A 112,131-nucleotide genomic window follows, 5' to 3' on the forward strand; every position below is an offset into this window, starting at 1 on the left:
GCCCCATGTCAGAAGCCAGTTTCAATGAAGAGTGGCAAAAGCGCATCAAACTTATCGGCGATGAGTTGAAAAGCGAATCAGATCGGACAGCAGCTCCACCGGCACGAAGGCCGCTGGCGTCGCGACGACTTGAGGGACGCGGCATGAGCCCGTCCTGTTACGTCGTCAGCGCCGCTGAGTGGAACGCGGCCGGTGAGGTCCTCGGCCAACTCGTGCTGCTCCTGCTCGTGGCTGTGTGGGCCGCTGGGATCGATTGGTGGCGCGTTGGTGACCTGTTGCGCTGCCACCGCCGCCGCCTGCGCCTCCGCGCGATCCGGCAGGCGAGGGCGGCTGCATGAGCGCCCGGCCGCTCGTCGCTTTCGCCGTGGCTGGACTCCCCACTACTAACAGGGGAGTCAGTCTTTCAGGTAGCGCCCAACTCCAACCCCTGACGACGGTCGTCGTTGACTGGATGGCTGGCTCGGTCGATCTGGCCGAAGTGCTGGCCCATCAAGGCCACCTCAAGACGTGGGAGATTTTCAATGACCTCAACGGCTACGGCTTCCAAACGCAGCAAGTCGCCGCGTGCGTCTTCTCGTCCATCTTCGCCGGCACCGACTTGCACCTCTGCAAAGAGCAGCGCAAAGGCACGTTCTACAAATGGCGTCATCACCTCATCAGCGCCAGCGGCGAAAAGGTCGGCCAGATCGAATTCGGCGGACCGCACACAATGCGCCAGGACGGAACCCCTACAGCTAGAGTTGAACTTACCGGTAAGGGCTGCCGCCTCTTTGAAGGCGCAGCGGAAAGCGACCATGCGGAGCGGTGGTCGAGTTTGCGAGCAAAGCTCGCAAGCGTAGCCGGCCGTCTCTCCCGCGTGGATATCGCGTTCGATGATTTCGCCGGGACGTACAACCTCGCCCATGCGGTGAAGCTGTGGCAGTCGGGCAAGTTCGATGCGCGCGGACAGACCCCGGACCTCGAAAGCGTGAACCACGCGAAGGGCCTCAAGGGCGACACCATCTACATCGGCTCGCGCGCTTCGGAGAAGTTTCTCCGTGTGTACGAGAAGGGAAAAGAGCAGGGCGACGAATCCTCCGTGTGGGTCCGATGGGAAGCGCAATTCAAGGCTTCTTCCCGTCGCGAGCTTGACCTAGACATGCTCACCGCACCCGCCGAATTCATGCGCGGTGCCTATAGGGCTCTGTCGTTCATCAGTGAAACGTTGCGCCGCCTTGACCTCACGAAAGAGCAGGCCGCCGCGAACATTCATGGCGCGCTTAAGCATCTGCGTCGCCAGTACGGCAAGACGCTCAACTTCCTCAAGCAAACCTTCCCCGATGACGAAGCGCTAGGCAGCTTCCTCATCAACGTGACCCGGCCCGGCCTGCCGGATTGGTCATGGCAATACCTAGGCCAAGACGGTTACCTGTCAGTGCTGGATGCAATGCGCGTCGAGCGTCAGCAGGTAGCCAAACCCCTCAATGACGGAGAACTGTGTCATGCGCGTTGAAATCAAGAGCAACAAGTCCACGAACCATCGTGCCGGCAACAACGGCAAGACCTACGGCGAGCAGCAAGCCGCGTTGCATACCGGTGGCGATTTCCCGCTGCCGTTCAAGGTGAACGTCGAGGTCGGCCACGAGAAACCCGCCGGCTGGTATCGCCTGTCGCCGTCGAGCTTCGGTACTGACAAGTTCGGCAACCTCGTTCTGGGCCGCCTGTCGCTGGAACAGGAACCGGCCACCGCTGCTAAGGCCGCCTAATCGTGGCCGCCGAATACGTCCAGGTCTGCAACGCCGCCGATTTCGACACGGTAACGCGGACGTGTTCGGCCCCTCATTACGAACTCGCACAGACAGGCTTGCCGCCGCTGTCTACGGCCGAGGCTCAAGCCATTGGAGGAAAGATGGCCTTGGTTCTCGTGCTGGCGTGGTGTTTCCGGCGGCTCCGCAAGGTCGCGGTTTAGACCATCCCTCAATCTGAAAAGGAAAACGCAATGAACGCACGCAAGAACGCTCTGGCCGTCGCTGTCGCTTCGGCCTTCTCGCTGGTCGCCATGAACGCCAGCGCCGCCGTCGATGTGACGGAAGCCGTGACCGAGCTGGAAGGCATGCTCGTGCCGATCGGTCTGCTGGGCGGTGCGGCTCTGCTGGTCGCCATCACCATCAAGATCTGGAAGCGCATCCGCGGCGCGGCCTAATCAAGCCGGTGGTAAAGCCGGGGGCCGGTGCTTAGGTGCCTGCCCCCTTTTTCTAACGGAGGTGGCGTCGTGGAAGGTTGGCTCTGGTTGATTACGTGGCTGCTCGCGCTCGCCATCCTGTTTGGGGGTGAGGACTAATGCGCGCCTGGACAACTCTGTGTCTGTTCGTTGCGCTGTCGTGGTTCGGCATTGGGCGCGCGGACGCATATCCAGCCGTCCCGGGGTGTGTTCCCACAAGTGCAAACACGTTTGTTTGTCAAACCCCGGCCCATGGCGTCGCGCAGCTTGCGGTGGGAAACCCTACGGGTGACACCGGCTCGTCTTGCGCGGGCCCGTTGAAATACATCCGAGGCGATATCTTCGGCGCAGATGGTAAGAACGGCGCACGCGTTTTGCAGTGCGGCAGCGCGCCTACGTGGCCCAGCGGCTACATGATTCACGAACTCAGCTATACGACGAATGCGGGCTGTCCGAACGGTTGGGATTCGACGCTGAATCAGTGCAAGCCGTCAGACGATGATTGTCTAGCTCGAAACAATGATCCCGGGTTCAGCAAGGCTGGCCCCATCTCGCGCGCGTTTACGTCGCGCTGCATTTCCGGCTGCAAGTTCGAACTGAAAGGCAACGGCCCAACCGTCTGCACGGATGGCATCTGCACGGGCAACTACGCGTGGACCGGCGTCTGCCCGGCTACCAGTCCGCCGCCGCCTGCGCCGCCGACTGAGGTCACGAAAAACGACCCGCAGGAATGCGTGAGCTACGGCAGCGGCCAGAAGTTCTGCCAGAAAACCAACGGCGAGCAGTGCTACACGTCGAGCAACGGCAAACAGACCTGTTGGACGGCGGGCGAAACCGGCGAAAAGAATTCCGACAACGTGAAGCAGAAGCGCGACCCCGGCCCGACCGAGATTCCGCCGAATCTCACGCTTCCGAACGGCGACACCCTGACCAAAAACGGTGATTCGAAAACTCAGACGACGACGATCACTAACCCGGGCAGCACGCCGCGAACGGTCACGACGACCACGACGAACTACGTCACCACGAACGGTACGAATTCAGGTCCGACGAATGACGGCGAGAAAGACGACGGCTCGGAGAGTGGCGACGACGACAAAGAGCAACCCGGCAAAGTCACCGGGGGCGGGAACTGCGAGGAAGCAAACAAACCCATGGTGGAGGGCGATCCGCTGCTGGCTAACATCGTGCTGCAGACGTGGGCGACACGCTGCGCCGTCGAGTCCGGCAATGCGGTTACGTCTACCGGCAACATCGAAAGTTGCGCGTCCGACTTCACCGTCACCGGGCCGCCGAAAAGCCCGGAAGTGCTGAAGCTCAAAGCGCTGCGTGCGCAGATTTGTCCCGGTGAGGGCGATGGCCCGATTCAAGACAGCGATTTCCTCGGCGATGGTTCCGGCGAAGCTCCGGCGTCGTCGGTCATCCATGAATTCGATGCAGGCGGCGGGTCCGGCTGGGATATGACCGGCTTCGGGTTCGGGCGTAGCTGTCCGGCGCTGCCGGTGGTCACGGTCTACGGTCGCACGTATGACCTAGGCGGCGACGGTCGCAACGCGGCGGCCTGTGGCATTGCAAACATTCTCGGGTGGTTCGTGCTGCTCGGTGCGGGCCTGTGGTGCCTGCGCACTGTGACGGAGGCTTAAACATGCCATTACCAATTATCGCGGGTGGTGCGCTGGTAGCTCTGTTGGTGAACGTCATGCGCATCATGCTCATGGCGAAGATTGGCGCTTTCATCGTCAAGGCGCTGGCGTTCTTCGGGTTCACGTGGGCGACCAATAAATTCGCGGTCGCTCCGGCGATGGATTTCATTCGAGACCACATGGCAACGCTCAACGGCATTGGCGGCGAATACGGCACGCTCATGGTTCAGTGGCTCGGCGTGCTGCGTTTCGATCAAGCTGTTTCGATGATGCTGTCCGCCTATGCCGCCGCCTGGACAATTAAGGGCGCCAAAGTCTTCCTCGCAAAGCAACCGGCCTAATCCCATGCCTATCGAAGTGCGCACCGGCAAGCCCGGCAACGGAAAGACCGCGTTCCTCATGGTCGATCTCATGGCGGACGTGCAAAAGGCCGAGCGGCCGATTGTTGCCAGCGGTATCGACGGCCTTCAGCCGGGGCTTGCCACCGTGCTGGACGATCCCACCACGTGGAACGATATCGACCCGGCCGGCCCGCCTGAGTGCAATTGCGACAAGCACCCGGAGCCCCATGCGCACGTGCTGCGCAACGGCGCGAAGTGGTACGTCGACGAAGCGTGGAAGTGGTTTGGCCATTTGCAGAACGCGGCGCGCCAGCAAAATCCGGCACACGTTTTGGCACTCGCCGAGCATCGTCACCGTGGCATTGATATGGTCTGGACCACGCAAGGGCCCAGCCAATTGTTCCCGTTCGCGCGTCCGCTGATCGCGGAACATCGGCACTACGTGCGCCGCTACAACACATCTTTTGTCGATGTGTTCAAGTGGGAAGAACTGCAAGACGAAGTGAAGAACCCAGCCCGTCGTGAGGCCGGCATGCGTTCGACCGTGTCCCTGCCTAAGCAGGTGTTCGGCACGTACAAGTCGGCCAGCGAACACACGATGAAAGCGAAGATCCCGCTTCAGGTGTACGCGGTCCCGGTGATGATCCTCGCTGTAATCGCGATGGGGTGGGGCGTGTTCTCGTGGCTCAAACCGGATGCCGACGCCCAGGACAACACCGGCGCAGGCGCCGCGATGGAATCGGCGGCAGCCGATCCATCGCAAGCTGTACCGGGTGACCGTGCATCGGCCCCGAAATATGCCACCGTTGACGACTACATCACCGCGCACAAGCCGAGGATTTCAACGGCACCGTGGACAGCGCCGGTATTCGATGACCGTAGCGCCACCAGTGACCCGCAACTGATCTGCATGCAGGCGGGCGCAGGCGAGGACGTGAGCGGCGCGCATCGCGAGGAAAGCTGTTCGTGCAGGACGGAGCAGGGCACGCCTTACAAGGTCACCGACGCCGAGTGCCGCATGATCGCGCGGCAGGGTGCGCCGTATAACCCGTATCGCGAGCGTGGCTCGCAATCCACGATGGGGCCTGCTGCGGGTGTAGGGGGCGCGCCCCCTACGGCTATGGCCGCGCCTGCGGCCGCTGTGTCACCCGGTAGCGTCATCGCAGGCGGACAGGTGAGCGGTTACGGTGCGATCGGGTACGGGGGCGGCGAATCCGCCCCTCGGTAACTGCTGTTTATGAAAACTGTTTGATACGCTGCTCGCAGTCCAACCAAAGGCGCGCCCCATGTCAGAAGCCAGTTTCAATGAAGAGTGGCAAAAGCGCATCAAACTTATCGGCGATGAGTTGAAAAGCGAATCAGATCGGACAGCAGCTATCGTTGGCGCTGCATGGGTTGAAGACGAGATCACGCAATCACTAAAGTCATACTTTGACGCGAGCGACGAAACGTGGAACCAGCTCTTTAGCTCTAGTCAGGGAGGGGCTCTTTCTTCATTCGGAGCCAAGATCAAACTAGTGCACCTACTAAAAATGGTTGACAATCAGGCGAAGAAAGATCTTGTGGAAATCAGCAGGATTCGCAACGAATTTGCTCACCATATATCGGATCGCAACTCCCGCACAGAGAAGCTGACGTTCTCGTCAGATGTCGTTAGAAAAATGTGTGACAAGTTGACGTGCAACGTTCCCGCTGGACCGATGCCCCCCCGAACTGCGTTTACTGTCGCGTGTGCCAAGCTAGGCGCTGATTTCCACATGCTGCGGGTCGTCGGCGTCAAAGTCGCGGATGCGGGAACAGTTCGCGCCGACACACGCCCGCAGCATCCGGCGACACAGCCCGCCAGTTCTTCTGGTTGACCGCTTTAGCACGGGCCGTTGTTACGCCATTCGCCTTCGACGAGAAGCAGAAGCTCACCGCCGATGCACCGGCTGGTCTTTGGTCGCTTCTGCATGATGATGTGGTTGTCCGCCATGACCTGGGCGCGGAATGCGTTAGCTGCGACATTGCCGGACCCCATGGGGACCGGCATCGCCTCGGGGGTGATCTGCGGTTCGACGTTCTGCATCCGTCGGATTTCGGCGTTTGCGACGGCAAGGGACTGTTTGCTGTGCCACGCTGCAGCTGCGCAGAGCGCGGCAAGCGCCACGGAGAGAAAGGTTGCTACTTGCCAGCCGGTCTTTCCCATGTCGCCCCCTATGTCCTGTGCGAAGCGTATTGCTTCTCGCCAGATAGGGTAAAGAGCCGGCCGTGCTGATACATCCAGCGATCCAGTACGTGCGGCGCGATCCAGTCGCGGTGAGGCGAAATGAGACGTGCACCGGCAAGCCGCCAGCCCGTCCATGGGCCGTTGAGCGTCACGTGGTTGTAGACGGTTTGCTGGTGGAGCCTTGCGGCGCAAGCGTTCGGACAGGGCTGGCCCTCAGGCCAGCACGGGGGACGGTCCATGGCATCGATCCTTGATGAAGGACACGAACCGTTGCAGGGCGCGTGCCAACCGGACGCGTCGTTTCATTTCGCATAATGCATAGCGGCGGTCCTCGTTGGGCGAGGGTAGTGCAGCCAATTCGCCTCATCCCTCTGGATCCGGTTATACGTCGGCTTGTTAGCCGGACCCAGCTTCCCTAAGCTCAAGCAGAATCAGGGGGTTGCAGCCCATTCGGTGGGGTGTGGCGCTGGAGGTAAAACCGGACCCACGGGTCCGTCTATTAGGTAGTTAGGACCACATGGAGACACGCAGGATGCTGATGCGCATAACTTCTTTCTTTCTACTAGCTGCATTCTTGTCTGGTTGCGCCAACAAGATTCTTTACACACAAGGCGCCGCAGACCTTCCTCGTGAGGAAGCAGCCGTTCTACTTTCAGATGACGAACAAGTTGGTATCAGCCACATTGATGGCAAGCATCGTGCGCTAGGCTGGGTAAGCGAGTACCGGCTAACGCCGGGCCTTCACTCCATTACATTTTTCAAGTCGATGTACTTGGTCAATGCTGCCCCTATAACAGTTCCGTACAATTTCGAAAAAGGTCACACATACAAGCCACAGTCAAAAGTGGACTTTGATAGGGGGGCTTGGGAGGTCCGCATTGATGATGTATCGGCGACAGTACCAACTAACTGACGAATGCGGTCCTAACAATTCATTCAAGCCGAAGCCGCTTCGCGGCTCGGCTTAATTCAGGCGTTAGGCCTCATGACAAAATTTCTCGCCATTTGTGTGTTTGTTGTCTCGCTAGCCGTTTGCGCGTGTAGCTCGGCACCAGCCCAGAGCATCGCACCAGTCATTCCTGTCGAGCTCATTCCGCTTGAGCAAGCCAAGACCTTGATTACCTCGGGCCAGGTCAAAGAAATATTCCAGCCGCACTATGGTTGTGTGGTGCTCACGCTTCGCAATGGCGAGTACTTGTCCTTCGAGCAGCCGCATCTGGATTGGGTACTAACGTTCGTGGAGGAGGCTGGGCTTGAGAAACAAATACCCATCTCCGTCGAGTAGGCTGAGGCCTAACATTCAAGCCGAAGCCGCTTCGCGGCTCGGCTTAATTCAGGCGTTAGGCCGCTAATCGGCGTTCAAGCAGTTGGATTGAGGCTTCCCCATGCTCAGGCTTATCAGACCCCTCGCGATATTCACTCTGTTGTACGTCGCATCTGGTGCAGCCCTTTCATCCGGGCTTCCTCGGCTTATGACGTGGCACTTCGCTCATTGCGCAAGTAGCCCTTCACCAGCCTGCTCCGCCTCGTCCGTATTACTGTCCTACTGGTGGCTCGCGTTGCTGCCCGCATTAGGTGTCGTTACGCTTATCGTCAATCGGGTCCTTGCCAGGCGGCACGCGGCCTAACAATTCATTCAAGCCGAAGCCGCTTCGCGGCTCGGCTTAGTTCAGGCGTTAGGCCTCATGGAAAAGGTCGTAGCTCTGATTGTGAGCCTCCTGCTCGCTGGCGCCGCACAGGCCTGCGAGTGCGCCTTTTCGGGCCTCGATACAGCGCAAGCGCGTACCGCTCGCAATGTCTTTGTCTTTCGACTTACTGATGCGCGCGCAGGGAAGGACACTCAGGTAATTGGAACCATCAAGGTCCTGGCCGATGTCCGTGGCAAGACCACAGCTCAAGAGGTCCGCTACTCCACCTTCTACTGTTGCGGGTCACGCCTTGAGGTCGGGAAGTACTATGTCGGCTTTCTTCCGGCCAATTCGGCACGTTTCAATGGCAACGCGGGCAATATCCTGCCTCTCTGGGGCGAGTTCGACCGTGAGACTGCCGATAACCTAGAGGCCGTGCTCCGCGGCAAGCTGCAGCTAGAGGACGCGTTCTCCTATGGGCTAGAAGAGATCAATCAGATCAGGCCTCCACCGGCACCATGTCCAAAGCATTCCAGGACCGGTCGGTAGCGGCCTAACAATTCACTCAAGCCGAAGCCGCTTCGCGGCTCGGCTTAGTTCAGGCGTTCATCGCTCGAATATCCGACCGTGCCGCCACAGCCAGCGGTCCAGCTGATGGGGCGCGATCCAGTCGCCATTCGGTGATACGAGCCGTTGGCCAGCCATGCGCCAGCCGCTCCACGGTCCATGGAGCGGCGTTTCGTTGTAGACGTTGCGGCGGTATTCCTGTGCAGCGCAGTCGTTCGGGCAACGCTGGCCCTCAGACCAGCAGGGCGGACGGTTCATCGGACCGTTCCGTGAGGCAGGACAGGAGCTGACGCAGGGCGCGTGCCACCCATCCCACCACTTCGCATAATGCATATTATGTAAATTACATTGCCGGTCCCGTAGCGCCGGAATCTACACTCTCGGAATGCTCCCCCTGCGTTGACACCTTGAACGAGAACCCGATGGACATCCCCACCGTCCGCGCCTTTAGCGGCTCCGCGCCCTTCTCCGTTGCCCTGGTCGATGAACGAGGCCATCGCTGGTCCGGCGACGAACCTGCCGAATTGGGTGGCGGCGATACCGGGCCGACGCCGTCGCAATTGCTGCTGTCGAGTCTGGGCGCATGCACCGTGATAACGCTGCAGATGTACGCGGCACGCAAGCAGTGGCCGCTGTCGGGCGTCGAGGTCGAACTTCAGTACAACCCCGATGGAGTGCCCGCCGCGGGTACCGAAATCACCCGCCGGATCTCGTTGCGGGGCGAACTCGACGAAACTCAGCGCCAGCGCCTGCTTCAGATCGCCAATGCCTGTCCGATGCACAAGGCGCTGACCGGCGAGATCCGGATCGCCTCTGAACTGGCTGGATGAACCGTGCCGCGGGCCACGTCTCGCATGGCCCAACAGCCGCGCGGTAAAGTAGGCGCACGATGTCCCTGCCCGCCTTCCTGCTTCGCCTGCTGCTTTGCGTGACCCTGGTCCTCAATGGATCGGGCTATGCGGTCGCGGCCACGCAGATGCAGCTGAAGCACATCGCGACTGCTGAACAGGTACATCGACTGGCCGCCGAGGTTGTGCATGACGCCCCGGCGCCTTGCCATTCGCAGGTGGCTGTTGGGAAGGAAGCTGCACCGGCGATGTCGCACGAGACCGTCCAGTCCGGCTCGGCCGCATCGCAGAACGGGTCGCCAGACGATTGCCAGACGGTGTGTTCCTGCGACTGCCTCCAGCACGCTTCGTTGGCGATGCTGGACCTGATGCCGCCGATCCCGGAACGGCTGAATGCTCCGAGCACGCGACGCATCCCTGCCGGGCACGCGGCGCCGGCCTTGGCGAACCTGATCAGACCTCCGATCGGCTGATCGTCGCGTCGCGACGCGTCATCCGTCGGAGCTTCGGCCGCGCAAGGCGCCGCCGCTCTCCGTGCCCCACCGCGCAATCCATCCGCGCACCATGGAGTCATGCATGTCTTCCGATTTTTTCCGGCGAGCAGATGGTTTCGAACCGTCGCGCCGCCGCTTCGTCACCGGCCTTGCCGTCGGCGGTGTCGCCGCAGGCGCCGGTCTTTGGCGAGTGCCCGCCTTCGCCAGCAACGGTTTGGCCACTTCGCCGCAGACGCTGACCGGAACCCAGTTCGACCTGTCCATCGGTACCTCGCCGGTCAATTTCACCGGTCATACGCGGCCGGCCGTGACCGTCAACGGCTCGTTGCCCGCGCCGGTGCTGCGCTGGCGCGAAGGCGACACAGTCACGCTGCGTGTCGCCAACCGTCTCGGCGTGCCGAGCTCGGTGCATTGGCACGGCATCGTGTTGCCGGCCAACATGGACGGTGTGCCGGGCCTGAGTTTCGACGGCATCCATCCCGGTGAAACCTTCACCTATCGCTTCGACATCCGGCAATCCGGCACGTACTGGTACCACAGCCATTCGCTGTTCCAGGAACAGGCCGGACTGTACGGTGCAATCGTGATCGATCCGCGCGAGCCTGCGCCCTATCGTTATGACCGCGAGCACGTGGTGTTGCTGTCGGATTGGACCGATATGGATCCGGCCGCGTTGTTCCGTCGCATGAAGAAGATGTCGGAGCACGACAACACCTACAAGCGCACCGTCGGCGACTTCGTCCACGACGCGCAACGCGACGGCCTGTCGGCAACCTTGCAGGACCGTGGCATGTGGGGCCGGATGCGGATGACGCCCACCGACCTCTCCGACATCAACGCGCACACCTACACCTACCTGATGAACGGCACGGCGCCGGCCGGCAACTGGACCGGCCTGTTCCGCAGCGGCGAGAAGGTGTTGCTGCGCTTCATCAACGGCTCGGCGATGACGTACTTCGACGTGCGCATTCCGGGCTTGAAGATGACCGTGGTGGCCGCCGACGGCCAGTACATCCATCCGGTGACGGTGGACGAGTTCCGTATCGCGGTGGCGGAGACCTTCGACGTGATCGTCGAACCTTCCGGGCAGGACGCCTACACCATCTTCGCGCAGGACATGGGCCGCACCGGCCATGCGCGCGGGACGCTGGCGGTACGCCAGGGCCTCGAAGCGCCCCTGCCCGCGGCCGACCCGCGGCCGATCCTCACCATGGACGACATGGGCCATGGCGGAATGGGCCACGGTGGCCACGACATGTCCGCAATGAAGGGGATGGAAGGCGGGTGTGGCGCCAGCATGGGCATGAAAGGCATGGAGGGCGGTTGTGGCGCGAACATGGCCGGCATGGACCATGGCAGTGGCGCACAGGGCCATCCCGCGAGCGAAACGAATAATCCGCTCGTCGACATGCAGGCCAGTTCCGTCAGTCCCAAGCTGGACGATCCGGGTATCGGCCTGCGCGGCAACGGCCGTACCGTGCTCACGTATGGCGCGATGAAGAGCCTGTTCGAGGATCCCGACGGCCGCGAGCCCAGCCGCGAAATCGAGTTGCACCTGACCGGCCACATGGAGAAGTTCGCCTGGTCGTTCAACGGGCAGAAATTCATGGACGCCGAACCGCTACGCCTCAATTACGGCGAACGCATGCGCATCGTGCTGGTCAACGACACGATGATGACCCATCCGATCCACCTGCATGGTATGTGGAGCGACGTCGAGGACGATCACGGCCAGTTCCATCTGCGCAAACACACCGTCGACATGCCGCCCGGAACAAAGCGCAGCTACCGTGTCCGCGCCGATGCGCTGGGCCGATGGGCGTTCCACTGCCACCTGCTCTACCACATGGAAGCCGGCATGATGCGGGAAGTGAGGGTCGAGGAATGAGCACGCTCCTTCGATCGATTCCGCTCGGCGGGCTGGCACTGGCTGTCGGCCTGGCGATGCACGGCAACGTCCTTGCACAGGACCACTCCCAGCACGGTGCGCCCGCACCGGTTTCCGGGCAGCAGGACCATTCAACGCACACCCAACACACACCGCCGCCAGAGAAGACCGGCGACGAGCATTCGGGGCACGAGGGGCACGAAACCGCGACCGACAAGGACGATAGCGGCGAAGCGCAGGACCATGGATCGATGGACCACGGTTCGATGGACCATGGCTCCATGGATCACGGCTCGATGGACCATTCCGCCATGGGCCATCAGATGCTGCCCTCCACGCAACCAAAAACACCGATTCCGCCCGTCACGGACGCCGATCGCCAGGCCGCATTTCCGCCGCTGCAGCACCACATGCAGCATGCGAAGGAACTCAACACGTATCTCGCCTTCAATCGACTCGAAGGGTGGGATGCCGATCATGGCAGCGGCCAGGCTTGGGAAGCACAGGGCTGGGTCGGCTCGGACCTCAATCGCCTGTGGCTTCGCTCCGAGGGGGAGCGCGTCGACAGCCACACCGAGTCGGCCGATCTCGAAGCGCTGTACGGGCGCAGCGTGTCGCCCTGGTGGGATGTGGTCGCAGGCATCAAGCACGACTTCAAGCCCGGCGACTCCCAGACCTGGGCCGCGTTCGGCGTGCAGGGACTGGCGCCATACAAGTTCGAGGTGCAGGCCACGGCGTACGTGGGCGAATCCGGGCGCACCGCGTTGAACCTGGAAGCCGAGTACGAACTGCTGCTCACCAACCGGCTGATCCTGCAGCCGCTGGTCGAGGTCGATGTGTACGGCAAGGATGATCCGCAGCGAGGGATCGGCTCGGGCCTGAGCACGGTCGAGGCGGGCCTGCGGCTTCGCTACGAGTTCACCCGCCGCTTCGCGCCATACATCGGCGTGGTCCATGAACGCAGCTTCGGCGACACCGCCGATTTCAGGACCGACGAAGGCGAAGACACCCGCGACACGCGTTGGGTGGCCGGTGTGCGCGTCTGGTTCTGAACGGCCCCGGTGAGCCATGGATGGCTCGCAAGGCTTGACTCTGGACCATGGTCCAAGGCGCAGACTGCCTTCATCTCCCCGGGATCGAACGCAATGCAGATCGGTCAAATCGCAAAACGCGCCGGTGTCGCCATCGACACCGTTCGCTACTACGAGCGCCATGGCCTGCTGCGCAGCCCGGCGCGGCAGCCGTCGGGTTACCGGCTCTACGAGGAGCAGGACGTCGAACGTCTGCGCTTCATCCGGCGCGCCAAGTCGCTGGGCTTTACCCTCAACGAAATCCAGGAACTGCTGGCGCTGTCCGGACGTCGTGAGCAGGACATGGCTGGTCTCAAGGCCGCTGCAGCTGAGAAGCTGGCCGACGTCGAGCACCGCCTGGGCGAACTCACCCGCATCCGCGACGGGCTGCAGACACTGGTGGCGTCGTGCCCGGGGCACGGCCAACTGGATCGCTGCCCTATCCTCGCCGCACTGGCGAACGAGGAGGAGGCATGAAGCCGCACGATCACGCGCCTACCGGACATGTGCAGCCCAATAAACCGCACGGCTCCGCAGCATGCTGCGCCGGCAAGACGGCAACGATGCACACAGCCACCGTCATCGATCCGGTGTGCGGGATGGAGGTCGATCCGGCGACGTCCGCGCATCGTGCCGACCACGAGGGCACCACCTACTACTTCTGCTCCGCGCGTTGTCGCGAGCGGTTCATCGCTGATCCTGCCAAATACCTGTCGCCGCGCAGCGAGCCCGAGCCCGCTGCCGCAGGCACCTTCTACACCTGCCCGATGCACCCGGAGATCCGCCAGGATCACCCGGGCACCTGTCCGATCTGCGGCATGGCATTGGAACCGGAAATGCCGAGCCTGGAGGACGAGGACAATCCCGAGCTGCGCGACTTCGGCCGGCGCTTCTGGTGGACGTTGCCACTGAGCGTGGCGGTCATGGCACTGGCGATGATGGGCCACCGCGTTCCAGGGCTGACGGCATCGACCAGGACCTGGGTCGAATTCGCGTTGGCGACCCCGGTCGTCGTGTGGGCCGGCGCGCCGTTCTTCGAGCGCTGCCTGCAATCGATCCACAACCGCAGCCCCAACATGTGGACGCTGATCGGCATCGGCGTGGCGGCGGCGTTCGGCTATAGCGTTGTGGCGACCGTCGCGCCCGGACTGTTCCCGGATTCGTTCCGCGAACACGGCCGCGTCGGCGTCTACTTCGAGGCCGCCGCGGTGATCGTCTCGCTCACGTTGCTGGGGCAGTTGCTGGAACTGCGCGCCCGCTCAAAGACCTCGGCCGCGATCAAGGCGCTGCTGGGCCTGGCACCGAAGACCGCGCGCCGCCTGCGCGACGACGGCACCGAGGAGGACATCGCGCTGGATCATGTGCATGTCGGCGACCGCCTGCGCGTGCGGCCGGGCGAGAAGGTTCCCGTCGATGGCGAAGTTATCGATGGCCATTCCAGCATCGACGAATCGATGCTGACCGGCGAAGCGATGCCGGTCGGCAAGACCGTGGGCGCGAAGGTGTTCGGCGCCACGCTCAACGGCACCGGCAGCCTGGTGATGCGCGCCGAGAAAGTAGGCTACGCGACCGTGCTTGCGCAGATCGTCCAGCTGGTCGCGCAGGCGCAACGCTCGCGCGCGCCGATGCAGCGCATGGCCGACAAGGTCGCGTTCTGGTTCGTGCTGGCGGTGCTGGCCGTGGCGGCGACGACGTTCGTCGTCTGGGGCCTGTTCGGTCCGGACCCGTCCTGGACCTATGCCGTGCTCAACGCCGTATCGGTGTTGATCATCGCCTGCCCGTGCGCACTGGGACTGGCCACGCCGATGTCGGTGATGGTCGCGACCGGTCGCGCCGCGCAGGCCGGCGTGCTGTTCCGCGATGCCGGGGCGATCGAGAATTTCAGGCGCATCGACACGTTGATCGTCGACAAGACCGGCACATTGACCGAAGGACGTCCTGCATTCCGCACGCTGGTTCCGGTCGCCGGCTTCAGCGCCGAGGAAGTGCTGCAACTGGCCGCCAGTCTCGAACGGGGAAGCGAGCACCCGCTGGCTGATGCCATCGTTGGCGAAGCACGCCGCCGCAACCTGCCCTTGCAGGCGGCCGAGAGCTTCGAATCCGCGACCGGCATCGGCATCCGTGGGCGAGTGTTCCGGCGCAGCATCGCCATCGGCAACGCGGAGTTGATGCAGGAAACCGGCATCGACCCGACGCCCGTCGCCGCGGAAGCCGAACGCCTCAGGCAGGACGGCGCCAGCGTGGTGCTGGTCGCGATCGATGGCAGGCTGGCCGGATTGATCGCGGTGGCCGATCCCATCAAGCCCACCACCTTCGATGCGATTCGCGCCCTGCACCAGGCCGGCCTGAGGATCGTCATGGCCACCGGCGACGGCACCGCCACGGCACATTCCGTGGCACGCCAGCTGGGCATCGATGAGGTGCACGGCGAGGTGCGTCCCAGGGACAAGGTAGAGCTGGTGCAACGCCTGCGCTCGCAAGGCCATCGGGTGGCGATGGCCGGCGACGGCATCAACGACGCCCCTGCCCTCGCCGGCGCGGACATCGGAATCGCCATGGGCACCGGCACCGACGTGGCGATGTCCAGCGCGCAGGTCACGCTGGTCAAGGGCGATCTGCGCGGCATTGTGCGCGCCCGCGCCGTCTCCACCGCGACCGTCTCCAACATGAAGCAGAACCTGGCGTTCGCCTTCCTGTACAACGCGCTGGGCGTGCCGATCGCCGCGGGCGTGCTGTATCCGCTGACGGGTCTGCTGCTCAGCCCGATGATCGCCGCACTGGCCATGAGCCTGAGCTCGGTCTCGGTCGTGGCCAACGCATTGCGCCTGGGCAAGGTGCGGCTGGGCTGATTCGCGCATCCGCCGCGGCACGCCGGGGCGGATGCGTTGTGAACATCGGCGGATACGTTGACGCTACTCCGCCGGTGTCCCGAAGCGTTCCTGGTAAACGCCGGCGATCCAGTCGATGAAGACCCGCACGCGTGGCGACAACTGGCGATGCTGCGGATACATCGCCGACACCGGCATGCCGGTGCCGGGCCAGTCCGCCAGGACCTCGACCAGGCGACCATCGCGCAGCTCATCTTCAACGTGGAAGCGCGGCAACTGGATCAGGCCGCAACCACGCAGCGCGCAGGTCACGTAGCTTTCGGCGTCGTTGACGCTGATCCAGCCACCGGGTGCGAACTCGCGCACCTGGCCATCGACGACCAGCTCGAACGGATAACTGCGGTCGTGACTGCTGGAGAAAAACCCCACTGCCTGGTGCGCCGGTAGTGCGTCGGGATGCTGCGGCATGCCGAATCGCTGCAGGTATTGCGGACTGGCGCAGATCACCTCCGGCATCACCGCCAGTCGTCGCGCCATCAGTGACGAATCCTTGGGCGTGCCCGCACGCACGACGCAATCGATGCCCTCGCGCACGAGATCGACCAGCCGGTCGCCGCTGCTGATCACCAGGTCGATCTGCGGATAGCGGCCGCGGAATTCGTCGATGCGCGGCAGCACGATCCGCGTCGCGTGGGTGCCGTGCAGGTCCAGTCGCAACGTTCCGCGCGGATTGGTGGCGACATTGCGCAGCGAGGACTCGGCGTCGTCGAGATCGGCGAGCAGGTGCACGCAGCGTTCGTAGAAGGCCTGGCCGTCGAGCGTGGGGTGCACCTGGCGGGTGGTCCGTTCGAGCAGGCGTGTCCCCAGGCGCGCCTCCAGCTCCTTTACCGCGTGGGTGGCGGTGGCACGCGGGATGCCCAAGGCGCCAGCGGCTCGCGTGAAGCTGCCCAGCTCGACGATGCGGGTGAACAGCTGCAGGGACTCGAAACGATCCACCTTTCTATTGTTGACCATTTTTGAATTCAGTTGCCAGTTTTAGCAGCTTTATCCGAACAGTCACAACACCAAGAATGCTCCCGAACCCGGCGCATCCCCTCCCCCGACGCCACCACAGGAGCCTCTCCATGAACACCACAGCCCAGTCCGACACGACCTCCAAGGTCGCCATCGTCACCGGTGCCTCGCGCGGCATCGGCCAGGCCATCGCCAACCGCCTCGCCGCCGATGGCTTCGCCGTCGTCGTCAACTACGCCGGCAACGCCGCGCAGGCGCAGACCACGGTCGACGGGATCGTGGCCGCCGGCGGCACGGCCGTAGCCATCCAGGGCGACGTCAGCCAGCCCGAGGACGTCTCACGCCTGTTCTCCAGCGCTCGTGACACCTATGGCCGCATCGACGTGGTGGTCAACAGTGCAGGCGTCATGCCGACGACGCCGATCGCCGAGGCCAGCCTCGACGAGTTCGACCGCGTCATCGCCACCAACCTGCGCGGCACGTTCCTCGTCCTGGCGCAGGCGGCGAAGCACTTGGGTGAAGGCGGCCGGATCATCGCCCTGTCGACCAGCGTGATCGCCAAGTCGTTCCCGGGCTATGGCCCCTACATCGCCTCCAAGGCCGGCGTCGAAGGCCTGGTGCACGTGCTGGCCAACGAACTGCGCGGACGCGGCATCACCGTCAACGCGATCGCTCCGGGCCCGGTGGCGACCGAGCTGTTCCTCAACGGCAAGACCCAGCAGCAGATCGAGCAGATCGCCGCACAGGCACCGTTGCAACGCGTCGGCCGGCCGTCGGAGATCGCTGCGGCAGCGTCCTTCCTCGCCGGCCCGGACGGCGCCTGGGTCAACTCGCAGGTGCTGCGCGTCAACGGCGGTTTCGCCTGATTCCCTCTCCCGCGTGCCCCATCCTCGCGACACAGGAGCATTCCCATGAAATCCGATCACACCAAGTCCCGCCAGGTAATTCTCGTCACCGGCGCATCCAGCGGCTTCGGCGCGCTGGCTGCGCGTGCGCTCGCCCGCGCCGGCCACACCGTGTACGCCAGCATGCGCGACACCGGCGGACGCAACGCGCCGCAGGTCGAAGCCGCGCACGACTACGCCACGCAGCATGGCGTGGACCTGCGCACGGTCGAACTGGACGTGCAGTCGCAGCCGTCGGCCGACGCCGCCGTGGCGCAAATCCTGGCTGCTCACGGCCACATCGATGTGCTGGTGCACAACGCCGGACACATGGTCTTCGGTCCGGCGGAAGCCTTCACGCCAGAACAGTACGCGCAGCTGTACGACGTCAACGTACTCGGCACGCAGCGCGTCAACCGCGCCGCACTGCCGCAGTTGCGCAAGCAGGGACGCGGACTGGTGCTATGGGTAGGCAGCAGCAGCCACCGTGGCGGCACGCCGCCGTACCTCGCACCGTATTTCGCGGCCAAGGCCGCCATGGATGCGCTGGCGGTCAGCTATGCCGGCGAACTGGCGCGCTGGGGCATCGAGACCTCGATCGTCGTGCCGGGTGCCTTCACCAAGGGCACCAACCATTTCGCGCACTCCGGGACGCCAGTGGACGTTGCGCGTGCCGCCGAGTACGAGGCGGGCCCGACGACGAGTTTCGCGCAGGAGATCCTCGACGGCCTGGCCTCGTGCGAACCGCCGGATGCGGACGTCGCCACCGTCGCGCAGGCGATGGTGGATGTGGTCGATGCACCGTTCGGTCACCGCCCGTTCCGCGTGCACATCGATCCGTCGGACGACGGATGCGAAGTCGTCAATGTGGTCGCAGACCGCATCCGTGCCGAGTTTCTGCGCCGGATCGGCCTCGGCGACCTGCTGATGCCCCGGGACAATGCGGCCACCATCGGGAGGGCACTTGAGCCGTGACACTGCGGCGTCCTGCCTGGAGGTTCACATGGCGGGAGCACAGGCGGCCGGAAAATGCGCTATATAACGCGCTATATACCGCCGCCCCCATACGAACCAGCCGTCATGCGCGCCCTCTTTCGTCTGGCTTTGCTCACGCTATTCGCGCTGTCGAGCCCCGCGTTGGCCGAAGCGCCGGTTCGCGTGTTTGCGGCAGCCAGCCTGACCAACGCCCTCAATGACATTGCCAGGGAATGGGAGAAGGCCGGGCATCCCAAGCCGAGCCTCGCCTACGCCGCTTCGTCAGCCTTGGCCAAGCAGATAGAAGCCGGTGCACCCGCCGATGTGTTCGCTTCCGCCGATCGGACATGGATGGATTACCTCGACGATCGCGGCAGGATCATGAAGGACACACGGGTCGATCTGCTCGGCAATGAACTGGTGTTGATCGCGCCGAAGGGCAAGCGAATTCCGATCCGGATGGAGCGCAGCTTCGACATCGCCGGCGCGTTCAGCGGCAAGCTGTGCACCGGCGAACCCGGCGTGGTGCCGGTGGGCATCTACGCCAAACAGAGCCTGGAAGCCATGGGCTGGTGGGCGTCACTCAAGGGTCGGATCGTAGGCACGGACGATGTGCGCACGGCGCTGGCCTTTGTGGAACGGGGCGAATGTCCGCTCGGCATCGTTTATTCCACCGACGCGAAGATCAGCAGCAAGGTCGAGATCCTGCAACGCTTCCCGCAAAACACCCACAAGCCTATCGTCTATCCCTTTGCGGCGGTCAAAGATGCGCGCCCGGAAACCCAGGCATTCCTGCGCTTTGTCGAGACTTCGCCGGCCGCGGCCGCCATCTTCGACCGCTACGGATTCACGCGGTTGAAGCGTTGACCATGGCCTGGCTGTCTCCGGAAGAGTGGGACGCGCTTTCGCTGTCGGCGAAGGTCGCACTGTGTTCGACCGCGGTGTGCCTGCCGTTTGGCGTGGCATTGAGCTGGCTGCTGGAGCGCCGCAACTTTGCCGGCAAGGTGTGGATCGACACACTGGTGCAGTTGCCCATGGTGCTTCCCCCCGTGGTGCCGGGTTATCTGCTGTTGTTGTTGTTCGGCACGCAAGGCCCACTGGGCGGCTGGTTGCAGGACACCTTCGGCATCGTCGTGGCGTTCACGTGGAAAGGCGCCGTGCTCGCGTCGGCGGTCATGGCGTTTCCGTTGATGGTCCAGTCGATACGCCTGGCCTTCCGCCTGATCGATCCGAGGCTGGAGAAAGCGGCGATGACACTGGGCGCGCGGCCCTGGAGCGTCTTCTTCAGCGTGACGCTGCCGCTGGCGGTGCCAGGCCTGATTGCAGGATGCGTGCTGTGCTTCTCGCGCAGCCTGGGCGAGTTCGGCGCGACCATGGCCTTCGTCGGCAACATTCCCGGCGAAACCCGCACGTTGCCGCTGGCGATATACAGCCTGACGCACGTGCCCGACGGCGATGCAGCTGCGATGAGGCTGTCGCTGCTTTCGATTGCGCTGGCGGTCGCCGCCCTCCTGCTGAGTCGTTGGATCAGCCTGCGGGCGGAACGCAAGCTGGGCTATCTGGATCACAGGAGCCAGCATGCTGAACTTTGACCTGGGCTATGCACGCGGCGACTTCCGGCTATCGGCAAACGCAACGATTGGCAGCGGCGTCACTGGCATCTGCGGTCCGTCAGGATCGGGCAAGAGCACGCTGCTGCTGTTGATTGCCGGCCTGCTGTCGCCCAGCAGCGGAACGATCAAGGCCGGCGACGAAGTCCTGGTCGACATGGAGCAACGCAAAATCGTTCCGGCCTGGGAGCGGCACTTCGGCCTGGTGTTCCAGGATGGCCAGTTGTTCCCGCACCTGACGGTACGTAGCAACCTGCTGTATGGATTCGAGCGGATTGCATCGCACATGCGGCGACTGGACCTGCAGGCAGTCGCGGAACTGCTGGAGATCACGCACCTGCTGGACCGTCGTCCTGCCCTGTTGTCGGGCGGCGAACGGCAGCGCGTGGCGCTCGGCCGCGCCCTGCTCTACTCGCCGCGCCTGCTTCTGCTGGACGAGCCGCTGTCGTCGCTGGACGAGCGCCTGAAGCAGCAGATCCTGCCCTTCCTCAAGCGCATCAAGGAAGAAACGCACGTCCCCATGCTCTACGTCACGCATGCCCGCGCCGAAGTCGAATACCTCGCCGACCAAGTGATGACCATGGACCGCGGAAACCTGCAGCCGGCACCTTAGGCGCCAACCCCCAGGATCACGCTCGATGCCTTGAAGATCGCCGTCACGGCCATGCCTTCGGCGAGCTTCATTTCGCTGGCGGACGTGTTGGTGATGATGGCCGCGACCGAGTTGCCGCCGGACAGCGCGATGACGACCTCGGCATTCACCGCGCCGGGCTCGACGCGAGTGATCGTTCCTTTTAGCTGGTTGCGCGCCGACAACTTCATCGATGTGCCGTCGTCGCCGGCGACAATGACACTCGACGCCTTGATCAGTGCGATCGCGCTGTCGCCAAGCTTCAGGTTCATGTGCTCCAGGCTTTCGTGCGTGATGATGGCCACGACCCGATCGCCGCCCGAAAGCTCGAGCTCCACCTCGTCGTTCACCGCGCCGGTCGCGATGTGCACGACTTTCCCGGCGAGGTGGTTTCGTGCACTGGTCAGCATGGTCAGCCTCCCGATGAGTTTCAGTTCCGATTCCGCGCCCGCGATGCGTGCGTTCAACCGTTCCAGGAATCGTGTGTTCTCCGACTCCACCTCGCGGTAAATCGCCACCAGTCGCTCGCCATTCGCGGTCAGGCGCGTGCCACCGCCCCCTTTCCCTCCCACAGCCCGCTCCACCAATGCGCGGTCGGCGAGATTGTTCATGGCCTCTACGGCATCCCACGCGGCCTTGTAGCTCATCCCAACGCTCTTCGCCGCCGCAGTGATCGACCGCTCGCTTCCAATCGCCGCCAACAGCTCCATCCAGCGCTTGCCGACAGCCGCGCCATGCCGACTTTCGACGGTGATCGCGCTATTGATGCGAAATGCAGAACGGGACATGGCGCCAGTTCGATGGTCCGATGCGCCAGTGTACGAGCTGCGTGTGTCTGGCTGCTGCGGCTGGGCGCGGATCGACGGGCGCTGGAGGAGAGTTCATGTCGCTTGCGCCAGCGATTGCCAAAAACACTTAGGGCCGCCTCTCGGCAGCCCTAAGTGCTTGATCTAATTGGCGTCCCCACGGGGATTCGAACCCCGGTCGCTACCGTGAAAGGGTAATGTCCTAGGCCTCTAGACGATGGGGACAAAACTGGTTTTTCAGCAAGATGGTGGAGCCAGGCGGGATCGAACCGCCGACCTCCTGCATGCCATGCAGGCGCTCTCCCAGCTGAGCTATGGCCCCACATGCTGGAAAGACGAAAATTCTAGCGGGCGTTCAGCGATGTCGTCAAGCGTTCGCTGCCAGATTTTTTTCGTCGCGGTCGCCGGCGGAGTGGCTGGCGACAACGAAGTGCAATGTTGCCACACCATGTCCCCGTTCCGCTAGATACTCGAGCCACTTTCCGAGGAAGGTATTCATGCGCATGCGGTGGCCGATGACCTCCGCCGGCGGTGGATACATGCCAATCACGTCCTGCCAGCGCCTGCCGACGTAGCAATGCGTGGCCTCCAACTGGCGCGCGTCGTGATACAGCCGCAGGTACGCAGACGGATCGGGCTCGCCGGTGAGCGGATCGCGCAGTACGTAGGTGAGCCGCAACTCGGTGGTGTAGCGGTGCTGCTCGATCACGTCGAGCTGCAGGTCCAGGCCGTCGCCGATGCAGGAACGGTAACAACCGGGGGCCAGCTCCGCCGGTTCGAACAGGCGGGTCAGGCGCGCGTGATTCTCCGCGTACAAGCCCATCAGCCAGCCGAAACGGCTCAGCTTCGGGATGCGCGCGGCGTAGGCGGCAAGGGACGTCATGGACCCGATCCTACACGCCCGCCTGCCCTTGCGGCAGCGTTGACGCGCAGGCCCAGCAAGCCTACGGTAAGCGTTCCCCGCGACCGGGGCCGCAACGGCCCTTCAGAACATCTCGCGGTGGATCCCCAGCGTGGTCAGCACCTTGCTCGCGATTTCCTCGATCGAGGTATTCGTCGTGCTGAGCACGGGAACGCGCTCGGCACGGAGCATCATTTCCGCGGCCGCCACTTCGCGCTTGCAGGTATCCAGTTGCGCGTAGCGTGAATTCGGTCGCCGCTCCTGGCGGATCTGCTGCAGCCGCACCGGATCGATGGTGAGCCCGAACAGCTTGTTGCGGTAGGGCCGCAGGCGCGGCGGCAGGCGATCGTGCTCCAGGTCTTCCTCGGTCAACGGGTAGTTGGCCGCACGGATGCCGTAATGCAGCGCCATGTATACGCAGGTCGGCGTCTTGCCGGCGCGCGACACGGCGACCAAGACCAGATCGGCATCGTCGTAATTCACGGCCTGGCCGTCGTCGTGGGTCAACGCGAAGTTCATCGCGTTGATGCGGCGGTGATACGTCTCGAAGTCGACCAGCCCATGCGCCTGGCCGATCCGGCGCTGGCGGGATTCGCCGAGTTCGCGCTCCAGCGGCTCGATGAATGGCGCAAAAACGTCCAGCATCAGCGCGCCGCTGTCGGCCAGGGCGGCGCCGACGTCGCCATCCATGCAGGAATTGATCACCACCGGCCGCACGCCGTGGATTTCAGCGGCGGCGCGGATCTTCGCCGCCACTTCCTGGGCCCGCTCGACGCTGTCGACGAAGGGGATCCGGTCGGTAAGAAAGCGGGTCTCGGTGAACTGGGTCAGCAGGCTGTGACCGATGGTTTCGGCGGTGATACCGGTACCGTCGGAGACGTAGAACACCGGGCGTACTTCAGCCATGGCCCAAAACTCCTTGAAAATCGCTGGTCAATACGAAAAACCCCGTCGAATCAAGCTTGTATGCATCCGACGCAGCGGCGATCATATCCGGATCACAGCGCCCGCAGGCGCCCGCCCCCTTGGAGATCGCCCGCTTGAACGAGAACATCCTCTGGTTGCACGCGCTTCGTCTGACCGACCTGGCCCGTGTCGGCGGCAAGAATTCCTCTCTTGGCGAGATGATCGGCAACCTGGCGGGCCTCGGTGTATCGGTGCCCGGCGGCTACGCCACGACCGCGGAAGCCTTCAAGGATTTCATCGCCCACAACAACCTGCACCAGCGCATCTACGACAAGCTGGCGACGCTCGATGTCGAAGACGTGCCGGCGCTTACGGCCGCGGGCGCAGAGATCCGCAGCTGGGTGATCGATGCGCCGCTGCAGCCCCAACTGGACGCCGACATCCGCACTGCCTACAAGCAGTTGTGCGATGAGAACGGTGGCGGCGATGTGGCCGTAGCGGTGCGTTCCTCGGCCACCGCCGAGGACCTGCCCGATGCGTCCTTCGCCGGCCAACAGGAAACCTTCCTCAACGTGACCGGTGCCGACGACGTCGTGCACAAGGTCAAGGAAGTGTTCGCCAGCCTCTACAACGACCGCGCCATCGCCTACCGCGTGCACCACGGCTTCAAGCACGAGGACGTGTTCCTTTCGGCCGGCGTGCAGTTGATGGTGCGTTCCAACGTCGGCTCGTCCGGCGTGCTGTTCACGCTCGACACCGAGTCGGGTTTCCGCGAGGTGGTGTTCATCACTTCCAGCTATGGGCTGGGCGAGATGGTCGTGCAGGGCGCGGTCAACCCGGACGAGTTCTACGTCTACAAGCCGACCTTGCAGCAGGACAAGCCGGCCATCCTGCGCCGCGGCATCGGTGCCAAACAGCAGCGCATGGTGTATTCGGACAAGCCCGGTGAGCGCGTGCGCATCGAGGAGACCCCGGCCGATCTGCGCAACCAGTTCTCGATCAGCGACGACGATGTGCACGAGCTGGCCCGGCAGTCGCTGGTCATCGAGAAGCACTACGGCCGCCCGATGGACATCGAGTGGGCGAAGGACGGCGTCAGCGGCAAGCTGTTCATCGTGCAGGCCCGCCCGGAGACGGTGAAGTCGCGCGCCCATGCCACCCAGATCGAGCGCTACCAGCTCACCCGCCGCGGCGAGGTCATCTGCGAAGGCCGCGCGATCGGCCAGAAGATCGGCAGCGGCGTCGCCCGCGTGGTGCGCTCGCTCGCCGACATGAGCCGGGTGCAGCCCGGCGACGTGCTCGTCGCCGACATGACCGATCCCGACTGGGAGCCGGTGATGAAGCGCTCCGCCGCGATCGTCACCAATCGCGGTGGCCGCACCTGCCACGCCGCGATCATCGCCCGCGAGCTGGGCGTGCCCGCCGTGGTCGGCACTGGCAATGCGCTGGACACGATCCAGGACGGCCAGGAAGTGACCATCAGCTGCGCCGAAGGCGACACCGGCTTCATCTACGCCGGCACCCTGCCCTTCGAGCGCAACGTGGCCGACCTGGACAAGATGCCGGAAGCGCCGCTCAAGGTGATGATGAACGTTGCCAACCCGGAGCGCGCGTTCGACTTCGCCATGCTGCCCAACGCCGGCGTCGGCCTGGCGCGCCTGGAGATGATCATCGCCAGCCACATCGGCGTGCACCCCAAGGCACTGCTCGAATACTCGCAGCAGGACGCCGAGACGAAGAAGAAGATCGACGCGAAGATCGCCGGCTACGGCAATCCAGTCGATTTCTACGTCGACCGCCTGGCCGAGGGCATCGCCACGATCACCGCCTCGTTCGCGCCACACCCGGTCATCGTGCGCCTGTCGGACTTCAAGTCCAACGAATACGCCAACCTGATCGGCGGCAGCCGCTACGAGCCGCATGAAGAGAACCCGATGATCGGCTTCCGCGGCGCCAGCCGTTACGTCGATCCGAGTTTCGCCGACGCCTTCGCACTGGAGTGCCGCGCGGTGCTGAAGGTGCGCGAGCAGATGGGCCTGACCAACTGCTGGGTGATGATCCCGTTCGTGCGCACGCTCGAGGAAGGCCGCAAGGTGGTCGAAGTCCTCCGCAGCAACGGCCTGGAACAGGGCAAGGACGGCCTGAAGATCATCATGATGTGCGAGGTGCCGTCCAACGCGCTGCTCGCCGACGAGTTCCTGGAGATCTTCGACGGCTTCTCGATCGGCTCCAACGACCTGACCCAGCTGACGCTGGGCCTGGATCGCGACTCCGGCATCGTCGCGCACCTGTTCGACGAGCGCGATCCGGCGGTCAAGAAGCTGCTGTCGATGGCGATTTCGGCGGCACGCGCCAAGGGCAAGTACGTCGGCATCTGCGGTCAGGGCCCGAGCGACCACCCGGACCTGGCGGTGTGGCTGATGGAGCAAGGCATCGAGTCGGTGTCTCTCAATCCCGACACCGTCGTCGACACCTGGCTGCGCCTGGCCAAGGCCAAGGCAAAGGCCCAGGCGGCCTGATGACGAGCCGGTAACGCCGGTGCGGCCAGGCTTGCGGTGAACCTGACGCCCCGCTGATGCGGGGCGTCGCATTTTGCAGGAGGTGCCATCTTGACTCCCGAACAGATCATCAATGAGTTCCAGCGCAGCGACGGCTGGACCGATGTCGCCATCGAATGGGGACTTCGCCTTGGCGGCGCGCTGCTGGCGCTCTACGTCGGCATCCAGGTCGCCAAGTGGCTCACACGCGGCGTATCGCGGGCGCTGACGCGCGCCCACGTCGAGCCCACGGCGATGCAGTTCCTGGGTCGGCTGACGTACGTCCTGATCCTGATGGTGTTCGTGCTGGCGATCCTGCAGATATTCCTGAAGGTATCGCCTGCGTCGCTGTTTGCCGTGCTTGGCGCAGCCGGACTGGCGATCGGCCTGGCAATGAAGGACTCGCTATCCAACGTCGCTTCCGGCGTGATGCTGGTGACGCTCAAGCCGTTCCGCGTCGGCGACATCGTCCAGATCGGCGGCAGCAGCGGCAAGGTCGAAGCGGTCAGCATCTTCCAGACCCGGCTGCGCGGCGCCGACAACCAGACGATCGTCCTGCCCAACAACCTCATCACGACCGCGCCGATCATCAACCTGACGCCGGACACGATGCGTCGCATCGAACTGATCATCGGCATCGGCTACACCGACGATATCGATACGGCGCGCGAGGCGATCATGCGCATCATGCGCGGCGACCAGCGAATCCTGGCCGAACCCGCGCCCGACGTGGTGGTCTACGAACTGGCCGACACGGCGGTCCGCCTGGGCGTGCGCTGCCATGTCGGAAATGCCGACCATTTCGCGACCAAGTGCGATCTCAACGAGCGCATCAAGCGCGTTTTCGACGAGGCGGGAATCAGCATCCAGGGCGCGCAGCGCGACGTCCGCGCCGTGCGCACCATCACCCAGGACGGCGCCACGGGCATCACGCTCACCGTCGACCGCCCGCCGGGCTGAGCTCAGGCAAAGCCTGCCGGGGCGGTCAGCCTTCGAGGCCGCCCAGCTTGCCCATCGACAACCGGTAGTGGCGCAGTTCGGCGATCGAATCGCGCACGTCGCTCAACGCGGTATGCCGAGCTTCCTTGCGCACGCCCGCGTAGACCTCCGGTGCCCAGCGCCTGGCCAGCTCCTTGATCGTGCTGACGTCGAGGTTGCGGTAGTGGAAGTGCTTCTCCAGGCGCGGCATCTGCCGGTGCAGGAAGCGGCGGTCCTGGCAGATCGAATTGCCGCACATCGGCGACTTGCCCGCAGGCACCCAGTGCGAGAGGAACTCGACGGTCTGCGCCTCGGCTTGCGCCATCGTCACCTTGCTGTCGAGCACGCGGTGCCACAGCCCAGACTTGCCGTGCTGGGTGCGGTTCCACTCGTCCATCGCTTCCAGCCGTGCCAGGGGATGGGCAATGGCGAGCTCGGGACCTTCGGCCAGGATGTTGAGCTGCTTGTCGGTCACCACCGTGGCGATCTCGAGGATGGAATCGCCGATCGTATCCAAACCGGTCATTTCCAGGTCGATCCAGATCAGGTGCTCGTCGTTCGTCGTTATGGCAGCCATGCGCTCGCACTGGTGGAATGTCGGTAGCATCATACAGACGGCCTGCGGATGCAGGCCGCGCCCCGTCAGGAACCCCTGCATGCCCTCGCCCGTCGCGATCGACCCTTCGCACTACGCCGTCGTCTCGGCCATGATCACGCCCGCGTTCTTCCTGACCGCGGCCAGTTCGCTGCTGATCTCGTCGAACAACCGGCTGGCGCGTGTGGTCGATCGGATGCGGAGCGAGATCGAGGTGCTCAGTGGCACACCACAGGGCCCCTCGCGGACAGCGCTGGAAGCGCGCATCGCGATCCATCGCCGCCGCTCGTACCTGGTGCTCGCATCGGTGCGCATGCTCTACGCCGCGATCAGCGCCTTCGTCGGCACCAGCATGGGGATCGCGGTAGACGCATTCCTCGGCTATCGGCTGGACCTGTTGCCGACGGCCCTGGCCGTGATCGGCGTGCTGCTGATGTTCGCCGCGTCGATATGCCTGGGGCACGAAGCGAAGCTGGGCCTGCGCATGCTCGACAAGGAGCTAGACGAGCAGCTCGCCAAGGACCGGATGTACCTTCGTAACGACTAGGGCGCTCGGCGCCTCAGACGGCCTTGCCGCGCTTGCGACGGAAGTACGCGGTAAGGCGGCTTCCCGCTTCTTCTCCCAGTACCCCGCCCTGCACCTGCACGCGGTGGTTGTGACGCGGATCGGCCAGCAGGTCGAAGACGCTGCCGGCGGCGCCGGTCTTGGGATCGGTGGCGCCGTACACCACCCGTGCTATGCGCGCGTGCACCATCGCCATCGCGCACATCGCGCACGGCTCCAGCGTGATGTACAGCGTGGTGCCCAGGAGGCGGTGGTTACCGAGCCGGAGCCCGGCCTGGCGCATGGCCACGATCTCGGCGTGCGCAGTGGGATCGCGATCGGTGATGTTGCGGTTCCAGCCCTCGCCGAGGACTTCGCCCTCGGCCGAGACCAGCACGGCACCTACCGGGATCTCATCGTCTTCGCGCTCGGCGCGTTCGGCCAGCGCGAGCGCGTGCCGCATCCAGTGCTCGTCTGCGGCACGGACAGGATCGAGTTCCTCAGGCGGCAAGGCCTTCGACATCATTCCCACTCGATGGTCGCGGGAGGCTTGCCGCTGATGTCATAAACAACGCGAGAAACACCGCGCAACTCATTGATAATACGGTTTGAAACACGCCCCAAGAAGTCATAGGGCAAGTGCGCCCAATGCGCCGTCATGAAGTCGATGGTCTCGACCGCGCGAAGCGCGATCACCCACTCGTAGGCGCGCGCATCACCCACCACGCCGACCGACTTGACCGGCAGGAACACGGCGAAGGCCTGGCTCACGCGGTCGTACAGATCGGCCTTGCGCAGCTCATCGATGAAAATGTGGTCGGCCTTGGCCAGCAGTTCCGCATGCTCGCGCTTGACCTCGCCCAGGATGCGCACGCCCAGGCCCGGGCCCGGGAACGGGTGGCGATAGACCATCGCACGCGGCAGCCCGAGCTCGACGCCCAGGCGCCGCACCTCGTCCTTGAACAGCTCGCGCAACGGCTCGACCAGGCCGAGTTTCATGTCCTCGGGCAGGCCGCCGACGTTGTGGTGGCTCTTGATGACGTGGGCCTTGCCGGTCTTGCTGCCGGCCGATTCGATCACGTCGGGATAGATCGTGCCCTGTGCCAGCCACTTGGCATTGGCGAGCCTGGACGACTCCTCGTCGAAGATCTCGACGAACAGGTTGCCGATGATCTTGCGCTTGGCTTCCGGGTCGTCGACGCCGGCCAGTGCATTGAAGTAGCGGTCGGCGGCGTTGACGCGGATCACCTTGACGCCCATGTGCTCGGCGAACATCGCCATCACCTGGTCGCCCTCGTTCCAGCGCAGCAGGCCGGTGTCGACGAACACGCAGGTCAACTGCTCGCCAATCGCGCGATGCAGCAGCGCGGCAACGACGGACGAATCCACGCCGCCGGACAGCCCAAGGATGACCTCGTCGGAACCGACCTGGGCGCGCACGCGCGCGATCTGGTCTTCGATGATATTGGCCGCGGTCCACAGCGTCTTGCAGCCGCAGATCTCGCTGACGAAGCGGCGCAGCAGCGTCAGGCCCTGCTTGGTGTGGGTGACTTCGGGATGGAACTGCACGCCGTACCAGCGCTTTTCTTCCAGTGCCATCGCGGCCACGGGAATGCGGTCGGTAACGGCGGTGACGGTCCAGCCCGGCGGCGCCTTGGCGACGTGGTCGCCGTGGCTCATCCATACGTCGATCCGCGACTCGCCGTCGTGGTCGCTCAGGCCGCCGAGCAGCGCGTCCTTCGCGACCAGCTCGACTTCGGCATGGCCGAACTCGCGCGCGTCTGCGGCCTCGGTGGCGCCGCCCAGCTGCGCGGCCAGCGTCTGCATGCCGTAGCAGATGCCCAGGATTGGCAGACCCGAATCGAAGACTTCCTGCGGTGCCTTCGGAGCGCCTTCCAGCGTGGTCGACTCCGGGCCGCCCGACAGGATGATGCCCTTGGCGCCGTACTTCGCAATCTCGGCAGGATCGTGGTCCCAGGCCCAGATCTCGCAGTACACGCCGATTTCGCGGATACGGCGGGCGATCAGCTGCGTGTACTGCGCGCCGAAATCGAGGATCAGGATCTTGTCGCTATGGATGTCGGTCATGGGGGCCGTGCAATGCTGGAATTCGAAGGCTCAAAACGAAGAAGGGAAACCTGCGTCTCCCTTCCTCGGTCATATCAACCCGCGCGGTAGTTCGGCGGTTCCTTGGTGATCTGCACGTCGTGCACGTGGCTCTCGCGCGCGCCGGCGTTGGTGATGCGCACGAAGCTGGGCTTCTTGCGCATCTCCTCGATTGTCGCGCAGCCGACATAACCCATCGTCGCGCGCAGGCCGCCGGCCAACTGGTGCACCACGCCGCGCAGCGGGCCGCGATACGGAACGCGACCCTCGATGCCTTCCGGCACGAGCTTGTCGGCGTCGCTGGCGTCCTGGAAGTAGCGGTCCTTGGAGCCCTGCTCCATCGCGCCCAGGCTGCCCATGCCGCGGTAGCTCTTGTAGCTGCGGCCCTGGAACAGTTCGACTTCGCCCGGGGCTTCCTCGGTGCCGGCGAACAGGCCGCCGATCATCACCGTGGAAGCGCCGGCCACGATGGCCTTGCCGATGTCGCCGGAGTAGCGGATACCGCCGTCGGCGATCAGCGGGATGCGATCCTGCAGCGCCTCGGCCACCATCGCCACCGCGGTGACCTGCGGCACGCCGACACCGGCCACGACGCGGGTCGTGCAGATCGAGCCCGGACCGACGCCGACCTTCACCGCATCGGCGCCGTGGTCCATCAGCGCCAGCGCGGCATCGCCGGTGACGATGTTGCCGCCGATGACCTGCAACTGCGGGAAGCTCTTCTTGACCCACTTCACGCGGTCGAGCACGCCTTGCGAATGGCCGTGCGCGGTATCGACCACGACCACGTCGACGCCCGCCGCGGCCAACGCCTCGATGCGCGCCTCGGTGTCGCCGCCGACGCCGACCGCGGCGCCGACCAGAAGGCGCTCGCTGCTGTCATAGGCGGCGTTGGGGTTGTCGGACTTCTTCTGGATGTCCTTGACGGTGATCAGGCCGCGCAGCTCGAAGCCGTCGTTGACCACCAGCACCTTCTCGATGCGGTGCTTGTGCAGCAGGCCCAGCACTTCCTCGTCGGTGGCGCCTTCGCGCACGGTCACGAGGCGATCCTTCTTGGTCATGATGTGGCGGACCGGATCGTCCAGCTTCTTCTCGAAGCGCATGTCGCGGCTGGTGACGATGCCGAGCAGTTGTCCGCCCTCCACCACCGGCACGCCGGAGATGTTGCGGGCACGCGTGAGCTTGAGCACCTCGGCGATCGTGGTCTCGGGGCCGACAGTGAACGGCTCCTTGATCACGCCGGCCTCGAACTTCTTGACCGAGGCGATCTGCGCGGCCTGGGCCTGCACGCTCATGTTCTTGTGGATGATGCTGATGCCACCCAGCTGCGCCATGGCGATGGCCAGGCGCGCTTCGCTGACGGTGTCCATCGCCGCCGACAGGATCGGCAGGCGAATGGTCAGCTCGCGGGTGAGGCGGGTCGAGAGCGAGACGTCCTTGGGCAGGACGACCGAATGGGCCGGGACGAGCGAAACGTCGTCGAAAGTCAGTGCTTCAGCCTGGATACGCAGCATGGGCGGGGGCCGGGAGGATGAAGCGCGCCATTGTAACCCGTTCCGGTCCCGGCTTGCTCGCCTGGTCCGTGGGAAGCCGCGTTCCAGCGTTGGAGTCTCAGGCCGGACCCTTCAGGCTGGCACCGCGATTACGCTACCGGCGACCAGCCGCGACCCGAATCAGCCGCCTCGGCGGCCTCCAGCGTGTTCTGCATCAGCGTGGCCACGGTCATCGGGCCGACGCCACCCGGCACCGGCGTGATCCAACTGGCGCGTTCAGCGGCTGCTTCGAAGCCGACGTCGCCGACCAGGCGCCCGTCGTCGAGACGGTTGATGCCGACATCGATCACCACCGCGCCGGGCTTCACCCATTCCCCGGGAATCAGGCCCGGGCGACCGACCGCCACCACCAGGATGTCGGCATTGCGCACCGAGGCCTCCAGCACGGCGGCCGGGGTGAACTTGTGGCAGCTGGTCACTGTGCAGCCCGCGATTAGCAACTCCAGCGCCATCGGCCGGCCAACGTGGTTGGAGACGCCCACGATCGTCGCGCTCTGGCCCCGCACCGGTCGGTCGGTGTAGGCCAGCAGCGTGGTGATGCCGCGCGGCGTGCACGGACGCAGGCCGAATTGGCGCAGGGCGAGATGGCCGACGTTCTCGGGATGGAAGCCGTCGACGTCCTTGCGCGGATCGATGCGGTGAATCAGCCCGGTGGCGTCGCGGCGGTCCGGTAGCGGCAACTGCACCAGGATGCCGTGGACGTCGGGGTCGGCGTTGAGGCGGTCGATCAGGGCCAGCAGGTCCTGATTGCTGGTGTCGGCCGGCAGGTCGTAGTCGATCGCGCGGATGCCCACTTTTTGCGCGGCACGACGTTTGTTCCTGACATAGACACTGGAGGCAGGATCGTTGCCCACCAGGACCACCGCCAGCCCGGGACGCGACTTGCCCGATGCCACGCGCGCGTCGACCCGCGCCTTGAGGTTGTCGAGCAGGTCCTCGGAGATGCGCTTGCCGTCGAGGATGCGGGCGGCAGAAGCGGTAGGCGTTGATGCGGTGGGCGTTGAAGCTGTCATCGCAGAGGCTGGGTTACAGTCGAAGGTGCGCATTATCGCTGCATTATCGCCCGGGGAGCCCACGAACTTGTCCGCAGGCCACGAAAACCGACACCAAGCCCCGCCTCGACGGGGGCCGCCATGACCGAATCCGATTTCGAAACCGTCCAGATCGAAGCCGCCGTCTTTCGGCGCCTGCTCCAGCACCTGCTGCACGAACGCGCGGACGTGCAGAACATCGACCTGATGATCCACGCCGGCTTCTGTCGCAACTGCTTGTCCGACTGGTACCGCGAGGCCGCCGAGCAGCGCGGCATCACGATGACCAAGGACGAGGCGCGCGAGATGGTTTACGGCATGCCGTTCGCGCAATGGAAGGCGCAGCACCAGAAGGACGCCACACCGGAACAGCTGGCCGCGTTCGAAGCGGCACAAAAACAACATGGAGGGTGAGTCATGCGTAGCAAGCCACTGCTGGGTCTGGCCGCATTGCCCCTGCTGGGCTATGCCGCGATGTGCGCCTGGCTGTACGCCAGGCAGCGCAACATCATCTACGTGCCCTCGGCCACGCGCATCCACGCTGGCCTGACCGATTTCACCCTCGAGCGCGACGGCGTAACGCTGCGCGGCTGGGTGGTCAAAGCCGGCCTTCCCAACCCGGTGATCTACTTCGGCGGCAACTCCGAACGCATCGAGAACCGTCGGGACCAACTCGCGCGGCTGCTGCCCGGACGCAGCATCTTCCTGCTCGCCTATCGAGGCTTCGGCGCCAGCGGCGGCGAGCCGACCGAATCGGCGTTACTGGGCGACGCCCTGGCCTTGTTTGACCATGTCCGCGAGCAGCATCCAGGGCAGCCGATCAGCGTGATCGGCACGAGCCTGGGCACCGGCGTGGCCAGTTACGTGGCGTCCAAGCGTTCCGTGGAGCGGCTGGTGCTGGTGGCCCCGTTCGACTGCCTGGTGAACGTCGCGCAGAGCCACTATCCGTTGCTGCCGATGGGATGGATCGTCAGGGACCGTTTCGATTCGGCCACCCACCTGCGCGGTTACACAGGCCCGGTGATGGTGCTGCGGGCCGGACAGGACGACGTGATTCCGGCGGCGCATACCAACCGCCTGATTTCCGTGCTGGGACGCCCGCCGCACGTGGTCGACCTGCCCTTCGCCGACCATTCCACGCTCGGCAGCGACCCGGCACTGGAGGGGGCGCTGGCCGGGTTCCTGCAGGCGGACCTCGTACGGACGACCGAGCCCAGCGTCGTGACCGGCGGCGCCTGATACTGATCAGGGCGAGTGGGCGCCGCAGAACTGCACGTAATCGATGTACCCGGGGAAATCCTGATCCGCCGCGCACACCGGACAATGCGGGTCCGCGCGCAGACGCGTCTCGCGGAAACGCATGCCCAGCGCATCGAAATGCAGCAGGCGGCCGGTCAACGGATCGCCCTGGCCCAGGATCAGCTTGATGGCCTCGGTAGCCTGCAACAGCCCGATCACGCCGGGCAGCACGCCCAGTACGCCGGCCTCGGCGCAGTTGGGCGCGGCCTCCGGCGGCGGCGGCTCCGGAAACAGACAGCGGTAGCACGGTGCGTCGCCGCGCTTGCGGCCTGCATCGAACACGCTGACCTGCCCTTCGAAGCGATGGACCGCGCCATAGACCAGCGGCTTGCGCAATTTCACGCAGGCGTCATTGAGCAGGTAACGGACCGGGAAGTTGTCGGCGCCGTCGATCACGACATCGGCGTCGGCGATCAACCGCTCCACATTGGCCGCGGTGATGCGCTCGGGGAAGGTTTCGATGTTCACCTGCGGATTCAGCGCCGACAGCGCGATGCGCGCCGACTCGACCTTGGGCGTGCCGATGCGCGCATCGGTATGCAGGATCTGCCGTTGCAGGTTGCTGCGGTCGACCACGTCGTCATCGGCCAGCACCAGCGTGCCGACACCGGCCGCGGCCAGATAAAAGCCCGCCGGCGAACCCAGGCCACCGGCACCCACCATCGCGATACGCGCCGCCTGTAGCTTGCGCTGCCCGGCCTCGCCCACTTCCGGCAGGCGCAGATGGCGCGAGTAGCGGTCGTAGAAATCGACATCGCCTTCGGGAAGCGTCAACGGCAGGCCTTCGGCGATCCAGCGGGTCGTGCCGCCTTCCACGGACGCCACGTGGCGATAGCCCGCCTCCACGAGCGCCTCCGCCGCCTTCAGCGAGCGACCGCCGCCCTGGCAGATCAGCAGCACCTGCGCGTCGCGGTCGGGCAGCGCCGACTGCGGATCGGCTTCAAGTTCGGCGCGGGCGATGCCCCGAGCGCCCTGTGCGAAGCCGGTCGCGCGTTCGTGCGACTCGCGCACGTCGACCAGCACGGCGCCTTCACGCAGGCGGCCCAGGGCTTCAGCGGGAGTGATGCGTTCGATGTTCATGCGGCCATTATCGCGCCAACCGCGCGACGGATCAGGCGTAGCGCAGGACTTCGACCACCTCGCCCGCCGCCAGCCGCTGCGGACCGTCGGGCACGACGATCAGCGCGTTGGAATCGGCCACGGCGCGAAGCCGGTGCGAGCCGACGGCCGGATTCGGATCGGCGCGCAGCACGCCGTGGTCGTCGCAGAACACCTGCGCCCGCATGAACTCGCGCCGCGGGTGGGCCTTGTCGATGGGCGCGACCAGTTGGGCACGTTCGACCGCTCGCGGCTCGCTACGTCCCTGCAGGCCATCGACCAGTGCGCGGCCGAGGCTGAGGTAGGTGGCGAACACCGACACCGGATTGCCAGGCAATCCGAGTACGCGTGCCTGATCCATGCTGCCGAACAGCAGCGGCATGCCCGGCTTCATGCGCACCTTCCAGAAATGAATCTGTCCAAACTGCTCCAGCACGGCAGGAATGTGGTCCTTCTCGCCTGCCGACACCGCGCCACACGTGATGACAAGATCGAAGGCGCAGGCGGCATCGCGCAAGGCGATCTCGACCGCACGCGGATCGTCGGGCAGGCGCGGCCACGCGGTCGGCTCCAGCCCGTCGGCGCGCAACAGGCCCATCAGCAGTTCGCGGTTGCTGTCGTAGATCTCGCCGGGCGCCAGGGACAGGCCCGGTTCGACCAACTCGTCGCCACTGGTGAAAACAGCCACCGTCGGCTTGCGTGCCACGGCCAGCGAAGGCACGCCGAGCGATGCCGCCAACGATACGCGCGGCGGCGTCAACATCTGCCCTGCATGCAGCACCAGATCACCGACGGCGACGTCCTCACCGGCCTTGCGCACATTTGCGCCAAACGAGGTTTCGCCCGGGACGACGATCCGATCCCCTTCGCTCTGTGCGTTCTCCTTGATGACAACCGTGTCCGCACCTGCCGGCATCGGCGCGCCGGTGGTGATGCGTACACACTCGCCCTCGCCCACCTGGATGCCGAACGCGCGTCCCGCGTATTGCTCGCCGGCCAGATGCAGCGAAACCTGCGCATCGCGCAGATCGGCGTGACGCACGGCAAAGCCGTCCATCGCGCTGTTGTCGAACGGCGGCAACGCCAGGGGTGCGCGCAGTTCGGCCGCAAGCACGCGACCATGCGTGCGCGACAACGCGAGCGTTTCGTTTTCGAGGCGATGCTGTGCGGCGACCTCGCGCACGATGGCAAGCGCGTCGTCGAACAGCAGTCCAGTGGGGAATCCGGTCATGGGGGAGCAGGCGTGATCGAAGCAGGCGTGAACCCGGCCGCGGCCAGGTCATCGGGTGTATTGAGGTTGCCGAAGCGTACGCCGTCGAAGCGTACGGCCGCCATGCCCAACTCTGCCTGCAGCGCATGCACGGCAACCTCGCCCGTCGCGGCCGCCGCCGCGGTGGCATCCTGCAACGCCCTCACCCGCCACAACGCGACCAACGGCTGCGGGCCGTCATCGTCGACGGCGAAGGCGCCGTTGGCGCTCGCCAGTGCCACCAGCGTGGGCAACAGGCACTCGTTGACGCCGACCAGATCGACCGGAAGCGTCAGCAGCCAGGGAGTGGCGCATGCTTCGGCCAAGGCGTCCAGCCCGGCCAGTGGCCCCAGATCGATAGCCGTGCGATCGGAGACCGTGGTCAGCCCGGTCACCGCATAGTGTTCGAGGTTGCGATTGGCGCTGACCAGCACGGTGCCGGTTTCCTGCGCAAAGCGCCGCTGCCAGCGCACGACTTGCGGCACACCGTCGCGTTCCAGCCAGGCCTTGTCGATGCCTCCCAGTCGGGTCGCACGCCCGCCGGCGAGGATGCCGAGAGTGATGTCGGAGGCGGCGGGGCTTGGGATCACGGTGCCATTGTCGTGCAAATGACCGTGACGGCGCGCCGGCACAGCGCGGATTCATCGGGGTCAAGGCGCTGGATCCCCGCCTTCGCGGGGATGACGGCCTGGCAGCGGGGATGACGTCGCGGCAAAGCCCGCAATGGCGCGGGCCCGGACATCACTTGCGGCGTTTGACGTGGCGGATCAACCGCTTCTTCTTCGCAACCTGGCGCTCGCTCAGCACGTTCTTTTTGCCTTCATACGGATTCGTGCCTTCCTTGAAGGCGAAGCGGACCGGCGTGCCGACCAGCTTGAACCGCTTGCGGAAGAAGTTCTCGAGGTAGCGCCTGTAGGTATCGCTGAGCGTTTTCAAGCGCGTGCCGTGCACGACGAACGTCGGCGGATTGCTCGCCGCGGGGTGGGCATAGCGCAGCTTGGCAACGTGTCCGCGGACGGTCGGTGGCGGGTTGGTCTCGTAGGCGACTTCCAGCGCCTTGTTGACCTCGCTGGTGCTGAACTCCCGCGTTGCCGACGCGTGCGCGCGATGGACCGCCTTGAACAGTTCGCGCAAGCCCGAGCCATGCTTGGCGCTGATGCGTACCGCCTCGGCCCAGTCGACGAATCCGAGCTTGCGCGCCAACAGCGACTCGGCCTGCTGTCGCTGGTAATCGGTGAGACCATCCCACTTGTTGATCGCGACCACCAGTGCGCGGCCAGCGTCGAGCGCGTACCCCAGCACGCTGGCGTCCTGGTCGGTCACGCCTTCGCCGGCGTCGAGCATGATCACGGCGACCTGGCATTCCTCGATGGCGCGCAGCGTCTTGACGATGGAGAACTTCTCCACCACCTCTTCCACCTTCGACTTGCGGCGCAGGCCGGCGGTGTCGATCAGCCGATACAGGCGACCATCGCGTTCCATGTCGATCGCCACGGCGTCACGGGTGGTGCCCGGCACGTCGGAGGCGATCATGCGTTCCTCGCCCAGCAAGCGGTTGACCAGCGTCGACTTGCCGACGTTGGGACGGCCGATGAAGGCCACGCGGACGCGCGAGGGATCGGCATCGAGTTCGGTGGTGGCGCCTTCTTCCGGCAACCTGGCCAGCGAGTGGTCGATCAGATCGTCGATGCCCTGGCGATGCGCCGACGACACCGCGACCACGTCGCTGAAGCCGTAGCGGGCGAAATCGTTCATCGCCGCCTGCGCGTCGAGGCCGTCGGTCTTGTTGACCACCAGCACCGTCGGACGTGCCGTCTTGCGCAGCCACTTCAGGATGTCGTCGTCGAGCGACGAAGCTCCCTCGCGCCCGTCCACGACGAACAACACCAGGTCCGCCTCTTCCGCCGCGGCGCGGGCCTGCCTGGCAGTGGCGCCGGCCAGGCCTTCATCCTCACCGGCGATGCCGCCGGTATCGACGACCGCGAATGCGGGCTTGCCTTCAGGACGGCATACGCCGTAGTTGCGGTCGCGCGTGACGCCGGGCTGGTCGTGGACCAGGGCGTCGCGACTGCGCGTAAGCGCGTTGAACAGCGTGGATTTTCCGACGTTGGGACGGCCAACGAGGGCAACTAACGGAAGCATGGGAAACCTACCCGATCAAAATGGAACGCCCCGGCCAAGGCCGGGGCGGGGCCGGGTCGCTTCCCGGCAGATTATTGCGCGATGGAGAACGCGGTCAGTTCACCGTCGACGTTCTGCACCAGCACGATGCCGTCGGCCACGACTGGCGCGGCGCGCAGCGCCTTGCCACCGACGCGGCTACGAGCGGCGAACTCGCCATTATCCAGCTTCAGCCAGTGCACGTAGCCATCGTAATCGCCGACCACGGCGTATTCGCCCTGGACCGCGGCGCCGGTGAGGCTGCGACGCGCGAGCCCCGGTTGCTGCCAGAGCGCGCTGCCGCCGGTCTTGTCCAGGCCAAACACGATACCGGTGGGGTCGGTGATGACCAGGCGGTCACTGCCGACACCAATGCGACCGGCGCCGCCGTGATCGCTGGCCCACATCGGGCGACCGCTGGGCGCGTCGATGGCCATCGTCTGGTTCTTGAAGCTGGTCGCGTACAGCGTGGTGCCTTCCAGCACCGGCGCACCGTCGACGTCCGACATGCGGTCCAGCTCGGTACGGCCTTCGGACTGTCCGATGGCCTGGTCCCAGACCGTGCGGCCGTCGCTGGCGGACAGCGCGCTGACCGTGCCGTCGTCGTTGCCGACGAACACATAGCCCGGACCCAGCACCGGCGAATCGTTGCCACGCACCGTCAATGCCGGCACGTCGTGCACCCAGAACCAGCGACGCTCGCCACTGGCGGCATCGAGCGCGGTCACACGACCGTCGTTGCTGCGCACGAACACGGTACCCATGCCGATCGTCGGCGCGGCGATGACCTCGTTGGTCACCTGCGCCTTCCACTTCTCGGTGCCGGAGGCGGCATCGAGCGCGATCACGTGGCCATCCAGGTCACCGATCACGACCAGTCCGTCGCCCACACCGGGACCACCGGAGAGACGCAGGCCGGACTTCTTCTCGGGCTTGTATTCCCAAATCTCCTTGCCGGTCTGCAGATCGAACGCGCGCACGCCACCTTCGATCGCTGCGGCATAGACGCGACCGTCCGCGACGATCGGCCCCTGGTGAACGCCCAGGCGTCCTTCGCCCTTGCCGGCATTGGCCGACCACAGCTTGGCCACCTTCAGGGTCGGCGTGATTTTGGTGAGTTCAACCGGCTCGTTCGGCTTGCCGTCGTCCTTCTTGCCTCCGAACCAACCCTTGACCGTCGTGCAACCGCCGAGCGCGAACGCGCACAGCAGCACCAGGGAGGAACGGAACAGCGTCGAGCTGGGCTTCATCAGGACTTGGCCTCTGGCTTGGCGGGCGTACCGCCGGCTTCGGTGAGCTTGAGTTCGAGCAGGCGGCGTTGCGGCGAGGCGACGTCGAGCTTGGTCATCGCCTGCGCGTAGGCCTGGCGGGCCTGTTCGTGCTGGCCCAGTGCGAGCTGTGCGTCGCCACGGACTTCGATCGCCGCAGGGCTGCTCGCATTGGCAACCAGCTTGAGCGCGGCATCGGCCTGCTTGGCATCGATCAGCAGGCGCGCCAGGCGCAGGTTCACGACTTCGGCGATGGCCGGGTCTTTGCTGCGGATCGCCTTCAACGTGGCAATGGCGGCATCGCGCTGGTTGGCCTCGACCTGCGTCTTGGCCAGTTCCAGCGAAGCCAGCGTGTGGTACACGCCTTCTCCGAGCGCCTTGACCTTGTTGCCGGCCTGGGCGTCCTTGGCCTGGATGGCATCCATCGCGGCCTGGTACTGCGTGGCGGTTTCAAGCTGCTTGTGCTCGCCGCGCTGCTCCCACCATTTCCATCCGCCGATGGCCGCAAGCCCCAGCAGGATGCCGCCGATCAGGCCTGCGCCGTTATTGCGCAACCACTGGAGGACGCGTTCGCTTTGTTCGTGTTCGTCGAGGAGTTCGTCGATCGCCATGCTGCCTCGCCCCGCCTTGCGGCAGGGCCCGTAGTAATGCACGGGCCTGGGCTACAGGCCGTGGGATGGAATGACCCGCGACGCGGGTCAGTCGACGACCGGCGCGAGGGAACCGTCAGAGGATAGCGTAAAGCGCGCCACATTCGCTCGGCTGAACGGTGTCAGATCGACCGGCTTGCCGGCCTGCTGCGCCTGCACGGCGTTGGAATTGCCGAGAATGATCTTGCCAACCTCGCCCGGGGCGTAGCTGCGCTGCTGGCCGGAAGCCAGCGTTCCCATCTCGATCGTGCGGCCGTCTGGCGCAATGACCTGGAACCAGCTTTCGCCGGTGAAGTTCAGGGAAAGCGCAGACTGCGCGGCCTGCGTCGGCATCGGCGTCATCGACGCGACCATCGGGGTGCGCTGCTGCGCCTGCACAGCCGGCGCGGGGCCAGCGGCCGGCGCCGGGGCGTTTGGCACTTCCAGCGACTGCACAGCGACGTTGTTGCTCAGATGAGGGCGGGTCGCCAGCCAGACCGGCACCGCAATCGCGGCCGTCATGACGATGTAGATGGCCCGGCGCGTGACGTGCTCGAAGACACGCTTGAAGCGCGGCGTGTGGCTGTGGCTGACCAGCACCGAAGGCGCGACCTCGGGGGCCGTCTGTTCGAGCCAGGCATCGACGTCGACATTCAGCAGGCGCGCGTAGCTGCGAACCTGGCCGCGAACGAACACAGGCGCGCCGAGCGAAGTCCAGTCGTCCGACTCCAGCGTCTGGACAACACGGCCCGGCATCTTGAGACGCGCGGAAACCTCTTCCACCGACAGACCGGCAGCCTCACGCGCGTGCTTGAGACGTGCGCCGCAGCTGACGCCACCCAAAGGCGCGACTTCGATCGACGACATCATTGCTTACCCTCATCCCCTGTTTCGGAGGCCCGGGTATCCGGGAACTCCGCCCTTAGTCGCTGAACGTACTTCGCTGCGGCAGTCCTGTCGCCGAGTTTTTCTTCGATCTGTGACGCAAGCTGCAACGAGCGCGCGTCGGCGGGCGCCGCGGCCAGGCGGCGCTCCGAGAAGGCCCTGGCCTCGAATGCGTTGCCGGCGTGAAGCTCCCGCTCGGCCATTGCCGACAGGGCAACGGCGTTGTTCGGGTCGAGCTGGATGGCACGGCGCAGGTCGCGATCGGCACGCGCGTCCTGTCCGGCCTGATCGGCGCAGGAACCGGCATTGGCCAGTGCCGCCGATGGAGTCGCGTAGGACGGATCGGCCAGCGCCCTATCGAACCAGGCCAGGGATTCGGCTGGCTGGCCGCTGGCGCACAGCCAGGTGCCGTAGTTGTTGAGCGGTCCGCCACGACTCGGCGCGAGATCGACGGCACGCTGGTAGTAGGTGCCGGCCCCCTTCATGTCGCCGCTGCGCTCCTTCGCAACCGCGATCAGGGTATTGGCGTCGACCGAGGTCGGATCGAGCTTCAACGCCTGGCGTGCTTCGCTCTGCGCACTGGGATAGTCACCGTGGAGCAATCGCACCTTCGACAGTTGCAGGTGCGCCTGCGCGGCTTCGACGTCGCGCGAGCGCTGGGTGGCGCCGACGCTCACTTCCGGGGCGGTCCGCTCGAAGCCTTTGCGAGCGGTGTCCGGCTTGACGAACGTGAGCCGGTTGCACGAGGTGGCGAGCAGTACGAGCGCCAATGCCATGACCACGGAGCGGACGGCAGGGATTGCGGCGCGGTGCGACGCCGTAGTCGGGAGCCGGAAGATGCGGGCCTCAGGCCGCGGCATCGTCGACTCCCTGTGCGGCAAGTCGTTTACGAAACTCTGCCTGGCGACGCGTGCGGTCCATCACCTGTCCCTTGAGCTGCCCACAGGCGGCATCGATATCGTCGCCGCGGGTGCGGCGCACCGGTGCGATCAACCCGGCCTCGTTCAACAGTTTCTGGAACGAGCGGATCGCGGCGTCGTCCGGGCGCTCAAAACGCGTGCCCGGGAATGGGTTGAACGGAATCAGGTTGACCTTGGCGGCGTCCTTCATCTGCACGGCGTTGTCGAACTGCCGCAGCAGGCGAACCAGCTGCCGCGCGTGCTGCGGCTGGTCGTTGACGCCCTTCATCAGGGTGTATTCGAACGTCACCGAGGTGCCGCGCTTGCGCAGCGCATAGCGCACGCAGGCATCCATCAGCTGTTCGATCGGATATTTCTTGTTGAGCGGCACCAGTTCGCTGCGCAGCTCATCGTTGGGCGCGTGCAGGGAGACGGCTAGCGAGACGTCGCTCTCCTCGCCCAGGCGGTCGATCATCGGCACCATGCCGGCGGTCGACAGCGTGACGCGCTTGTTGGCCAGGCCGTAGCCCAGGTCGTCGCGCATGATGCTCATTGCGCGCACGACGTTGTCGAAATTGGCCAGCGGCTCGCCCATGCCCATCATCACCACGTTGGTGAGCTTGCGCTGCTGGTGCGGGACGTTGCCCAGGTGGCGTGCCGCGACCCAGACCTGGCCGATGATCTCGGCGGTCGACAGGTTGCGGTTGAAGCCCTGGGTGGCGGTCGAGCAGAACTGACAGTTCAGCGCGCAACCGACCTGCGAGGACACGCATAGCGTGCCGCGCCCCTTGTCTGGGATGAATACCGCCTCGATGGCGTTCTTCGGGTCCATGCCCAGCAGCCACTTGTGGGTGCCGTCGGTGGACGCCTTGTCGAAGATCACCTGCGGAACGCGCACTTCCGCGTGCTGCTCGAGCTTGGCGCGCAGCGCCTTGCCCAGGTCGGTCATCTCGCTGAAGTCGGTGACGTAGCGGTGATGGATCCACTTCATCACCTGGTGCGCACGGAATTTCTTCTCGCCGAGCGTTTCCTCGAAGAAACGCTCGAGCGATGCGCGGTCGAGATCGAAGAGGTTCATCTTCTCCGACCCCGCCGCACTCTTGCCGGCCACGGCCGACGCGACGCGCGCCGCCGACTCCGTCGCCGCGGCGTTGCCCGCTTCGGCGAGGGTGAGGTCGATGCTGTCGCGTTGCGTGGTCATGGCCTTGCTTCAATCAACGGGCGAAAACGTCGGTCGCCGGGAAGAAGTACGCGACTTCGATCGCGGCGTTCTCCAGGCTGTCCGAGCCGTGCACGGCGTTGGCGTCGATGCTGTCGGCGAAGTCGGCGCGGATCGTGCCCGGCGCGGCGTCCTTCGGGTTGGTGGCGCCCATCAGGTCGCGGTTCTTCAGGACCGCGCCCTCGCCTTCGAGCACCTGGATCATCACCGGGCCGGAGATCATGAACTCGACCAGCGCGCTGAAGAACGGGCGCTCGCGGTGAACGGCGTAGAAGCCTTCGGCTTCCTGCTTGGAAAGCTGCTTCATCTTCGAGGCGGCGACCTTGAGGCCGGCCTTCTCGAAGCGGGTGTAGATCTCACCGATGACGTTCTTGGCGACGGCGTCGGGCTTGATGATGGACAGGGTGCGCTCCAGCGCCATGGATTCTCTCCGGATAGGCGGGCGGGCGAACCGAGAGTTCGCGCCCGAGGATAACAGAAAAACCCGCGTCAGGACGCGGGTTTAGCCCACAAGGCTCCGGTAATTCTAGCGGATTGGGCGGGCGATTTGCAGGGTCTGGCGAAAGTTTCCGTTGACGGTTCAGGCGCGGCGGGACTAGCATCAAACAAGCGTTTGATTCAGTCGCCCCGGACAACCTAAATGGCCACCACCGCCCACTTCTCCACCAAAGACCGCATTCTCGGCGCCGCCGAGGAACTGTTCGCCCAGTTTGGCTTCACCGGCACGTCGCTGCGCCAGGTCACCAGCCGCGCCGACGTGAACATCGCCGCGGTCAACTACCACTTCGGCAGCAAGGAGAACCTGGTCAACGAGGTCTTCCGCCGACGCATGGACGACATGAGCGTCCAGCGCCTGGCCGCACTGAAGGTCGCCCTCGAACAGCAGCCTGGCGAGCTGGAGCCGATCCTGGCCGCATTCGTCCAGCCTGCCCTGGCCATAGCGCAGGATCGCCACGGGGGCGGCGCGTTCGTCCGCGTGGTGGCCCGCGCCTATGCCGAGAAGAACGATCGCCTGCGCAAGTTCCTGTCCGATCACTACGGCCACGTCCTGCGCGAATTCGCCAAGGCCATCGCCGGCTGCGTACCCGATCTGACCAAGGAAGAGCTGTATTTGCGGCTGGACTTCCTGTCGGGTGCCCTCACCTATGCCATGGCCGATTTCGGCCTGATCAAGCGCCCGGTCGGCGTCAGCGAACCGGCGCACCGCGAGCGCGCGGCGCGCGAACTGATCCGCTTCGCCGCTGCCGGCTTCAAGAGCTAATAAGAATTTATTTTTGTTTTTATAACAAGGACTTGAAACACATGTCTAAGAAACTGCTTGTACGCCGCGCCGCTGTCCTCGGCGCAGGCGTGATGGGCGCGCAGATTGCCGCCCACCTGACCAATGCCGGAGTCGACACCGTCCTGTTCGACCTGCCCGCGAAGGAAGGCGATCCCAACGGCGTCGTCGGCAAGGCCATCGCCAATCTCGGCAAGCTCAGCCCGGCTCCGCTCGCAAGCAAGCCGCTGGCCGAGCGCATCACCGCCGCCAACTACGAGACCGGCCTTGAACACCTGCGCGGTTGCGACCTCATCATCGAGGCCATCGCCGAACGGATGGACTGGAAGCAGGATCTTTACAAGAAGATCGCGCCGTTCGTCGCCGACCACGCAGTGCTGGCCAGCAATACCTCGGGCCTGGGCATCAACAAGCTCGCCGAAGTGCTTCCCGAACAACTGCGTCATCGCTTCTGCGGCGTGCACTTCTTCAATCCGCCCCGCTACATGCACCTGGCAGAGCTGATCCCGGCGCGCACCACCGACGCCGCCGTGCTGGAAAGCCTGGAGACCTTCCTGACCACGACGCTCGGCAAGGGCGTGGTGATCGCCAAGGACACGCCCAACTTCATCGGCAACCGCATCGGCGTGTTCTCGATGCTGGCCGGCATGCACCACACCGAACAATTCGGCCTGGGCTTCGATACCGTCGACGCGCTGACCGGCCCGGCCATCGGCCGTCCCAAGTCGGCGACATTCCGCACCGCCGACGTGGTTGGACTGGACACCATGGCCCACGTCATCAAGACGATGGCCGACACGCTCCCGGAAGACCCGTGGCATTCGTACTTCCAGGCCCCGAAGTGGCTGTCGGCCTTGATCGAAAAGGGAGCCCTGGGCCAGAAGACCGGCGCCGGCGTCTACACCAAACGCGGCAAGGACATCCTCGTGCTGGATTTGCAGGCGCAGGATTACCGCGTCTCGGCAGGCGAGCTGGATGCCGACGTCGCCACAATGCTCAAAGAAAAGGATCCGTCCAGAAAATTCGCCGCCCTGCGCGGCAGTGAGCACCCTCAGGCGCAGTTCCTGTGGGCGATCTTCCGCGACACCTTCCACTACAGCGCCTACCACCTGGAATCGATCGCCGACACCGCACGTGAGGTCGATTTCGCCATGCGCTGGGGCTACGGCTGGTCGCTGGGTCCGTTCGAGACCTGGCAGGCCGCTGGCTGGAAGCAAATCGCCGACTGGATCGCCGAGGACATTGTCGCCGGCAAGGCGATGAGCAACGCTCCGCTGCCGAACTGGGTCTTCGACGGCCGCGACGGCGTGCATGGCAATGCCGGCAGTTACAGCCCGGCCCGCAACAGCTACGTGCCCCGCTCGTCCAATCCCGTGTACGCCCGCCAGCGCTTCCCGGATCCGCTGCTCGGCGAGAAGTTCTCGCAAGGCCGCACCGTCTACGAGAACGACGGCGTGCGGATGTGGGTCGACGAAGGCGATGACATCGCCGTGGTCAGCTTCAAAACCAAAATGCACACGGTCAACGACCAGGTGCTCAACGGACTGCAGGAAGCGATCGCGGTCGCCGAACGCGACTTCGCCGGCCTGGTGATCTGGCAGCCGAAGGAGCCGTTCTCGGCCGGCGCCGACCTCGCCGGCGCGCTGGGCCTGCTGCAGGCGGGCGACGTCAAGGGCTTCGAGGCGATGGTCGCCAACTTCCAGGCCACCAGCCAGCGCATCAAGTACGCGCTGGTGCCGGTGGTCGCGGCGGTGCGCGGCCTGGCGCTGGGTGGCGGTTGCGAGTTCCAGATGCATGCCGCCAGCAGCGTGTTCGGGCTGGAGAGCTATGTCGGCCTGGTCGAGGCCGGTGTCGGCTTGCTGCCGGCCGGCGGCGGCCTGAAGGAGTTCGCCGTGCGCGCCTCCGATGCCGCTGGCCCAGGTGGCGACGTATTCGCGCAGCTCAAGACCGCGTTCGAAAGCGTGGCGATGGGCAAGGTGTCCGCTTCGGCCATGGAAGCCCGCGAGCTCAAGCTCGCACGCGATAACGACACCGTCGTCTTCAACGCCTTCGAACTGCTGCACGTGGCCAAGGCGCAGGCACGCGCGCTTGCCGAGAACGGCTACCGCCCGCCTCTGCCCGCCCGCCGCGTCCAGGTCGCCGGCGACGTCGGCATCGCCACCTTCAAGATGATGCTGGTCAACATGCTCGAAGGCCGCTTCATCTCCCCGCACGACTACGAGATCGCCTCGCGCATCGCCACCGTGATCTGCGGCGGCGAAGTCGATCGCGGCGCGCTGGTCGACGAGGAATGGCTGCTCAAGCTCGAACGCGAACACTTCGTCGCCCTGGCGCAGATGCCCAAGACGCAGGAACGCATCGCGCACATGCTCAAGACCGGCAAGCCGCTGCGCAACTAAGCGACGACGACACAGGACACGAAAATGACCAAGCAAGTTCAAGACGCCTACATCGTCGCCGCCACCCGCACCCCCGTCGGCAAGGCGCCGCGTGGCGTATTCCGCAACACCCGTCCCGACGAAATGCTGGCCCACGTGCTCAAGGCCGTGGTCGCCCAGGCGCCGGGCATCGATGTCAACCGCATCGACGACGCGATCATCGGCTGCGCCATGCCCGAAGGCGAGCAAGGCATGAACGTGGCGCGCATCGGCGCGCTGCTGGCCGGCCTGCCCAACACGATCGCCGCGCAGACCATCAATCGTTTCTGCTCGTCGGGACTGCAGGCCGTGGCGCTCGCCGCCGACCAGATCCGCCTGGGCAATGCCGACCTGATGCTGGCCGGCGGTACCGAATCGATGTCGATGGTGCCGATGATGGGCAACAAGATCGCCCTGAGCCCGCAGGTGTTCGCCAGGGACGAGAACGTCGCCATCGCCTACGGCATGGGCATCACCGCCGAGAAGGTCGCCGAGGAATGGAAGGTCTCGCGTGAGGACCAGGACGCTTTCGCGCTGGCTTCGCACCAAAAGGCCATCGCCGCGATCCAGGCCGGTGAGTTCAAGTCCGAGATCTCGCCGTACGAGGTGATCTCGCGCATTCCGGACCTGGCAGGCAATGCCGTCCGAGTGAAGAAGTCGCTGGTCGATATTGATGAGGGCCCGCGCCCGGACTCTTCGATCGAAGGCCTGGCCAAGCTCAGGCCGGTGTTCCGCAACGGCCAGTTCGGCGGCTCGGTCACCGCCGGCAACAGCTCGCAGATGAGCGACGGCGCGGGCGCGGTGCTGCTGGCGTCTGCGCAGGCGATCAAGGACTACGGACTGACCCCGCTGGCACGGTTCGTCAGCTTCTCCGTCGCCGGCGTGCGTCCAGAAGTGATGGGCATCGGCCCGATCGCGGCGATTCCCAAGGCGCTCAAGCAGGCGGGGCTGACCAAGGACCAGCTCGACTGGATCGAACTCAACGAGGCCTTCGCAGCCCAGGCGCTGGCCGTCATCCGCGACTCGGGGCTCGATCCCAGCAAGGTCAATCCGCTCGGCGGCGCCATCGCGCTCGGCCATCCGCTCGGCGCCACCGGTGCGGTCCGCACTGCGACCATCGTGCATGGCTTGCGCCGCCGCCAGCAGAAGTACGGCATGGTGACCATGTGCATCGGCACCGGCATGGGTGCTGCGGGCATTTTCGAAGCGCTCTGATTGCTTTCTGCAACCGTGTAGCGAAACGGGCGGCCACAGGCCGCCCGTTATTTTTTGTGCTCCGCGTAAGGCCCCGTTCGTGCGAAGCGTGTTCGGCACGTTACGAGCTGGCGTTGGGCGCCTGCATGAAATCCCATCGGCCGTCACATTCGCCGCTTTTCGAAAGACAGCCGCTCAGTCTGGCTGACGGACGGGCTGGACACGCCTTCCTGTTACGGGTTTGATGGCGCGGTTACGGGGAGACGACCATGGAAATCCATCGCGCCGACAGGGCTTATCGCAATCGCACGCTGTGGCTGCTCGCGCTCATCATGCTGCTGTGCGCGGTAATGCTGTGGCAGCTGAACCTGTGGCTGCGCGGCGTCACCGAGCATCTGGGCGGCGGTGACCCCGAGACTGTCCGCCGCTGGCTTCGCCAGATGCTGGTCGGCCTAGGCCTGGCCTTGGCGGTGCCAGCGATCGGGCTCGGATTGAACCTGCGACGACTGGGTTACGCCGCCCGCCTCCAGGGGCGTTTCCCGCCCCAGGAATGGAAAACCCTGCGTGACGTGCGCGTGCTGCGCGATCGCACCGCCCTCGACTGGGCACGTCGTGTCGAGTTGCTTGGTCTCAGCGCGCTGGGCTTGGCCGGCGGTCTGGCCGGCTGGGCGTTGTGGGCATGGTGGCGCTACGGCGGATAGGCCAGCAGGACCGACGCTTAGCCCAGGTCCTCGACGCCCAGTTCGCCGAGCGCGTTCTGCATCAACTGGCGCGCCAGGTCGCTGAGCTTTTCATGATCCAGCGCATAGCGGATCGTCGCCTCGATCAGACCGATGTGCGTACCGCAATCGAATCGCGTGCCCTTGAACCGGTAGGCGTTGACCGGCGATTCGCCAAGCAATGACGCGATGGCATCGGTGAGCTGGATCTCCCCGCCCGCGCCGGGCGTCGTGCGCTCGAGCAGGTCGAAGATCCTCGGGCTGAGAATGTAACGACCGACCACGGCCAGCGTGCTCGGCGCGGCTTCAGGTGTCGGCTTTTCGACCATGGCACTGATCCGCCCCTGGCGCCCGCTGAATGCCTCGGTCGCGACGATACCGTAGCTGCCGGTCTGTTCGCGGGGCACGTCCTGCACAGCGATAACGCTGGCGCCCGACACTTCAGCGGCATCGGCCATCTGCTTGAGGGCACCGACACCGCCACGATTCCAGATCAGGTCGTCGGGCAGCAACACGGCAAATGGCTCATCGCCGACGATCGGTTTGGCGCAGAGCACCGCGTGCCCCAGTCCCAACGCCTCGGCCTGGGTAACGAACACAGCCCGGACGCCCTTGGGCAGGACGTTGCGGATCAATTCCAGTTGTTCCTGTTTGCCCGAGCGTTCCAGTTTCTGCTCGAGTTCGTAGGCCTTGTCGAAATAGTCGGCCACCGCATGCTTGTAGCGGTTGGTGACGAAGATCAACGTGTCGCAACCTGCTTCCACCGCTTCGTCGACGGCGTACTGGATCAGCGGCCGATCCACGATCGGCAGCATTTCCTTGGGAACGGTCTTTGTGGCCGGAAGAAACCGAGTGCCCAAGCCGGCAACCGGGAAAACGGCCTTGCGAACACGTACTGACATCAAATCTTCCTGGCGTTACGGGCGGGGAATGCCACCACGGTGGCAGTGCCGGCATAGGGCGATACGTGGGGACCGACCGGACGGAACTCGGGCACGGCGGCATGCAGCCACTCGGCGAGCGCCTCGCGGTCATAACGGACGCTTGCCGCCCGCAGTTCGGTCATCGCGCCATGCACCGCGGCTTCGGAGACCTCGCGCGGCTCAGCCAGAAGGATCTTCGGGTGGAACGTCGGGCGGTAACGCTCGTCCGCGTGAAACAGCGTCTCGTGCAGCTTTTCGCCAGGGCGCAGGCCGGTGTAGATGATGGCAATGTCGCGCCCCGGCTGTTTGCCCGCAAGCCGAATCATCTGCTCGGCCAGCAACCGGATCGGTACTGGCTCGCCCATGTCGAGCGTATAGATGGCTTCATGGGTACCGATGGCCGAGGCCTGCAGGATGAGCTGGCAGGCTTCAGGAATCGTCATGAAAAATCGCGTGACTTCGGGATCGGTGACCGTCACCGGACCACCGTTGCGGATCTGCTCGCGGAACAGCGGAACGACACTGCCCGCCGAATCGAGCACGTTGCCGAAGCGCACCGTGACGAAACGCGTGGAATGCTGGGACGCCAGCGACTGGCAAAGCATCTCGGCCAGTCGTTTGGTCGCGCCCAGCACATTGGCCGGATCGACCGCCTTGTCGGTGGAGATCAGCACGAACGTGCCCACGCCCGAAGCGCAGCACGCCCTCGCCACTGTTTCGGTGGCCAGCACGTTGTTGCGCACGGCCTCGCGCAGTTGGGCTTCCAGCACCGGCACCTGCTTGTAGGCTGCGGCGTGGAACACCGCCTCCGGCTCAGCCAGGGATAATGCATGGGCGATTACGGCCGGGTCGCCACAGTCGCCCAGGATCGAAATCAGTTCGACATCCGGGAAATCCCGACGCAGCGAGGTCTCGATCGTCATCAGGGACAGCTCGTCGATCTCGAGCAGGCCGATGCGACGCGCACCGTGACGTGCGCATTGGCGGCAGAGCTCGGAGCCGATCGACCCGCCCGCGCCGGTGACCAGGACCGAACGCCCACCGAGCCATCCGCGGATGGCCTTCCAGTCCGGCAGCACGGGCTTGCGGCCCAGCAGGTCCTCGATCGCGACCTCCTTGAGTTCGCCCGGCAACGAACGCCCTTCCAGCACGTCCTGCAGGCGCGGCACCATGCGGAACGGCAATCCGGTCCGCTCGCACGCCATCACCACGCGCTGCAGCGCACTGGCATCGACGGACGGCATGGCGATCACCAGCAGCTTGGCGGCGGTCTCGCGCGCGATTTCCGCCACGTCCTGCACACGCCCCAACACCGGCACGCCCTGCACCTTGCTGCCGCGAAGCCGAATCGCATCGTCGATGAAACCCACGGGCTGGTAGGTACCGAAGCGCCGCAGGTCACGCACCAGTGCCTCGCCGGCGTGTCCTGCGCCCAGGATCAGTATGCGGACGGAATTGAGCGCGGAATGCTCGCTCTGGGCATCCTTCCATGCCCGGTAAAACAATCGCGGCGCACCCAACAGGCCCATCAGCACCAGCGGATAAAGCACGAGCACGGTACGCGGAACGAAATCGAGACGGTTATAGAGGAACAGCCCCAAAACGATCGCGAACAGGCCCAGTACGCAGGCCTTGAAGATGTTCCACAGGTCCGGAACGCTGGCAAAGCGCCACAGCCCCCGGTAGAGGCCAACCTGCCAGAAGACCAACGCCTGCGCGGCAAGGACCAGGAGTATTTCGGTCGACCACAGCGGGATCGCAGGCGGATGAGCGAGCACGCCCAGACGCAGCCAATGCAATCCCAGCCACGCCAGCCAGACCATGGTCAGATCGTGGGCCACTACCGCGATCCGCGGTGCAGCGCCTCTCCACTTGTCACGCAAAGATGCCATTCCTTGAACCAGTCCTTCAGTTTCCGCGCAATCCGCGCTGCGCCGCCGCACGACGCAGCAGCCACCAAATAAAAGCGCCCGACGTATACCACGCCATCACGCCACACAGCATGAAAAGCGGTGAGGCCGCTCGCAAACCGAGCATTAATGCCACCGAAAGCAATGTCCACGCCATGTAGGCGAATGTCACCCTTGTGTGCGTAGCCCCGCCTCGCACCCAGACCTGATAGGAATGCTGGACGTGCGCGGTCCACCAGCGTTCGCCGCGATGCATGCGCATCAGCAGGGTCAGTCCCGCATCGATCAGGAACGCCGACAACGGCAGCAGCAGCAAGGGCCACGCTATCGACTGGGTGGCAGTGGCCATGATGGTGATCGCCGCCAGGGCAAACCCCAGGGACCCGCTTCCAACATCTCCCAGAAAGATGACCGCCTTCGGGAAATTGAAGGGAAGAAAGCCCAGGCAGGCGGCCGCCAAAGCCAGGGCCACTCCCGCCCAGGTTCCACTCATCACCGCCGCCAACGCCAGGGACACCAACGCCGCCTGGGTCGCTGCCAGGCCATTGATCCCATCCATGAAGTTCCAGACGTTGACCAGCCCGATGGCCAGCACGAATGCGGCACCCGCCAGCCAGGGGTCGGCGTAGGCGTACTGGACCGCCGCCGCGAACACGGCGGCCGCCAACGCGTGAACGCCCAGGCGAACCCAGGGCGAAGTCGGACGGTGATCGTCCAGCCATCCCGCCCCCGCCACCAACACCAGCCCCACTGCAAAGGCCACCAGCATCCAGGCCTGATCCGGCAGCCGGATCGCAAGGGCGGCACAAGCCACGAGCAACGCCACGACAATCGCGATGCCTCCGCCCCGGGGCGTGCTGACGGCATGGCTGCGACGCTCGCCCGGCTGGTCCATCAGATCGCGGTTGAGCGCATAGCGCCGGGCCAGCCACGTACCGGCCGCACCCAGGGCGAAATGGATGAGCATCCATGCCAACATCGGATCAGACCACGGCGTAGTTGAGCAGCGGCTTGATGGTGCCCCACTCCTTGCAACTCGGGCACTGCCAGTGGTGGCTGCGCGCACCGAAGCCGCACCGGTTGCAGCGGTAGCTGGGATTGCGCACCAACAACTGGTCGGTGATGTGCTTGAGGTCATGCAGCGTGGCCAACGGGTCCGCGCCTTCGGCCAGCGTCAGGTTGATCAGCGCGGCCTCGCCACGCACCGAGGGCCGATCCTTGAGCTGTTGCGCAAGATAGGCCCGCGCCGCCGCAACGCCGTCGGATTCCTCGACCATTTGCGTCAGCGCCAGCACCGGGGAGATGCCACGGTAGTGCTCGCACATTTCCGCGAGGAAGGCTCGCGCTCCAGGCGCATCGCCGACGCGTTCGTAACAGGCGAGCAGCGGCGGAAGGATTTCAGGCAGGTAATCGGGGTCCACGCGTGCGACCCGCTCGAAGGCGCGTATCGCCGCGGCATCCTGGCCGGCATCGACCTCGATGCGGCCTTCGAGCATGCCGGCGCGCACTGAATTGGCATCGGCCTCGTAAGCGCGCTTGACGGCCTCACGCGCCTGATCGATATCACCGGCCGAGCGGTGGCGTTCGGCCAGCTCGCACTCGAACTGCGCGATCAGCTTGCCCATCGGTTCTCCGGTCGCTTCCTCGAAGCGACGGGCATTCTCGATGGCTTTGTCCCAATCGCGCTCGGCCTGGTAGATGCCGATCAGATGCCGCAACGCCAGCGGCGCGCGCATGTCGAGCGCCACCAGATCGCTGAACACCGTTTCGGCGCGGTCGAGCAGGCCCGAACGCATGTAGTCCTCGCCAAGCGCCAGCAATGCCTGCACGCGCTGCTGGTCGCTCAGCCCGGGACGCTGCACCAGCGCCTGATGCAGGCGGATCGCGCGATCGACCTCGCCACGACGGCGGAACAAGTGCCCCAACGCCACCTGAGTCTCGAACGTGTCCTTGTCGAGCTCGGCGATGTGCAGGAACAGCTCGATCGCCTTGTCCGGCTGCTCGTTCAACAGATAGTTCAGGCCACGGAAGTACGTGGTCGACAGGCGGCTGACCTGCGTATCGCTATGGCGCTCGCCGCCGCGCCGACCCACGATCCAGCCGCTGACGGCCGCGATGGGGAGCAACAGGAAGAACCAGAACCACTCGCTGATGAACTCCATCGATCAGGCTCCGGGCGTGCCTTGGCGTTCCGCGCGCGCCAGGCGGCGACGCAGCGGCAACACGAGGCTGGCGCTGATGGCCAGTCCGCCGATCAGCACGCCGATCAGCAAGGCCACGATCAGGGCCACGCCCAGGTTGGTGGTGATGGTGGTAAAGCCCAGGTCGATGTTGATCAGGCCGCGATTGAGCGCACCCACCACCGCACCGAGCGCGAGGCACGCAAACGCCACCAGGAATCGGATCAAACGCATGACGAGGGCCTCCGGCCAACTTCCACGACTAGCTTAGCGGACCGTCCGGACAGGTCCAGCGGGAAACTGTGTAGGGTGTCGAAACTCAGTCGATTTCGTCGACCGGCGCAACGCTGCTGACGCGCTCGCGCAATTCCTTGCCAGGTTTGAAATGCGGCACGTGCTTGCCGCGCAGCGCCACCGACTCGCCGGTCTTGGGGTTGCGCCCCAGGCGCGGTGGACGATAGTGCAGTGAAAAACTGCCGAAGCCGCGGATTTCGATCCGCTCTCCGGTCGAGAGCGCGCCGCCCATCATCTCGAGCAGGGCCTTGACCGCCAGATCCACGTCTTCGCCCTTCAGGTGGGCCTGACGCTGGGAAAGGATCTCGATCAGTTCGGACTTGGTCATGGGCGAAACGCGGGCGCTCTTCCGAATCGAGTGATGGCCAACGAGGGCCAGATGGAAGACGACCCGGCCGAAGCCGGGCCGTCCCCGTGTACATCTGAAGCAACAGCAACAGCCTTGTTACGGGACTGCTTACTCGGACTTGTTGCCCAGCTGCTCACGCAGCAGCGCGCCAAGCTTGGTCGTACCGCTGGAGGCGTCCGACGTCTGACGGTTGTAGTCCGCCAGCGCTTCCTGCTGCTCGGCTTCGTCCTTGGCCTTGATCGACAGCTGCATGCTGCGGCCCTTGCGGTCGTTGCCGATGATCTTGGCTTCGACTTCCTGGCCGACCTTCAGGTAATGCGAGGCATCCTCGACGCGCTCCTTGGCGATATCGCGGGCTGCGATGTAGCCCTCGATACCGTCGGCGAGTTCGATCGTGGCGCCCTTGGCGTCGACTTCCTTCACGACGCCCTTGACGATCGAGCCCTTGGCGTTGGAAGCGACGTATTGACCCATCGGGTCCTGCTCAAGCTGCTTGACGCCCAGGCTGATGCGCTCGCGCTCCGGATCGACGGCCAGCACCACGGCTTCCAGCGTGTCGCCCTTCTTGTAGTTGCGGACCACGTCTTCGCCGGTGGTGGCCCAGCTGATGTCCGACAGGTGCACCAGGCCGTCGATACCGCCGTCCAGGCCGATGAAGATGCCGAAGTCAGTGATCGACTTGATCTGGCCCGACACCTTGTCGCCCTTCTTGTGGATCGCAGCGAAGGTTTCCCACGGATTGCTGGTGACCTGCTTCATGCCCAGCGAGATGCGGCGACGCTCCTCGTCGACGTCCAGAACCATGACCTGAACCTCGTCGCCGACCTGCACGATCTTCGACGGGTTGACGTTCTTGTTGGTCCAGTCCATCTCGGACACGTGCACGAGGCCTTCGACGCCCGGCTCGATCTCGACGAACGCACCGTAATCGGTGACGTTGGAGACCTTACCGAACACGCGGGTCTGCGCCGGGTAGCGGCGCGCGATGTTGTCCCACGGATCCTCGCCCAGCTGCTTGAGGCCCAGCGAAACACGGTTGCGCTCGCGGTCGTACTTGAGCACGCGGACGTCGAGCTCGGCGCCGACTTCCACGACTTCGGACGGATGGCGCACGCGCTTCCACGCCATGTCGGTGATATGCAGCAGGCCATCGATGCCGCCGAGGTCGACGAACGCACCGTAATCGGTGAGGTTCTTGACGACGCCCTTGAGGATTGCGCCTTCCTGCAGCTTCTCCATCAACTGCTCGCGCTCGACGCTGTACTCGCTCTCGACCACCGCACGGCGGGAGACGACGATGTTGTTGCGCTTGCGGTCCAGCTTGATGAGCTTGAACTCGAGTTCCTTGCCCTCGAGGTAAGCGGAGTCACGCACCGGACGGACGTCGACCAGCGAGCCCGGCAGGAAGCCGCGCACGTCCTTGATGTCGACGGTGAAACCGCCCTTGACCTTGCCGCTGATGCGACCGGTGATGGTCTCGTTCTTCTCGAGCGCCTGCTCGAGTTCGTCCCACACCATGGCGCGCTTGGCCTTCTCGCGCGACAGCACGGTTTCGCCAAAGCCATTCTCGATGGAGTCGAGCGCGACCTTGACTTCGTCGCCCTCGGCGACGTCGATTTCGCCGGCGTCGTTACGGAACTGTTCGATCGGCACGATGCCTTCGGACTTCAGGCCTGCGTTGATCACCACCACGTCGCTACGCACTTCGACGACGATACCGGTGACGATGGCGCCCGGCTTCAGCTTGGCCAGATTGGTCTGGCTTTGTTCGAACAGCTCGGCAAATGATTCGGTCATTGGAAATTACTCGGTTGAACACACGGGCCGCACCGGCTGTCAGGGTCGTCCGCCATGGACGACTTCAAGCAGCACGTGGTCGACCCACCCGTTGTGTGGCGCGATGCAACTGCGCCATGTGTCGATGGTTGATAACCGTCGCATCCTTGTAACGTTGCGACGGGACTGTTCTGCCGCGGTGGAAACGCGCTCAGTGCGCCGGCATCAATGCCAGCACACGTTCGACGACCTCGGTGATGCTCAGGCCGGTGGTGTCGATGCGGACGGCGTCTTCAGCCGGTCGCAATGGCGCCACCACACGCTGCGCGTCGCGGGCGTCGCGGGCGAGGATCTCCCGCAGCAGACCATGTAAAGTAACGGAAACCCCCTTGTCTTTCAACTGCTTATAGCGCCTTTCCGCTCTTTCTTCGGCGCTCGCGGTCAAAAACACCTTGTGAGCGGCGTCCGGGAAGATCACCGTGCCCATGTCGCGGCCGTCGGCCACCAGGCCCGGGGCACGGCGGAAAGCCCGCTGGCGGTCCTTGAGGGCGGCACGGACTTCAGGGATGGCGGCAATGGCCGAGGCTGCCGCGCCGGAGGTTTCGGTGCGCAATTCGTCGGTGGCATCCAGGCCATTGACGATGATCCGCAGCTCGCGCGACTCATCGTCCTCGATAAAGTCGATTTTGGTATCGAACGTGCAGCGAACCAGCGCTGCCGGATCGGCCAAGTCAATGTCACCCCAGCCTGCCGCTACGCCGACGGCGCGGTAGATCGCCCCTGAATCCAGGTAGTGCCAGCCCAGCCGCTGGGCGACCAGGCGACTGATGGTGCCTTTGCCGGAGCCCGAAGGGCCATCGATGGTGAGGACAGGAACGTGTTCGGGGGAGTCGGTGCTATTCATCGTCACATTATGGGGCCGAGCTCCACTTTTACGGTCCAATCGCCCCGGCCACTGGAAAATATTTGCCCAACCACTTGATCGACCGGGGAAATGCCCGTTAGAATCGCCGGCTTCGTTCTATTCACCTGTTGCCGAGGTCTGTCATGAAGGTCCTGTCCTCCCTGAAGTCGGCGAAGGCCCGTCACCGCGACTGCAAGGTCGTTCGCCGCCGTGGCAAGGTCTTCGTGATCTGCAAGTCGAACCCGCGTTTCAAGGCTCGTCAGCGCTGATCAGCATCTCCGCGTCACAGCGGAGTGCCCTGCGATACCAAAGGCCGCCGAAAGGCGGCCTTTCGCGTTTCTAGCCCATCCGCATGCCCCATCGCGTCTGCGGCATGCGAAACCGTGACGGCGTCTTGCTGCCGCCCAGTGCACGCTTGTGCGTACAATCGCCCGTCCACTGGGGAGTGCACGCCATGAATGCCATGAAAGCCCGAACTGTCGCCATCCCGCTGCTTGCCCTGCTCGCGTTTTCCGGCGCCGTCTCGGCCGACACCCTGCTGATCGAGCGCGTGCAGGAAGAAACCCAAGCCGAAACGCCGGCCCGCGGCCAGACCATGGCCCAGGTCGAAGCCAAGTACGGCGCACCCGCCGAAAAACTCGATCCTCAAGGCGGCCAGAAGCGCCAATGGCCGACGATCAACCGCTGGGTCTACCCGACGTTCACCGTCTACTTCGAGAAGAGCCGCGTGGTCGACGTTGTGGCCAACAAAGCCAGCGCCGAGGAAATCGGCCCGAAGCCACCGATCAAGTAATGCGGCGCATGCCGTAGTGCGGACGCGGATGCTTTAAAATCCGCGTCCGCCAGATCGTGCGTCTGACCTGGGAGCCCAAGGCCGCAGGCGACACGCAGCGATTCCTCCCCCGCGGGCCGTCAGGCCCGCTTTGCGTTTGCAGGTTGTGCCATGCCGAATGTCGCGCGCTTCCCCGCGGAGTGGGAACCCCAGTCCGCGGTCCTGATCGCCTGGCCGAACGCCGATACCGACTGGGCCGATCGCCTGGGCGAGGTCGAAGAGACCTACATCGCCCTCGTCGCGGCGATCACCCGTTTCCAGCCCGCCGTCATCATCGTCGCCGATGAAGACGTCGAAGCCTACGCGCGTGCCCGGTTGTCGTCCGCGCGGATCGACATGGACGGCGTGCGTTTTGTCGAAGCGCCCTACGACGACACGTGGCTGCGCGACTCCGGCCCGATCTCGCTGCGGGAAGGCCCCGGTTTCCGCCTGCTGGATTTCCGATTCACCGGCTGGGGCGGCAAGTTCGACGCGAGCCAGGATGACCTGCTGGTCGAACGCCTGCACGAGGCTGGAACTTTTCTCAACAGTGCTCGCCAAAGCATTGATTTTGCACTGGAAGGCGGCGCCATCGAAACGGACGGCGCAGGCACGTTGCTGAGCACCTGGCAGTGCCTGCACGAACGTCACCCGGAGGTCAGTCGCGAAGAGCTCACGGCCAAACTGGCCGGCTGGCTGCAGCAGGACCGCGTGCTGTGGCTCGATCACGGCTATCTGGAAGGCGACGACACCGACGCCCACATTGATACCCTCGCCCGCTTCGCCGGTTCCGACGCGATCGTGTTCCAAGGTTGCGACGACCCGACCGACTCGCATTACGCCGAGCTGCAGGCAATGGCGAACGAACTGGCCGCGCTGACCACGCGCGATGGCCTGCCTTATCGCCTGTTTCCGCTGCCGTGGCCCCAGCCTGTCATCGACGAGGGCCGGCGCCTGGCAGCGAGCTATGCGAACTTCCTGATCGTCAATGGCGCGGTGCTGATGCCCGCTTACGGCGATCCCGCCGACGCCAGCGCGCAGGCCGTGCTGGCCGAAGCCTTCCCCGATCGGCAGATCGTGCCCGTACCGTGCCGCCCGCTGATCTGGCAGAACGGCAGCCTGCACTGCATCACCATGCAGCTTCCGAAAGGGCTGGTTGCCTGATCCGGCTGCCTTGATTCGGACAGGCCCGCCGGGCCGCACGTCACGAAGCCACCGATGGCGGGCCCGGGCCCGCCCTACAATGTCCGCGGCCCCGCGCCTGGAGCACGCCCCACGATGAAGAAGACCACCCTCCCCGTTGCCCTGATCCAGGATCGCGACCACGGCAGCCGCGAAGCCAATCTCGCCAACATCGAAGCCCGCGTGGGCGAGGCGGCGAAGAACGGCGCGCGCCTGGTGCTGCTGCAGGAGCTGCACAACGGACCGTATTTCTGCCAGCACGAATCGGTGCACGAGTTCGATCTGGCCGAGACCATTCCCGGCCCGAGCACCGAGCGCCTGGGGCAACTGGCGAAGCAGCACAAGGTCGTGCTGGTCAGCTCCTTGTTCGAGAAGCGCGCGACCGGGCTGTATCACAACACCGCGGTGGTGTTCGACGCCGACGGCTCGACCGCCGGCAAGTACCGCAAGATGCACATCCCGGACGACCCGGGTTTCTACGAGAAGTTCTACTTCACGCCGGGCGACATCGGCTTCGAACCAATCGACACTTCGGTCGGCCGTCTCGGAGTGATGGTGTGCTGGGACCAGTGGTATCCGGAAGGCGCGCGCATGATGGCGCTGGCCGGCGCCGAACTGCTGCTGTATCCCACCGCCATCGGCTGGGATCCGGATGACGAACAGGCCGAAAAAGATCGCCAGCGCAATGCCTGGATCCTCAGCCACCGCGGTCACGCAGTCGCCAACGGCCTGCCGGTGCTGAGCTGCAATCGCATCGGCCATGAGCCTTCTCCGCTGGGCACCTCCGGCATCCGCTTTTGGGGTTCCAGCCACGTGCTGGGACCGCAGGGCGAGTTCATTGCCGAGGCCAACCAGGAAAATGCGGAGATCCTGATGGCCGAAGTGGATCTGGAGCGCAGCGAGCACGTGCGTCGCATCTGGCCGTTCCTGCGCGATCGCCGCATCGACGCCTACGGCGACCTGCTCAAGCGCTACCGCGACTGACCCCCTTGGCTACGGGCCTCCTGATCCGCCCCGCCGTCGCCGACGACCTGACGGCGATCACCGCGTTGTACTCGCGCGAAGTCGACGAACGCGTCGCAACGTATGAGTACCTCGCGCCCGTCGAAACCGAGATGATTCGCCGCTGGAGAGGCATCGTCGACCAGGGCTTTCCCTACCTCATTGCCGAACTGGACGGACGCTTCGCCGGCTATGCCTATGCCAGCAGTTACCGGACCCGCGAGGGCTATCGCTGGACCGTCGAGGACACGGTCTATATCGAGCCCTGGGCGCAGGGCCAGGGAATCGGGCGCGGCTTGTTGCAACGGCTGATCGACGAGTGCCAGGCACTGGGGTTCCGGCAGATGGTCGCGGTCATCGGCGACGTCTCCAACTCGGCTTCGATCGTATTGCACGAGCGTCTTGGCTTCCGGACCGTCGGGGTGTTTGCAGGATTGGGGCGTAAGCACGGTCGCTGGCTGGACACCGTGCAGATGCAGCGGGCTTTGGGCCCCGGCGCAGAATCCGAGCCTGAATAGGGGATTCGTCCCGCCGACGAGTGGTCAACAATAAAACGAACGGACGTGCTATTTTAAATTCCATGTCCGTCATGACTGCTACCACCAAAGGCGCTGCCACCCGAGAGGCGATCATCGATCGTGCCTACGGGATCGCCTGCTCGGCCGGGCTGGAAGGCCTGTCGATCGGCCCGCTGGCGCAGGCGGTCGGCATGTCCAAGAGCGGCGTCTTCGCCCACTTCGGTTCGCGCGAAGACCTGCAACTCGCCGTGCTGGACGCCGCCGGGCAAAGGTTTGTCTCCACGGTGCTCTACCCCGCGCTCAAGGCTCCCCGTGGAATTCCCCGGTTGCGCGCCATCGCGGAGGGCTGGTTCGAATGGGCACGCCAGTCCGAGGGCGGGTGCATCTTGCTCAGCGCGGCCAGCGAGTTTGACGATCGTCCCGGTCCGCTGCGCGATCGCATCGTCAAGAACGAATTGCTGTGGCGTGAACAGATCTGCCGCGCGGTGCAGATCGGCGTCGATGTCGGCGATCTGGCTGCGGACACCGAGCCCGAGCAGATGGCGTTCGAACTCTACAGCCTGGCCCTGACCGTGCATCACGATGCCGGACTGTTCGGTTTCGAAGTGGCCGTTGGCCGCGGCCGCCGTGCTTTGGAGCGATTGTTCCGCTCCTACGCGCCTCAATCCGGCGCCCCTCAATTCTGACCCCCACCCGCTGACTCGCGGAGTATGCCGTGTATCCGATCATCGCCAAAATTAGCACGATCGTTCGTAACTTAATCAAGCTGTACGGGCTCCGCCTGAGCTTCTTCCTTGGCAGCCGGATCGCTCCGGACACGACACTGCAGCGTGCCGCCCGACTCTTCAGCACGCCCTTGCCGTCGTCGCGCGCGCGCGCGTTGGCCACGTCCACCTACGGTGCGCGAGAAACGCAGATCCAGGTCGACGACCATGCCATCGCGACCTACGTCTGGGGCGATCCGCAATCGCAGCCCTACGTGCTGTTCGCGCACGGATGGTCCAGCCATGGCACGCGCATTGCGGCATGGCTACCCCGGTTGCTGGCAGATGGCTATGCGGTCGTCGCATTCGACCAACCCGCCCACGGCCGCAGCCCCGGCCGCCAGGCCACGCTGCCGGACTTCACCCGCCATCTGCTGGCGGTAGGCCAGCACTACGGCCCCGCCGCTGCAGTGATCGGCCACTCATTGGGCGGAGCGGCCACCATGCTGGCGATGGCGAAGGGACTTCAGGCGGGCCGTGCGGTGCTGATCGCCCCAGCCGCCGACCCGATCGCCGCCGCCGAACGCTTCGCCGACATGATGTGGATCGGCGCCAACCTGTGCGCGCCGATGTTCGCCTACTTCGAGCGCCGCGTCGGCATCACCTTCGAAGAACTGCAGGCCCATCTCAATGCTCCCGCCATCGGCCGACCGGCGCTGATCGTCCACGACCTGGAGGATCGCGACGTCCCCTGGTCGGAAGGCGAGCGCTACGCGCGCTATTGGCCGGACTCGCGCCTGCTGACTACGCGTGGCCTGGGGCATCGCCGTGTGCTGGATGACAACGTAGTCATTGCCGCAGGCGTTCGCTTCCTGCGTGGGGAAAACGTCGGTGAACATCTGGTGTCGTCCCCCAACCTGCCCTTCGGCGTGGCCTGAACGGTCGGTTCGTTGCCGGGGTGGTCGGCAGGCTCTAAGCTCTGCTATTGCCCTCAAAGCATCAGCACAACGGCGCCCGATTCGGCGCCGTTGTGCTGATGGGACCACCACAGGCCACCGCATGCATGCAGTCTTCTCCATCGACGTCCAAGCAACCCGGGCAACAACCCGTGACTGACGCGACGCTCCTCCAGTCCGTGCTGGACACCCAGCCGCACGCCATCGTCGAGCGCGACGGCGTTCGCTACACCCTGCTCGGCACGGCGCACGTGTCGCAGGCCAGTGTCGATGCGGTGCGCGATGCGATCGGCAGCGGCACCTTCGACGCGGTGGCGGTCGAACTGGACGCCCCGCGCCTGCAGGCGCTGACCGATCCGGACGCGCTGGCCCGTCTCGACCTGATCGAGGTCATCCGCACCGGCAAGACCGCGCTGTTCGCCGCCAATCTTGCGCTGGCCGCCTACCAGCGTCGCCTCGCCGAGCAGTTGGGCATCGAACCAGGCGCGGAACTCAAGCGCGCCGTGATGGAAGCACGACAGCGCGAGTTGCCCGTGCACCTGATCGACCGCGACGTCGGCCTCACCTTCAAGCGCGCTTCCCATCGTCTGGGCTGGTGGTCGCGCGCCAAGCTCGGCGGTGGCCTGCTGACGGCGCTTTTCGTCGACGAGGAAGTCGGGCACGACGAGATCGAAAAGCTCAAGCAGGGCGACATGCTCGAGTCCAGTTTCGGTGAATTCGCCAGCGACAGCCCCGAGCTGTACGACACAGTGATCGCCGAGCGCGACCGCTACATGGCCGCGCGCCTGCGCGAGAGTCATGGCCCGGCGCGCGAAGTCCTTGCCGTGGTCGGTGCCGGCCATCTGCAGGGCATGGCGCGCCACCTGCGCGAGGAAGTCCGCCCCGCGGAAGCGATCCGCGAAGAACTGGAGGCGCTGCCGAAAAAGAGCGACATCCCGTGGTTCACGATCGTCTTGTCGGTGTTCGTGCTGGGCGGCTTCGCCTGGGGCTTCTGGCGCGGCGGCCTGGATGTCGGCTCCGACCTGCTGCTGCAGTGGGTGCTGGCGACCGGCGTGCTCGGCGCGATCGGCTGCGCCATCGCCGGCGGCCACCCGCTCAGCATCCTGGTGGCGTTCATCGCCTCGCCGATCACGCCGCTGCATCCGGCCCTGGCCTCGGGCACGCTCAGTGCGCTCACCGAAGCCTGGATACGCAAGCCCACCTACGCCGACTTCATGGCGCTGCGCGACGACGTGCAACACTGGCGCGGCTGGTGGCGCAACCGTGTGGCGCGCGTACTGCTGAACTTCTTCCTGACCAGCCTGGGTACCGCGATCGGCGTGTGGACTGGCGGGTTGCGGATGCTGGGCAAGCTGGTCGGCTGATTCACGGCCACATCGCCGGGACAAAAAAAACGGGAAGGCATCGCCTTCCCGTTTTCACTTCGTGGGCCGCGGTTACTCCGCCTTCAACGCCGCCACTGCTGCCGCCGGTACCGCGCTTTCCTTGCCGCGGGCACGGCGCACCAGGCGCGACGTGCCGTGGCGTAGGTCGTCGAGGATGGCGTAGATAGTCGGCAGGAACAGCAGGCTGACGATCGTCGAGAAGGCAAGGCCGCCGGCGATCGCGCGCGCCATCGGGTAGTACGGCGGACCGTCGCCGCCGATCTGCGTGTTGGTCATCGCGATCGGGACCATCGCCAGGATCGCCGTGCCCATCGTCATCAGGATCGGGCGCAGGCGCTCGCGACTGCCCTCCACCAGCGCCTCGGTACGGGACAGTCCGCGTCGGCGCAGGTTGTTGATGTGCTCGATCATCACGATGCCGTTGTTCACCACCACGCCCATCAGCACCAGGATGCCGATGAAGGCCATGATGTTGAACTCGGTGCCGGTGAGCCAGAACAGCCAGAACACGCCGAACACCGAAAACAGCACGCCACTCATGATCGCCGACGGGAACAGCAGCGACTCGAACACCGCTGCCATCACCACGTAGATCATCACCAGCGCGATCAGCAGGTTGAACATCATCTGCTTGTTGGCCTCGGCCTCGTCCTCGAAAGCGCCGCCTTCGAACGTATAGCTGTACCCGGCCGGGAACTTGATCGCCTTGAGCGTGTCTTCCATCGCCTTGCGTGCCTCGGGCACGGTCACCTTGTCGGCCAGGTTGGCCTGGATGGTGACCGTCGTCTGGCGGTTGGAGCGCTGGATCTGTGTCGCCGAAGGACGCACGGCCACGTTCACCATCGCCAGCAAGGGCACAGTGCGGCCATCGGGTGCGCGCACGGTGAACGACGACAGGTCCTCCGTGCCGTACTTCTCGGCGCCAGCGAAGCGGACCCACACCGGCACTTCCGTGTCGCCGCGGCGGAACTCGCGCAAGGGCGCACCACGCAGCGCGAGGCCGACGAAGCTGGCCACCTCCTGCGCGCTGAAGCCGAACGCCGCCGCGCGATCGCGGTCCACGTGCACCGACAGCTCGCTGTTCTGGTCGCCGACATCCACGCGCACGTCACGCAACTCCTTGCGGCGGGACAGGATCGGCACGATGTCGTTGCCCAGCGCAGCCAGCGTCTCGGTCGAATCGCCGACCAGCTGCACCTGCACGTTCTGGCCCGGCTGTCCGCCACCGCCCTGCCCACCCTGGTCGCCGATGCCAACATTGGCGCGCGCCGACTTGGGCAGATCCTTGCGGATCGACTCGATGATCTTCTTGCTCTCGCTTACATGGTCGGTATCCAAGGTCAGGATGGTGCCGCCCCAACCCTGCTCGCTGTAGAACGAGTAGATCTGCTTGAGGTGGTATTCCTTGCGGCGCGCGTCCATGAACTGTTCGACCTTGAGGATCTCGGCCGACATCTGCTCCTTGGTGTAGGCACCCTTCCACTGGTAGAACAACTGGATCTTGTCGCCCTCGTCGCCGCCGAACATGTTCTTCTTGGTCAGCACCATCGGGACGCAGCTGATGGCGACGATCAGGAGGATGCCCAGCACGCTCCAGCCGCGATGCTCGAGCGTCCAGCGCAGCAGGGCCGCATAGCGGTTCTGCATGCGCGGGATGAGGCCACCCTCGGAACGCACCGCCGGCGGCGTCTTCAGGCGCGCCGAGAGCATCGGGATCAGGCTCACCGCCACAAGCCACGACGCCAGCAACGACACCGAAATCGTGATCGCGATCTGCGACAGGTAGATGCTGAGGAAGTTGCGCGGCCCGAACAGGTTGGGCAGGAATACGATGCAGTGGCAGAGCGTGCCCGCCGAGAGCGCAATGGCGACGTGCTTGGTGCCCATGATCGATGCCAGCCGCGGCTGGTTGGGCATGCGCTCGCGTTCCTGGTAGATGCTTTCCACGACCACCACGGCGTTGTCAACCAGCATGCCGACCGCCAGCAGCAGGCCCATCATCGACAGGATGTTGAGCGTCACGCCGGCGAAGTACATGAAACCCAGCGTCATCACGAAGCAGATCGGGATGGCGAGGGTCACCATGGCCGTGGACGGCCAATGGCGCAGGAAGAAGAACAGCACCGCGATCGACAGCAGCAGGCCGATGCCGCCGGCCTCGGCCAGCTCCACAAGCGACTTGGTGACGTTCTCGCCCTGGTTCTCGATGATGATGACCTGCAGGTCACTCAGTTCGGGCTGCTTGCGGATCTCCTCGACTTCCTTCAGCGCCGCGCTGGAAACCTGCACCAGGTTGGCGTTGCGCTCCTTGAAGATGTCCAGGCCGACAGCCACGCGGCCGTCGAGGCGGCGACCGTAGTCCAGCCGCGCCGGCTTCAGGTGCACTTCGGCGACGTCGCCCAGGCGCACGCCCTTGGTGTCGATCACCAGGTCGCGCAACTGCTGCAGGTCGGTGATCTCGCCTACCGGCTGCACGCGAAGGCGCTGGCCGTTATCGTCGATCTCGCCGGCGGACACCGAGAAGTTGACATTCTTCAGGCGTGTCGAGAGGTCGTTGATGCTCAGGTTGTGCGCGACCAGTCGATCCGGGCTGATCGCGATCTCGACCTCGTTCGGTGCCGCACCGGTCACGTCCACGCGCGCCACGCCGGGGATGCGTTCGATCCGGCGCTTGAACTCGCGCTCGATCATGTCGTACGCGCCGGTCAGGTCGCCCTTCGCGGCCAGGCGCACCTTCAGCACCGGCTGATCGGTGGTGGAGAACTTGAGCACGTTGTAGCGCTGCAGGTCATCGGGCAGGTCGTCGCGAATGGCATCGATGCGCTCACGCGCCTCCGAGGCCGCGATTGCCACGTCGCGGTTCCAGTCGGAGAACTGCATGAAGATCTGCGCGCCGTCCGAGCGCGCATTGGAATCGATGCGCTTGATGCCCGTCATCGTCGACAGCGCTTCCTCCACCGGGCGTAGCACCGTCCGCTCCACCTCTTCCGGCGTCGATCCGGTGTAGGGCATCTGCACGAAGATGAAGGGCGGGGAGACTTCCGGGAAGGCTTCCAGCGGCAACCGGATCGCGGCGATCAACCCGATCACGAACAGCGACACGAACAGCATGATGCACGTGACGGGTCGCTTGATGCTGAGTTCGGCGATGGTCATGGCGCGCGCCTCAAGCCTGGCCAGGTTCGGTGGTGCCGGGCTGTCCCGGATCCACGAGCGGCGCTGCCTCGTCGTCGATCAGGGCGACGACTGCGTCGTGCTCGCGGCGAGCACGCCGACCGCGTTCGCGGTAGTACTCGTCGCCGCGACGATCCAGCAGGTCGTACACGACCGGGATCACCACCAGGGTCAGCATGGTCGAGACCAGCAGGCCACCGATCACGGTGATCGCCATGGGCGAGCGCACTTCCGCGCCCTCGCCGAACGCCAGCGCCAGCGGCAGGAAGCCGAACAGCGTGCAGGCGGTGGTCATGACGATCGGTCGCAGGCGCGAACGCGCGCCTTCGATCAGGGCTTCGTGCTTGGGTGTGCCGTGCTCGCGCAACTGGTTGACCTTGTCGATCAGGATGATGGCGTTCTTCACCACCAGGCCGACCAGCAGGATCAAGCCGATGAAGACCACCACCGACACCGGCGAATTGGTCAGCAGCAGCGCCAGCACCGCGCCGACCAGGGCCAGCGGGATGGTGAACAGGATGACGAACGGGTGCAGCAGCGATTCGAACTGCGACGCCATCACCAGGTAGACCAGGAACACGGCCAGGCCGAAGGCGAACACCAGCGACTTCACCGATTCGGCCAGTTCCTCGCCCTGTCCGCCGATGTGCATGCGCACATCCGCACCCAGCGGCTCCTTGTCCACCATTTTCTGCACTTCCTCGACAGCGTTGCCAAGGTCGATGTCGCGCAGGTTGGCCGAGACGATCGCCACGCGCACCTGGTCGGCGCGATGGATTTCACTCGGACCGGTCGTGGCGATCACGTCGGCGACCGAATCCAGCGTCACCGGACGCGTGCTGCCAGGATTGACGATCAGGCGGCGGATGCTTTCCACCGACGCGCGATCGTTTTCCTGCACACGCACCAGCACGTCGATCTTGCGATCCCGGAAGCTGTAACGGGTGGCGACGTCGCCGCGCACCTTCTTCACCACGACGTCGGCGATCTGGCGCGTGGTCAGCCCCAATGCACCCGCGCGATCCTGGTCAAAGCGGACCTGGATTTCCGGGAAGCCCTGCTCCACCGTCGACTTCACGTCGGCGTAGTGCGGGTTCTTGCGGAGCATCGCCGCCATCTGCTGGCCGGCGCGCTGGATGGTCTCCAGGTCCTGTCCGCGCAGTTCGATTTCGAGCGGCGTGGAGAAGCTGAAGAGCTCCGGCCGTGCGAAGTCGACCTGGGCGGCCGGGTATGCCCTCATGGTTTCGCGCAGGCGTTCGGTCTCGGCGGCCTCGACCTCCTTGCTGCCGCCGCCGGCCATCGTCACCGTCAGCTTGCCGATGTTCTCGCCGCTCTCGGTGGGGCTTGCGTCCAGGCGGGTACCGCTACCGCTCACGCCGTACAGCGTCTCGATGCCCGAATCCTTGTCGTGCTTGGCCTGCAACGAGCGTACGAGGGCGTCGGTGTCGCGCAGCGGTGTGCCCGGCGGGAGCTTCACCGTCATCTCGAAGCGGTCCTGGGCCAACTGCGGGATCAGGTCCGCGCCGAGGAACGGCACCAGCAGCAGCGTGCCCACGAATGCCGCCATGGCGACGCCAAGCACCTTCCACGGATGAGCCATCGCCGCCGGCAGCACCTTCAGGTAATGCCTCTCGGCACGGCCATAGGGCGCCATCGCGAGGTCGCTGGCCTTGCGCATGACCGGTCCGACAACCGCCACCACGCCGCGCCATGCGCGCACGATCAGCCAGACGATGCCGAAGCTCGCGCCGCGCGCACCCACGCCCACGCCGTGGCCGGTGGCGGCCAGCGGCTTCTGCCATTTGGCCCCGGGCTTCCAGCGCGGATGCGCGGGCTCTTCCGGGAACGCCATCGGCGGCTTGGCCTTGAGCGCGCTGAGCATCGGGATCAGCGTCATCGCCACGAGCAGCGAGATGGCGATGGCCAGTGCCACCGTCAACGCTTGATCGCGGAACAGCTGACCGGCGATGCCTTCGACGAACACCAGCGGCAGGAACACGGCAACCGTGGTCAGCGTGGATGCGACCACCGCCATGCTCACTTCGCGCGTGCCGGCGATGGCGGCCTCTAGTACGCCGAGTCCGCGTTCGCGCGCCTTGGCAATGCTTTCCAACACCACGATCGAGTCGTCCACCACCAGGCCGGTGGCCAGCGCCAGGCCGCCGAGCGACATGACGTTGAGGCTCAGGCCGAACTGGTCCATGAAGAAGAACGTGGTGATGATCGACACCGGCAACGACAGCCCGATCACGAACGTGCTCCAGCCGTCGCGCAGGAACAGGAAGATGATCAGCACCGCGAGCGCGCCGCCGATCACCGCATCCATCTTCACGTCGGCGATGGCGTGGCGGATGAACTGCGACTGGTCGTCGATGACGGTCAGCTTGACGTCGTCGGGAATCTGCTCCTTGATCTCCTTGAGCTTCTTCTGCACTGCGTCGGCCGTGGACACGGTGTTGGCGTCGCCTTCCTTGTAGATCGCCAGTTCGACGGCTTCCTTGCCGCCCAGGCGGATGATCGCCTCGCGCTCCTTGAAACCCTGGCGAACGTCGGCGACGTCCTTCAGGCGCACGGGCATGCCACCCGCGACGGAGGCGCTGGAAGAGGAGTTGGCGCTCTGCACCGATGCGGCCGCGGCCATCGCCGCCGCGTTGCCGGTGGACGCGGCGATCGCCGCCATCTGCGCCGCCGCGCTGGCCTGCGCGGCGTTGCCGGCGGCCTGCGTGGTCACCAGCATCTCGCGGATTTCGCTGACGGTGGCGAACTGGTTGACGGTTCGCACCAGGTAACGTTGCGAACCCTCCTCCAGGCGACCACCGGAGATGTTGATGTTCTCCTGCTGCAGGCGCTGGATGACCGTGTCGATCGGCAGGTTGAGCTGCGCCAGCTTCTGCTGGTCGATGTCGACCTGGATCTCGTCCTCGAGGCCGCCGCCGACCTTGACCGCGGCAACGCCGTCGACCGGTTCGAGCTTCTTCTTGAGGTCGTCGTCGGCGTAGCGGCGCAGCATGGTCAGCTGGCGCACGTCATCGCCCTCGCCCTTCGCCGACAGCGCCAGGCGCAGGATCGGCTCGGTCGACGGATTGAAGCGCAGCAGCACCGGCGCCTTGGCCTCAAGCGGCAGCTGCAGCACTTCCAGCTTGTCGCGGACTTCCAGGCTGGCCTGGTCCATGTCGGTGCCCCAGGCGAACTCGAGCACGACGTCACTCTGGCCGGTACGCGATACCGACTTGAGCTTGCGCAGGCCCTTCACCACGCCCACGGCTTCTTCCACCGGCTCGGAGATCAGCGTCTCCATCTCGGTCGGCGCGGCACCGGTGTACTCGGTGCGCACCGTCAGCGTGGGGTAGCTCAGGTCGGGCAGCAGGTTGACCTTGAGGTTGAACAGCGAGATCACCCCGAACAGCACGAAGGTGATCATGAACATGAAGATCGTCACCCGGCGGCGGGTGGAGAACTCGACGAGGTTGAACGAGCCCTCGTGGTGGGAGGGCTTCGGTGCGTTCACGGGTTCGGACACGGGGGGCTCTCCGAGTTACTGCTTCTTGCCGTCGGACTTCTTTTCGTTCGCGGCCACTTCGCGGTCCTTGCCGGGCGCGCCGATGACCTGCACCACGGTGCCGTCTCGCAGCGCGGTCTTGCCGGCGGTCACGACCTGGTCGCCCTCCTTCACGCCCTGGCGGATCTCCGCCCAGGCGCCGTCGACATAACCCAGCTTCACCGATGCACGCTTGGTCTTGTTGCCGTTGATCACGAACACGGCCGGATCGCCTTCGTCCTCGAGCAGCGCCACGCGGGGCACCACCAGGGCATCGGCGCGCTGGTCGTAGTCGATCTTGATGCGACCGAACATGCCCGGCTGCAGGATGCTGTCGCCGGCGAAGGAGCAGATGACACGGAAGGTGCCGCTGCCGGAATCGACCACCGGGGATACGCGATCGACCATGCCCTTGAACGTCTTGCCCGGCAGCGCATCGACCTGCAGCAGCACCGGCAGGCCGGCCTTCAGCGTCGCCAGTTCGCGCTCGGGTACGTTGAGCGTGGCTTCCAGGCGCGAGGTGTCGACGATGCGGAAGATCGGCGTGTTGATCTGCACGAAGTTGCCGGTCTTGATCGAACGCGATGCGATCACGCCGGAGATCGGCGCTTCGACGTTGGCGTACGACAGCTCCAGGTTGGCCATGTGGTTGGCCGCGCGCGCTTCTTCCAGGTCGTAACGGAGCTGGTCGTTGTCGTTGGCACTGAGCAGCTTCTGCTCAGCCATCTGCTTGGCGCGGGCGTAGTTGGCCTCCAGCTTGCGCATCTGCGCGGCGGTCTGGGCTGCCTGCAGCTGCGAACGCGCGGAGTCCAGGCGGACCAGGGTCTGGCCGGCCCTGATGTGCTGGCCTTCCTCGACCATGACCGCGAGCGCCACGCCGGAGGTCTTGGCGACGACCTGCGACTCGGCCACAGGCTCCAGCGGAGCGGTGCCGGTATAGCTGGCGGCGACGGGACGACGCGAGGCCTTGGCGACTTCGACCGGAACCGCTTCGGGTCCCTTGTCCTTGCCTTCCTTGGCCTGCGCTTCCCCGGCTCCACCCTCGCCCTTGCAGGCGGCCAGCATAAGCAGGCAGGGCAGCAGGACGGCAGCGGCACGCGCGCTGCGATTTCGGGTGAGATGACGCATTTGAATGGACCCCAATGGCTGAATTCCGGGCTTTGTGCCGGTGTTGTATGAAGGTATATCACCACCCTCGGGGCACACATCCGCCGAAGGTCATGGTGACTGGAGCCATGCACTCGCGGGACCGGCTTCCGGGAGCGAGGCATGGCTCACTCCAACATTGATGCGCGATGGGACGACTTCGTTGCATCGGCATCGCACGTTATACTCCACCGCTTAATGCGCGGCCTTAACCGCGCTGCCCGCTACAACACCCTTCGCTAGCCATTTCGAGATTGCGGACTACGACATGATGCGACCGCTGATGATCGCCGCCTGCTTCGCCCTGACCACCGTTGCGTCCGTCGCATCGGCCCAGGAAGCGGCCCAGGCCACCCCGGCTCCTGCCGCCACGGCCGCTACTGCCATCAAGGGCAACGCCGACAACGGCCGCCAGCTCACCTACACCTGCCAGGGCTGCCACGGCGTCACCGGCTACAAGAACGCCTATCCCAACTACCACGTGCCGAAGATCGGCGGCCAGTCGGCCGAGTACCTGACCAGCGCGCTGACCGAGTACAAGAAGGGCGCCCGCAAGCATCCGACGATGCAGGCCCAGTCCCAGAGTTTCTCGGACCAGGACATCGCCGACATCGCCGCGTTCCTTTCGACCCTGAAGTGAGTGAGCAGAAGTCCATGACGATCAAGAACCTCGCCATTGCCCCTGCTCTGCTGGTGCTGGCCGTCGCCCTGACGGCGTGCTCCGGCGGCGACACGCCGGCCGAGCATTCCGCGGCCGACCGCGCCGAAGGCCACAGTTCCTCTTCCGCCGGCCTGCCTGCCGGGCACATCGCCGCCGGCGAAAAGCTCGCCAGCACCAAGGGCGCAACCGGCCAGTCATGCGTCGACTGCCACGGCGCCGAAGGCAACGCGCCGATCGCAGAGACCTATCCCAAGCTTGCCGGCCAGTACTACGACTACATCGCGCACGCCTTGCAGGCCTATCGCTCCGGCGACCGCGAGCATGCACTGATGTCCGGCCAGGCCAAGGAATTGTCCGACCAGCAGATCGCCGACCTGGCGGCCTATTTCGGTTCGCGCAACAGCAATCTGCGCGATCTGAAGGGCGCGCACTGATACACGCGCCGCTCCAGTTCGACAAGAAAGGCCCGCATCGCGGGCCTTTTTCTTTGCTGAAGCCTGCCCTTCTTTGACTCCGCGCGGCGGAACCGGCAACGCCGTTACGGCTTCACGCTGCCGTTGTCCTCCTGCAACGCGGGCTTGAACGGGATATCCGGCGGCGGCCTGGCACCGGCCGGCTGGTCGTTGAGGTTGGGATCGACGATGCCGCAACCGCCCCCGAACGCAAGCAGCGTCACATCGCACACGATGCGTTTGCTGCTGCCGGGGATCGGAATCAATACGCGCCGGATGCTCTTGCGCACCCACTCCTGCAGCAGCGTCTCGCTGGGCCGCCAGTATTTGTCGAATGCGGTCGGCTCGTAGTCGGTGGGCTTGCGCTTGAGCCAGGTGCCGGCGCGGTCCAGGTCCTTGATCTCCTCGGTCACGGTGCCCGGCGGTTCCCCGGGGGCGGCCGATCCGGGCGTTTCGGCCATGCGTACGCTGCCGTCCGGGTTGTACAGGCCGGGTTGCTGCCCGCTCGGACCTCCGGGGCGGTCGCGGGTACTGTCACCCCAATCATCGCCACGGGTGGGACTTGGCCACCCACCCGGCGTCGCCACCGGTTTGGGGCCAGTGCCGGCGGTCGTGGCCGGACGCGCGGGCGCGGTTTGCGCAGGGGCTTGCTGCGCGCTGGCGGCACCGGGAGCGGTCGAAGCCGGCGCAATGGGGGCCGTGGGCGTTGCTGCCGCGGCGGGTGTTCCTGTCGTGGTCGAAGGCGGCGCCGCCGCGACGGGGGCCGGCGTTTGAGGAGTCGGGATTTCGGCGGTACGTACGCTCGGGATGGTCGCGCGCAACTCCGGAGCGGCCGTGGGCGGCGGCGTCACTTCGGGCAGCGACGGACGCGGCAATGGCGCCGGGATTTCGCGCGCGGCGACTTCGGGCACGCGGGTTGAAATCGCGGGAGCCTCGATCGCTCGCTGTGGGATTTCCCGCGTCCGGGCCTGCACTGGCTCGGGGACTTCGACGGCCTGGACCTGACGCGGCTCGACGCTCAGATCCGGCGAAGCGACGGCCGGCTCCTCGACGCGGCGCCGCGTCGGTGGCAGCACGAACACGGTGGGTGCGCTGGGAACGGGTTCGCTGACCGTCACGGGTTGTTCGGCCGTGGGTGCCGGTTCGGGCACATTGCGCTGAACCACCTCGGGGGGCGGCATGTCCAGGCTGGGAACCATGTCGGGCTCCGCCACGTTCGTTTGCGGCGCGGCGGCAACTGCAGGTGCCTGGCCAGGCGTGGCGGGTTTTGGAGCGGGCTGCCGTTGCACCGGGGCCGCAGGCGCGGCGGGCTGCACCGGCCCTCCAGCCTCCCGGGGCGTGCCTTGGCCGATGTACTCGACCTGCACGACGTTGTCGCCCTGGGCCGGCGTCCCCAGCGCCATGAAACGCAGATACATCAGCCAGATCAGCAGCGCACCAAAGAACAAGTGCCACAGCGCCGACACGATGCCGGCCACCCAGCGGACCTTGCGCTCCTCGGGTTCGGGCGGATGCCACTGCTGGCGCCACAGCGTAGCGAAGGCCTGCCATCGCGTCAGTTCGTCGGCGCGACGCGGCGGGACGGTCAATGGACGCTGCAGGAACTCCGCGACGATCGCTTCGCTGGTGGCGCCGGTGATGGCCCCCACCCGCTCGCGCATCTGCTCGAACCAGCTCTGCCAGCCTGGCGGGAATTCACCGGCCGGACGCCGCCGCTGCGGCGAGCGCAGCAGCATGCGTCGCTGCAGGGCTAGGATCAGATCGGCGGCGGAGAACATCTACGTCGCCGGGCCCGTGTCAGGCCGCGTTGTCGCGGCGGATGTAAGGGGCCTCGCCCGTATCGTGGTCCGTGGCGTCACGCACCGCGGTCACACCGGGTACCTTGCTCAGCAGGGTCTTCTCGATGCCTTGTTTCAGGGTTACATCGGCCATGCCACAACCGTGGCAGCCACCACCGAAGCGCAGCACGACCACGCCGTCGGCGGTCACTTCCTGCACCGCGACATGGCCGCGATGCGAGGCAAGCTGGGGATTGATTTCCTGCTCGACGATCCAGTGCACGCGCTCGACCAGCGAGGCCGATTCGACAGGCGCCTCACCCTTGATCTTGGGCGCACGGATCTGCAGCTGGCCGCCGGTGGCCTGGGTCTCGTAGTCGATCTCCGCACCATCGAGATACTTCACGCTGGGCGCATCGAGCCACAGGGTGAACCCGTCGCAGTCGATCGCCCATTCGTCGCCCTGCAGGTCACCTGGCTCGGCGAACTCCAGGCGGACATCGGCCTTGGGCGTCCCCGCATGGACCGCTGACAGGCGGACGCCCAGGCCCGGCAGGGCCTCGCGCTCGATCAGCTTGCGGAAATGGGTCTGGGCGGATTCGGAAATGTTGATCATGGCGCTATTCTACCGAGGTCCGCGCGACCGTATGGCGCGCCTGCATCCCACGACCACGACGGATGTGTTCCATTCAGTCGGTGTGTCCGCCGCCAGGAAACCAGCATGAACGATCTCGTCCCCCTCGCCCAGGCCCACTGTACCGCCCGCCGCGGCAGCGAGCACCGGCTCAGCGAGGCGCGCGTGCGCGAGCTCATGCCGGAGATTCCCGGCTGGGAGGTGGTCGAGGACGGCCATGCGCTCTCCAAGACCTTCCAGTTCAAGAACTACTACGAAACGATGGCCTTCGTGAATGCCCTGGCGTACATGGCCCATCGCGAAGACCACCACCCCGATCTCGGGGTGCACTACAACCGTTGCGTCGTGCGCTATTCGACCCACGACGTCGGCGGCCTCAGCGAGAACGACTTCATCTGCGCGGCCAAGGCCGAGGAGTTGTCGTCATGAAAGCCCCCGCTCTCCCCGATCGCCGGGGTTCCCGCGGCACCACCCTTGCCCTGATCGCATCCGCCCTGTTGCTGGGCGGATGCCAGAAGGCCGCACCGCCCCCGCCCGTGACGACCACCCGCCCGATGGCGATCGACACGCCGCCGCCGGTCTATCCGGCCGAGCTGGCGTGCGAAGGCACGGGCGGCCAGGTACTGCTGATGCTGACCATCGGCGTGGAAGGCAAGCCGACCGAAGCGCGGATGCTGCGCAGCAGCGGCGTTGCCGCACTGGACGCTGCAGCACAGGACGCCATACGCAACTGGCGCTTTGAGCCCGCCAAGGTCAACGACCGCCCGCAGCCGGCGAAGATCAATGTGCCTATCACGTTCACCCCGCCGGCAATCCGCCCAGCGGAGTGCTTCGTGCTCGACGAGAAGCGCAAGGACAAGCTCTGAAGCCGCTCGCCCGGCCGGATCTCACGCGGTTTGATCAGCCTGATCAGGCCAGGCGGTCCAGCACGTCGATCAGTTCGGGCGCCAGCGGGGCGATGAGCAGGTAAGGCTCGCGTCCGCCATCGAGCGCGAACTCCAGCGTCGAGGCATGCAGGAACATGCGTTTCAGCCCGACCTGTTCGCGCAGGCGCTTGTTGACCGCGGGATCGCCGTACTTGTCGTCGCCGGCAATTGGGTGACCGATGTGCTGGGAGTGCACGCGGATCTGGTGGGTGCGGCCGGTTTCGATGCGCACCTCGCAGTAGGACTGGCCACCGCGACGCTCGAGCACTCTGAAGTGGCTCAAGGAAGCCTTGCCCGCGGCATTGACCTGCACGTGCCGCTCGCCGCCCTGACGCAGGCCTACGTGCAGGGGTGCATCCACCGTCATCACGCCATCTGGCATGCGCCCGGTCAGCAGGGCGAGATAGCGCTTGGCTATACCGCCCTCCTCGCGCATCAGCGCCTGCAGCTCAGTCAGGGCCGAGCGTTTCTTGGCCACGACCAGCAGGCCAGAGGTATCGCGGTCGAGGCGGTGCACCAGTTCCAGAGTCTGGCCAGGACGCAGGGCGCGCAGGGTCTCGATGGCACCGAAGCTGATGCCGCTGCCGCCGTGGCTGGCGACGCCGGCGGGCTTGTTCAGGGCCAGCAGGCGGGCATCCTCGAAGACGATGGCCGCGTCCAGGGCGTCCATGAATCCTTTCGGCGGGGCCGCTTTCTCGCCCGCCTCGGCCAGCCGCACCGGCGGAATCCGCACCTCGTCGCCCGCGGCCAGCTTGCGCTCGGCCTTGGCGCGGCCGCCGTTCACGCGAACCTGGCCAGACCGCACCAGCTTGTAGACCAGTGATCGCGGCGCGCCTTTGAGCTGGCCGAGCAGGAAATTGTCGAGGCGCTGCCCGTCGCGATCTTCCGGGACGCGCACGGTACGCGCCCCGGAGGCCGCTGTTGAGGAAACTGAATGGGTCATCCGGGAGGGGTTATCTGTTACACTCGCGACGCGAGATAAGGTTTTGATTTCGCAGGAAGTTGTCACCTGATAGGCCGAAAGCCCTTTCCTGCGATTCTGGTCCGCGTCTAACCACTGCCCACGGGGCAGCCATGTTAGCAAGCGCAGCCCGGCGGAACCGACCCTCGCGCGGCGGGTCCAACCCACCGTGATGAACATCGCCCCGTGCGGCGCCCGCGCCGCCGGCCTGTAGTACGAACACAATTTAGAGAGAAGCGCTCCCGCGGCGTGCCGTGGTGTCGTAGCGCTGGAAAACTTGAAGCCCCGCCGCGCAGGCCCCCCCGCGCAGGCTGGCTTGCGGTATCCAGAGGCGAAACGCCCACGGCGTTCCGCGGCCGCAGAACGCGCAAGCGTTCTGCGCCGACCACGCGCAGGAGCGCGCGAGGAACGCAAAATGAAGCGAATGCTGATCAACGCGACGCAGGCAGAAGAACTGCGCGTTGCCATCGTAGACGGCCAGACCCTGTACGACATCGACATCGAACAGCCGGCCAAGGAACAGAAGAAGTCCAACATCTACAAGGGCCGCATCACCCGGCTCGAACCCTCCCTCGAAGCCGCCTTCGTCGAATACGGCGGCGAGCGACACGGCTTCCTGCCGCTGAAGGAAATCTCCCGCGACTACTTCGCAGCGGGCGTCGACCACAACAAGGCCGGGCTGCGTGAACTGTTGCGCGAAGGCCAGGAAGTGGTTGTCCAGGTCGATAAGGAAGAGCGTGGCAACAAGGGCGCCGCCCTGACCACGTTCATCTCGCTGGCCGGCCGCTACATGGTGCTGATGCCCAACTCGCCCACCGCCGGCGGCGTCTCGCGCCGCATCGAGGGCGACGACCGCGCAGCACTGAAGCAGGCCATGGACAGCCTGAACATCCCCGACGACATGGGCGTGATCATCCGCACCGCCGGCGTTGGCCGCGATGCCGAAGAGCTGCAATGGGACCTGGACTACCTGCTGCAGGTCTGGAAGGCGATCGCCGAGGCTGCGCTGACCAAGCCGGCACCGTTCCTGATCTACCAGGAAAGCCGCCTGATCATCCGCGCCCTGCGCGACTACATGCGCCCGGACATCGGCGAGATCCTGGTCGATACCGACGAGATGTACGCCGAGGCGCGCGACTTCGTCGAACAGGTGATGCCGCACAACCTGCGCAAGCTGAAGAAGTACGGCGACGACACGCCGCTGTTCAACCGCTTCCAGATCGAATCCCAGATCGAGAACGCCTACGAGCGTGAAGTGCGCCTGCCGTCCGGTGGCGCGCTGGTGATCGACCAGACCGAGGCGCTGACCGCCATCGACGTCAACTCGGCGCGCGCCACCAAGGGCGGCGACATCGAGGAGACAGCGTTCAACACCAACGTGGAAGCGGCTGAGGAAGTCGCCCGCCAGATGCGCCTGCGCGACCTCGGCGGCCTGGTGGTGATCGACTTCATCGACATGGCCTCGAACAAGCACCAGCGCGACGTCGAGAACCGCCTGCAGCACGCCCTCAAGCAGGATCGCGCGCGAGTCCAGATCGGCCGCATCTCCCGCTTCGGCTTGCTTGAGTTGAGCCGCCAGCGCCTGCGTCCGTCGCTGGGTGAGTCCAGCCAGATCGTCTGCCCGCGTTGCGAAGGCCACGGCCGCATGCGCAGCGTCGAGTCGTTGTCGCTGTCGATCCTGCGACTGGCCGAAGAGCATGCGATGAAGGAAAACACCGGCCAGGTGCTGGTGCAGGCGCCGACCGAGATCGCCAACTACCTGCTCAACGAGAAGCGCCGTGCGCTCAGCGAAATCGAGCGTCGCCACGATTCGCCGATCGTCATCGTGTCCGACGAGCAACTGCAGACGCCGCACTACGAAGTCACGCGCATTCGCGAGAACGAGCTGGGCGAGGAGTCGAGCAAGCCGAGCTACCTGCGCAGCACGCCTCGCAAGCTGCCGACCTATGCCCTGACCAAGGCGCATCTGAACATCCCGGCCGCACCGGTGGTGACCAACGTCAAACCGGCCCAGCCGGCACCACTGCGCGAACCGCGCGAGACGCCCGTTGCCGCCGCCCCCGCTCCGGCTCCCGCGCCGGTCGCAGCGCCGACGCATTCGATCGGCATGGTGGAACGCATCCTGCGCTTCTTCCGTGGCGCGCAGCCCGTAGCCGCCGAACCGGCACCGGCCGCACGCACGCAGGACACCCGTGGCCGTAACGAACGTGGCGATCGCAATCAGCGCCGCGACCGCAACGATCGACAAGGTCGCCGCGAGGAGCGCCGCGAAGAGCAACGCCGCGACAAGCCGCAACAGCAGGCGGGACAGCAGAAGCAGCCGCCGCAGCAGCAGCCGCAGCAGCCGAAGCAGCAATCGCAAAAGCAGCAGGGCCAGCAGCAGAAGCAGCAGCAATCGCAGCAGCCCAAGCCTCAACAGCAGGCTGCGGCCACCGCACAAGCTGACGACCGCGCCCAGCAGAGCGCGCCGCGCCCGCCGCGCAACGAGCCCAAGCCTGCCCCGGCAGCAAAGACCGAACCGGTTGCCGCCGCCAAGGTCGATGCCCCCGTCGTCGCTCCGGTCGCTGCCCCCGTCGACACCACCACGCCTGCGGTCGCCAAGGCGGCCGTCGAAAGCGTGGAGGCCGTGAAGATCGAAGCCGCCGCCGTCACCGCGCACGAAGCAACCGCTGCTGTTGCCGGTGCCGATGCTGCCGGCGAAGGCGGTAGCCGCCGCCGTCGCGGTCGTCGCGGTGGCCGTCGTCGTCGTCGCGGCGGTGGTGCGGGTGAAGCCGCCGCCGGCGAGGCGCAACTGCATGACGATTCGGCATTCCTCGACGACGAGGAAGACGAAGCAATGGAAACGTCGGAGATGTCCGAGGCGTCCGAGGCACCGCGCGCACCGGTCGCGCAGCGCTCGCAGCCGGAGTTCGACTTCGACGACGTGCCTGCACCGCGTGCCGCCGCTCCTGCCGCACCGACGCCGGCCCCGAGCAGTCCTGCTCCTGCCGCGTCGATGCCGAGCAGCCCTGCTCCCTCGACGCCGGTGACCGCCGTCGCCGCTCCCGCCGCGATGGCCGCCGCCATCACCGAAGCGGTGCGCCAGACCGCGCCCGCTTCGCCGGCGCCGACCGTCGAGAGCGAGCCTGCCGCTGCCCAGCCGCAGGCGCCTGCGGCACCGACGGCTCCGTCGGAGGAAACTATCGAGGTCGAACCGACCGAAGTAACGCCGGAGGTGGTGCCACCGCCGACGGTGGTCGAAGAAACGGTCGTGGAGCCGGTGACCGTCCCGGCACCGGTCGAAGCCGATCCTACCCGTACAGCGGAAGATGCCGAGCCAACGCGCAGTGAAGACGCTGCCGACGAACCGGCACCGGACGACGCTGCCGCCATCGTCGAGCCTGCGTCGGCCCCGTCGGTGCGGCCGATCCCGCAGACCGGCGGCCTGTTCGATCCGCCGTCGGCACCCGCCGACGCGGCCGTGTCGGGTGCGGAACAGACACATCCGCAGGGTTCCGACGACGACGACGGGAAAGCCGAGCGTCACGGCTGAGTTCTCCGATACGCAGCAAAAAAAACAGGTCGCATCAGCGGCCTGTTTTTTTTTGGGGCGTCGGGGACGCTTAGATAGCCTGCGCGGGATCCGTCAGCCCGTACTGGCCGACCATTCGCGCCAACGCGATGTTGTCGTGGATGCCCAGCTTCTCGAACAAGCGGGTCTTGTGCGTGTTGATGGTCTTGGCGCTCAGGCACAGGCGCTTGGCGATGTCTTCCTGGCGCAATCCCTGCACGAGCAGCAATGCCACCTCGAGCTCGCGCGGCGACAGCTCATCGAATGGCGATCCGCCGCCATTGATGCCGGCCAGTGCGAGGTTCTGCGCGACGCTGCTGGCCAGGTAGCGCTTGCCGCGCGAGACATCGCGCACCGCGCGCACCAACTCGCCCGCATCGCCGCCCTTGCCCACGTAGCCCGATGCGCCAGCTTCCAGCAGGCGCTTGGGCATCGGTCCGTCTTCCAGCACAGATACGATGATCACGCGCGGCCCCTGATCCATCTTCACCACGCGTTCGGTGACCTCGAGCCCGCTGACGCCCGGTAGGTGCAGGTCGCATAGCACCACGTTGGGCTTGAGCTTGCGTATCAACGGCAGCGCCTGCTCGCCGGTGTCGACGTCGCCCACTACTTCGATGTCGGTTTCCGCGGAAAGGATCATGCGCATGCCGGTCCGCACCAGCGCATGGTCGTCGACGATGAATACTCGAATGGTCATCCGATGGCTCCCTGCTCCCTGGGTGCGACCGAGGCTACTGGCCAGCGGCAAGGCACGCAACCAATGGCACATTCGATGTCTGTGACTCTATGCACACTGGCGTTTCTGTCTGGGAAGGAGCCTGTCATGCCTTGTCGTCCCCCGTTCCATGGTTTTGTCCTTGCCGCCACGCTGGCACTCACCGCGTGCGCCCATGCGCCCTCGACCTCCGCTGCACATAACGCGGACGCAGCCTCGCCCGTCGCTGGCGGGAATGCCTCTGCGACGTCGTGGCTGTCGGACGTACAGTCGATGGCCAACGCAACCGACAACGCCGGGCGACGGCAGGCGATCGAGCAACGTCTGGATGCGTTGGGATTGCCCTGGCACCGCCGCACGTTCAAGTCGGGCGAACACCAGGGACAGAACCTGTTCGCCGAAGTGGGAGACGCGGCGGATTCGCCGTTGCTGCTGATCGGTGCTCACTCCGATCGCGTCGCCGTCGGCAAGGGGGCCACCGACAATGCATCCGGCAGCGCGACCGTGCTGGCGTTGGCCGAACGTTTCAAGCGCGAGCCGCTGCGGCATCACCGCGTCGTGGTCGCGTTCTGGGATCTGGAGGAGGTCGGCCTGCTCGGCGCCAAGGCCTATGTCGCCGATGGACACGAGAAGCCGGTGCTGTACGTCAACTTCGATGTGTTCGGCTGGGGCGACACCCTGTGGATGATGGCACCGGATTCCGACGGAGCGCTGGTCGCCGATACCGCGGCCGCCGCTGCAGGCAACGGTTTGAAGCTTTCGGCCGGGCAGCAGTACCCGCCTACCGATCACCTGCCCTTCCTCAAGGCCGGCTGGCCGGCGGTGTCCTATTCGCTGATCGGCGGTGACGAGATCGCGCCCATCCTGGCGGCCTATGCCGGCGAGAAGCCGAAGGCTCCGGCCAAGGTCATGCGAGTGATCCACAGCGATGCCGATGTCATGGTCGAGATCGACGCGCAGCAGGCGATTCGCGGGGTCGATGCGGTCGAGGATGCGCTGCGTCGGTGGGACGCAGCCGACCCCGGCGCACGCCAGGCGAAATGAGGATCGATGTCCGGAAACGGCGAGCGACCGTTTGGCCAGCCGGTGAACATGGACGGCGTTGCCCTACTCGCTCTGGAGACCACACATGACCATTACTTCGGCGTTTGAAACCTTCCGCCGATTGCACGGCAACGGCGTGCTGCTGCTCGCCAATGCCTGGGATGCCGGCACGGCGCGCCTGATCGAAAGCCTGGGCGCCCAAGCCATCGCCACCACCAGTGCCGGCGTGGCCTGGTCGCATGGCTATGCCGACGGCGACCACCTGCCGGTATCGCGACTGGTGGCGACGGTGACCGACATCCTGCGCGTGGTGCGGGTGCCATTGAGCGTGGACATCGAAGGCGGTTACTCGGACGATCCGGCCACCGTGGCCGGGACTGTCGCGCGCCTGGCCGATATCGGCGTCGCCGGCATCAATCTGGAAGACGCAAACGCATCGCCCGACCTGCTCTGCGCCAAGATCGAACACATCAAGCGCGCGTGCGCGCGGGCTGGCACAAACGTCTTCGTCAATGCGCGTACTGACGTCTACCTGCGCGGACTCGCGCCCGCCGGCGAACGCGTGGAACCGACGCTGGCCCGGGCGACGCGCTATCGCGAAGCCGGCGCCGACGGCCTGTTCGTGCCGGGCGTGGCCGATCGCGGCGAGATCGGGGCGATCGCCGCGGGTGCTGGCCTGCCGTTGAACGTGCTGCTGCGCCCCCAACTGCCCGACCTCGACGATCTGGCGTCTCTGGGCGTTCGACGCCTGAGTGCGGGCTCGGACCTGGCCGAATTCGCCCACGGCGTGACCCGACAGCTCGCCGAGGGCTTCCTGCGAAGCGGGCGGTTGGCTCGCGTCACGGCCGAAGCGATGGGTTACGGCGATCTCAACGCGCTGTTTGCCGATCGCTGATCGCGTCCGGCGCACGCTTCACAATCGGGAGCCCGTGGCAAGGCTTTCAGGCAAGCCTTGAACCCCAACCGGTGCTGCATGAATGGGCCTGCCTACGAACAACCTCGAAATCCAGCTGCCGTCGATCCGGCCGGCATGGCGTCCCCTGGCCGATTGGTGTCGCCACTCAACGAAGCGCTGCGGCACCATCAAATTCGGCACATCCAAAGGCCACAAGTCGACAGGATGTGCAGCAGCAATCACCTTGCGGCGAGCTGGTAGATCAAGCCCGCCGCGCGCATGAACCCCATCCGAATCCACCTCGCTATTCATGGAACTGTCCGGCGGAGACCCCGTCGACCTGTCATGAAATGACAAGTTGATGTCGTCGATTGGCAAGAATTGCGCCAACGCCCTCCCTATAGTCCAAGGCAATCGCCCCCTACGAGGGGCTCCCATCCGGGATTTCGCGGCGCTTTAAACGCCGGTGATCTGGAGGGGATTTGGACCACAACAAGGGGGAAGGGGTGGAAGTGAAGTCAGTTAACGCAAAGAAGACGTCGTCGAAGATGTCAAAGCGCATGCTCAGCAGCATGATCGTGGCCGTGCTCGCGGCCTCGGGCAGCGCCGGGGCCGTTGAATTCAATACCGGGAACCCGGATCTGGTCCTGCGCTGGGACAATACGATCCGCGTCAACTTGGCCAACCGTGTCGAGGGCCAGGATCGCGAGATCATCAACAGCCCGAACTTCGACGATGGCGACCGCAATTTCGATCGCGGCATGGTGTCCGAGCGCCTCGACCTGCTGAGCGAGTTCGACCTTGTCTGGCAGGACCGCTTCGGCTTCCGCGTCAGCGCCGCCGGCTGGTATGACGCGGCCTACGAGGATCTGGACAACGATCACCTGGTCTCGTCCAACCACCTGGTCAACGGGCGGGCGGCCTTCGGCCTGAGCGACGAGACCGACCGCTACTTCCACGGCCCGTCGGGCGAGATCCTCGACGCCTTCGTGTTCGGCAAGTTCGATATCGGCCAGGTGCCGGTCAACGTCAAGCTCGGCCGCCACACCGTGTTCTGGGGCGAGGCCATGCTCAATCCGGTGCACAGCCTGAGCTACGGCCAGTCGGCGCTGGACCTGGGCAAGCTGTTCTCGGTGCCGGGCACCGAAGCCAAGGAACTGTTCCTGCCGCGCGAAGCCGTCTCGTTCCAGGTCCAGGCCACGCCCGAACTCTCCTTCGCCGGTCAGTATTTCTTCGACTGGGAGCAGGCGCGCATCCCCGAATCCGGCTCGTTCCTCGGCTTCAACGATCATCTGCTGCGCGGCGGCGAGTCCTTCATCTTCGGCCCAGCGGCAGTGACCGCGGCCAACCCGCTGGGCGTCAACCGCCTGGTGCGCGGCGAAGACAGCGATCCGGACAAGCACGGCGACTGGGGCATCTCCTCGCGCTGGAGCCCGCAGTGGCTCGATGGCACGCTCGGCGCCTACTACCGCGAGACCGCCGACATCCTGCCGCAGGGCAACGCCACGCCGGCGGTACGACCCGCCACGCCTCCGGGCCTGTGCCGCGCACTGGGCGCTTCGCCGCTGGGCCCGCCCACCTCGACCACGTGCTACATCAACCCGTCCGCAGCGACCGTACCGGAAGTCCTGGGCGGCACCATCGGTCGTTATGCCGCCGCTTACGCCGACGACATCAAGATCTACGGCCTGAGCCTGTCCAAGAACCTGTGGGGCGTCAGCTTCGGTGCGGACCTGAACTACCGCGAGAACATGCCGCTGCTCAGCGATACCGTCAGCGTGCTGCCGGCATCGTTCGCTCCGTTCGCGGCGGTCCTGCCGGCGGGCAGCCTGTTCGCCCCGCCTGCGGAAGGCGAAAGCGGCGGCGCGCGCGGCAACACCTGGCACGGCGTGCTCAACGGCTTCGCGACGTTCGCCGAGTCGCCGGTGTGGGATTCGGCCAACCTGATCGTGGAACTGGTCTGGAACCACTGGAGCGACGTCACGCAAAACGCCGCCGTCTTCAAGGGTCGCAGCAACTACACGGTCATCGGACCCGCCGGCACGCCGGTGACTCCGGCCGACAAGGTGACCAAGGACTTCTACGGCCTGGCCGTCAACTTCAATCCGACCAAGTACCAGGTCTTCCCGGGCGCCGACCTGTCGCTGCCGATCAGCTACTCGCAGGGCGTGAGCGGCAACTCCGCCGTGCTGCTGGGCGGTAACGAGGATGCCGGCAGCTATTCCTTGGGCGTGGCCATCGACCTGCGTTCCAAGTACCGCTTCGATCTGAAGTACGTGGACTTCATCGGCGAAACCACCGCCAACCCGGCTGCCCAGATCACTTCCAGCGGCGGCGCCAATTCGCTGCTCACGGACCGCGGTTTCGTGGTCTTCACCTTCAAGACCACGCTGTGACGGTCCTTCAGACATTGCAGAGGAACACACCATGAAATTCACCAAAACCCTGCTGGCCGGCGCGCTGCTGGCCGTACTCGGCACCGCCCAGGCAGTGAGCCCGGAAGAGGCCAAGAAGCTCGGCACCGACCTGACCCGCGTCGGCGCCGAAAAAGCCGGCAACGCCGACGGCACCATACCCGCCTATACCGGCGGCCTGACCACGCCGCCGGCCAGCTTCAAGGCCGGCAGCGCGGTCCGCACCGACCCGTTCGAGAGCGAAAAGCCGCGTCTGACGATCACCGCGGCGAACATGGCCAAGTACCAGGGCCAGTTGACCGTCGGCACGCAGGCGCTGCTGAAGAAGTATCCGAAGTACCGCCTCGACGTGTATCCGACCCACCGCACCGTGGCGCTGCCTGATCGCGTGCTGGACAACACGCTCGCCAACGCGACCCGCGCCAGCACCAAGGACGGCGGACTGGGCATCTCCGGTGCCATCGGCGGCTATCCGTTCCCGATCCCGAAGAGCGGCTACGAGGCGATGTGGAACCACCTGCTGCGCTACGTCGGCGTGGCCAGCAACTTCAAGTACGACAACTGGAACGTGGACTCCTCCGGCACGCCGGCGCTGGCCACCAGCGGCAAGCTGTTCGTCGAGTACCCGTACTACGACCCGAAGAACACCAAGCCGGCCGAAGAAACCGATGTCTACTTCGAGACCAAGATCTTCTACAACGCCCCGGCACGCCGCGCCGGCGAAGCGCTGATGGCGGTGGACGTGGTCAACCCGCTCAAGCGTCCGCGCCGCGCGTGGCTGTACCTGCCGGGCCAGCGCCGCGTGAAGCTCGCACCCGACATCTCCTACGACACGCCCAACCCGGGCACAGCCGGCTCGGCGACCTACGATGATTCGTGGATCTTCAACGGCGCCATGGACCGCTTCGATTTCAAGCTGGTCGGCAAGAAGGAGATGCTGGTTCCGTACAACACCTACCGGCTGACGTATCACAAGAAGGCCGCCGAGGTGACTACGCCGCAGTTCATCAATCCGGATCTGGTGCGCTGGGAACTGCACCGCGTCTGGGTCGTGGAAGCCACGCTCAAGCCGGGCAAGCGACACATCTACCACAAGCGCACGTTCTACCTCGACGAGGACAGCTGGACCGCCCTCGCCGCTGACCAGTACGACGCCAACGGCAAGCTGTACCGCGCCTCCTTCGCGCACATGTCGCCCAGCTACGACGCCAAGACTCCCAATGCCGAGACCCAGACGTTCTACGACCTGACGTCGGGTGTCTACAACATCAGCTTCCTGATGGGTCCGCATGGCGGCATTCAGTACACCAATCCGCTCCCGGTCAACCAATGGTCGCCTGATGCGCTGGCCGGCGCCGGCATCCGCTGAACCCTGAAGCACACGGCCTCCGGCGGCGGCTTGCCAGCCGCCGGAGCCTGCTCTTCCAGGCTGTCCTGTCTCAGAACGAAATCATTCTTATGAAGCACCCTGCCCTAAGGCTGGCCGCTGTGGCCGGACTGGCGACGTTGCTCGTCGCAACGGCGGCTCCCGGCCGCCGCTTCACCGATGTGCTCGATCAACCCGCCACCATCAGTCCGTTGGCCGCGCAGCGAGTGCTGCAGGCCAGCGCCATCGCCGGTCAGCGCATGGTCGCCGCCGGCGCGCGCGGCCACATCGTGTATTCCGACGATCAGGGCACGTCCTGGCACCAGGCGAAGGTGCCCGTCAGCGCCGACCTGACCGCGTTGCATTTCGTCGATGCGCGCCAAGGCTGGGCCGTGGGCCACGAAGGCGTGGTGTTGCACACCCGCGACGGCGGCGCGTCCTGGCAACTTCAACTCGATGGACGTCGCGCCAATGCGCTCGTGCTCGAGCACGTGCGCAACCTGCCCGCCGACACCGATCCCGCCGTGCTCGAATCGTTGAAGGCCGAGGCCGAGCGCGCAGCGGCGGAAGGCCCGAGCCGGCCGTTCCTCGATGTCTGGTTCGCCAACGACCGCGAAGGCTACGTCGTCGGCGCCTACAACCTGATCTTCCACACCGCCGACGGCGGCAAGACCTGGGAGCCCTGGATCGATCGCACGCAGAACGAACGCTTCTACCACCTGTACGGCATCCGCGGCAGCAGCGACGGCGTGTACATGGTCGGCGAACTGGGACTGGCGCTGCGCCTGGATCCCGCCTCCGGCCGCTTCACCGCGCTGCAGACCCCGTACGAAGGCAGCTACTTCGGCCTGCTGACCAAACCCGGACTCGTGCTCGCCTACGGCCTGCGCGGTACCGCTTACCGCTCGCTAGACGGCGGCAAGAACTGGGAATTGGTGAACACCGGCATCACCACTTCGATCACCGCCAGCAGCGTCACGCCTGACGGCCGCCTGCTGCTGTGTTCCATGGCGGGCGACGTACTGGTGAGCGACGACGACGGTGCGCATTTCCGCCGTCTTCCCTTGAAGGCGGCCATGCCCTGCACCGGCCTGGCCGTGTCCGGCGATGCGCTGGTCCTGAGCGGCCTGCGCGGCGTACGTGTCGTACGCCCCGAACTGTAATTGTTGAGGATTTAACGTTGGATATGTCACCCCCCTCCCTCGACGGGATGCCGGTCGTTCGCACGATCGAGGATTTCGACCACCGTTCGGGTCATGTTTTCGAGCGAGCGATCTTCAACAACCGTCTCCTGATCGTCGTCGCGTGCGCACTGCTGACCGTGCTGCTCGGCTTCCAGGCCACGAAGCTGGCGATCAACGCCGGTTTCGAGAAGATGATTCCGCACGGTCACGCGTACGTAAAAAATTACCTGGAAAGTCGCGGCAGTCTGCGCGGCCTGGGCAATTCGGTGCGCGTCGTGGTCGAGAACACCGACGGCGACATCTTCGATCCTACGTACCTTGAGGTCCTCAAGCAGGTCAACGACGAGTTGTTCCTGAATTCGGACGTCGACCGTGCGTGGATGAAGTCGATCTGGACCCCGGCCGTGCGCTGGAGCGAGGTCAACGAGGAAGGTTTTGTCGGCGGGCCGGTGATGCCCGACAACTACGACGGCACGCCCGCCTCGGTCGATGCGCTCAAACTCAACATCCGCCGCGCCAACATCGTCGGCAACCTGGTGGCCAACGACTTCCGTTCGAGCATGGTGTTCGTGCCCCTGCTCGAGCGCAACGCGGACACGGGTGAACGGCTGGACTACCACGCGTTCTCGCAGAAGCTGGAGCAAAGCGTCCGCACCAAGTACGAAGTCGCCGGGAAGGGCAAGGTGAAGATCCACGTCATCGGCTTTGCCAAGCTGGCCGGCGACCTCATCGAGGGCCTGGTCAAGGTCGCAAGCTTCTTCCTGGTGGCGGCATTGATCGCCGCGCTGATCATCTTCCTGTACACCCGCTGCCTGCGCAGCACGGTGCTGGTGGTCGCCTGCTCGGTCGTCGCCGTGGTCTGGCAGCTGGGCCTGGTGCGCCTGTTCGGCTTCGAACTGGACCCGTTCTCCGTGCTCGTGCCGTTCCTGATCTTCGCCATCGGCGTCAGCCATGGCGCACAGAAGATGAACGGCATCATGCAGGACGTGGGTCGCGGCACCCATCGCCTGGTCGCCGCGCGCTACACCTTCCGTCGCCTTTTCCTCGCCGGCCTGACCGCGCTGCTGGCCGACGTGGTCGGTTTCGCGGTGCTGATGACAATCGACATTCCGGTGATCAAGGAGCTGGCACTGACCGCCAGCATCGGCGTCGGCGTGCTGGTGTTCACCAACCTGATCCTGCTGCCGGTGCTGCTGTCCTACGTCGGCGTCAGCCCGGCCGCCGCCAAGCGCAGCCTGCGCGAGGAAGACGAAGAGGCGCACGGTCGCGGTTTCGGCGCGTTCTGGAACTTCCTCGATAAATTCACCGAACGGCGCTGGGCGATTGGCGCGATCACGGTCGCGGTGGTGCTCGCCGCAGGCGGCCTGTGGATCAGCCGCGGGCTGCAAATCGGCGATCTGGATCCGGGCGCGCCGGAACTGCGCAAGGATTCGCGCTACAACCAGGACAACGCCTACATCACCAAGAACTACGCGCTGTCCAGCGACCTGTTCGCGGTGATCGTCAAGACCAGGAAGGACGCCTGCCTCAACTACAAGACGCTGGTGCAGGCTGATCGCCTGGGCTGGGCGCTGCAGCAGGATCCCTCGGTGCAGACGACCGTGTCGCTTGCCGACGCGGTGCGCAACATCACCGCCGGTTCGTTCGAAGGCAACCCGAAGTGGCTGACCCTCAACCGCAACCAGGACGTGATCAATTACTCGGGCCAGCAGGCCACGGTGTTGAATCCGGACCTGTTCAATACCGAGTGCTCGGTGCTGCCGGTGATCGCCTTCCTCGCCGACCACAAGGCCGACTCGCTCAAACGCGTGGCCGCGATCGCCGAGGACTTCGCCGCGCGCAACAACGATCCGGACGTGACGTTCAAGCTGGCCGCAGGTTCCGCCGGCATCGAGGCGGCCACCAACGAAGTGGTTAGCCGCGCCAGCCGTTCAATGCTTTTGTACGTGTACGGCGCGGTGGCGCTGCTGTGCTTCGTCGCGTTCCGCAGCTGGCGCGCGGTGATCGTCGCGGTGCTGCCGCTGATCCTGACCTCGATCCTGTGCGAGGCGCTGATGGTGCAGCTCGGCATCGGCGTCAAGGTCGCGACCCTGCCGGTCATCGCGCTGGGCGCCGGCATCGGCGTCGACTACGCGCTGTATCTGCTCAGCGTGCAGCTGGCGCAGCAGCGCGCCGGCCTGCCACTCGCCGCCGCCTACCGGCGCGCGGTGATGTTCACCGGCAAGGTCGTCGCTCTGGTCGGCATCACGCTGGCCGCCGGCGTCATTACCTGGGCGTTCTCGCCCATCAAGTTCCAGGCCGACATGGGCATCCTGCTCACCTTCATGTTCGTGTGGAACATGATCGGCGCCCTGGTGCTCATCCCCGCGCTCTCGCATTTCCTGCTGCGCAAGGTGGAGGCATGACATGCTCGGTTTGATGCAGGATCACAAGCTGCTGGTCTCGTCGCTGATCGAACATGCGGCGTGCTGCCACCCCGACGCCGAGATCGTCTCGCGCACGGTCGAAGGGCCGATCCATCGCTGCACCTACGGCGATATCCATCGGCGCTCGAAACAGGTCGCCAATGCGCTGGGCGCCCTGGGCGTGCAGCACGGCGACCGCGTCGCCACGCTCGCGTGGAACGGGTACCGGCACATGGAGTTGTACTTCGGCGTGTCTGGCTCGGGTGCCGTGCTGCACACGGTCAACCCGCGCCTGTTCCCCGAGCAGCTCGAATACATCATCAACCACGCCGAAGACACGGTCCTGTTCTTCGACCTGAGCTTCGTGGCACTGGTGGAAAAACTGCTGCCGCGGCTGAACACCGTGCGCACCTTCGTGGTGATGACCGACCGGGCGCACATGCCCGAGTGCGCCATCCCCGGCCTGCTGTGCTACGAGGACCTGCTGGCGGCCCAATCCGATAGTTACGTCTGGCCCGATCTCGACGAAAACACCGCCACCTCGCTGTGCTACACCTCCGGCACCACCGGCATGCCCAAGGGCGTGCTGTATTCGCACCGCTCGACCGTCCTGCACGCGTTCGGCACCTGCACCGTGGACAGCTTCGCCATGTCGCGGAACGAAACCGCGTTGCTGGTCGTGCCGATGTTCCACGTCAACGCCTGGAGCATGCCCTACGCCGGCGCCATGAGCGGCGCCAAGCTGGTCATGCCCGGCCCTGCCCTCGACGGCGCCAGCGTCTACCAGTTATTGCGCGACGAGCAGGTCACGCTCGCACTGGGCGTGCCCACGGTCTGGATGATGCTGTTGCAGCACGCCTCGACCGCGGGACTGAAGCCGATCGACGAGTTGGCGCTGCGTCGCGTCGTGATCGGTGGCGCCGCCGTGCCGCGGGCGATGATCGAGGCGTTCGAGCGCAACTTCGGTGCCTCCGTCGTGCATGCCTGGGGCATGACCGAGACCTCGCCGGTGGGCACGCTCTGCAACCTGCTCCCCAAGGACCGTGCGCTGCCGCTGGAACAACGCCTGAACGTGCAGGCCAAACAGGGCCGCGCCGTATTCGGCGTCAGCCTCAAGCTGACCGGCGAAACCGGCCAACGCCTTCCGCATGACGGTCAGGCAGCGGGGCATCTGAAGATCCGCGGACCGTGGATCGCCAAGGCTTATTACCGCGATGAAGGCGGTCCGATTCTCGATGACGAGGGCTACTTCGATACCGGCGATGTCGCGACGATCGATCCGGATGGCTACATGCAGATCACCGATCGCTCCAAGGACGTGATCAAGTCCGGCGGCGAATGGATCTCCTCCATCGCCCTGGAGAACGCCGCCATGGGTCACCTGATGATCGCCGAGGCCGCCGTCATCGGCATCGCGCACCCGAAATGGCAGGAGCGGCCGCTGATGCTGGTCGTCGTCAAGCCCGGCCAACAGCTGGAGCGCGAGTCCGTGCTGCATTACCTCGAGGGACGCGTCGCCAAATGGTGGCTCCCCGACGACGTGGTGTTCGTAAAGGACCTGCCCCACACCGCCACGGGCAAATTGCACAAGGCCGTGTTGCGCGAGCAGTTCCGCGACTACCGTTTCCAAGACGCTTGATAAACATCAGGTCGGGGCACCGCGAGGCGCCAATGGAAGCTTTATGGACGACCGCGTAAGAAAGCTTAAGACCCCAGCAGAGTGCGAGAGCTTTGCAAAGAACGCCAAAGGGCAAGGTCGCGACGATCTTGCCCTGCAGGCCAAGCAGCGCGCTGTCGAGCTGCGGGCAGTCGCATACGGCGCCACATCAGACGCAGAGCGCGCATGTCTGGAAGCGGTCTTTGCCTATGAGGAGATTCTTTCAGCCAGGAATGGCAAGCGCACACGCGCATCAAGAACTTGGCAAATGATCAAGCGGCATGGAATCATCGCTGCAACGGAACGCGCAGTCGATCGGCCCGATGAGACTGCTGGGTTTGCTGCGCTCGAAGAAGCCGGCCTAGGCCAATACGCGTTTGAGGCGGTGATCTTGCGCCACCCTGACCTGTTCTCGGAGAGCGCACTGGTTCGTTCTCGTGAGCGTATGTCCGGGTTTGGTGCCTGACATTCAAGCCGAAGCCGCTTCGCGGCTCGGCCTGGTTTCAGGCGCCCCGCTCACCGCCCGCACTGCTCAGCGATCGAGCCTTCCGATCAGCTCCAGCGCCTGCGGCCACTCGCCGAAGCCTGCGGCCGGATTGAGATGGCCGACCGGGCCGAGATCCTCAAGCTCGCTTCCCCACTCCTGCGCCAGCGCCTGCGCGCGCTCGAACGCGCACAGCGGATCGTTGCGGCTTGCCACGACCAGACTCGGGAACGGAAGCGGACGGCGCGGAATCGGTAGCCAACCGTGATCGCGCAACGTGTCCGTGGTCGGATAGCCCTCCGGGAACGGATTTTCCACGTCCGCCGGCGTGGCCAGCAGCGCACCTTTGATCGAGTGCGGCTGAGCCGTCTGTGCCCAGTGCGCCACCATCATCACGCCCGCGCTGTGGGCGACCAGGATCACCGGGCCATCGATGGCACGCAGCGCCCGATCCAGGGCCTCGACGCGCGCGATGCAACTGAGCTTGTCCTGCTCCAGCGGCGGCACGGTATGCACCTTGGGCAACTTGGCCGCCAGCAGGGTCTGCCAGTGCTCAGGCACGTGCTCGCGCAGCCCTGGGACGATGAGGACAGTGGAATCAGTAGTCATGGATTTCCTCACGCAGTAGATTGCCGGTGTCGGTCCGGCCTCGAAAACTCGGGTGTGTAGCCGCAGGAAACACGGTCCCGCCGCCGACCAGCCGCACGGTTACCGGTTTATGCGCAGGCACAGTCGGCCGCGATCGATTCCTGCACGCCATGGCTCATGGCGTCGAACAGGATGGCGGCGTCATGCGCACCGGACAGCGACAGGCGCCCGTTGAACACGAAATGCGGCACGCCCGGGACGGCGGACTCGGCCGGAGCGTTGCATGCGTAGTCCAGCTTCACGTCGCCGAGCTGATCCGAAGCTACCCCGACCTCTTCGGCCAAACTCCGCAATGTCGCAGCGTCGCCGATGTCCTCGCCGCGCTGGAAGTACGCGACAAACAGACGTTCGAGCAGCGCCTCGTACAGCGCCGGCTGGCCTAGCGTCGCGACTCGACGCAGCAGATCGATCGCCCGCGCCGTGTTCGGCATGCGCTGGATCGCGGCCATATCGAGTTCCAGACCGGCCTTGCGCGCCGCCATTTCGATCTGCTGCCGACGTTGCCGAACTGCTTGCGGTGATCCCAGGCGCCGTTCGTAGAACTGCGCGAACGGCAGCCCCTGTTCCGGCACCTCGGGCAACAACTGCACTGGTTGCCAGACCGATTCCACGACGACTGCGGGGTACTTCTGCACCAACCGAGCCCGCGCGGCCTCGAAGTGGCGCTTGCCGATGAAGCACCAGGGGCAGATCAGGTCGAAATGGATGCCGATCGTGACTTTGCTCTTGTCGCTCTCGGCGCTCACGTCGGCGCCTCGGCGCCGCCGCAGGTGTGCACATGCCGTCCTACCTGCTGGACGTCGGCCAGGTAATGCCGCTTGGCGAAGTAGAACACCGCGGCCGCGGCCACGCTGATCAGCGGCACCAGTTGGAATGCCTTCGCCAGACCCATCTGGTCGGCGAGCATGCCGGTGACCAGCGGCCCGGCGGCGAGCCCGAGCAGGTTGTTGACCAGCGTCAGCATCGCGAACGCAGTGCCGTGGATCGGCAGCGGCGTGAGATTGGCGACCATGGCCCCGGCGGGGCCACTGGTGCCGGCTGCCACGAACATGCCCAACGCGATCATCACCAGTTGCGGCGTGCCGTGCGGCAGCGCGAACGCCAGCGACAGAAGCACGCAACTGGACAGGGCGTAGGCGATCGCCAGGCTGAACTTGTGTTCCGGCCCGCTCCGGCACAGGCGGTCGCTGAGCATGCCGCAGGCGATCATGCCCAAGCCTGCGACCAACACGATCAAGGCCGCCACGCCGCCGGCGGCATCGGTCGCCATCGCGTAGTAGCGGTTGAGGTAGCTTGGAATCCACACGATGACGGTGCCACCGACGAACAATTGCAGGCCGCTGCCGATGTAGGCGCCGACCACCGAACGGCTGTTGACCAGGCTGCGCAGCGGCACCTTCGCGGCTGGCAGCTCACTGGAGCGCGACTCATCGGTTCGCGACGGCGGCGCAATGCGTTTTTCGCGGACGATGATCGGGTACAGCAACGCCAGTACCAGACCGAACAAGGCCATCGCGGCGAATGCCCAGCGCCAGCCCAGGTGCGCGGCCACGGCCCCGCCCAGCGCCATGCCCAGCACCGAACCGAACATGCCACCGGCCATGAACGCGCCTGTCAGCGTGGCCCGCATGTGCTTGGGGAACACCGATAGCACCACCGCGATGCCGACGCTGCCATAAGCCGCCTCGCCGACACCGACCAGGAAACGCGCCACCAGCATCTGCGGGTACTGCTGCGCCAGGCCGCAGGCAAGTGTCGCCAGGCTCCACACGGTCGCCATCACCGCCAGGCTCTTGACGCGCCCGAACCGGTCGGCAAGCAGCGACAGCGGAAACGTCAGCAGTCCCACCATCAGCGCCACGATGCCGCTGAGCAGACCCAGTTGCGCATCGGACAGCACCCACTCCTGCTTGAGCAGCGGAAACACTGCGTTGAGCACCTGCCGGGACATGTAGTCCGACAGCAGCAGGCCGAAGCTCAGCGCGAACACGACCCAGGCATAACGCCGCGGGATGCGCGCGCCGGGATCGTCGTCGCCGTGACTGGGAAGGGAGTGGTAAGCCATGTGGTGCAACCTGTGCTTCGGTAAGCGGGATTTCTAAGCGTGTTTCATGCGGGCTGCGGCACGCCCTTCCAGACCGGCCAGCGGTTCGGTGCGAAGCCGTTCGCTGCCAGCGTCTCGTCGGCATCCTTGTAGAACGTGCCGATCTTGTAGATCGCGCGCGCCTCGGCTGCCGTGGCGATGTCGCGGCCGAATTCGCGCGAGATCCGCACCAGTTGCTCGATCTGCGCGACGCTGCTCATCTTGCCATCGCGGCGCTGGGTCCAGATGTTGTCTTCGTTGCCGCAACGCACGTGCAGGCCCATGGCGATCGCCATCATGTTCAGCGGCAGCACGTTGAGCATCGACGACTCCAGCGTCAGCACCGCATCGTCCGGGCAGGCGCGTACGAAACTGGCCAGGTTGTAGAGGTTCGGCGCATCGAAACCGCCGCCGATCGCCACCCAGGTCAGGATCAACGGCACGTTGCAGGTGCCTCTGCGCATCATGCGCTCGACCGTCTCGATCTGGGTGGTGTTGGCGAGCTGGAAGTGGGTCTGGATGCCGTTGGCCGACAGCCGGCGGATGTGTTCCTCGACCCACTCCGGACCGGCCGGAATGGTCATCTCGCGATAGGCGCGGAAGCCCTCCGGCGTGCCCAGAGAGGTGCCGGCGAGGTCGGCCTCGCACATCTGCTCGACCACGTTCATCTGGTTCGTGTTGATGGCGAGGGTCACCTGGTCCGGTGCCGGCGTCAGTTCCGCCAGCATGTGCCGGGTGTCGTCGGACAACCACTTGGCCACGTTGCCATCGCCTTCCGGCGCGAACGAGATCGAACCGCCGACCTGCAGGATCATGTCGGGCACGCGGGCACGGATGCCGGCCAGCAGCTCGTTGAACATGGACAGACGCTTGGAGCCCTTGCCGTCGAGTTCGCGCACGTGCACGTGCAGCACGGTGGCGCCGGCGTTGTAGCAATCGACCGCCTTCTGGATGTGCTCCTCCATCGTCACCGGGATGTCCTCCGGGAAGTCGGACGGCATCCACTCCGGGCCATAGGGCGCGGCGGTGATCACCAGCTTGGGCTGGTTCTCGGGGAACAACGATCCATCGAGGAATTTCATGGTTTTCTCCGTCTGCTCAGTCTTGCTTAGTCGTGCTTCGGTCGTAATTCGGTGGCGCTTAGGCCGTGCGGATCAGTAAGGCACGTCGCCGATGATTCCGGCCCGTTCCATCTTTCGATGGCACGGCGGGTAATCCATCACTGCGTAGTGCTGGGTGCTGCGGTTGTCCCAGATCGCGATGCTGTTGGGCTTCCAGCGCCAGCGCACCTGGTACTCGGGGATCTGGGCCTGGCTGATCAGGTACTGCAGCAAATGCTGCGCTCCCGGTGCGTAGTCCTGGCCGTAACGCACGTTGTCGGGCGAGTGGAAGTTGGTGAAATGCGTGGTGAAGGCGTTGACGAACAAGACCTTCTCGCCGGTATCCGGATGGGTTCGCACCACCGGGTGCTCGGCATCGGGAAACTGCGCTTTCAGTGCGAGGCGCTTCTCGACCGGCATGGCGGCGCCGAACGTGGCCTCGATGCTGTGGCGGGCACGCAGGCCGGCGATCTGCTGCTTGATGTGCTCCGGCAGCTTCTCGTACGCGAGCGCCATGTTCGCCCAGATCGTGTCGCCGCCCGCCGGGGGGCATTCCACGCAGCGCAGCACGCAGCCGAACGGCGGCGCCGCGCGCCAGGTGGCATCGGTGTGCCACGCGTTCTCGTAACGGTCGTTGGGCTGGTCCGGCGACTTGTAGATGCGCACCAGTCCCGGATGATCCGGGTCGCTGCCGGCCACCGGATGATCCTCCAGCTCGCCGAAGCGGCGGGCGAAGGCCACGTGCTCGGCGCGGCTGATGTCCTGGTCGCGCAGGAACAGCACCCGGTGCTGGATCAGCAACTGGCGCAACTCCTGGAACAAGGCGTCGTCGTGGATGGCATCGGCCAGGCGGACGTCGGACAGTTCGGCGCCGATGGCACAGGTCAGTGGTTCGATGCGCATGTCAGCCTCACTCAGATGACGAAGATCGACGACCCGGTGGTCTTGCGCGACTCCAGGTCGCGGTGCGCCTGCACCGCGTCCTGCAGCGCGTAACGCTGGTTGATCTCGATGCGGATGCGGCCGGCGCCGACGTGGTCGAACAGTTCGGCGGCCAGCTCGGCCTTCTCGGCCGGGTCGGCGATGTAGTCGGCCAGCGCCGGACGGGTCAGGTACAGCGAGCCCTTCATCGCCAGCAGCTGCGGATTGAACGGCGGGATCGGACCCGATGCGGTACCCACGCAAACCATCAGGCCGCGGCGCTTGAGCGAATCGAGCGAGGCCTCGAACGTGGTCTTGCCGACGCTGTCGAACACCACCGACACGCCCACGCCACCGGTCAGCTCACGTACGCGCTTGGCGACGTCCTCGTGGCTGTAGTTGATGACGTGGTCGCAGCCGTGCGCGCGCGCAATTTCAGCCTTGGCCTCGGTAGAAACCGTGCCGATCACGGTCAGCCCGAGCAGCCGCGCCCACTGCGCGACGATCAGGCCGACGCCGCCGGCCGCTGCGTGCAACAGGATCGAGTCGCCGGCGCGGAACGGATAGATGCGGCGCATCAGGTAGGCCGCGGTCAGGCCACGCATGGTCATCGCCGCGGCGGTTTCGTAGCCGATGGTCTCGGGCAACTTGATCAACGGTGCGGCCGGCACCAGGCGCTCGGTGCTGTAGGCGCCCAGGGTGTTGACGAAGCCGGTGTAGGTCACCCGATCGCCGACGCTGACGTGGTCGACGCCCGGGCCCAGCGCCTGTACGACGCCCGCCGCCTCGACACCGATGCCCGCGGGCAGCGGAATCGGATAGGTGCCGTTGCGAAAATAGGTGTCGGCGTAGTTCAGGCCGACCGCGACGTGACGCAGCCGCACCTGACCCGGGCCTGGCTCGCCGACCTCGACCGGCTCGTAGCGCAGAACCTCGGGGCCGCCGGCCTCATGAAATCGAACCGCGTGGGCCATGGCAGTCTTGCAACCTCTCTGGAAACCGGGAGCCCCTGATAGGGCGAACGCTTCCGACTATAGGCAACGGGGGTGCGCAACTCTTGCCAAACGGCGACAATGACTTGTCATTTCATGACATCCACCCGAGCCGCCGACCGCCCATATGAGCACCCTGATCCGTGCCGCCACCATGAAGAACTACTTCGAGGTGGCGCAGCAGCTCGGCCTCAATCCGCAGCCGTTGCTGAATGCGGCCGGCCTGAGCCGGACCATGCTGGCCGACCCCGAGCGGCGCATTCCGGCCGCCGCCGCCGTCAGGCTGCTGGAGGAATCCGCGCGCCAGAGTGGCTGCGACACGTTCGGCCTGCGCATGGCCGAGTCGCGGCAGTTGTCGGACTTCGGCGTGGCCAGTCTGTTGCTGATCCACCAGCCGACGCTGCGCGATGCGCTGGTGGCCACCATGCAATACCGCCACCTGCTCAACGAGTTGTTGGCGATCCATGTGGAGGAACGGGGCCGGACCGTGGTCATCCGCGAGGAGTTCGTGTCCGACGTGGGCACGACCTCGCGCCAGGCCATCGAACTCGCGCTGGGCGCCCTGTACCGCCTGTGCGGCTTCCTGCTGGGGCCGCACTGGAAGCCGCACAGCGTGAACTTCGCCCATGCAGCGCCGGAGAACCTGCTGGTCCATCGCCGCCTGTTCCGCTGCGCCACGGAGTTCGACCGGGAGTTCAACGGCATCGTCTGCGATGCCGCCGATTTGAACTTTCCCAATCCCTCCGCCGATCCGGCCATGGCCAGCTACGTCAAGCGCATGGTGGAGTCGCTGCCGGGCCCGGCCCAGAACTCCATCGCCACCGATGTGCGCAAGGACCTCTACATCCTGATGCCGATGGGACAGGCGACCATCGAGCAGGTGGCGCGCGGCCGGGGCATGAACGTGCGCACGCTGCAACGTCGGCTCGAAGAAGCCAACGAGATCTTCTCCCATATCCTCAACTCGGTCCGGGCAGAACTGGCGCTGCGCTACATGGAAAACCGGCAGTACTCGCTGCAGGTGGTCGGCCGTCTGCTGGGCTTTTCCTCTCCCAGTTCTTTCACGCGCTGGTTCAGCGCCGAATTCGGCATGGCGCCACGCGAATGGCGCAAGGCTGCCGGAAACACCAATGATGCTGGGTGAAGACGCGGCGAAACCCGGGCATTTCGTCCAGGGACTTCTACAAGTCGAAGCACCGGCGTCGCGGCAAGGCGCGTAGAGATACCCTACCTGTTTTGCTCCTCGCTGATCTCGATCACTTTGCTATTGGCTACGACGACCGCGATGGTTTTCCCTTCGCGAAAGTACTCCCACCGCTCGGCCACAACCGCGCCGAACTCGTTCTCTATTTCGACGATACGGTCGGGCTTGCCGAGGACTTCGACCACGATACCCACCGGATCATCTTCGGTGATGACACGGTTGCCTACTCTGACGGAATCGGCCATGGCCGATGTGGACAGGCCAACGGCAAGAAGCAGGGCAAGCACTGCGCGCATGGATGACCCTCGGGCGTCCTTGGGTGAGTTCTGCGTCAAGCTTACGCCTCCGCCGGACGATGGAATCCCTCCGATCGCAGCAGCACCCGCCCCGGCCTGCATCGCTTCAGACGGATAGGAAGCGCCCGGCTTGCTTGATCTGGCGTTGTGCCGGCGCCAGTGCGGCGAGTTGCTACCAGCGGGGCCGTTGCAGCCCCAGGTCGTTTTGAATTGGCGGAGAGAGTGGGATTCGAACCCACGGAAGGTTTGACCCTTCGGCGGTTTTCAAGACCGCTGCCTTAAACCACTCGGCCATCTCTCCGATTCGGTCGCCTCGCCGGCGGCGCGCATTCTCTCACGCCTGTGAGGGAATGCGTGGCTCCGGTATCGAGGCAGCGGTCGCGGCCTTGATGGACTCCGGGCATGGCTGGCCACCCTTGATGTCGCTGCACTGCAGTCGCGCGGATTCGACCAGGCCGGGCGCCTTCTCGGCGACGTAATCGATGAAGACGCGCACGGCCGGCAGCAGGCCCCGGCGTGATGCGAACACGGCGTGGAAAATGCCCTGCGGCAGGCGCCAGTACGGCAACACCACTTCGAGCTCGCCGCGGCGAACGGCCTCGGCGCAGACCGTCTCCGGCAACAGCGTGATACCCACGCCCTGCTGGGCCAGCGCCATCAGCATCGGGAAATCGAAACCCATCACGCGCGGCTTGAGTTCGACGCGGCTGACGTCGCCCTCCGGGCCGTGCAGTTCCCATCGCTGGCGGGCGTCGTCCTCGCTCATGCTGAGGGTGACATGGCTGGAGAGTTCGTCGGGGTGCTTCGGTCGGCCCATTCGGCGCAGGTAATCGGGGCTGGCGACCAGCAGTTCCTGGATCTGGCCGAAGCTGCGCATCACCAGGCTCCCATCGTCGTCGAGCTTGGTACGCACGCGCAGGGCGACGTCGATGCCCTCGTTGATGATGTCCACGCGCCGGTTGCTGACCAGCAATTGCACCCGCACCTGCGGATACCGCGCCAGGAACTCGGGCAACAGCCTGGGCATGTGCTGCTGCGCCATGCTGACGGGCACGCTGACGCGGATCACGCCGCGCGGCTCGGCGCTGAGCCGGTCGACGACTTCGTGCGCGGCCTGGGCTTCGGCCAGCATCGACTGGGCGTGGCGGTAGACGCTGTTGCCTACGTCGGTCACGGCGAAGCGGCGGGTGGAGCGCTGCAACAGGCGCACGCCCAGGTCGGTTTCGAGCTGGCTGATTCGACGGCTCAGTCGCGATTTCGGAATGCCCAACGAGCGCTCGGCCGCGGCGAACCCGCCGTGGTCGACCACCATCGCGAAGTAATAGAGGTCGTTGAGGTCGTGCATGGCATAATTCCAAAATCGGAACGGTTAGTGACATTTGACCAGCTTTATCCCACCAAGGCAACAACCTAGATTGGCCTCCAACGCGGCGCCCCTGCCGCGGCTCCCACCCAAATGAGGCCTCCCATGAAGCTCCTGCACCTCGATTCCAGCGCCCTCGGCGCCAATTCGGTGACCCGCGAACTGAGCGCCGCCGTCGTCGGCCGCTGGCAGGACGCCCACGCCGGCCTGACGGTCGAATACCGCGACCTGGACAGCAACCCGATCCCGCACCTGACCGGCCGATCGCTGGCCCAGGCCGATGCCGCCGAGGCGGCGGACGCCGCTGCCGTCATGCAGCAGTTCCTCGATGCGGATGTAGTGGTGATCGGCACGCCGTTTTACAACTTCGGCATTCCGTCGACCCTGAAGGCCTGGATCGACCGCATCGCGGTGGCCGGCAAGACCTTCAAGTACGACGAGAACGGCCCGCACGGCCTGGCCGGCGGCAAGCGCCTGATCATCGTCAGTGGCCGCGGCGGCATCTATGGCGATGCCAGCCCCGCTGATTTCCAGGAGACCTACCTGCGCCACGTGTTCGGGTTCCTGGGCATCACCGATATCGAGATCGTCCGTGCCGAGGGCGTCGCCTACTCGGAGCAGCACCGCACCGACGCGCTCGCCGCGGCGCGTGCATCGATCCCCCAGCCGCTTCGCGAGGCGGCCTGAGACCGCGGGCCGGCATCCCCTCCCCTCCGACGCCGGTCGCGCAACGGGCCCGCAATGCGGGCCCGTTTTTTGTTCACGAGTCTGTTCGGCGGCTCAGCCAATGCGTTCGAGCCCGCCCATATAGGGGCGCAAGGCCTCCGGCACCATGATCGAGCCGTCCGCGTTCTGGTAGTTCTCCATCACGGCTATCAGGGCGCGACCCACCGCGACGCCCGATCCGTTGAGCGTGTGCGCGAGTTCCGGCTTGCCGGTCGCGGGGTTGCGCCAGCGTGCCTGCATGCGACGCGCCTGGAAGGCTTCGCAGTTGGAGCAGGACGAAATCTCGCGATAGGTGTCCTGGCTCGGTAGCCACACTTCCAGGTCGTAGGTCTTGGTCGCGGCGAAGCCCATGTCGCCGGTGCACAGCAGCATGCGGCGATACGGCAGGCCCAGCTTCTCCAGCACCACCTCGGCGCAGCGCGTCATGCGCTCGTGTTCGGCATAGCTGTCTTCCGGCGCCGTGATGGAAACCAGTTCGACCTTCTCGAACTGGTGCTGGCGGATCATGCCGCGCGTGTCGCGGCCGTGGCTGCCTGCTTCGGCGCGGAAGCACATCGAATGAGCGGTCATGCGCAGCGGCAGCGCGTCGGCCTCGACGATTTCGTCGCGGACGATGTTGGTCAGCGGCACTTCCGAGGTCGGGATCAGGTAACGTCGATGCGAGGCCTCGCCATCGCCGACCGCGGTGGCGAACAGGTCCTCCTCGAACTTCGGCAACTGGCCGGTGCCGCGCATGCTGTCGGCGTTGACCAGCAGCGGGACGTTGGTCTCCTGGTAACCATGCTCACCGACATGCAGGTCGAGCATGAACTGCGCCAGCGCACGATGCAGGCGCGCGATCGGGCCGCGCAGTACGGTGAAGCGCGAACCGCTGAGCTTGGCCGCGGTATCGCCATCGAGCCAGCCGTTACGTGCGCCAAGCTCGACGTGGTCCTTGACCGGGAAATCGAAGGTGCGCGGCGTACCCCAACGGTGTTGTTCGGCGTTGTGGGCCTCGTCGTCTCCCAGCGGCACCGACTCGTGCGGCACATTGGGCATGGTGAGCGCGATCGCCTCGATCTCGGCGCGGATGGTTTCCAGGCGTGTCTCGCTGGTCTTGAGCTCGTCGCCGAACCCGGCCACTTCCGCCATCAGCGCGCTGACGTCCTCGCCCTTCGCCTTGGCCTGGCCGATCGCCTTGGAGCGCGTGTTGCGCAGGTTCTGCAGTTCCTGCGTGCGGATCTGGATTTGCTTGCGCTCGGCTTCCAGCGACTCCAGCGCACTCGCGTCCATTTCGTAACCACGGGTCTGGCGCAGGCGCGCGGCGAGTTCGGCGGGGTTATGACGCAGCAGGTTCGGATCGAGCATGGCGGAGGAAGACGAAGGGGTGATCGAGTTCGCGATTATCGCGTGTAAACGCGCTCACGGGCGACCAATTGCCTAACCGTTAACGCGGATCCACGCAGAATCCGGAGGATCCCGTCCCCGGAGCCCGCATGTCGGTCCCTACTCCCGCCCCTACGCGCCGCTCTTTCCACCTCGCCGATTGGCGCCCGTCCAAGCGATCACTGCTGTGGGTGCTGCTTGCTTTCGTGGCGGGGCTGGTGCTGTTCGCGCTGGCCACGTCCGGCGGGCGCAAGGACGAGTTCTATCGGGCGGATATCACCCCTCCCACGGCTACGGGCCCGGGTTATGCGCCGTTGCCGACTCCCCTGCCGGCTGCGCGGGACACCGCCAGCGGGTTGGGCAAGGCGCCCCCTGCAGAGAAACCTTCCGCCGAGAGGCCGCGCCTCGTCGAAACGGCGCCGCCGCCGATCCCGCCCCAAGTCGCGACGGCACCCACCCCGGTGCCCGCATCCACGCCGAGCAGCGACCCCAAGCCGATCCCGGGAAAATCGCCTGCCCCTCGTTATCCCTCGCAGGCTTTGCGTCGCGGCGAAGGCGGCACCGTCACGGTGCGCGCCGAAATCGGCGCCGACGGCGTGCCGAACGAGGTCGGTGTCGCCAACAGCAGCGGCTCGCGCCAACTCGACCGCGCCGCCATGGACGCCGTGCGCCGCTGGCACTTCACCCCGGCAACGCGTCAGGGCGAAGCCGTGGCCGGCACCGTCGTTGTGCCGATCACGTTCGATGCCCGTCGTTGATGCGCCGTTACTGCGCGACTGAATTACGGCGACGGATCAGCCCGTAGGCGATGCAGCAACCGAACAGGATCTCCAGCGGGGCCCGCGAGTACTCGAAGCGCCAAAGCAGCGAGTCGAAGGCATTGGCCACCAGCACAATGCCGAAGCAGCCAGCGAACACACAAAGCGTGGCCGTGGTGATGACGCTACTGCGCCACGCCAAAACCAGCTCGCGCATCAGCAGTACGAACACCAGGCCGAGCAGGCCGGCGCCTACCAGGCCGATGCCGACGAAGGCGTCGAGGTAGGCATTGTGAAGGTGGACATGGCGCACGCCGCCCGTATCGAGGTTGGCCTGCCCGATCAGCGCATGGGTACTTCTCATGCCCCAGCCGAACCACGGGCGTTCGCGCCATTTCTCGACACCCAGCTCGTAAAGCTGAAATCGGATGTTCACCGCTTTGATGGTGACGTCGGCATCCCCTTGTGCCGAAGACGCGGGAGCAGGCGCGGGCGTCCACGGGGCGGAAGACTCCGCCAATCGGGCGACAGACACGGGAGCGTCGGGCGCGACCGATGCCGCAGAAGCAACGGGGGCGGAAGGCGGCGGCGCGGACGCAACCGGTTCAGCCAGCGCCGATCTTGGCGGGAGAACCGGAGTGACCGTTGCCGGCCCGGTAGCCGTCATGGACGACACGGCCGTGCGTGCAGCCGCAGGCGCGGGAATGGGGGCAGCGGAAGCAGCTGGAGGCGAGGCCTGCGGCTGGGATAGAGGCGTGGGCGCGGGACCATCGCGCACGACGACCGTCTCATCAGCCGTTTCGCGCTTGAGCAGCTTCTCCGCGCTGGACAGCCTTCTCGATACGATATCGCGCGTCGCCAGCAGCACGATTCCCGACAGAAGCACCACGACGATTGCTGGCCAGACCCTTGTCATCCGGCCATTCCCCCTGCGCATCCACCACAGGCCAGCCATCACGGCCGGCAGCGTCACTGCAAACGCGAGCCAGGCGCCGCGCGACTGCGAAAACAGCAGCGCAAAGAAACAACCGGCGTAAGCCACGAGACAGATCACGGCGAACGTTGCCTGATGTTTCTTGCTCCCGCTACGGCGCCATATTGCGACCATGAGGCAGACCGCAAGCCAGCCGGCGACGGCGGCCAGCTGCCCCGCCAGGTTTTCAGGAATGCCAAAACGCGGCCTGAGCTCCCCATCAAGTACAGCCGACAGCTCCGACCAGGGCATGAAGATCAGCACACCCGAAAGCAGACCCAGCACCATCAACGCAAAGAGATAAGGAATGGCACGTGGCACCAGCGAAAGCCACCAGCCGATGAAACAACTGAAAACGCCGAGGCGCACCAGCTTGCTCGCCGTAGTGAGCTGCCCCGAGAACTCCATCGGTGGCGCAACGGGAGACAGCCATGTCACGTAGGCTGCCTGGAACACCAGGAACCCGGTAAGCAACAGCACCGCACGCGACACCGGTTGCATTGCCAGTTCACGCCAAGGCTGACCTCCCACCAGCAACAGGGCGATCAAGAGGACGAAGGAACCGTACTCCGAGCGGAACTGCCAGCCAAAATGCGTCATGGCGAAGAAGGCCTGGAATGCCATCGCCGCGATGGCCAGGCGCAGGACCCCGTTCGGAACGGCAGCTGCAACCTCGGGATCAACCCAGCGGGGCAGTCCCAGGCGCTCTCTTGTCCGCTCCGACGGCGGAAAACCTGTCACGTAGTCGTTCACGCCAATGTTCAACGATGCCGGGACATCACCGCCGGCCATCGCACCCTTCCTGTTGGTCATTGCAGAGTTGATTTCCTATCACATTAATCCTGTACGGCCGCGTGCCGGCGATCCGAGCTCCCAAGCGCGGCATTGGCGCCGGCCGAGGTGCGACACTCTACTCTAACGTTCGTTTCAGGACCGAGAACTGGCGGCGATCTCGTTTCCGGTATCGACCTGCATCCCGACACGGCGCGCCAATGCTTCGAACCCGGGGAAGGAGGTGGCGACATTGGCGATGTCGCCGATCCGGACGTCGCCGTCCGCGCGCTGCGCCGCAACGGCAAAGCTCATCGCGATGCGGTGGTCGCCACGGCTGTCGATGGTGCCGCCGGACATCCTGCCAGGCACGATGGTGGCTCCATCCGGATGCTCCTCTACTTCCAGGCCCAGCACGCGCAGGCCACCGGCCATGGCCGCAATCCGATCGGACTCCTTTACCCGCAATTCGGACGCATCTCGAATCACCGTCACGCCCTGCGCACAGGCTGCCGCCACGAACAGCACCGGGAACTCGTCGATCATGTCCGGAACCAGTTCGCCTTCGATCTCGATGCCATGCAGCGGCGCATGCCGGACCACCAGGTCGGCCACGGGCTCGCCGCCCTGCTCCGCCGCATTTTCCTCACGGATGTCCGCGCCCATCCGGCGCAACGCGGTCAACAGCCCGGTGCGGCGTGGGTTCATGCCGACCGCCTCCAGCCGCAATTCCGAGCCCGGCACGATGCTGGCCGCGACCAGGAAGAACGCCGCCGATGAGAAGTCGGCTGGCACGGCAACATCACGACCGTGCAAGCGATGCCCACCGCTCAGGCGGGCGAACCCCGGCGAGAACTCGATCGGCCAGCCGAACGCCGCGAGCATCCGCTCGCTGTAGTCGCGGGTCGGGTGCGGTTCGCGCACCACGGTTTCGCCATCGGCGTACAGGCCCGCCAGCAACAGCGCCGACTTCACCTGGGCGCTGGCGACCGGCAAGGTGTAGTCGAGGCCACGCAGTCGGCATCCACCCTGGATGCGAAGCGGCGGCACGCCTCCCGCTTCGGAGCCGATGACCGCGCCCATGCGTTCCAGCGGCTCGATCACGCGACGCATCGGCCGCTTCGACAGCGACGCGTCACCCACCAGCACGCTGTCGAACGATTGCCCCGCCAGCACGCCCGCCAGCAGTCGCATGCCGGTGCCCGCATTGCCGCAGTCCAGCGGCGCGTTACTGCCCTTCAGGCCGCCAAGGCCTACGCCGTGGACGATGCGTTCGTTGGCACTCGGCGTTTCGATGCGCACGCCCAGTTGCCGGAACACCTGCGCCGTCGCCCGGGTGTCTTCGCCTTCCAGAAAACCGCTGATGCGGGTGATGCCTTCGGCCAGAGCGCCGAGCATGATCGCCCGGTGCGAAACCGACTTGTCTCCCGGCACGCGCAGGCTGCCGCGCAGCGGACGACCAGGGCGCGCCACCCAGTCCAGGCGTATTGGATTCATTCCAGCACCGCGTCGATGGCCGCAAGCAGGCGACGATTCTCGTCGGTATCGCCGACCGTGATGCGCAGGCAATCGGGAAGCCCGTACCCGCCCATCGGTCGCAATACCACGCCGCGCGCCACGAGGTCGGCCTCGGCCTGCGCGGTGCGGGAGCCGAACTCGACCAGCACGAAATTGGTCTGCGACGGGTAAACGCGCAGGCCGCGCTTCGCCAGGGCGTCGCTCAACGCGGAGCGCTGCTCGGCGTTGCGCGCGCAGGCACATTGCAGGTGGGCTTCGTCGCCAAGTGCGGCTTCGCAGGCGGCCAACGCCGGGCCATTGACGTTGAAGCTTTCGCGCAGCCGCTCCATCACCGCCACCAGTCCGGGGGCGCCGAGGAGATACCCCACGCGCAACCCGGCGAGGCCGTAGGCCTTGCTGAAGGTGCGGGTCAGCAACAGATTGGGATAAGAGGCCAGCCACGGCAGCGCGCTCGCCGCATCGGCATCGGCATCGGCCATCTCGGCGTAGGCCTCGTCCATCACGACGATCACTTCGCCAGGCACGCGAGCCATGAATGCCGCGAACGCCTCGCGGCCGAACCAGGTTCCGGTCGGGTTGTTCGGATTGGCCAGGTACACCAGCTTGGTGCGATCGGTGATGGACGCGGTGATGGCATCCAGGTCATGGCCCAGCGGCATCCTTGGATGCTCGCGCGGCAAGGCTTCCACCACGCGCATCGTGGCGCCGGCGGCTTGCGTCGCCAGCGCGAACACGGCAAAGCCATAGCGCGAGAACACGACGTCCTCGCCAGGGCCGGCGAACACCTGTCCCAACATCATCAGCAGCTCGTGTGATCCGTTGCCGAGCAGGATCTGCGATGGATGTACGCCGTGCCTGGCCGCCAGTGCGCGCTTGAGGTCGGCACCCAATGGATCGGGATAGCGATGCAGCGCGTGCAGCTGATCGACGATCGCCTGGCGCGCGGCCGGGGACGGACCGTAGGGATTCTCGTTGGACCCGAGTTCGACCAGTTGCGATTCGCGGAAGCGCCGGCGCAACGCCACCAGGTCGTGCCCAGGATCGTACGCGCGCAGTCGTTGCACGCCTGGCTGCGCACGCGCCGCGAACCACGCTTCGTCATACGCGATCATCGTATCGTCGCCTGGATTCGCTGCCGCGCTCATGCGATCGCGACCGGGTACGAGCCCAACACCTTCACTTCCTGCGCGTACTCGTCCAGTTCCTCGACGGCGCGGCGCATCGCATCCTCGTGGACGTGGCCGCCGATGTCGATGAAGAAGGCGTACTGCCACAGGCCGGTGTGGCCCGGCCGGGACTCGATGCGGTTCATGCTCAGGCCGTGTTTCGCGAACGGCGCCAGCACGTGGTACAGCGCGCCGGGCTGATCCTTGATGAAGACCAGCAGCGAGGTCCGGTCGTTGCCGGACGGCGGGAACAGCTCGCGCCCGATCACCAGGAATCGCGTCGTGTTGTCAGGCCGATCCTCGATTGGCCCCGCCAGCGACTTGAGGCCATAGACATTGGCCGCGCTGATGCCGGCGATGGCGGCGGCATCGTCGGAACTGCGCGCGCGCCGTGCGGCTTCGGCGTTGCTGGAGACCGGGATCTTCTCCGCCTTCGGCAGGTACTGGCGCAGCCAGGCCTTGCACTGCGCGAAAGACTGCGGATGCGAATAGACCCGCTCGATGTCCTCGATGCTGCCGCTGCGCGAGAGCAGGTGCTGGTGCACGCGCAACTCGACCTCGCCACAGATCTTGAGCCTGGAGGTCAGGAACATGTCCAGCGTCGACTGGATCGTGCCCTGCGTGGAGTTCTCCACCGGCACGACACCGAAATCGGCGTGGCCGGCCTCGACCTCCTGGAACACCTCTTCGATGCTCGACAGCGGCAGACCGTGGATCGAGTGGCCGAAGTGCTTGTAGACCGCCTGTTGCGAGTGCGTGCCTTCCGGTCCGAGGAAACCGATCTTCAGCGGCTCCTGCTGGGCCAGGCAGGCCGACATGATCTCGCGGAACAACCGCACCAGCACTTCGTCGTTGAGCGGCCCATCGTTGCGATCGACGACCCGGCGCAGCACCTGCGCCTCGCGCTCCGGACGGTAGTAGTCCACCGCCGCCGCCAGCTTGCCCTTGGCCTTGCCGACCTGGTTGGCGAACTGCGCGCGTTCGGCGATCAATTGCTGGATATGGCGATCGATGCCGTCGATGCGCTCGCGCAGTATCGCCAGATCGGGCTTGGCCACGGTCTCCGCTGGCGCTTTCCTGGCCGGCGCCTGCTTCGGCGCCGGCGGCTTTTTGCTCTTGCTCATTTCAACCGTGCCATGTCAGCCGTTTCGTTGCTGGAAGTCGCGCATGAAGGAAGCCAGCGCCTGCACGCCCGCCTCCGGCATCGCGTTGTAGATCGACGCGCGCATGCCGCCAAGGGCGCGATGGCCCTTGAGGGAGATCAGGCCCGCGGCTTCGGCCTCCTTCAGGAACGGCTTGTCGAGCGCGTCGTCGCGCAGGAAGAACGGCACGTTCATGCGCGAGCGCGCGGTCGTCGCCACTTCGTTGCGATAGAAGCCGCCCGAACCGTCGATCACGTCGTAAAGCAAGGCCGCCTTGCGCGCGTTGCGCCTGGCGAACTCGGCGACGCCGCCTTCCCGGATCATCCACTTGAACACCAGGCCGGCCAGATACCAGTTCCAGGTCGGCGGCGTGTTGAGCATCGATTCGCCCTTGACGTGGGCGCGATAGTCGAGGATCTCGGCGCGCGGCTGGCCGGCGCGTTCGAGCAGGTCGCGACGGACGATGACGACGGCGACGCCGACCGGACCCAGGTTCTTCTGCGCGCCTGCATAAATCAGGCCGAACTTCGACACGTCCAGAGGCTCGGCCGCGATCGACGAGCTGAAGTCGGCAAACAGCGGAACGCCGCCAACGTCGGGGATGTCGCGAAATTCCACCCCGTGGATGGTCTCGTTGGCGGTGTAGTGCACATAGGCCGCATCGTCCGACAGCTTCCATTCACTGCGCGCCGGGATGTCGCGGAAGCCACCGCCCTCACCATTGGCGACGATCTGTGCATTCACATAAGGCTTGACCTGCTTCAACGCGGTCTTGCCCCAGTGGCCGGTGATCACGTAGTCGGCCGTCTGGCCAGGGTTGGCGAAATTCAGCGCAATCAGCGCCTGCTGGGTGGTCGCGCCGCCCTGCAGGAACAGCACGGCGTAGTCGTCCGGAATGGCCATCAACGTGCGCAGATCCGCCTCGGCTTCCTGCGCGACCTGCATGAACTCGGGACCGCGGTGGCTCAACTCGACGATCGAGGCGCCCACGCCGTGCCAATCGAGCATTTCCGCCTGCGCTTGCAGCAGCACCGGTTCGGGAAGGGTCGCGGGGCCGGCACTGAAGTTGTAGGCGCGGGACATGAATCGCTCCATCGGCAATTGGGGGTGAAAACCTAGTATGCCGCAGTGCAGCAGACAACGCGCCCATGGTTTCCCGCGCAACTTTTTGCCCCGCCGCTCCCTCTATAGTTCAGGAGCAGCGCGCCCCCGCCGCTGCCGGAGCCGAACATGTCGTTGCGCGATGCCTTGAATATCCCCGCGTCTGAAATCACCGACGAAACCGTCTATCGCGAGCGCCGGCGCCTGCTCGCTGCGCTGGCCGCCGCGCCAGCCATGGGACTGGCGGGTTGCGCCGATGCGGAACCTCCGCCGCCCGCGAAGGTGGTCATCACGCCCGAACAGGCGCGCTCGGGCTTTCATACCACCGAGACCCTGACCCGAGTGGAGGACATCACCTCCTACAACAACTTCTACGAGTACGGCACCGGCAAGGCCGACCCGTCGCGCGCGCCACGCACGCTGCGCACCAGCCCCTGGACCGTGGCCGTGGGCGGGCATTGCGCCAAACCGGGCAAACTCTCGCTCGACGATCTGCTCAAGGGCCTGACTCCGGAAGAACGCGTCTATCGGCTGCGCTGCGTCGAAGGCTGGTCGATGGTGATCCCATGGCTGGGCGTGCCGTTGGCCGATGTACTCAAGCGGTTCCAGCCGACCTCCCAGGCCAAGTACGTCGCCTTCACCACCCTCGCCGACCCCAAGCAGATGCCGGGCATCGACTATCCCGCGCTGGATTGGCCCTACCGCGAGGGACTGCGCATCGACGAAGCGATGCATCCGTTGGCGCTGCTCGCAACCGGCCTGTATGGCAAGCCGCTGCTGCAGCAGAACGGAGCGCCGGTGCGGCTGGTCGTACCGTGGAAGTACGGCTTCAAGAGCATCAAGTCGATCGTGGCGATCACCTTCGTCGAGAAGATGCCCGAAACCAGCTGGCACGATGCGCAGGCCAGCGAATACGGATTCTTCTCCAACGTCAATCCGACCGTCGACCACCCCCGCTGGAGCCAGAAGACCGAGCGGCGCATTTCCGGCACCGCCAGCAAGCTGTTTGCCGAGCGCATTC

General features: G+C 65.5%; 107 protein-coding genes and 3 tRNA genes (1 of these 110 only partly in view). 56 read left to right on the top strand and 54 right to left on the bottom strand.

Features of this window, described 5'->3' with window-relative positions; genetic code table 11:
- From J2X06_RS14560 to J2X06_RS14595, 8 genes are all read left to right on the top strand, one after another.
- Positions 1-338, top strand: a 338-nt coding sequence (locus J2X06_RS14560) for a hypothetical protein (protein ID WP_310063667.1), incomplete at its 5' end; no start/stop codon positions are given.
- The gene (locus J2X06_RS14565; RefSeq protein WP_310063669.1) at positions 335-1,492 is read left to right on the top strand and encodes a replication initiation factor domain-containing protein; all 1,158 of its coding nucleotides are present in this window, start codon (positions 335-337) and stop codon (positions 1,490-1,492) included. The genes J2X06_RS14560 and J2X06_RS14565, both read left to right, overlap by 4 nt.
- The gene (locus tag J2X06_RS14570) at positions 1,482-1,745 is read left to right on the top strand and encodes a single-stranded DNA-binding protein (RefSeq protein WP_310063671.1); all 264 of its coding nucleotides are present in this window, start codon (positions 1,482-1,484) and stop codon (positions 1,743-1,745) included. The genes J2X06_RS14565 and J2X06_RS14570 overlap by 11 nt, the downstream gene beginning before the upstream one ends.
- Before the next feature lie 233 nt (positions 1,746-1,978).
- Positions 1,979-2,182, top strand: a complete 204-nt coding sequence (locus J2X06_RS14575) for a major capsid protein (protein WP_310063673.1) — start codon at positions 1,979-1,981, stop codon at positions 2,180-2,182.
- A 431-nt stretch (positions 2,183-2,613) separates the two neighbouring features.
- Positions 2,614-3,843 carry a hypothetical protein gene (locus J2X06_RS14580; protein WP_310063675.1) on the top strand — a complete coding sequence of 410 codons (1,230 nt, stop codon included), beginning with the start codon at positions 2,614-2,616 and terminating at the stop codon, positions 3,841-3,843.
- A 2-nt stretch (positions 3,844-3,845) separates the two neighbouring features.
- Entirely contained in the window at positions 3,846-4,184 is a 339-nt protein-coding gene (locus J2X06_RS14585) for a DUF2523 family protein (protein ID WP_310063677.1), read from the top strand.
- Between the two features lie 4 nt (positions 4,185-4,188).
- Positions 4,189-5,412 carry a zonular occludens toxin domain-containing protein gene (locus J2X06_RS14590; protein WP_310063678.1) on the top strand — a complete coding sequence of 408 codons (1,224 nt, stop codon included), beginning with the start codon at positions 4,189-4,191 and terminating at the stop codon, positions 5,410-5,412.
- Positions 5,413-5,470: 58 nt separating this feature from the next.
- Positions 5,471-6,043: a hypothetical protein gene (locus tag J2X06_RS14595; RefSeq protein ID WP_310063681.1), complete on the top strand. Its 573-nt coding sequence runs from the start codon at positions 5,471-5,473 to the stop codon at positions 6,041-6,043.
- 5 nt (positions 6,044-6,048) lie between these two features.
- Here J2X06_RS14595 and J2X06_RS14600 read toward each other — a convergent pair whose 3' ends face one another.
- The gene (locus J2X06_RS14600) at positions 6,049-6,372 is read right to left on the bottom strand and encodes a hypothetical protein (protein WP_310063683.1); all 324 of its coding nucleotides are present in this window, start codon (positions 6,370-6,372) and stop codon (positions 6,049-6,051) included.
- A 553-nt stretch (positions 6,373-6,925) separates the two neighbouring features.
- Between J2X06_RS14600 and J2X06_RS14605 the strand changes: the two genes are divergently transcribed.
- The 3 genes from J2X06_RS14605 (at position 6,926) to J2X06_RS14615 (ending at position 8,570) form a co-directional block, all read left to right on the top strand.
- Positions 6,926-7,306 (top strand): hypothetical protein, encoded by a 381-nt coding sequence (locus tag J2X06_RS14605; RefSeq protein ID WP_310063685.1) that lies wholly within the window; start codon positions 6,926-6,928, stop codon positions 7,304-7,306.
- A gap of 72 nt (positions 7,307-7,378) precedes the next feature.
- Positions 7,379-7,678 (top strand): hypothetical protein, encoded by a 300-nt coding sequence (locus tag J2X06_RS14610; RefSeq protein WP_310063686.1) that lies wholly within the window; start codon positions 7,379-7,381, stop codon positions 7,676-7,678.
- A gap of 400 nt (positions 7,679-8,078) precedes the next feature.
- Positions 8,079-8,570 (top strand): hypothetical protein, encoded by a 492-nt coding sequence (locus J2X06_RS14615; protein WP_310063687.1) that lies wholly within the window; start codon positions 8,079-8,081, stop codon positions 8,568-8,570.
- A gap of 57 nt (positions 8,571-8,627) precedes the next feature.
- On the opposite strand, the gene J2X06_RS18085 is transcribed toward J2X06_RS14615, so the two are convergent.
- Positions 8,628-8,921 carry a DUF3653 domain-containing protein gene (locus J2X06_RS18085; protein ID WP_430539603.1) on the bottom strand — a complete coding sequence of 98 codons (294 nt, stop codon included), beginning with the start codon at positions 8,919-8,921 and terminating at the stop codon, positions 8,628-8,630.
- 89 nt (positions 8,922-9,010) lie between these two features.
- Here J2X06_RS18085 and J2X06_RS14620 point away from each other — a divergent pair, with 89 nt between their 5' ends.
- The 6 genes from J2X06_RS14620 (at position 9,011) to J2X06_RS14645 (ending at position 15,737) form a co-directional block, all read left to right on the top strand.
- Positions 9,011-9,418 (top strand): OsmC family protein, encoded by a 408-nt coding sequence (locus J2X06_RS14620; RefSeq protein WP_310063689.1) that lies wholly within the window; start codon positions 9,011-9,013, stop codon positions 9,416-9,418.
- A gap of 59 nt (positions 9,419-9,477) precedes the next feature.
- Positions 9,478-9,909: a CopL family metal-binding regulatory protein gene (locus J2X06_RS14625; protein ID WP_310063691.1), complete on the top strand. Its 432-nt coding sequence runs from the start codon at positions 9,478-9,480 to the stop codon at positions 9,907-9,909.
- Positions 9,910-10,012: 103 nt separating this feature from the next.
- Positions 10,013-11,818 (top strand): copper resistance system multicopper oxidase, encoded by a 1,806-nt coding sequence (locus J2X06_RS14630; RefSeq protein WP_310063693.1) that lies wholly within the window; start codon positions 10,013-10,015, stop codon positions 11,816-11,818.
- Positions 11,815-12,870, top strand: coding sequence for a copper resistance protein B (locus tag J2X06_RS14635; RefSeq protein WP_310063694.1), 1,056 nt, complete (start codon positions 11,815-11,817; stop codon positions 12,868-12,870). Before J2X06_RS14630 ends, J2X06_RS14635 begins: the two co-directional genes overlap by 4 nt.
- Positions 12,871-12,963: 93 nt before the next feature.
- Positions 12,964-13,365 (top strand): heavy metal-responsive transcriptional regulator, encoded by a 402-nt coding sequence (locus tag J2X06_RS14640; protein ID WP_310063696.1) that lies wholly within the window; start codon positions 12,964-12,966, stop codon positions 13,363-13,365.
- Positions 13,362-15,737 (top strand): heavy metal translocating P-type ATPase, encoded by a 2,376-nt coding sequence (locus J2X06_RS14645; protein WP_430539604.1) that lies wholly within the window; start codon positions 13,362-13,364, stop codon positions 15,735-15,737. Before J2X06_RS14640 ends, J2X06_RS14645 begins: the two co-directional genes overlap by 4 nt.
- A 63-nt stretch (positions 15,738-15,800) precedes the next feature.
- Here J2X06_RS14645 and J2X06_RS14650 read toward each other — a convergent pair whose 3' ends face one another.
- Entirely contained in the window at positions 15,801-16,730 is a 930-nt protein-coding gene (locus J2X06_RS14650; RefSeq protein WP_310063698.1) for a LysR family transcriptional regulator, read from the bottom strand.
- 110 nt (positions 16,731-16,840) lie between these two features.
- Between J2X06_RS14650 and J2X06_RS14655 the strand changes: the two genes are divergently transcribed.
- From J2X06_RS14655 to J2X06_RS14675, 5 genes are read left to right on the top strand one after another with little or no spacing between them, the layout of a single operon-like run.
- Positions 16,841-17,596 carry an SDR family oxidoreductase gene (locus tag J2X06_RS14655; RefSeq protein WP_310063700.1) on the top strand — a complete coding sequence of 252 codons (756 nt, stop codon included), beginning with the start codon at positions 16,841-16,843 and terminating at the stop codon, positions 17,594-17,596.
- Positions 17,597-17,641: 45 nt separating this feature from the next.
- Complete coding sequence (locus tag J2X06_RS14660) at positions 17,642-18,589, top strand: SDR family NAD(P)-dependent oxidoreductase (RefSeq protein ID WP_310063701.1); 948 nt, start codon at positions 17,642-17,644, stop codon at positions 18,587-18,589.
- Between the two features lie 54 nt (positions 18,590-18,643).
- Entirely contained in the window at positions 18,644-19,456 is an 813-nt protein-coding gene (gene modA / locus J2X06_RS14665; RefSeq protein ID WP_310063703.1) for a molybdate ABC transporter substrate-binding protein, read from the top strand.
- 2 nt (positions 19,457-19,458) lie between these two features.
- A complete protein-coding gene (modB, locus tag J2X06_RS14670) occupies positions 19,459-20,181 on the top strand; it encodes a molybdate ABC transporter permease subunit (RefSeq protein WP_310063705.1) in 723 nt (240 codons plus the stop codon).
- On the top strand, positions 20,168-20,812 hold the full coding sequence (locus J2X06_RS14675; protein WP_310063707.1) for an ATP-binding cassette domain-containing protein: 645 nt from the start codon (positions 20,168-20,170) through the stop codon (positions 20,810-20,812). The genes modB and J2X06_RS14675 overlap by 14 nt, the downstream gene beginning before the upstream one ends.
- Here the strand turns inward: J2X06_RS14675 and J2X06_RS14680 are convergent.
- The 5 genes from J2X06_RS14680 to ppsR all read right to left on the bottom strand — a co-directional run bounded on the left by J2X06_RS14680 (position 20,809) and on the right by ppsR (position 23,443).
- On the bottom strand, positions 20,809-21,618 hold the full coding sequence (locus tag J2X06_RS14680) for a TOBE domain-containing protein (protein ID WP_310063709.1): 810 nt from the start codon (positions 21,616-21,618) through the stop codon (positions 20,809-20,811). The genes J2X06_RS14675 and J2X06_RS14680 overlap by 4 nt on opposite strands.
- A 167-nt stretch (positions 21,619-21,785) precedes the next feature.
- Positions 21,786-21,861: transfer RNA gene (locus J2X06_RS14685), tRNA-Glu, on the bottom strand.
- A gap of 21 nt (positions 21,862-21,882) precedes the next feature.
- Positions 21,883-21,958, bottom strand: a tRNA-Ala gene (locus J2X06_RS14690).
- Between the two features lie 45 nt (positions 21,959-22,003).
- The gene (locus J2X06_RS14695; RefSeq protein ID WP_310063710.1) at positions 22,004-22,519 is read right to left on the bottom strand and encodes a DUF1249 domain-containing protein; all 516 of its coding nucleotides are present in this window, start codon (positions 22,517-22,519) and stop codon (positions 22,004-22,006) included.
- 102 nt (positions 22,520-22,621) lie between these two features.
- Positions 22,622-23,443: a posphoenolpyruvate synthetase regulatory kinase/phosphorylase PpsR gene (gene ppsR / locus J2X06_RS14700; protein ID WP_310063712.1), complete on the bottom strand. Its 822-nt coding sequence runs from the start codon at positions 23,441-23,443 to the stop codon at positions 22,622-22,624.
- Between the two features lie 134 nt (positions 23,444-23,577).
- Between ppsR and ppsA the strand changes: the two genes are divergently transcribed.
- Together ppsA and J2X06_RS14710 are read left to right on the top strand one after the other, a co-directional pair.
- Positions 23,578-25,962: a phosphoenolpyruvate synthase gene (ppsA, locus tag J2X06_RS14705; protein WP_310063714.1), complete on the top strand. Its 2,385-nt coding sequence runs from the start codon at positions 23,578-23,580 to the stop codon at positions 25,960-25,962.
- 90 nt (positions 25,963-26,052) lie between these two features.
- Positions 26,053-26,940: a mechanosensitive ion channel family protein gene (locus J2X06_RS14710; protein ID WP_310063715.1), complete on the top strand. Its 888-nt coding sequence runs from the start codon at positions 26,053-26,055 to the stop codon at positions 26,938-26,940.
- Between the two features lie 25 nt (positions 26,941-26,965).
- On the opposite strand, the gene orn is transcribed toward J2X06_RS14710, so the two are convergent.
- A complete protein-coding gene (gene orn / locus J2X06_RS14715) occupies positions 26,966-27,535 on the bottom strand; it encodes an oligoribonuclease (protein ID WP_310063717.1) in 570 nt (189 codons plus the stop codon).
- A 79-nt stretch (positions 27,536-27,614) separates the two neighbouring features.
- On the opposite strand from orn, the gene J2X06_RS14720 reads away from it, so the two are divergent.
- Positions 27,615-28,100: a DUF2721 domain-containing protein gene (locus J2X06_RS14720; protein WP_310063719.1), complete on the top strand. Its 486-nt coding sequence runs from the start codon at positions 27,615-27,617 to the stop codon at positions 28,098-28,100.
- Positions 28,101-28,113: 13 nt separating this feature from the next.
- Here the strand turns inward: J2X06_RS14720 and tadA are convergent, their stop codons facing one another.
- From tadA to folD, 4 genes are all read right to left on the bottom strand, one after another.
- Entirely contained in the window at positions 28,114-28,620 is a 507-nt protein-coding gene (gene tadA / locus J2X06_RS14725) for a tRNA adenosine(34) deaminase TadA (protein WP_310063720.1), read from the bottom strand.
- On the bottom strand, positions 28,620-30,185 hold the full coding sequence (guaA, locus tag J2X06_RS14730; protein WP_310063721.1) for a glutamine-hydrolyzing GMP synthase: 1,566 nt from the start codon (positions 30,183-30,185) through the stop codon (positions 28,620-28,622). Before guaA ends, tadA begins: the two co-directional genes overlap by 1 nt.
- A 74-nt stretch (positions 30,186-30,259) precedes the next feature.
- Positions 30,260-31,717: an IMP dehydrogenase gene (gene guaB, locus J2X06_RS14735; protein ID WP_310063723.1), complete on the bottom strand. Its 1,458-nt coding sequence runs from the start codon at positions 31,715-31,717 to the stop codon at positions 30,260-30,262.
- A gap of 128 nt (positions 31,718-31,845) precedes the next feature.
- On the bottom strand, positions 31,846-32,769 hold the full coding sequence (gene folD / locus J2X06_RS14740) for a bifunctional methylenetetrahydrofolate dehydrogenase/methenyltetrahydrofolate cyclohydrolase FolD (RefSeq protein ID WP_310063725.1): 924 nt from the start codon (positions 32,767-32,769) through the stop codon (positions 31,846-31,848).
- Positions 32,770-32,889: 120 nt separating this feature from the next.
- Here folD and J2X06_RS14745 point away from each other — a divergent pair, with 120 nt between their 5' ends.
- Positions 32,890-33,201, top strand: a complete 312-nt coding sequence (locus tag J2X06_RS14745) for a DUF1244 domain-containing protein (RefSeq protein WP_310063726.1) — start codon at positions 32,890-32,892, stop codon at positions 33,199-33,201.
- A 3-nt stretch (positions 33,202-33,204) separates the two neighbouring features.
- Complete coding sequence (locus J2X06_RS14750; protein ID WP_310063728.1) at positions 33,205-34,026, top strand: alpha/beta hydrolase; 822 nt, start codon at positions 33,205-33,207, stop codon at positions 34,024-34,026.
- Between the two features lie 6 nt (positions 34,027-34,032).
- On the opposite strand, the gene moeB is transcribed toward J2X06_RS14750, so the two are convergent.
- From moeB to ndk, 10 genes are all read right to left on the bottom strand, one after another.
- Complete coding sequence (gene moeB, locus J2X06_RS14755; RefSeq protein ID WP_310063729.1) at positions 34,033-35,166, bottom strand: molybdopterin-synthase adenylyltransferase MoeB; 1,134 nt, start codon at positions 35,164-35,166, stop codon at positions 34,033-34,035.
- Between the two features lie 31 nt (positions 35,167-35,197).
- Positions 35,198-36,415, bottom strand: a complete 1,218-nt coding sequence (locus tag J2X06_RS14760; RefSeq protein WP_310063730.1) for a molybdopterin molybdotransferase MoeA — start codon at positions 36,413-36,415, stop codon at positions 35,198-35,200.
- Positions 36,412-37,023 carry a molybdenum cofactor guanylyltransferase gene (gene mobA / locus J2X06_RS14765; protein ID WP_310063732.1) on the bottom strand — a complete coding sequence of 204 codons (612 nt, stop codon included), beginning with the start codon at positions 37,021-37,023 and terminating at the stop codon, positions 36,412-36,414. Before mobA ends, J2X06_RS14760 begins: the two co-directional genes overlap by 4 nt.
- A gap of 151 nt (positions 37,024-37,174) precedes the next feature.
- The gene (gene der / locus J2X06_RS14770; RefSeq protein WP_310063733.1) at positions 37,175-38,575 is read right to left on the bottom strand and encodes a ribosome biogenesis GTPase Der; all 1,401 of its coding nucleotides are present in this window, start codon (positions 38,573-38,575) and stop codon (positions 37,175-37,177) included.
- A 71-nt stretch (positions 38,576-38,646) separates the two neighbouring features.
- Complete coding sequence (bamB, locus tag J2X06_RS14775) at positions 38,647-39,843, bottom strand: outer membrane protein assembly factor BamB (RefSeq protein WP_310063735.1); 1,197 nt, start codon at positions 39,841-39,843, stop codon at positions 38,647-38,649.
- On the bottom strand, positions 39,843-40,472 hold the full coding sequence (locus J2X06_RS14780) for a YfgM family protein (protein ID WP_310063737.1): 630 nt from the start codon (positions 40,470-40,472) through the stop codon (positions 39,843-39,845). Before J2X06_RS14780 ends, bamB begins: the two co-directional genes overlap by 1 nt.
- An 87-nt stretch (positions 40,473-40,559) precedes the next feature.
- Entirely contained in the window at positions 40,560-41,357 is a 798-nt protein-coding gene (locus J2X06_RS14785) for a helix-turn-helix domain-containing protein (RefSeq protein WP_310063739.1), read from the bottom strand.
- Positions 41,357-42,151 carry a type IV pilus biogenesis/stability protein PilW gene (pilW, locus tag J2X06_RS14790; protein ID WP_310063741.1) on the bottom strand — a complete coding sequence of 265 codons (795 nt, stop codon included), beginning with the start codon at positions 42,149-42,151 and terminating at the stop codon, positions 41,357-41,359. The genes J2X06_RS14785 and pilW overlap by 1 nt, the downstream gene beginning before the upstream one ends.
- 70 nt (positions 42,152-42,221) lie before the next feature.
- Positions 42,222-43,352: a 23S rRNA (adenine(2503)-C(2))-methyltransferase RlmN gene (gene rlmN / locus J2X06_RS14795; RefSeq protein ID WP_310064459.1), complete on the bottom strand. Its 1,131-nt coding sequence runs from the start codon at positions 43,350-43,352 to the stop codon at positions 42,222-42,224.
- Positions 43,353-43,488: 136 nt separating this feature from the next.
- Positions 43,489-43,914, bottom strand: coding sequence for a nucleoside-diphosphate kinase (gene ndk, locus J2X06_RS14800; RefSeq protein ID WP_310063743.1), 426 nt, complete (start codon positions 43,912-43,914; stop codon positions 43,489-43,491).
- Positions 43,915-44,133: 219 nt separating this feature from the next.
- Between ndk and J2X06_RS14805 the strand changes: the two genes are divergently transcribed.
- The 4 genes from J2X06_RS14805 (at position 44,134) to J2X06_RS14820 (ending at position 49,084) form a co-directional block, all read left to right on the top strand.
- On the top strand, positions 44,134-44,754 hold the full coding sequence (locus J2X06_RS14805) for a TetR/AcrR family transcriptional regulator (protein ID WP_310063745.1): 621 nt from the start codon (positions 44,134-44,136) through the stop codon (positions 44,752-44,754).
- 41 nt (positions 44,755-44,795) lie between these two features.
- The gene (locus J2X06_RS14810; RefSeq protein ID WP_310063748.1) at positions 44,796-47,171 is read left to right on the top strand and encodes a 3-hydroxyacyl-CoA dehydrogenase/enoyl-CoA hydratase family protein; all 2,376 of its coding nucleotides are present in this window, start codon (positions 44,796-44,798) and stop codon (positions 47,169-47,171) included.
- Positions 47,172-47,195: 24 nt separating this feature from the next.
- The gene (locus J2X06_RS14815) at positions 47,196-48,404 is read left to right on the top strand and encodes an acetyl-CoA C-acyltransferase (RefSeq protein ID WP_310063750.1); all 1,209 of its coding nucleotides are present in this window, start codon (positions 47,196-47,198) and stop codon (positions 48,402-48,404) included.
- 248 nt (positions 48,405-48,652) lie between these two features.
- Positions 48,653-49,084: a hypothetical protein gene (locus J2X06_RS14820; RefSeq protein ID WP_310063751.1), complete on the top strand. Its 432-nt coding sequence runs from the start codon at positions 48,653-48,655 to the stop codon at positions 49,082-49,084.
- Between the two features lie 17 nt (positions 49,085-49,101).
- Here the strand turns inward: J2X06_RS14820 and galU are convergent, their stop codons facing one another.
- The 8 genes from galU to cmk form a co-directional block, all read right to left on the bottom strand.
- The gene (galU, locus tag J2X06_RS14825; protein WP_310063754.1) at positions 49,102-50,004 is read right to left on the bottom strand and encodes a UTP--glucose-1-phosphate uridylyltransferase GalU; all 903 of its coding nucleotides are present in this window, start codon (positions 50,002-50,004) and stop codon (positions 49,102-49,104) included.
- Complete coding sequence (locus J2X06_RS14830) at positions 50,004-51,917, bottom strand: polysaccharide biosynthesis protein (RefSeq protein WP_310063755.1); 1,914 nt, start codon at positions 51,915-51,917, stop codon at positions 50,004-50,006. Before J2X06_RS14830 ends, galU begins: the two co-directional genes overlap by 1 nt.
- A 16-nt stretch (positions 51,918-51,933) precedes the next feature.
- On the bottom strand, positions 51,934-52,830 hold the full coding sequence (locus J2X06_RS14835) for a lipopolysaccharide biosynthesis protein (RefSeq protein ID WP_310063757.1): 897 nt from the start codon (positions 52,828-52,830) through the stop codon (positions 51,934-51,936).
- An 88-nt stretch (positions 52,831-52,918) separates the two neighbouring features.
- The gene (lapB, locus tag J2X06_RS14840) at positions 52,919-54,097 is read right to left on the bottom strand and encodes a lipopolysaccharide assembly protein LapB (protein WP_310063759.1); all 1,179 of its coding nucleotides are present in this window, start codon (positions 54,095-54,097) and stop codon (positions 52,919-52,921) included.
- A 3-nt stretch (positions 54,098-54,100) separates the two neighbouring features.
- Positions 54,101-54,349, bottom strand: a complete 249-nt coding sequence (locus J2X06_RS14845) for a LapA family protein (RefSeq protein ID WP_310063761.1) — start codon at positions 54,347-54,349, stop codon at positions 54,101-54,103.
- Between the two features lie 85 nt (positions 54,350-54,434).
- A complete protein-coding gene (locus tag J2X06_RS14850; protein ID WP_310063763.1) occupies positions 54,435-54,737 on the bottom strand; it encodes an integration host factor subunit beta in 303 nt (100 codons plus the stop codon).
- A 129-nt stretch (positions 54,738-54,866) separates the two neighbouring features.
- A complete protein-coding gene (gene rpsA, locus J2X06_RS14855) occupies positions 54,867-56,555 on the bottom strand; it encodes a 30S ribosomal protein S1 (RefSeq protein ID WP_310063765.1) in 1,689 nt (562 codons plus the stop codon).
- Between the two features lie 190 nt (positions 56,556-56,745).
- Positions 56,746-57,438, bottom strand: coding sequence for a (d)CMP kinase (cmk, locus tag J2X06_RS14860; RefSeq protein WP_310063767.1), 693 nt, complete (start codon positions 57,436-57,438; stop codon positions 56,746-56,748).
- A gap of 143 nt (positions 57,439-57,581) precedes the next feature.
- Here cmk and ykgO point away from each other — a divergent pair, with 143 nt between their 5' ends.
- The 8 genes from ykgO (at position 57,582) to J2X06_RS14900 (ending at position 63,975) form a co-directional block, all read left to right on the top strand.
- Positions 57,582-57,707 (top strand): type B 50S ribosomal protein L36, encoded by a 126-nt coding sequence (gene ykgO / locus J2X06_RS14865; RefSeq protein ID WP_010342887.1) that lies wholly within the window; start codon positions 57,582-57,584, stop codon positions 57,705-57,707.
- 194 nt (positions 57,708-57,901) lie between these two features.
- Complete coding sequence (locus J2X06_RS14870; protein ID WP_310064461.1) at positions 57,902-58,231, top strand: hypothetical protein; 330 nt, start codon at positions 57,902-57,904, stop codon at positions 58,229-58,231.
- A 150-nt stretch (positions 58,232-58,381) separates the two neighbouring features.
- Positions 58,382-59,413 (top strand): agmatine deiminase family protein, encoded by a 1,032-nt coding sequence (locus tag J2X06_RS14875; RefSeq protein WP_310063769.1) that lies wholly within the window; start codon positions 58,382-58,384, stop codon positions 59,411-59,413.
- 114 nt (positions 59,414-59,527) lie between these two features.
- Positions 59,528-60,415, top strand: coding sequence for a carbon-nitrogen hydrolase (locus J2X06_RS14880; protein ID WP_310063770.1), 888 nt, complete (start codon positions 59,528-59,530; stop codon positions 60,413-60,415).
- 5 nt (positions 60,416-60,420) lie between these two features.
- A complete protein-coding gene (locus J2X06_RS14885; RefSeq protein WP_310063771.1) occupies positions 60,421-60,951 on the top strand; it encodes a GNAT family N-acetyltransferase in 531 nt (176 codons plus the stop codon).
- A 20-nt stretch (positions 60,952-60,971) separates the two neighbouring features.
- Entirely contained in the window at positions 60,972-61,637 is a 666-nt protein-coding gene (locus J2X06_RS14890) for a TetR/AcrR family transcriptional regulator (protein WP_310063772.1), read from the top strand.
- Between the two features lie 29 nt (positions 61,638-61,666).
- Entirely contained in the window at positions 61,667-62,593 is a 927-nt protein-coding gene (locus tag J2X06_RS14895) for an alpha/beta hydrolase (protein ID WP_310063774.1), read from the top strand.
- A gap of 170 nt (positions 62,594-62,763) precedes the next feature.
- Positions 62,764-63,975 (top strand): TraB/GumN family protein, encoded by a 1,212-nt coding sequence (locus J2X06_RS14900; RefSeq protein ID WP_310063776.1) that lies wholly within the window; start codon positions 62,764-62,766, stop codon positions 63,973-63,975.
- A 72-nt stretch (positions 63,976-64,047) separates the two neighbouring features.
- On the opposite strand, the gene J2X06_RS14905 is transcribed toward J2X06_RS14900, so the two are convergent.
- Genes J2X06_RS14905 through J2X06_RS14915 form a run of 3 tightly spaced genes read right to left on the bottom strand, consistent with a single transcriptional unit; the run spans position 64,048 to position 71,836 of the window.
- Positions 64,048-67,152 carry an efflux RND transporter permease subunit gene (locus J2X06_RS14905; protein ID WP_310063778.1) on the bottom strand — a complete coding sequence of 1,035 codons (3,105 nt, stop codon included), beginning with the start codon at positions 67,150-67,152 and terminating at the stop codon, positions 64,048-64,050.
- Between the two features lie 10 nt (positions 67,153-67,162).
- On the bottom strand, positions 67,163-70,690 hold the full coding sequence (locus J2X06_RS14910) for an efflux RND transporter permease subunit (RefSeq protein ID WP_430539605.1): 3,528 nt from the start codon (positions 70,688-70,690) through the stop codon (positions 67,163-67,165).
- Positions 70,691-70,705: 15 nt separating this feature from the next.
- Positions 70,706-71,836, bottom strand: a complete 1,131-nt coding sequence (locus J2X06_RS14915; protein ID WP_310063780.1) for an efflux RND transporter periplasmic adaptor subunit — start codon at positions 71,834-71,836, stop codon at positions 70,706-70,708.
- Positions 71,837-72,125: 289 nt separating this feature from the next.
- On the opposite strand from J2X06_RS14915, the gene J2X06_RS14920 reads away from it, so the two are divergent.
- Complete coding sequence (locus J2X06_RS14920; protein ID WP_310064462.1) at positions 72,126-72,494, top strand: c-type cytochrome; 369 nt, start codon at positions 72,126-72,128, stop codon at positions 72,492-72,494.
- Between the two features lie 14 nt (positions 72,495-72,508).
- A complete protein-coding gene (locus J2X06_RS14925; protein ID WP_310063781.1) occupies positions 72,509-72,949 on the top strand; it encodes a c-type cytochrome in 441 nt (146 codons plus the stop codon).
- 104 nt (positions 72,950-73,053) lie between these two features.
- On the opposite strand, the gene J2X06_RS14930 is transcribed toward J2X06_RS14925, so the two are convergent.
- Complete coding sequence (locus J2X06_RS14930) at positions 73,054-74,745, bottom strand: hypothetical protein (protein WP_310063782.1); 1,692 nt, start codon at positions 74,743-74,745, stop codon at positions 73,054-73,056.
- A gap of 19 nt (positions 74,746-74,764) precedes the next feature.
- Positions 74,765-75,361 (bottom strand): NfuA family Fe-S biogenesis protein, encoded by a 597-nt coding sequence (locus tag J2X06_RS14935; RefSeq protein ID WP_310063784.1) that lies wholly within the window; start codon positions 75,359-75,361, stop codon positions 74,765-74,767.
- Positions 75,362-75,466: 105 nt separating this feature from the next.
- On the opposite strand from J2X06_RS14935, the gene J2X06_RS14940 reads away from it, so the two are divergent.
- On the top strand, positions 75,467-75,808 hold the full coding sequence (locus J2X06_RS14940) for a 4a-hydroxytetrahydrobiopterin dehydratase (RefSeq protein WP_310063785.1): 342 nt from the start codon (positions 75,467-75,469) through the stop codon (positions 75,806-75,808).
- Positions 75,805-76,245 (top strand): energy transducer TonB, encoded by a 441-nt coding sequence (locus J2X06_RS14945; RefSeq protein WP_310063787.1) that lies wholly within the window; start codon positions 75,805-75,807, stop codon positions 76,243-76,245. The genes J2X06_RS14940 and J2X06_RS14945 overlap by 4 nt, the downstream gene beginning before the upstream one ends.
- A 43-nt stretch (positions 76,246-76,288) precedes the next feature.
- Here the strand turns inward: J2X06_RS14945 and J2X06_RS14950 are convergent, their stop codons facing one another.
- Complete coding sequence (locus J2X06_RS14950; RefSeq protein ID WP_430539606.1) at positions 76,289-77,248, bottom strand: RluA family pseudouridine synthase; 960 nt, start codon at positions 77,246-77,248, stop codon at positions 76,289-76,291.
- Positions 77,249-77,681: 433 nt separating this feature from the next.
- On the opposite strand from J2X06_RS14950, the gene rne reads away from it, so the two are divergent.
- Positions 77,682-80,798 (top strand): ribonuclease E, encoded by a 3,117-nt coding sequence (rne, locus tag J2X06_RS14955; protein WP_310063790.1) that lies wholly within the window; start codon positions 77,682-77,684, stop codon positions 80,796-80,798.
- Positions 80,799-80,868: 70 nt separating this feature from the next.
- Here the strand turns inward: rne and J2X06_RS14960 are convergent, their stop codons facing one another.
- Positions 80,869-81,516: a response regulator transcription factor gene (locus J2X06_RS14960; protein WP_310063792.1), complete on the bottom strand. Its 648-nt coding sequence runs from the start codon at positions 81,514-81,516 to the stop codon at positions 80,869-80,871.
- Between the two features lie 291 nt (positions 81,517-81,807).
- Here J2X06_RS14960 and J2X06_RS14965 point away from each other — a divergent pair, with 291 nt between their 5' ends.
- Together J2X06_RS14965 and J2X06_RS14970 are read left to right on the top strand one after the other, a co-directional pair.
- A complete protein-coding gene (locus J2X06_RS14965; RefSeq protein ID WP_310063793.1) occupies positions 81,808-82,578 on the top strand; it encodes a M28 family metallopeptidase in 771 nt (256 codons plus the stop codon).
- An 85-nt stretch (positions 82,579-82,663) separates the two neighbouring features.
- A complete protein-coding gene (locus tag J2X06_RS14970; protein WP_310063795.1) occupies positions 82,664-83,473 on the top strand; it encodes an isocitrate lyase/PEP mutase family protein in 810 nt (269 codons plus the stop codon).
- 18 nt (positions 83,474-83,491) lie between these two features.
- On the opposite strand, the gene J2X06_RS14975 is transcribed toward J2X06_RS14970, so the two are convergent.
- Positions 83,492-83,785 (bottom strand): hypothetical protein, encoded by a 294-nt coding sequence (locus J2X06_RS14975; RefSeq protein ID WP_310063797.1) that lies wholly within the window; start codon positions 83,783-83,785, stop codon positions 83,492-83,494.
- A gap of 236 nt (positions 83,786-84,021) precedes the next feature.
- On the opposite strand from J2X06_RS14975, the gene J2X06_RS14980 reads away from it, so the two are divergent.
- The 6 genes from J2X06_RS14980 to J2X06_RS15005 all read left to right on the top strand — a co-directional run bounded on the left by J2X06_RS14980 (position 84,022) and on the right by J2X06_RS15005 (position 92,965).
- A complete protein-coding gene (locus J2X06_RS14980; RefSeq protein ID WP_310063798.1) occupies positions 84,022-85,869 on the top strand; it encodes a DUF1302 domain-containing protein in 1,848 nt (615 codons plus the stop codon).
- Positions 85,870-85,900: 31 nt separating this feature from the next.
- Positions 85,901-87,256, top strand: coding sequence for a DUF1329 domain-containing protein (locus tag J2X06_RS14985; RefSeq protein WP_310063800.1), 1,356 nt, complete (start codon positions 85,901-85,903; stop codon positions 87,254-87,256).
- An 89-nt stretch (positions 87,257-87,345) separates the two neighbouring features.
- Positions 87,346-88,416: a WD40/YVTN/BNR-like repeat-containing protein gene (locus J2X06_RS14990; RefSeq protein ID WP_310063801.1), complete on the top strand. Its 1,071-nt coding sequence runs from the start codon at positions 87,346-87,348 to the stop codon at positions 88,414-88,416.
- Positions 88,417-88,439: 23 nt separating this feature from the next.
- Complete coding sequence (locus J2X06_RS14995) at positions 88,440-90,842, top strand: efflux RND transporter permease subunit (protein ID WP_310063802.1); 2,403 nt, start codon at positions 88,440-88,442, stop codon at positions 90,840-90,842.
- A 1-nt stretch (position 90,843) separates the two neighbouring features.
- A complete protein-coding gene (locus J2X06_RS15000) occupies positions 90,844-92,481 on the top strand; it encodes a 3-(methylthio)propionyl-CoA ligase (protein WP_310063803.1) in 1,638 nt (545 codons plus the stop codon).
- Between the two features lie 43 nt (positions 92,482-92,524).
- Positions 92,525-92,965, top strand: coding sequence for a hypothetical protein (locus J2X06_RS15005; RefSeq protein ID WP_310063805.1), 441 nt, complete (start codon positions 92,525-92,527; stop codon positions 92,963-92,965).
- A 66-nt stretch (positions 92,966-93,031) separates the two neighbouring features.
- On the opposite strand, the gene J2X06_RS15010 is transcribed toward J2X06_RS15005, so the two are convergent.
- The 6 genes from J2X06_RS15010 to J2X06_RS15035 form a co-directional block, all read right to left on the bottom strand.
- Positions 93,032-93,592, bottom strand: a complete 561-nt coding sequence (locus J2X06_RS15010) for an RBBP9/YdeN family alpha/beta hydrolase (protein ID WP_310063806.1) — start codon at positions 93,590-93,592, stop codon at positions 93,032-93,034.
- Positions 93,593-93,699: 107 nt separating this feature from the next.
- On the bottom strand, positions 93,700-94,377 hold the full coding sequence (locus J2X06_RS15015) for a DsbA family oxidoreductase (RefSeq protein WP_310063807.1): 678 nt from the start codon (positions 94,375-94,377) through the stop codon (positions 93,700-93,702).
- Positions 94,374-95,696, bottom strand: a complete 1,323-nt coding sequence (locus tag J2X06_RS15020) for an MFS transporter (protein ID WP_310063808.1) — start codon at positions 95,694-95,696, stop codon at positions 94,374-94,376. Before J2X06_RS15020 ends, J2X06_RS15015 begins: the two co-directional genes overlap by 4 nt.
- 44 nt (positions 95,697-95,740) lie before the next feature.
- Positions 95,741-96,796 carry a 3-keto-5-aminohexanoate cleavage protein gene (locus tag J2X06_RS15025; RefSeq protein WP_310063810.1) on the bottom strand — a complete coding sequence of 352 codons (1,056 nt, stop codon included), beginning with the start codon at positions 96,794-96,796 and terminating at the stop codon, positions 95,741-95,743.
- Between the two features lie 72 nt (positions 96,797-96,868).
- Positions 96,869-97,717: a TauD/TfdA dioxygenase family protein gene (locus J2X06_RS15030; RefSeq protein WP_310063813.1), complete on the bottom strand. Its 849-nt coding sequence runs from the start codon at positions 97,715-97,717 to the stop codon at positions 96,869-96,871.
- An 11-nt stretch (positions 97,718-97,728) separates the two neighbouring features.
- Positions 97,729-98,709: a quinone oxidoreductase family protein gene (locus tag J2X06_RS15035; protein WP_310063815.1), complete on the bottom strand. Its 981-nt coding sequence runs from the start codon at positions 98,707-98,709 to the stop codon at positions 97,729-97,731.
- 145 nt (positions 98,710-98,854) lie between these two features.
- Here J2X06_RS15035 and J2X06_RS15040 point away from each other — a divergent pair, with 145 nt between their 5' ends.
- On the top strand, positions 98,855-99,871 hold the full coding sequence (locus J2X06_RS15040) for an AraC family transcriptional regulator (protein ID WP_310063817.1): 1,017 nt from the start codon (positions 98,855-98,857) through the stop codon (positions 99,869-99,871).
- Positions 99,872-99,954: 83 nt separating this feature from the next.
- On the opposite strand, the gene J2X06_RS15045 is transcribed toward J2X06_RS15040, so the two are convergent.
- The 3 genes from J2X06_RS15045 to J2X06_RS15055 form a co-directional block, all read right to left on the bottom strand.
- The gene (locus J2X06_RS15045) at positions 99,955-100,227 is read right to left on the bottom strand and encodes a DUF2845 domain-containing protein (protein WP_310063818.1); all 273 of its coding nucleotides are present in this window, start codon (positions 100,225-100,227) and stop codon (positions 99,955-99,957) included.
- Between the two features lie 211 nt (positions 100,228-100,438).
- A tRNA-Ser gene (locus J2X06_RS15050) sits at positions 100,439-100,528 on the bottom strand.
- A 33-nt stretch (positions 100,529-100,561) separates the two neighbouring features.
- A complete protein-coding gene (locus J2X06_RS15055) occupies positions 100,562-101,572 on the bottom strand; it encodes a LysR substrate-binding domain-containing protein (RefSeq protein ID WP_430539607.1) in 1,011 nt (336 codons plus the stop codon).
- A gap of 123 nt (positions 101,573-101,695) precedes the next feature.
- On the opposite strand from J2X06_RS15055, the gene J2X06_RS15060 reads away from it, so the two are divergent.
- On the top strand, positions 101,696-102,277 hold the full coding sequence (locus J2X06_RS15060; protein WP_310063820.1) for an FMN-dependent NADH-azoreductase: 582 nt from the start codon (positions 101,696-101,698) through the stop codon (positions 102,275-102,277).
- Positions 102,278-102,370: 93 nt separating this feature from the next.
- On the opposite strand, the gene serS is transcribed toward J2X06_RS15060, so the two are convergent.
- Positions 102,371-103,663, bottom strand: a complete 1,293-nt coding sequence (gene serS, locus J2X06_RS15065) for a serine--tRNA ligase (protein WP_310063821.1) — start codon at positions 103,661-103,663, stop codon at positions 102,371-102,373.
- 128 nt (positions 103,664-103,791) lie between these two features.
- Between serS and J2X06_RS15070 the strand changes: the two genes are divergently transcribed.
- Positions 103,792-104,439 carry an energy transducer TonB gene (locus J2X06_RS15070; RefSeq protein ID WP_310063823.1) on the top strand — a complete coding sequence of 216 codons (648 nt, stop codon included), beginning with the start codon at positions 103,792-103,794 and terminating at the stop codon, positions 104,437-104,439.
- A gap of 7 nt (positions 104,440-104,446) precedes the next feature.
- Here J2X06_RS15070 and J2X06_RS15075 read toward each other — a convergent pair whose 3' ends face one another.
- The 5 genes from J2X06_RS15075 to serC all read right to left on the bottom strand — a co-directional run bounded on the left by J2X06_RS15075 (position 104,447) and on the right by serC (position 111,092).
- Positions 104,447-106,225, bottom strand: coding sequence for an O-antigen ligase family protein (locus tag J2X06_RS15075; RefSeq protein ID WP_310063824.1), 1,779 nt, complete (start codon positions 106,223-106,225; stop codon positions 104,447-104,449).
- A 114-nt stretch (positions 106,226-106,339) separates the two neighbouring features.
- Positions 106,340-107,680 carry a 3-phosphoshikimate 1-carboxyvinyltransferase gene (gene aroA, locus J2X06_RS15080; protein WP_310063825.1) on the bottom strand — a complete coding sequence of 447 codons (1,341 nt, stop codon included), beginning with the start codon at positions 107,678-107,680 and terminating at the stop codon, positions 106,340-106,342.
- Positions 107,677-108,813, bottom strand: a complete 1,137-nt coding sequence (gene hisC, locus J2X06_RS15085) for a histidinol-phosphate transaminase (protein ID WP_310063827.1) — start codon at positions 108,811-108,813, stop codon at positions 107,677-107,679. The genes aroA and hisC overlap by 4 nt, the downstream gene beginning before the upstream one ends.
- 29 nt (positions 108,814-108,842) lie before the next feature.
- Positions 108,843-109,991, bottom strand: a complete 1,149-nt coding sequence (pheA, locus tag J2X06_RS15090) for a prephenate dehydratase (protein ID WP_310063829.1) — start codon at positions 109,989-109,991, stop codon at positions 108,843-108,845.
- Positions 109,992-110,006: 15 nt separating this feature from the next.
- Entirely contained in the window at positions 110,007-111,092 is a 1,086-nt protein-coding gene (gene serC / locus J2X06_RS15095; protein WP_310063831.1) for a 3-phosphoserine/phosphohydroxythreonine transaminase, read from the bottom strand.
- A 147-nt stretch (positions 111,093-111,239) separates the two neighbouring features.
- Between serC and msrP the strand changes: the two genes are divergently transcribed.
- Positions 111,240-112,131: the 5' portion of a protein-methionine-sulfoxide reductase catalytic subunit MsrP gene (gene msrP, locus J2X06_RS15100; protein WP_310063833.1), read on the top strand. Its footprint extends 77 nt past the window's final position; 892 of the gene's 969 nt are visible here — the first part of the coding sequence; its start codon is at positions 111,240-111,242; its stop codon lies off the right edge, out of view.

Origin of the sequence: Lysobacter niastensis, from assembly GCF_031457115.1 — a bacterium.
GTDB classification, from domain to species: Bacteria; Pseudomonadota; Gammaproteobacteria; order Xanthomonadales; family Xanthomonadaceae; genus Lysobacter_J; species Lysobacter_J niastensis_A.

Coding starts and splice junctions, on each gene's coding strand:
- J2X06_RS14565 (WP_310063669.1), top strand. CDS start 335: ATGAGCGCCCGGCCGCTCGTCGCTTTCGCCGTGGCTGGACTCCCCACT.
- J2X06_RS14570 (WP_310063671.1), top strand. CDS start 1,482: ATGCGCGTTGAAATCAAGAGCAACAAGTCCACGAACCATCGTGCCGGC.
- J2X06_RS14575 (WP_310063673.1), top strand. CDS start 1,979: ATGAACGCACGCAAGAACGCTCTGGCCGTCGCTGTCGCTTCGGCCTTC.
- J2X06_RS14580 (WP_310063675.1), top strand. CDS start 2,614: ATGATTCACGAACTCAGCTATACGACGAATGCGGGCTGTCCGAACGGT.
- J2X06_RS14585 (WP_310063677.1), top strand. CDS start 3,846: ATGCCATTACCAATTATCGCGGGTGGTGCGCTGGTAGCTCTGTTGGTG.
- J2X06_RS14590 (WP_310063678.1), top strand. CDS start 4,189: ATGCCTATCGAAGTGCGCACCGGCAAGCCCGGCAACGGAAAGACCGCG.
- J2X06_RS14595 (WP_310063681.1), top strand. CDS start 5,471: ATGTCAGAAGCCAGTTTCAATGAAGAGTGGCAAAAGCGCATCAAACTT.
- J2X06_RS14600 (WP_310063683.1), bottom strand. CDS start 6,372: ATGGGAAAGACCGGCTGGCAAGTAGCAACCTTTCTCTCCGTGGCGCTT.
- J2X06_RS14605 (WP_310063685.1), top strand. CDS start 6,926: ATGCTGATGCGCATAACTTCTTTCTTTCTACTAGCTGCATTCTTGTCT.
- J2X06_RS14610 (WP_310063686.1), top strand. CDS start 7,379: ATGACAAAATTTCTCGCCATTTGTGTGTTTGTTGTCTCGCTAGCCGTT.
- J2X06_RS14615 (WP_310063687.1), top strand. CDS start 8,079: ATGGAAAAGGTCGTAGCTCTGATTGTGAGCCTCCTGCTCGCTGGCGCC.
- J2X06_RS18085 (WP_430539603.1), bottom strand. CDS start 8,921: ATGCATTATGCGAAGTGGTGGGATGGGTGGCACGCGCCCTGCGTCAGC.
- J2X06_RS14620 (WP_310063689.1), top strand. CDS start 9,011: ATGGACATCCCCACCGTCCGCGCCTTTAGCGGCTCCGCGCCCTTCTCC.
- J2X06_RS14625 (WP_310063691.1), top strand. CDS start 9,478: ATGTCCCTGCCCGCCTTCCTGCTTCGCCTGCTGCTTTGCGTGACCCTG.
- J2X06_RS14630 (WP_310063693.1), top strand. CDS start 10,013: ATGTCTTCCGATTTTTTCCGGCGAGCAGATGGTTTCGAACCGTCGCGC.
- J2X06_RS14635 (WP_310063694.1), top strand. CDS start 11,815: ATGAGCACGCTCCTTCGATCGATTCCGCTCGGCGGGCTGGCACTGGCT.
- J2X06_RS14640 (WP_310063696.1), top strand. CDS start 12,964: ATGCAGATCGGTCAAATCGCAAAACGCGCCGGTGTCGCCATCGACACC.
- J2X06_RS14645 (WP_430539604.1), top strand. CDS start 13,362: ATGAAGCCGCACGATCACGCGCCTACCGGACATGTGCAGCCCAATAAA.
- J2X06_RS14650 (WP_310063698.1), bottom strand. CDS start 16,730: ATGGTCAACAATAGAAAGGTGGATCGTTTCGAGTCCCTGCAGCTGTTC.
- J2X06_RS14655 (WP_310063700.1), top strand. CDS start 16,841: ATGAACACCACAGCCCAGTCCGACACGACCTCCAAGGTCGCCATCGTC.
- J2X06_RS14660 (WP_310063701.1), top strand. CDS start 17,642: ATGAAATCCGATCACACCAAGTCCCGCCAGGTAATTCTCGTCACCGGC.
- modA (WP_310063703.1), top strand. CDS start 18,644: ATGCGCTATATAACGCGCTATATACCGCCGCCCCCATACGAACCAGCC.
- modB (WP_310063705.1), top strand. CDS start 19,459: ATGGCCTGGCTGTCTCCGGAAGAGTGGGACGCGCTTTCGCTGTCGGCG.
- J2X06_RS14675 (WP_310063707.1), top strand. CDS start 20,168: ATGCTGAACTTTGACCTGGGCTATGCACGCGGCGACTTCCGGCTATCG.
- J2X06_RS14680 (WP_310063709.1), bottom strand. CDS start 21,618: ATGTCCCGTTCTGCATTTCGCATCAATAGCGCGATCACCGTCGAAAGT.
- J2X06_RS14695 (WP_310063710.1), bottom strand. CDS start 22,519: ATGACGTCCCTTGCCGCCTACGCCGCGCGCATCCCGAAGCTGAGCCGT.
- ppsR (WP_310063712.1), bottom strand. CDS start 23,443: ATGGCTGAAGTACGCCCGGTGTTCTACGTCTCCGACGGTACCGGTATC.
- orn (WP_310063717.1), bottom strand. CDS start 27,535: ATGGCTGCCATAACGACGAACGACGAGCACCTGATCTGGATCGACCTG.
- J2X06_RS14720 (WP_310063719.1), top strand. CDS start 27,615: ATGCCCTCGCCCGTCGCGATCGACCCTTCGCACTACGCCGTCGTCTCG.
- tadA (WP_310063720.1), bottom strand. CDS start 28,620: ATGTCGAAGGCCTTGCCGCCTGAGGAACTCGATCCTGTCCGTGCCGCA.
- guaA (WP_310063721.1), bottom strand. CDS start 30,185: ATGACCGACATCCATAGCGACAAGATCCTGATCCTCGATTTCGGCGCG.
- guaB (WP_310063723.1), bottom strand. CDS start 31,717: ATGCTGCGTATCCAGGCTGAAGCACTGACTTTCGACGACGTTTCGCTC.
- folD (WP_310063725.1), bottom strand. CDS start 32,769: ATGACAGCTTCAACGCCCACCGCATCAACGCCTACCGCTTCTGCCGCC.
- J2X06_RS14745 (WP_310063726.1), top strand. CDS start 32,890: ATGACCGAATCCGATTTCGAAACCGTCCAGATCGAAGCCGCCGTCTTT.
- J2X06_RS14750 (WP_310063728.1), top strand. CDS start 33,205: ATGCGTAGCAAGCCACTGCTGGGTCTGGCCGCATTGCCCCTGCTGGGC.
- moeB (WP_310063729.1), bottom strand. CDS start 35,166: ATGAACATCGAACGCATCACTCCCGCTGAAGCCCTGGGCCGCCTGCGT.
- J2X06_RS14760 (WP_310063730.1), bottom strand. CDS start 36,415: ATGACCGGATTCCCCACTGGACTGCTGTTCGACGACGCGCTTGCCATC.
- der (WP_310063733.1), bottom strand. CDS start 38,575: ATGCTTCCGTTAGTTGCCCTCGTTGGCCGTCCCAACGTCGGAAAATCC.
- bamB (WP_310063735.1), bottom strand. CDS start 39,843: ATGAAGCCCAGCTCGACGCTGTTCCGTTCCTCCCTGGTGCTGCTGTGC.
- J2X06_RS14780 (WP_310063737.1), bottom strand. CDS start 40,472: ATGGCGATCGACGAACTCCTCGACGAACACGAACAAAGCGAACGCGTC.
- J2X06_RS14785 (WP_310063739.1), bottom strand. CDS start 41,357: ATGTCGTCGATCGAAGTCGCGCCTTTGGGTGGCGTCAGCTGCGGCGCA.
- pilW (WP_310063741.1), bottom strand. CDS start 42,151: ATGGCATTGGCGCTCGTACTGCTCGCCACCTCGTGCAACCGGCTCACG.
- rlmN (WP_310064459.1), bottom strand. CDS start 43,352: ATGAACCTCTTCGATCTCGACCGCGCATCGCTCGAGCGTTTCTTCGAG.
- ndk (WP_310063743.1), bottom strand. CDS start 43,914: ATGGCGCTGGAGCGCACCCTGTCCATCATCAAGCCCGACGCCGTCGCC.
- J2X06_RS14805 (WP_310063745.1), top strand. CDS start 44,134: ATGGCCACCACCGCCCACTTCTCCACCAAAGACCGCATTCTCGGCGCC.
- J2X06_RS14810 (WP_310063748.1), top strand. CDS start 44,796: ATGTCTAAGAAACTGCTTGTACGCCGCGCCGCTGTCCTCGGCGCAGGC.
- J2X06_RS14815 (WP_310063750.1), top strand. CDS start 47,196: ATGACCAAGCAAGTTCAAGACGCCTACATCGTCGCCGCCACCCGCACC.
- J2X06_RS14820 (WP_310063751.1), top strand. CDS start 48,653: ATGGAAATCCATCGCGCCGACAGGGCTTATCGCAATCGCACGCTGTGG.
- galU (WP_310063754.1), bottom strand. CDS start 50,004: ATGTCAGTACGTGTTCGCAAGGCCGTTTTCCCGGTTGCCGGCTTGGGC.
- J2X06_RS14830 (WP_310063755.1), bottom strand. CDS start 51,917: ATGGCATCTTTGCGTGACAAGTGGAGAGGCGCTGCACCGCGGATCGCG.
- J2X06_RS14835 (WP_310063757.1), bottom strand. CDS start 52,830: ATGGACCAGCCGGGCGAGCGTCGCAGCCATGCCGTCAGCACGCCCCGG.
- lapB (WP_310063759.1), bottom strand. CDS start 54,097: ATGGAGTTCATCAGCGAGTGGTTCTGGTTCTTCCTGTTGCTCCCCATC.
- J2X06_RS14845 (WP_310063761.1), bottom strand. CDS start 54,349: ATGCGTTTGATCCGATTCCTGGTGGCGTTTGCGTGCCTCGCGCTCGGT.
- J2X06_RS14850 (WP_310063763.1), bottom strand. CDS start 54,737: ATGACCAAGTCCGAACTGATCGAGATCCTTTCCCAGCGTCAGGCCCAC.
- rpsA (WP_310063765.1), bottom strand. CDS start 56,555: ATGACCGAATCATTTGCCGAGCTGTTCGAACAAAGCCAGACCAATCTG.
- cmk (WP_310063767.1), bottom strand. CDS start 57,438: ATGAATAGCACCGACTCCCCCGAACACGTTCCTGTCCTCACCATCGAT.
- ykgO (WP_010342887.1), top strand. CDS start 57,582: ATGAAGGTCCTGTCCTCCCTGAAGTCGGCGAAGGCCCGTCACCGCGAC.
- J2X06_RS14870 (WP_310064461.1), top strand. CDS start 57,902: ATGAAAGCCCGAACTGTCGCCATCCCGCTGCTTGCCCTGCTCGCGTTT.
- J2X06_RS14875 (WP_310063769.1), top strand. CDS start 58,382: ATGCCGAATGTCGCGCGCTTCCCCGCGGAGTGGGAACCCCAGTCCGCG.
- J2X06_RS14880 (WP_310063770.1), top strand. CDS start 59,528: ATGAAGAAGACCACCCTCCCCGTTGCCCTGATCCAGGATCGCGACCAC.
- J2X06_RS14905 (WP_310063778.1), bottom strand. CDS start 67,152: ATGACCATCGCCGAACTCAGCATCAAGCGACCCGTCACGTGCATCATG.
- J2X06_RS14915 (WP_310063780.1), bottom strand. CDS start 71,836: ATGCGTCATCTCACCCGAAATCGCAGCGCGCGTGCCGCTGCCGTCCTG.
- J2X06_RS14920 (WP_310064462.1), top strand. CDS start 72,126: ATGCGACCGCTGATGATCGCCGCCTGCTTCGCCCTGACCACCGTTGCG.
- J2X06_RS14925 (WP_310063781.1), top strand. CDS start 72,509: ATGACGATCAAGAACCTCGCCATTGCCCCTGCTCTGCTGGTGCTGGCC.
- J2X06_RS14930 (WP_310063782.1), bottom strand. CDS start 74,745: ATGTTCTCCGCCGCCGATCTGATCCTAGCCCTGCAGCGACGCATGCTG.
- J2X06_RS14935 (WP_310063784.1), bottom strand. CDS start 75,361: ATGATCAACATTTCCGAATCCGCCCAGACCCATTTCCGCAAGCTGATC.
- J2X06_RS14940 (WP_310063785.1), top strand. CDS start 75,467: ATGAACGATCTCGTCCCCCTCGCCCAGGCCCACTGTACCGCCCGCCGC.
- J2X06_RS14945 (WP_310063787.1), top strand. CDS start 75,805: ATGAAAGCCCCCGCTCTCCCCGATCGCCGGGGTTCCCGCGGCACCACC.
- J2X06_RS14950 (WP_430539606.1), bottom strand. CDS start 77,248: ATGACCCATTCAGTTTCCTCAACAGCGGCCTCCGGGGCGCGTACCGTG.
- rne (WP_310063790.1), top strand. CDS start 77,682: ATGAAGCGAATGCTGATCAACGCGACGCAGGCAGAAGAACTGCGCGTT.
- J2X06_RS14960 (WP_310063792.1), bottom strand. CDS start 81,516: ATGACCATTCGAGTATTCATCGTCGACGACCATGCGCTGGTGCGGACC.
- J2X06_RS14965 (WP_310063793.1), top strand. CDS start 81,808: ATGGCCAACGCAACCGACAACGCCGGGCGACGGCAGGCGATCGAGCAA.
- J2X06_RS14970 (WP_310063795.1), top strand. CDS start 82,664: ATGACCATTACTTCGGCGTTTGAAACCTTCCGCCGATTGCACGGCAAC.
- J2X06_RS14975 (WP_310063797.1), bottom strand. CDS start 83,785: ATGAATAGCGAGGTGGATTCGGATGGGGTTCATGCGCGCGGCGGGCTT.
- J2X06_RS14980 (WP_310063798.1), top strand. CDS start 84,022: ATGTCAAAGCGCATGCTCAGCAGCATGATCGTGGCCGTGCTCGCGGCC.
- J2X06_RS14985 (WP_310063800.1), top strand. CDS start 85,901: ATGAAATTCACCAAAACCCTGCTGGCCGGCGCGCTGCTGGCCGTACTC.
- J2X06_RS14990 (WP_310063801.1), top strand. CDS start 87,346: ATGAAGCACCCTGCCCTAAGGCTGGCCGCTGTGGCCGGACTGGCGACG.
- J2X06_RS14995 (WP_310063802.1), top strand. CDS start 88,440: ATGTCACCCCCCTCCCTCGACGGGATGCCGGTCGTTCGCACGATCGAG.
- J2X06_RS15000 (WP_310063803.1), top strand. CDS start 90,844: ATGCTCGGTTTGATGCAGGATCACAAGCTGCTGGTCTCGTCGCTGATC.
- J2X06_RS15005 (WP_310063805.1), top strand. CDS start 92,525: ATGGACGACCGCGTAAGAAAGCTTAAGACCCCAGCAGAGTGCGAGAGC.
- J2X06_RS15010 (WP_310063806.1), bottom strand. CDS start 93,592: ATGACTACTGATTCCACTGTCCTCATCGTCCCAGGGCTGCGCGAGCAC.
- J2X06_RS15020 (WP_310063808.1), bottom strand. CDS start 95,696: ATGGCTTACCACTCCCTTCCCAGTCACGGCGACGACGATCCCGGCGCG.
- J2X06_RS15025 (WP_310063810.1), bottom strand. CDS start 96,796: ATGAAATTCCTCGATGGATCGTTGTTCCCCGAGAACCAGCCCAAGCTG.
- J2X06_RS15030 (WP_310063813.1), bottom strand. CDS start 97,717: ATGCGCATCGAACCACTGACCTGTGCCATCGGCGCCGAACTGTCCGAC.
- J2X06_RS15035 (WP_310063815.1), bottom strand. CDS start 98,709: ATGGCCCACGCGGTTCGATTTCATGAGGCCGGCGGCCCCGAGGTTCTG.
- J2X06_RS15040 (WP_310063817.1), top strand. CDS start 98,855: ATGAGCACCCTGATCCGTGCCGCCACCATGAAGAACTACTTCGAGGTG.
- J2X06_RS15045 (WP_310063818.1), bottom strand. CDS start 100,227: ATGCGCGCAGTGCTTGCCCTGCTTCTTGCCGTTGGCCTGTCCACATCG.
- J2X06_RS15055 (WP_430539607.1), bottom strand. CDS start 101,572: ATGCACGACCTCAACGACCTCTATTACTTCGCGATGGTGGTCGACCAC.
- J2X06_RS15060 (WP_310063820.1), top strand. CDS start 101,696: ATGAAGCTCCTGCACCTCGATTCCAGCGCCCTCGGCGCCAATTCGGTG.
- serS (WP_310063821.1), bottom strand. CDS start 103,663: ATGCTCGATCCGAACCTGCTGCGTCATAACCCCGCCGAACTCGCCGCG.
- J2X06_RS15070 (WP_310063823.1), top strand. CDS start 103,792: ATGTCGGTCCCTACTCCCGCCCCTACGCGCCGCTCTTTCCACCTCGCC.
- J2X06_RS15075 (WP_310063824.1), bottom strand. CDS start 106,225: ATGACCAACAGGAAGGGTGCGATGGCCGGCGGTGATGTCCCGGCATCG.
- aroA (WP_310063825.1), bottom strand. CDS start 107,680: ATGAATCCAATACGCCTGGACTGGGTGGCGCGCCCTGGTCGTCCGCTG.
- hisC (WP_310063827.1), bottom strand. CDS start 108,813: ATGATCGCGTATGACGAAGCGTGGTTCGCGGCGCGTGCGCAGCCAGGC.
- pheA (WP_310063829.1), bottom strand. CDS start 109,991: ATGAGCAAGAGCAAAAAGCCGCCGGCGCCGAAGCAGGCGCCGGCCAGG.
- serC (WP_310063831.1), bottom strand. CDS start 111,092: ATGTCCCGCGCCTACAACTTCAGTGCCGGCCCCGCGACCCTTCCCGAA.